This is a genomic window from Pseudomonas sp. RW3S2 (assembly GCF_014268955.1).
GTDB lineage: Bacteria > Pseudomonadota > Gammaproteobacteria > Pseudomonadales > Pseudomonadaceae > Aquipseudomonas > Aquipseudomonas wayambapalatensis.
Map to the genome: position 1 here is coordinate 1 of NZ_JABWRM010000002.1, position 111669 is coordinate 111669.

A 111669-nucleotide genomic window follows, 5' to 3' on the forward strand; every position below is an offset into this window, starting at 1 on the left:
CTCCCACAGGTACATCGCCAGTTTCGAGAGCGGCGCTTTACCTGTGGGAGCGGGCTTGCCCGCGAAAGGGCCGGCCCTGCCTATCAACCTTCCACAGCCCCCTCAACCGGACGATCAAACGCAACGAACAACTGGTCCGCCGTGATCGCCCCCAGGTCCAGGCGCATGTTCGCCTCGAGCATCGCAAACAGCCGGGTGAACACCTCGAACACCTTGCAGTGATCCTCCATCCCCGAAAACGGGTTGTCGATCTTCTCGGCGATCAGCGAGCTCTCCTGCACCGCGTCGTACACCTCGCGCAGGGTGATCTCGCTGGCCGGGCGGGCGAGGGTGAGGCCGCCCTGAGCACCGCGCCAGGACTTGAGAATGTTGGCCTTGACCATCTGCGAAGCCAGGCTGCGCACCCGTGTCGGGTGCACCTTGACCCACTTGGCGATGGTCTCGGTGCGCAGTTTCTGCGGCGCGTTGGCGGCCACGAACGAGAGGATGTACGAGGCGGTGATCAGACGGGTCGATTGGCTCATCGGTAAAAATCCCTGGTGAATCGCAAAGTCGGTGTCCCTGTGAAAATCCATCTTGGCAGGGGTATGCCAATGAGTCTAATGTATTTGTCACGATGACAATTACAAATATTCGGTCATCAATGCCTGCGATCCTTCTTTCCAGCGGTTCAACAGGGGCAATGCCATGAGCGATAAGAACAACAAGATCACTCAAGCGATGCCCGACGGCGGCCTGCCACGTCGGGAGTTCCTCAAGTACAGCGCGGCGGCGGCGACCTTCGCCGGTGCCTTCTCCCTGGGCCTGCCCATGCCGGGCTGGGCCGAGCAGGCCACACCCAAGGCTGGCGGCACCCTGCGCATGGGGCTGGCCGGGGGCAGCACCACCGACTCGCGTGACCCCGGCACCTGGGCCGACACCTTCACCTTCGTCGGCTTCTCGGCGGTCTACAACACCCTCAGCGAAATCAGCGTCGACGGCACCGCCATCCCGGAGCTGGCCGAACGCTGGGAGTCCACCCCCGATGCCAAGGTCTGGACCTTCTTCCTGCGCCAGGGCGTGACCTTCCACGACGGCAAGAGCCTCGATGCCGGCGATGTGGTCGCTTCGATCCAGCACCACCTGGGCGAGAAATCCACCTCGGCGGCCAAGACCGTCCTCGGTGATGTTGCCGTGGTGCGTGCCCAGGACGCCGCCACCGTGGTGTTCGAACTGCACTCGGGCAACGCCGATTTCCCCTATGTGGTCGCCGACTATCACCTGGTGATCATGCCCGCCAAGGACGGCGCCGCCGACTGGCAGGCCGGCACTGGCACGGGCGGCTATCGCCTCAAGCACTTCGAGCCGGGCGTGCGCATGGACCTGGTACGCAGCCCCGATTACTGGAAGCCGGGCCGGGCGCACTTTGCCAGCGCCGAGCTGCTGTCCATCGCCGATGGCGCGGCGCGGGTCAATGCCCTGGTCACAGGCCAGGTGGACGTGATCAACAAGGTCGACCTCAAGACCGTGGCGCTGCTCAAGCGCAACCCGCAACTGGTGATCGAGGAAACCAAGGGCGCCCAGCACTACACCTTCCCCATGCTCTGCGACGCCGCGCAGTTCCAGGACAATAACGTGCGTCTGGCGCTCAAGCACGCCATCGACCGCCAGGCCTTGCTGACCTCGGTGCTGTACGGCTACGGCCAGATCGGCAACGACCACCCGATCCAGCCCGGCAGCCGCTTCATCAACACGGCCCTGGAGCAGCGCGTATACGACGCCGACAAGGCGCGCTTCTACCTCAAGCAGGCCGGCATGGACAGCCTCAAGGTACGCCTGCAGGCCTCCGATGCCGCCTACACCGGCGCGGTCGACGCCTCGGTGCTGTTCAAGGAGCAGGCGCGCAAGGCCGGTATCGACATCGACGTGGTACGCGAGCCGGCCGACGGCTTTTTCACCAATGTGTGGATGAAGCAGCCGTTCACCACTTCGTTCTGGTACTCGAGCCTGACCGCCGACCGCATGTTCAGCATCGGCTATGCCAAGGGCGCGGCATGGAACGAGACGCACTGGGACAACCCGCGCTTCAACCAGTTGCTCAATGCCGCCCGTGGCGAGATGAACGCGCCGCTGCGCCAGGAGATGTATAACGAAATGCAGGCGCTGTGCCGCGACGATGGCGGCGCCATCGTGCCGCTGTTCGCAAGCTCCGTTGCGGCGCGCTCCAGGCGGGTGATGCATGGCGGTGTCACCGCACCTTACGGTGAGCTGGACGGCCTGCGCCTGATCGAGCGCTGGTGGCAGGCCTGAACCCCATTTCGTTGCGAGGACCGTACGGTGAATAGTCTCTGCAAACTGCTCGCCCAGCGCTTGGCCCTGGGCCTGCTGTCGCTGCTGGCGGTGTCGGTGATCATCTTCCTGGCGGTGGGCATGCTTCCGGGCGACGTGGCCCAGGCCATGCTCGGCCAGGCCGCAACGCCGGAAACCGTGGCTGCGCTGCGCCTGCAGCTGGGCCTGGACCAGCCAGCGCTGACGCGCTTCTTCCACTGGGGCTGGCAATTGCTGCAAGGCGACCTCGGTGTGTCGCTGGCCAACCAGCGGCCAATCGCCGAGCTGATCGGCGCTCGCCTGGGCAACACCTTCAGCCTGGCGCTGCTGGCGGCGCTGGTGTCGGTGCCGCTGGCGCTGCTGCTGGGCATGCTGGCCGCTCTGTATCGCAACAGTTGGTTCGACCGGCTGCTCAACACCAGCGCCCTGAGCGCGGTGTCGTTCCCGGAGTTCTTCGTCGCCTACATCCTGATCCTGGTGTTCGCGGTGAAGCTGGCCTGGCTGCCAAGCATCTCCAACCTCTCCCCGGATGCCTCCCTCGGCGAGATTCTGGAGCGCTCGCTGCTGCCGGTGCTGACCCTGAGCCTGGTGGTGGTGGCGCAAATGATGCGCATGACTCGCGCCTCGCTGATCAACCTGCTCGCCAGCCCCTATATCGAGATGGCCCGGCTCAAGGGCATCGGCCAGGCGCGGATCATCTTCCGCCACGCCTTGCCCAACGCCCTGGCGCCGATCGTCAACGTGGTGGCGCTGAACCTGGCGTACCTGGTGGTGGGCGTGGTGGTGGTCGAGGTGGTGTTCGTCTACCCAGGCCTGGGCCAGTTGCTGGTCGACTCGGTGGCCAAGCGCGACATCCCGGTGGTGCAGGCCTGCAGCCTGATCTTCGCCGCCACCTACATCCTGCTCAACACCAGTGCCGACGTGCTGTCGATCGCCAGCAACCCGCGCCTGATGCATCCGAAGGGGTAGCCCATGAGCCTGTACACGCAATTGCGCCGTGCGCCGCTGAGTGCCAAGTTCGGCCTGCTGGTGATCCTGCTGTATGTACTGGTTGCGTTGTTCGCGCCGCTGGTGGCGCCGTTCGGCGAGACCGAAGTGGTCGGCGAGGGCTTCGCGCCCTGGGGCGGGCAGTTCCTGCTCGGCACCGACAACCTGGGCCGCGACATGTTCAGCCGCCTGGTCTATGGCGCGCGCAATACCCTCGGCATCGCTTTCCTGACCACCGTGCTGGCCTTCGCCCTGGGCGGGTTCTGCGGGCTGGTGGCGGCGATCCGCGGTGGCTGGATCGACCAGGGCATGTCGCGGGTCGTGGACATCCTCATGGCCATCCCGCAACTGATCTTCGCCCTGTTGATCCTCAGCGTGGTCGGCACCACCACCACCTCGCTGGTGCTGGTGATCGCGCTGCTCGATGCCACCCGGGTGTTCCGCCTGTCGCGGGCGGTGGCAATGAGCGTGGTGGTACAGGACTTCGTCGAGGCCGCGCGGCTGCGCGGGGAGGGGCTGTGGTGGCTGGTCACCCGCGAGGTGCTGCCCAATGCCGCCGCGCCCTTGATCGCCGAGTTCGGCCTGCGCTTCTGCTTTGTCTTCCTGTTCATCAGTGCACTGTCGTTCCTCGGCCTGGGCATCCAGCCGCCCACCGCCGATTGGGGCAGCATGGTGCGCGACAACGCCGTGCTGATCACTTTCGGCGATGTCAGCCCGCTGCTGCCGGCGCTGGCGGTGGCGTTGATCACCGTGAGCGTGAATTTCGTCGTGGACTGGGTGCTGCACAAGTCCAGCGGCCTGAAGGAGTGCTGAGCATGAAACCGCTACTGGAAATCCGCGACCTGCACATCGAAGGTCACTCCGACGACGCCTGGCATCCGTTGGTCAAGGGCATCGACCTGACCCTGCAGCGTGGCGAGGTGCTGGGTTTGATCGGCGAATCGGGGGCCGGCAAGTCGACCCTTGGCCTGGCCGCGATGGGTTACGTGCGCGACGGCTGCCGCATCGCCCGTGGCTCGGTGTGCTTCGACGGCCAGGAATTGGTCGGCGCGGCCCCCGAGGTGTTGCGCAAGCTGCGCGGCCTGCGGGTCGCCTATGTGGCGCAGAGCGCCGCGGCGTCGTTCAACCCGGCGCATCGCTTGATCGACCAGCATGTGGAAACCGCCGTGGTCAATGGCGGTATCGACCGCGCCACCGCCGAGGCCGAGGCGGTCGAGCTGTACCGTGTGCTGCGCCTGCCGGATCCGGAAAATATCGGCCGGCGTTACCCGCACCAGGTCTCTGGCGGCCAACTGCAGCGCGTGATGACCGCCATGGCCATGGCCTGCCACCCGGACCTGATCGTGTTCGACGAGCCGACCACCGCGCTCGACGTGACCACCCAGATCGAAGTGATCGCCGCCATTCGCGATGCGGTCAAGCGCTTCGGCAGCGCAGCGTTGTACATCAGCCACGACCTGGCCCTGGTGGCGCAGATCGCCGACCGCATCATGGTGCTGCGCCACGGCAGCCTGGTCGAAGAAGCCGCCACCCGCACCATGCTCGGTGCCCCGAGTCAGGACTACACCCGCTCGCTGTGGGCGGTACGCAGCTTCCATACCGAACCCAAGCCCAGCCAGGCGCAGACCCGGCCACTGCTCGAGGTGCGCAACGCCTCGGCCAGCTACGGTGCCCAGCCGGTGCTGCATGATGTCTCGCTCAAGCTGCAACGCGGCCAGACGCTGGCGGTGATCGGCGAGTCCGGCAGCGGCAAGAGCACCACTGCGCGGCTGATTACCGGGCTCCTGCAACCGAGCAGCGGCCAGGTGCTGTACGACGGTGAAGCCTTGCCGACCGACTACCGCCGGCGCAGCAAGGAACAGTTGCGGCGCATCCAGATGATCTACCAGATCCCCGACACCGCGCTCAATCCACGCCAGCGCATCGTCGACATCATTGGCCGGCCGCTGGCGTTCTACCTGGGGCTCAAGGGCAGGGCGCTGCGCGAGCGGGTCGCCGAGCTGCTGGAGATGATCGAGCTGGACCCTGCCAGGTTCATGGAGCGTCAGCCACGCGAACTGTCCGGCGGGCAGAAGCAGCGGGTGTGCATCGCCCGCGCTCTGGCCGCCGAGCCGCAACTGATCATCTGCGACGAGGTGACTTCGGCCCTCGATCAGTTGGTGGCCGAAGGTGTGCTCAAGCTGCTCGACCGCATCCAGCGCCAGTTGGGCGTCGCCTACCTGTTCATCACCCACGATGTGGCCACGGTGCGCGCCATCGCCGACGAGGTGATGGTGATGCAGCGGGGCAGGGTGGTGGATCAGGGGCGGCGCGAGTCGATCTTTACCCCGCCTTATCAGGATTACACCGGGCTGCTGTTCTCTTCCGAACCGCAGATGGACCCGGACTGGCTCGACCGCCTGCTGGCGGGTCGCGCTGCTGCTACCACCAAGCCCACTGCCGAAGGACAGCTTTCATGAACGTACTGATCGTCCACGCCCATCCCGAACCGCATTCGTTCACCGCCGCGCTGCGCGACCAGGCGGTGGAGACTTTCAAGGCCCAGGGGCATCAGGTGCAGGTCAGCGACCTGTACGCCATGGGCTGGAACCCGGTGGCCAGCGCCGATGACTTCGCCAAGCGCGAGAATCCCGAGTACCTGGTCTATGCGCTGGAGCAGCGCCTGGGGGTCAAGAGCGGCTCCATCGCCGCGGATATCCAGCAGGAGCTGGACAAGCTGCTGTGGGCCGATCTGCTGGTGCTGAACTTCCCGATCTTCTGGTTCTCCGCCCCGGCCATGCTCAAGGGCTGGATCGACCGGGTGCTGGTGTCGGGGGTGTGCTACGGCGGCAAGCGCTTCTACGACCAGGGTGGCCTGGCGGGCAAGAAGGCGCTGGTGACCGTGACCCTGGGCGGGCGTGAGCACATGTTCGGCGAAGGGGCGATCCACGGGCCGCTGGAGGACATGCTGCGGCCGATCCTGCGCGGCACCCTGGCCTATGTCGGTTTTGATGTACTGGCGCCGTTCGTGGCCTGGCACGTGCCCTACATCAGCGACGAGGCGCGGGGTGAGTTCCTGGTGCAGTATCGCCAGCGGTTGGAACAGCTCTCGGATGACCAGCCACTGGTGTTCCCGCGTCTGGAGCAGTTCGACGAGGCGCTGTATCCGTTGCGATGATGGGGCAAATGGCGCTGCCCGCCTGCGCATAGGGCGGGCGGCCTGGGCTCAGCCGTGCGGCACCGCGCTCTTGCCCGCGCTCCCGGCGTACTGCTCCTTCAGGTGCCCCTGGTCATCCAGCAACCAGGCATCCATGATCTCGCGCACCACGGGCCCGGCCACCCGGCCGCCAGCCTCGCCGTTCTCGATCATCACCGCCACCACGATGGAGGGATGCTCGGCGGGGGCGAAGCCCACGAACAGGGCGTTGTCGCGGTGCCGCTCCAGGGTCTTGTCGCGGTTGTAGCGCTCGCCCTGGCGGATCGCCACGACCTGCGCGGTGCCGCTCTTGCCGGCAATCCGGTACTGCGCGCCAGCGGCGGCCGCACGGGCGATGCCGCGCGGATCATGCATGACCATCTGCATGCCCTGGCTGACCTGGTCCCAGGCGCGTTTGTCATGCAGCACGATGTCGGGCATCGGGTTCGGGTCGACCGGGTGCTCGCCACCCACGGTCATGGCCAGGTGCGGACGGTGCCACACGCCCTTGCTGGCCAGCAGGCTGGTGGCCTGCGCCAGTTGCAGCGGGGTGACCTGCATGTAGCCCTGGCCGATGCCAAGGATCAGGGTTTCGCCGGGGAACCAGGCCTGGCGGCGGGTGGCGCGTTTCCATTGTGCGGACGGCATCAGGCCGGGCGCTTCCTCGAACATGTCCAGCGAGACCTTCTGGCCCAGGCCGAATTCGGCCATGTAGTCGTGCAGGCGATCGATGCCCAGCTTGTGCGCCAGGTCGTAGAAGTAGGTGTCGTTGGAACGCATGATGGCGGTGTACATGTCCACCCAGCCATCGCCGCTGCGGTTCCAGTTGCGGTACTTGTGGTCGTAGTTGGGCAGCTCGTAGTAACCGGGGTCGAACACGCGGCTACCCGGGTTGATCACGCCGCTGTCCAGGCCGGCGATGGCCACTTCCGGCTTGACCGTCGAACCGGGCGCGTACAACCCGCGCAGCACGCGGTTGAACAGCGGGCGGTCGATCGAGTCGCGCAGCGCGGCGTATTGCTTGAAGCTGATGCCCTTGACGAACAGGTTGGGGTCGAAGCTGGGGTTGCTGACCATCGCCAGCACGTCGCCCGTGGCCGGGTCCAGCGCCACCACCGCACCACGGCGATCGCCCAGGGCCTTTTCGGCGGCCTGCTGCAGTTTGGCGTCCAGGCTCAGGACGATATCCTTGCCCGGCACCGGATCGTGATGGCGCAGCACGCGCATGACTCGCCCCTGGGCATTGGTCTCGACTTCCTCGTAGCCCACATGTCCGTGCAGCTCGTTCTCGTAGAAGCGCTCGACGCCGGTCTTGCCGATCGACTGGGTGCCGCGGTACTCGGTGCTGTCGAGGGTCTTGGCTTCCTTTTCGTTGATCCGCCCGACGTAGCCGACCGAATGGGCGAAATGCTCGGCCAGCGGGTATTCGCGGATGAACTGCGGCTCGACGTCCAGGCCGGGCAGACGGAACTGATTGACCGCGATCAGCGCGATCTGCTCTTCGCTCAGGCCGAACATCAGGGTGACCGGTTCGAAGGGCTTGCGGCCGCGGCGCAGGTCTTTGTCGAACTGGGCGCGGTCGTCGTCGGAGAGGTTCAGGACCTTGGCCAGGGCGTCGAGCACGGCGGAGGTCTGGCCGTTGGTGCGCTCGCGGGTCATGGTGAGGTTGAAGCTGGGCTTGTTGTCGGCCAGCACCACGCCGTTACGGTCGTAGATCAACCCGCGCTCGGGGGCGATGGGCAGCACGTGCACGCGGTTGTTCTCCGAGACCGCCGATTGCTGGTCGTGCTGCAGCACCTGCAAGACATACAGTCTGCCGATCAGCACGGCAACCAGGCCCAGGGTCAGCGCGGCGCAGACCAGCAGCCGGCGGTTGACCAGGTGCTTTTCCTTTTCGTGGTCCTTGAGGGGAATCGGCTGTGGCATGGGGGCTCGGTGACGTGATGACGAGTGAAGGCGAGGGCTGGCCCGCCGTGGGCCGTCTGCGGCCCCAAGGGCCGGGGATGCTACGCAAGCTCGGCGGTCGGCTCAAGGTCGGTCACGGCCAGCCAATAGCGTGACGTGCCGCCCACCCCGGTAACAGCGCGCTGGCGTGGAAGATGAAAATTCCTTCATCTGACCGCTGGCGCCCGGTCGCCGGCTGCGCACCACTGTCGATGTCAATTTCCGCCACCTATCGTCATGAACTGGCACAATCCCTTGTTTGCCTTATCCGGAGACTTCCATGCTGCGCATATTAGAGCGTTGGCTTGACCCTTTCCCACCCGACGAAGCCCCACCACCGCCCATGGGCCTGGCGCGGTTCATGTGGGCCTGCACGCGCGGTGCCCGCGGCTATATCGTGGCGCTGGCGCTGCTCAGCGCTGCAGTGTCGATCTACGAGGCCTGGCTGTTCGCCTTTCTCGGCCAGGTAGTGGACCTGCTCGCGACCTGGAAAGTGGGCGACGCGGTGACCGCAGAGGAGGCGAGGGTGCTGTGGGGCGCGGGTGCCTTGCTGCTGGTCAGTATCGGCCTGGTGGCGGGGCGCACGCTGGTGCAGCATCAGGTGCTGGCGATCAACCTGCCACTGCGTCTGCGTTGGGATTTCCATCGCCTGATGCTGCGCCAGAGCTTGTCGTTCTTCTCCGACGAGTTCTCAGGCCGGGTCACTACCAAGGTGATGCAGACGGCGCTGGCGGTGCGTGAGGTGCTGTTCACTCTGATCGAGATCCTGCCGGGTATCGGCGTGTACTTCGTGGCGATCATTGCCCTGGCTGGCGGCTTTGCGCTCAAGCTCATGCTGCCGTTCATTGCCTGGGTGGCGCTGTTCGGCCTGACCATGGTGTATTTCGTCCCGCGCCTGGGGCAGGTCGGCCAGGAACAGGCCCATGCCCGCTCGTCGATGACAGGGCGGGTTTCGGATGCCTACACCAACATCACCACGGTGAAACTGTTTTCCCATTCCCGGCGCGAGGCGCACTTCGCCCGTGCGGCGATGGAGGATTTCAAGCAGACCGGCTTTCGCCAGATGCGCCTGGTCAGCCAGTTCGAGATCGCCAACCAGGCGCTGGTGGTCGGCCTGATCATGGGCGCGGGCGGTTACGCCCTGTGGCTGTGGCACCAGGGCGAAGTGGGCGCTGGCGCGGTGGCGGCGATCACCGCCATGGCATTGCGCGTCAATGGCATGTCGCACTGGATCATGTGGCAGATGACTTCGCTGTTCGAGAACATCGGCACCGTGCAGGACGGGATGGTGACCCTGACCACCGGCCCCAAGGTCCAGGATGTGCCGAACGCGGGGGAGCTGGTGACCCACGGCGGGGCGGTGAGCTTCGAGAATGTGCGTTTCAACTATAACGGCGAGCGCCAGGTGCTCGATGGCCTGAGCCTTGAGATCCGCCCCGGCGAGAAGATCGGCCTGGTCGGCCGCTCCGGTGCGGGCAAGTCGACGCTGATCAACTTGCTGCTGCGTTTCTATGACGTGGACAGTGGCGAGATCCGCATCGATGGGCAGAACATTGCCCAGGTCACCCAGGATAGCCTGCGCAGCGCCATTGGCATGGTCACCCAGGACACCTCGCTGCTGCACCGTTCGATTCGCGACAACATCGCCTACGGCCGCCCAGAGGCGAGCGAGGCGCAGATCCGCCGTGCTGCCGCCAGTGCCCAGGCCGATGGCTTCATCAGCCAGTTGAGCGACCGCCAAGGGAACACCGGCTACGACACCTTGGTCGGCGAGCGTGGCATCAAGCTGTCCGGTGGCCAGCGCCAACGCATCGCGATCGCCCGGGTGATGCTCAAGAATGCCCCGATCCTGTTGCTCGACGAAGCCACCAGTGCGCTGGACTCGGAGGTCGAGGTTGCCATCCAGGAAAGCCTCGATGACATGATGCAGGGCAAGACGGTGATCGCCATCGCTCACCGGTTGTCCACCATCGCGGCGATGGACAGGCTCATCGTGATGGATGAAGGGCGCATCATCGAACAGGGCACCCACGCTGAACTACTGGCCAGAAACGGCACCTATGCGCGGTTGTGGCAGCATCAGAGCGGTGGGTTCCTGGGAGAGGATCAGGGCGTGGTGGAGTCCACCGAATAGTTGTCCTGCGACCGTTCGTCGCCAGGATTGCCTAGTCTGCATCCACAACGGCTGCTGGCGGGTACAGGAAGGTAGCAGTCATCGACTGCCCAACCGCGTACCCATCAGGAGTCCATCCCATGAAAATCCCGTTTGCCTCGATCCTGCTCGTATCGAGCTTCATGCTCGCGCAACAGGCTGCCCATGCTGCGGTGCCCGATGCCGTCAAGGTGCCCGCAGGCCACACGGTCATGCTCGAAACCGTCGGCGTCGGTGAAATCACCTACGAGTGCCGGGACAAGGCCAATGCGCCGGGCGAGACCGAGTGGTTCTTCGTCGGTCCCAAGGCGACCCTCAGCGACCGCAGTGGCAAGGCTGTCGGCGACTACTTTGGCCCGCCCGCCACCTGGCAGGCCAAGGACGGCTCGAAAGTCACCGGCACCCAGCTTGCCGTAGCCCCTGCAGGCAAAGGCGATCTGCCGTATCAACTGGTCAAGGCGAATCCGGCCGAGGGTAAGGGGGCAATGCACGGGGTCAGCTACATCCAGCGCCTCGCCACTCAAGGCGGGGTGGCCCCGGCAATGGCCTGTACAGCGCAGAACAAGGGGGCGCAGCAGATCGTCAAGTACCAGGCCGACTACATCTTCTGGTCTGCCAAATGACGCGTGGTTGAACTGACGCTTGGCAATGGATCATCTACGCTGCTCTACAAGCCCCGGCCGCAAGGCCGGGTGTCAGCGCCGACACAGGACCGTGCCGAGAGTGAATTCATCCGTTACGCCTTTCGATTTCCAGGGTTGCCTTGCCGCTTGCGCGCGGGGTGACCGCAGCGCCTTGCAGGCGCTCTACGACCATGAAGGTTCGCGTTTGCTCGGGGTGGTGAGGCGCATCGTGCGCGATGACGCCATGGCCGAGGATATCGTCCACGACGCGTTCATTCGTATCTGGACACGGGCGACCAGCTTCGATGCGACGCGAGGTTCGGCTCGGGGCTGGATCTACAGCATCAACCGCCACCTGGCCTTGAACGCCGTACGCGACAGCCGACAGGAGACGGCGTTGGACGACGCGGACATCGTGACCTTGGTTGGGGAATTCGACGAGGGCGCCATCTGGTCAGGCTCTGCGAAGATCTATCGCTGCCTTGAGCAACTGCAGCCTGCACCGCAGCGGTGTGTCCTGCATGCCTATGTGGACGGCTGCAGCCACGCGGAAATCGCCAGCCTGATGGGGGCGCCGCTGGGTACGGTCAAGGCGTGGATCAAGCGAAGCCTCGAGGCGCTGCGGGAGTGCATGACATGACGCCGGGTTCAACCGATGACCCTTCGCAACTGCTCGACGTGCTGGCGGGGGAGTATGTGTTGGGGACGCTGTCTGCCGAACAGCGCGCTGCGGTGCTTGAGCGACTGGACCGCGAGCCGGACTTGCGGGCGGCTGTCGACCGTTGGGAGGCGCGCCTGCTCGAGTTGACTACGCTGGCTGAGCCGCAACGACCCAGCACGCGTCTGTGGCGACGGATCGACCGCAGTATTTCGGAGCAGGCGCGGCAGATGCATCCGACAAACCGATGGTGGAAGCGCCTGGGCCTGTGGCAAGGCGTGAGCGCCGCCGGCCTGGCGGCCACTGTGTTGCTGAGTCTGGCGCTGCTGACCACCCGGCCTGCGACGACCCACTACCTGGTCGTGCTGGTAGCGCCGACCGACCAGGTGCCCGGCTGGGTGGTGCAGGCCAGCGATGCGCGGACCATCGCGTTGATCCCGCTGGGTCGGGATCAGGTGCCAGAAGGGATGACCCTGCAGTTCTGGACCAAGGGCGAGCAATGGCAGGCGCCAGTCTCCCTGGGCCTGGTCAAGCCTGGCGAGCAGTATCGCGTGCCGCTGCGCGACCTGCCGCCTCTGGAGCCCAATCAGCTGTTCGAGCTGACGCTGGAAAAGGCTGGCGGATCGCCCACGGGCCGACCGACCGGCCCGGTGAAGTTCATCGGGCGTTCAGTGAAGGTCATTTGAAATTTAGTGAAGGGCATCTGCTTGGCGGTACTAGTCACATTTAGTTACTACGAAATGGCATCAAATTGCCTTTTTGGCCCGATTCATGGGGGCTGAGCAGGTGGTTTGCCACCCAGCGGTCACAAAGTTGTAATACAGCTGCTGCAAAGTGTTCCGGCCATCACACGGAGCGCTTTTCCATGATACGCCTGATGAAGTCTGCTGCACTCGCCGTTGCGGTTTCGCTTAGCGCCACTTCGGCCTTCGCCGCAGAAAACGTCCGCCTGACCGGTTCCGGTGCCAGCTTCCCCGCACCGATCTACCTGACCTGGTTCAAGGATTTCAGCAAGAAGACCGAAGGGGTCACCGTCGATTACCAGTCCAAGGGCAGTGGCGCCGGTGTCCAGGACTTCCTGAACAAGACCGTCGATTTCGCCGCCAGCGACTCGGCCATGAAAGACGAAGAAATTGCCAAGGTCGGCGAGGGCGTTCAGTTGCTGCCGATGACTGCGGGCGAGATCGTCCTGGCCTACAACCTGCCGGGCAACCCCAAGGGCCTGAAGCTGCCGCGTGACGTCTACTCCGACATCTTCCTGGGCAAGATCACCCAGTGGAACGACCCGAAAATCGCTGCTGCCAACCCTGAGCTGAAACTGCCGGCTACCCCGATCACCGTGGTCGTGCGTGCAGACTCCAGCGGTACCACCGCCGTCTTCACCAAGCACCTTTCGGCCATCAACCCGGCCTTCAAGGAAGCGCTGGGCGAGGGCAACACCGTCAACTGGCCAGCGACCGACAAGTTCATCAAGTCGCCGAAGAACGATGGCGTGACCGCCACCGTGCGCCAGACCCCGGGTGCGATCGGTTACATCGAGTACGGCTTCGCCAAGCTGGCCAAGGTCGACTTCGCTGCCCTGCAGAACAAGGCCGGCCAGTATGTCGTACCGAACGCCGAAAGCGGTGCCGAAGCACTGGCTGCAGTGAAGATGCCGGAAAACCTGGTGGCCTGGCTGCCTGACCCGGACGGTGCCAAGTCCTACCCGATCACCTCCTACACCTGGATGATCTTCCGCAAGGACAACGGCAACCCCGCCAAGGCCAAGGCCATGCGCGACATGATCGAGTACAGCCTGACCGAAGGTCAGAAGATCGCTGACTCGATGGGCTACATCCCGCTGCCGCAGTCGGTTGTCGACCAGGTGCGCAAAGCGGCTCAGAACATCCAGTAAGACTGCCAGGTTGCGCCCGGCCTGCCTTGCAGGCATGCCGGGCGCCTCTGCCCCTGTCCCGGAAATAATCCATGAACACACCTTTTGCCATTCCGGATAACCCCGACTCTGCATGCCAGCCGCCGTCAACCAGGGATTTCCTGGTCGACCGTACGTTCCGTGCACTTGCACGTATCGGCGTGGTGCTGGTGCTGGCGCTGGTCTTTGCGCTGATCTACGAAGTAGGACGCAAGGCGCTGCCGGGTATGGAAAAGCACGGATTCGATGTGCTCTTCGGCAGCGTGTGGGACGTTAACCAAGGCAAATACGGCATTCTGCCGGCGATCTGGGGCACGCTCTACAGCGCCCTGATTGCATTGCTGATCGCCGGTTTCTTCGGTATCAGCATGGCGATTTTCCTCACCCAGGATTTCCTGCCCGCAAAACTCGCTGCGGTGTTTCGCACCATCGTCGAGCTGCTCGCCGCCATCCCCAGCGTCGTCTATGGCCTGTGGGGCATTTATGTGGTGATCCCGGCGATCCGTCCGCTGACCGCATGGTTGAACAGCGAGCTGGGCTGGATTCCGTTCTTCGGTTCCTCCTTGAGTGGGCCTGGGCTGCTGCCAGCGGCACTGGTGCTCGCCATCATGATTCTGCCCACCGTGGCCGCGGTGTCCCAGGACGCGCTGACCAGCGTGCCGATGAAGACCAAGCAGGCAGCCTACGGCATGGGCACCACCCACTGGGAAGCCATCCTCAAGGTGATGGTGCCGTCCGCCGCCACCGGCATCTTCGGCTCCCTGGTGCTTGGCCTTGGCCGTGCCCTGGGCGAGACCATGGCGCTGGCCATGCTGGTGGGTAACGCCAACACCATCACGCTTTCCCTGTTCGCCCCGGCCAACACGCTGGCGGCCTTGCTGGCCCTGAACTTCCCTGAAGCCGGGCCGAACGAGGTCGAGGTGCTGATGTACGCGGCGCTGGTACTGATGTTCATCACCCTGCTGGTGAACGTCGTTGGATCGCTGATCATGCTCTACGCCCAGCGGGGTAATAAATAATGACCGACCTCACGACCCCTGCAACTGCCTTGCCCAGCCTGCAGCGCCGGTTCGAAGGCCGCGCCCTGCGCAGCCTGACCCTGACCACGATGGTGTGGTGCGTGGCCCTGCTGGCCAGTGTGCCGCTGATTTCCGTGCTCTACATGCTGATCACCCGCGGCGGTGCACGCCTGAGCCTTGAGGTGTTCACCGAGCTGCCACCCACCGGCTTCGAGATGGGCGGTGGTTTCGGCAACGCGATGGCCGGTACCTTCGTCATGGTCGGCATTGCCGCTGCCATCGCGGTGCCGGTCGGCATCCTGGCGGCGATCTTCCTGGCCGAACTCGGTCCGGACAGCAAGCTTGCCAACGCATCGCGCTTTGCCGCCAAGATGCTGACCGGCCTGCCGTCGATCCTGGCTGGCGTGTTCGCCTATGCCCTGGTGGTCATGACCACCGGCACATACTCCGCACCGGCCGGTGGCGTGGCGCTGGCGGTTTTGATGCTGCCGATCGTCGTGCTGACCGCCGAAGAGGCGATGAAGATGGTGCCCAAGATCATGAAGGACGCCGCCTACGGCATGGGCTGTACCCGCGCCCAGGTGATCTGGAAGATCGTCTTGCCGACCGGCATGCCGGCCATCCTCACCGGTGTCATGCTCGCCGTGGCCCGCGCCGCTGGCGAAACCGCGCCGCTGCTGTTCACCGCGTTGTTCAGCAACTACTGGATCTACCACGACGGCAGCCTGGCGGTGATGAACCCCACGGCCTCGCTGGCGGTACTGATCTACAACTTCTCCGGCATGCCTTTCGACAACCAGCTGGAGCTCGCCTGGGCGGCCTCGCTGGTACTGGTGATGATCGTGCTGGTCGTGAATATTCTCAGCCGTATTTTCGGCAAGCCTAAGTATTGAGAACGGGAGCATCTAACTTGAACGTATCGACTGCGCAAAGAGCCGCTCCGTTGGTCAACCAGGCACCAGTGGTCATGGACTGCAAGCTGGACAAGATTTTCTACGGCAACTTCATGGCGGTCCGCGACAGCCATGTACCGATCGAAAAGAACAAGATCACCGGTTTCATCGGCCCGTCCGGCTGCGGCAAGAGTACCGTGCTGCGTAGCCTCAACCGCATGAACGACCTGGTGAAGGGCTTCCGCTTCGAAGGCCACGTGCACTTCCTCGGCCAGGATGTCTATGGCAAGGGTGTGGACCCTGTGGTCGTGCGCCGTTACATCGGCATGGTGTTCCAGCAACCGAACCCGTTCTCGATGAGCATCTTCGACAACGTCGCGTTCGGCCTGCGCCTGAACCGCTACAAGGGCGACCTCGGCGACCGCGTCAAGCACGCCTTGCAAGGTGCAGCCCTGTGGGATGAGGTGAAGGACAAGCTCAAGGTCAGTGGCCTGTCGCTGTCCGGCGGCCAGCAGCAGCGCCTGTGCATCGCCCGTGCCATTGCCACCGAGCCGGAAGTCCTGCTGCTCGATGAACCCTGCTCGGCACTCGACCCGATCGCAACCCGGCGCGTTGAAGAGCTGATGGTGGAACTGAAGAAGGACTACACCATCGCCCTGGTGACCCACAACATGCAGCAGGCGATCCGTGTTGCCGACACCACGGCATTCTTCTCGGTCGATATTTCCCAGGGCACGCGCACGGGCTACCTGGTCGAGATGGGCCCGACCACCCAGATCTTCCAGAACCCGCGCGAACAGCTGACCAGTGACTACATCAGCGGCAAGTTCAGCTGATGTAGTCACTCGACCGAAGCGGTTGGATGTCGCAGGCCAGGATGGCCGCTGCGACAGTCCGACCGCTTTTACTTTTTAGTGTTTCCAGAGATTACTTATGCGTGCGACGCGTCGTCTTGACCTGTCAGCGGTAGAACGCGCACTGCGGGATGTGCAGCGGCGTTTCACCGAGCTCAGCAAGCACTTTACCGAACCGCGTGATCCGTTCACCGATGAGGTGCTGCAAAATGTGCTTGAAGGCTATGCCCTGATTGACGACTATGTCGCGCGGGGTATCGACCTGTTCGACCTTCAGCAGCTGAACCTGATGCTGGAGATCAACGCCACGGTGCTGTGTGGCAGCGATCCTGAACGTCGAGTGGAGTTCGCCCAGCACCTGATCGCCACCGAAGAGCACTTCTTCAACAACGTCGAAGGCGGCATCAAGGATCTGTACAACTGGTATTGCTCGTATGGCAGCGATTCGGTGTGGAAACGCGCAGCAGGCGTGTATGTTCGCATCCTGAGCAAGCCGCAGCTGTTCATTGAAGGCAACAATCGCACGGGGTCGCTCATCGTCAGTTATCTGCTGATGCGCGCAGGGCTACCGCCGTTCGTGCTGACGCTGGACAACGCCGAGGGCTATTTCAACCCGTCCTCGGTCATACGCAACTCTGCCAAGCATGGTGTAAAGGCCTTGTACGAATTGCCCAAGATCAAGAAGAAGTATGCGGCGTTCCTGGAGGCGCAGGCGCCCGATCCCGAGACGTTTTTCCTGAGCGACGCGTCGGCACGCATCTGTCAGGAGGGCCGTTGATGGGCAGGTATCCGAAGCTCAAGCAATGGCAGGTCGGCAGTCGCCAGGCCTGGCACGGCGTCACGCGGGCGTTCAGGCAGCCGCGGGTGCGTATTTCCTTTGATATCGATGACACGCTCGCCTGCCTGCCGCACCATAGCCCGGCCGAGCACAGCAAACTGCCGGAGTTCGTTCATCGCTGGCTGGGTGAGCCCCTGCGCATCGGCACCCGCGCGCTGATCCGCGATCTGCGCCGCCAGGGCTACAGCATCTGGATCTACACATCGTCCGGGCGCACGCCGTCGTACATCAGGCGTTGGCTGCTGCTCTACGGCATCCGTGTCGATGGTGTGGTCAACAGCGACCGGCACCAGCAGGTCCTGTCGGCGAACGGCCTTGCCAAGGCACCTTCGAAGTTCCCGCCGGCGTTCGATATCGACCTGCATGTCGATGACTCCGAAGGCGTGCGGATCGAAGGTGACGACCATGGCTTCCGTGTGGTCGTCGTCTGTCCGAAGGATGGGAACTGGACACAGAAAGTCATGGACGCAGCGGTCGAGGTCCAGGCACGACTGGCCTGGCAGCAAACCGCCCAGGCTTGAAGCAAGCAGGCTCCGGGCGGGGCCAGCGTTTCGCGTTACGAAACAGTCAATTCAGCTGCGCGGCGTATTTGCGCAGGTGTCGCTTGGTTAGAGTTTTCGGCGTGACGCCACGAACTCCCTGGAACGACCCATGACCGACGTATCCCAGCAGAACCAGCCCCTTGCATGTGCTGGACACCCATCTGGCACGCCACGAGTTCCTGGCCGGGGATATCTACACCATTGCCGACATGGCCGTGTGGCCCTGGTATCCCGGCAGCCTGCTGGGCGTGTACGGTGCGGGCGAGTTCCTCGAAATCGAGCAGTACACCCATCTGCTGCGTTGGTACCACCCCATCGCCGCGCGTCCTGCGGTGGCGCGGGGCAGGGTGGTCAACCGCACATCCGCGGCCCCGGGCGAGTTCTTGCGCGAACGGCATGATGCGGCTGATTTCCAGTCATTGACCTGAGCCTGCAGGCGGGGCGGTGCGGCGTTTCTCATAGCGCACATCGCGCTCATCGACCGCACCGCGCGAAACCCAACCGGCACGCTGGTAGAAGCCGTTCGCACGGATCGCCTGATCGCCATCGGTGGTCAGGTGAATCACTTCATGACGCTGGAACAGCACGCGTTCGGCCTGCTCCAGCAGCAATCGACCGATGCCCTTGCCTTCATGCTGCGGGCGCACGAACAGGGCGAACAGCTCACCTTCGTCCAGATCGATCATGGCAAAGCCGACCGCCTCCTGCCGGTATTCGGCGATCCAGGCGCAGGGCGCCTCGCGAATGGCTTCGGTGAGGGTGGTCGCGGTAATGCCCAGATCGTGCATCTGCTCGCGCGAAAGGTGGTTCTGCTTCACGCTGGTCCGAATGTCGAACAGCAATTCGATATCCTCGGGCAGAGCCAGGCGCAGGGTCGGGGTCATGAGGGAACGTCCTTGTCGATGCGTGCGAGCCTGGCAGCATAGCGCAGTGCGTCCGACAATCCTCCCTACCTGCTCACCCCAACGGGTGATTCCCTGGCGCACAGGCCCATGGCACCATCCGATCAGCGGAATTCCAGGGGGCACAGACGTGCAAATCGATCAGCTTTCATCAGTCCAGTGGTTCGAGGCGATGGCGAAAGTCACCGCCGCCATCGGCGCCCAGGGTTTCGCCACGGCGCTGTTCGACGCGCTGGCCTTGGTCGGCCCGGTCAAGGCCAGCACGGTGTACCTGTATCCCCGCGAGGGGCTGCCGTCGGCCTGGTCGGAATGCGATGGGCCTGGCCCCTGGCGGCCGGAAGGCAACGTTCGACGCTACCTGTCGGGCTTCTACCTGCTGGACCCGTTCTATGAAGTCTGCATCGAAAGCGTTCACTCAGGCTGCTATGCGCTGGGTGACGTGGCGCCCGATCACTTCAAGCTCAGTGAGTATTACCTGGCGTTCTACCGCCATTCCCACCTCGAGGACGAGATCAACTACATCCTGCAACTGGATGAAGGCCTGAGCCTGGCAGTGTCGTTGGCGTTCACCGATGAACTCGACGACGCAGCGAAGTCACGCTTCAAGGCCATCAGCCCCTGGGTGCTGGCGGTGCTGGCCAAGCATTTCGACGGCTATCAGGGCCGCGGCGGACGCGTGGAGAAGGTCTGGGAGCAGCGCGTGCATGCCGCCCTGAGCAATTTCGGATCGTCCTTGCTGACCGAGCGCGAGTGCCGGATCGCCCAGCTCATCCTGCGCGGGCACTCGACCCGCTCCCTGGCCGAGCGTCTGAAGGTGTCGGAGGACACCATCAAGTCCCATCGCAAACACGTCTACGCCAAGCTCGACATCGGCACCCAGTCCGAGCTGTTCTCCCTGTTCATCGATGCCCTGGCCAATGCCCATGGAGTGTTGGAGCGCGACCCGCTGGAAAGCTACATGGGCAAGCCGCGCTGATATGAAAACGCCGACGCATCATCGTCGGCGGTTTTAGGCCGATGTTGTCAGTCTGCCATCTGCAAGTCAGGCAGTTTCACCCGAAACGCGCGCGTCAGGCCGATCAGGAACACCACGCCCAGGCCCATCCAGCACAGGCCGATGGTGAACGACAGGCTCGACAGGCTGGTCCACAGCCACAGGGTGCTGAGGAACCCCAGGCCCGGAATCAGGCCATAGCGCAGGCAGTTTGCCGTGCCGCGCAGCTTCTGGTCGGCCAGGTAGTGCTTGACCACCGCCAGGTTGACTGCCGAGAAGGCAAACAGGGCGCCGAAGCTGATCATGTTGGCGACGGTATCCAGGCTGATGAACAGCGCACTCAACGACACCATCCCGACCACGATGATCGCGAAGGCGGGCACACGCTTTTTCGTCACCAGTTGACCGAAGGCACGGGGCAGGGCGCCGTCGCGGCCCATGGCGAACAGGACCCGCGACACGCTGGCCTGAGAAGCCATGGCCGACGCGAAGCAGCCTGCCACGTAGGTGGCGGTAAAGGCGCTGGCCAAGAGATGGCCACCAGCGCTGTTCATCACCTCCACCGGTGCCGAGTCAGGGTTGGCGAAGCTGCTCCAGTCCGGGTGGACCAATTGCGCGAAATAGGACACCACGAGAAACAACAGGCCGCCGATCAACGACACCCCCATGATCGCCCGCGGAATCCGCCGGGTGGGGTCGGCAGTCTCCTCGGCCATGGTCGAGACGGCATCGAAGCCTACGAACGACAGGCACAGCACCGCCGCGCCCGCCATGATGGCCGAAGTGCTGAAACCCTCGTGGTAGAAGGGTGCGGTCAGCGAGATCGGTTGTGTCTGAGCGGACAGGCTGTTGATCGACAACGCCACGAACACCACGATGAATACCAGTTGTGCGACCACCAGGATGCCGTTGACCCGGGTCACCGACTCGATGCCGATCAGGTTGAGGAAGGTCACTGCGCTGATCGACCCGAGCACCCATACCCAGGCATGCACAGTCGGGAAGTATTCCGACATGTAGATGCCGATGAGCAGGTAGCTGAGCAGCGGAAGGAAAATGTAGTCGAGCAACAGTGTCCAGCCGGCCATGAACCCGGCGTGGGCGCCGAACGCTTTGCGGGTATAGGTGTAGACCGAGCCGGAGTAGGGGTGTGCCTGGACCATGCGCCCGTAGCTGTAGGCGGTGAACAGCATGGCGCCGAGGGTCAGCAGGTAGGCGGTCGGCAAGTGGCCCTTGGTGGTCTGGGCTACCAGCCCGTAGGCGGAGAAGACTGCCAACGGCACCATGTAGGCGAGGCCGAAGAGTATCAGCGCGGTCATGCCCATGGAGGTGCGAAAGCGCGTGCTGGACGGTGAGTGAGGCGTGGAATGCGCTGCGGTTGTCGTTGTTGTATGCATTGCTGACTCCTGATGTGGGGATGCAGGACGCCGCGGTAGGCGATCATGCTCGCTACCGGTGAAGGAGAGGTGGTGGGCTGGATGCGGGGGCGTGGCCCCTCGCTCAAGCGCTGCGCAGGCGTAGGCGGGAGCGGATTCGGCGCAAGGGACTGAAGCGTGCGTTCATGGCGTTGTTCTCTTTATTGATTGGGCACGAAGGGGGGCCGCGTTTCTGGGCCTTGGCGCATGCTCCCATAGCCGATTCGCCTCCGAAATCACCCGTTGGGGTGAGCCGGTTACGAGGCTGGGGACCTCACCCCAACGGGTGATTTCGCACGGTTGCTGGCTGCTGCAAGCTTCAGGGGCGTCTCCATACCAACAAGGAAAACCGCCCATGAACGCGCCTTTCGCACCCCAACGCCAGACCCGTGACTACCAGGCCGCCGATGCTGCACACCATATCCATGCCTTCCTCGACCAGAAGGCGCTCAACGCCGAAGGCCCGCGGGTAATCGTCGGCGGTGAGCGGCTGCATCTGTGGGACAGCGAAGGCAAGCGCTACCTGGACGGCATGTCGGGCCTGTGGTGCACCCAGCTCGGCTACGGGCGCAAGGACCTGACGGCCGCCGCTGCGGCGCAGATGGACCAGCTCGCCTACTACAACATGTTCTTCCACACCACCCACCCGGCCGTGATCGAGTTGTCCGAGCTGCTGTTCAGCCTGCTGCCGGGGCACTACAGCCACGCGATCTACACCAACTCCGGCTCCGAGGCCAACGAGGTGCTGATCCGTACCGTACGCCGTTACTGGCAGGTGCTTGGCCAGCCGAACAAGAAGGTCATGATCGGCCGCTGGAACGGCTACCACGGCTCGACCCTGGCGGCCACGGCGCTGGGCGGTATGAAGTTCATGCACGAGATGGGCGGGCTGATTCCGGATGTGGCGCACATCGATGAACCCTACTGGTATGCCGCCGGTGGCGAGCTGAGTCCGGCGGAGTTCGGTCGGCGCTGCGCCTTGCAGCTGGAAGAAAAAATCCTCGAGCTCGGTGCCGAGAACGTCGCCGGTTTCATCGCCGAGCCATTCCAGGGCGCCGGCGGCATGATCTTCCCGCCGGAAAGCTACTGGCCGGAAATCCAGCGCATCTGCCGCCAATACGACGTGCTGCTGTGTGCCGACGAGGTGATTGGCGGGTTCGGGCGTACCGGCGAATGGTTCGCCCACGAGTACTTCGGTTTCGAGCCCGACACCCTGTCGATCGCCAAGGGCCTGACCTCGGGCTACGTGCCGATGGGCGGGCTGGTGCTGAGCAAGCGTATCGCCGAAGCACTGGTGGAGCGCGGCGGCGTATTCGCTCACGGCCTGACCTATTCCGGGCACCCGGTGGCCGCTGCGGTGGCGATTGCCAACCTCAAGGCGCTGCGCGACGAAGGCATCGTGCGTCAGGTGAAAGACGATACCGGGCCCTACCTGCAGCGCATCCTGCGCGAGGTGTTCGCCAACCATCCCTTGATCGGCCAGGTGCAGGGCGCCGGGCTGGTGGCTGCCCTGCAGTTCGCCGAGGACAAGGCCAGCCGCAAGCGCTACGCCAACGAAAACGAGCTGGCCTGGCAGTGCCGGACCTTCGGCTTCGAAGAGGGCGTGATCATTCGTTCGACCTTGGGACGGATGATCATGGCACCCGCGCTGGTGGCCAACCACAGTGAGCTGGACGAACTGGTGGAGAAGACCCGCAAAGCGGTCGATCGCACAGCGCAGGCGCTGGGCAAGCTCTGAAGCGGCTGCGCTACCTTTTCCAATCAACGGTTCCTGGAGCACAACGTGCACGATTCAACCTACTGGCAGCAGCAAGCCGCCAAGCTGACTTTTCGCGATCAAGCCATGATCGGCGGCCGTTTCGTGGCCGCCGCAGGTGGCGCGACGTTCGATGCGATCAACCCTGCCACCAATCAACTGCTGGCGCGGGTCGCCGCCTGTACCTCTGAGGACGTCGACCGTGCCGTGGCCAGTGCGCGGCAGGCGTTCGAGCAAGGCCCGTGGGCACGCATGGCGCCGACCGAGCGCAAGCGCGTGATGCTGCGCCTGGCCGAGCTGATGCTGGCCCACCGCGAGGAGCTGGCGCTGCTCGAATCGCTGAACATGGGCAAGCCGGTGCTCGATGCCTACAACATCGATGTGCCGGGCGCCGCCCAGGTCTTCGCCTGGTATGGCGAGTCGCTCGACAAACTCTACGACCAGGTTGCGCCCACTGCGGCCAATGCCGTGGCCACCATCACCCGGGAACCGATCGGTGTGGTCGCAGCCGTGGTGCCGTGGAATTTTCCGCTGGACATGGCGGCCTGGAAGCTGGCCCCGGCGTTGGCGGCCGGCAACAGCGTCGTGCTCAAGCCTGCCGAACAGTCGCCGCTTTCGGCGCTGCGCCTGGCCGAGCTTGCGCTGGAGGCCGGCATTCCCGAAGGGGTGCTGAACGTCGTGCCGGGGCTGGGCGAGATCGCCGGCAAGGCACTGGGCCTGCACCCTGAGGTCGACTGCCTGGTATTCACCGGCTCCACCCAGGTGGGCAAGTACTTCATGCAGTACTCGGCGCAGTCGAACCTGAAACAGGTGTGGTTGGAGTGCGGTGGGAAAAGCCCGAACCTGGTGTTCGATGACTGCAAGGACCTGGACCTGGCCGCAGAGAAAGCCGCATTCGGCATCTTCTTCAACCAGGGTGAGGTCTGCTCGGCCAACTCACGACTTTACGTGCAGCGCTCGATCCATGACGCGTTCATCGAGCGCCTGATCGCCAAGGCGCGCGACTGGCTCCCCGGTAATCCGCTGGATCCGGCCAGCCGCGCCGGCGCCATCGTCGATGCGCAGCAGACTTCGCAGATCATGGCCGCGATCGGCCGCGCACAGGAGGAGGGCGCGCTTCTGGTGGCCGGTGGGCGTCAGCTCAGCTTCAACGGCTCCAGTAACTTCATCGAGCCGACGATTTTCACCCATGTCGACCCGCAGTCGTCGCTTTCGCGTGAAGAGGTCTTCGGCCCGGTACTCGCAGTGACGGCCTTCGACACTGAAGAGGAAGCTATCCGCCTGGCCAACGACAGCGTCTATGGGTTGGCCGCCTCGGTGTGGAGCGACGACCTGAACCGCGTGCATCGGGTTGCCAGGCAGCTCAGGGTCGGCAGCGTTTCGGTCAATGCCGTCGATGCGCTCGATGTGGTCGCCCCGTTCGGCGGCTACAAGCAGTCGGGCTTTGGGCGCGACCTGTCATTGCATGCGTTCGACAAGTACACCCAGTTGAAGACCACCTGGATCCAGCTGCGCTGACCCCTGGGCGTCGTGCTCAATGCCGTGGCGGCCTGGCACAGTTCAGCGCCGCCACGGCGACTGCCAACGCCGCCCCGGCATAAGCCCAGATCGCTGGCACCTGCGGCAGCAGCACACCGGCCAGCATCGGCCCGAGCCCGGCGCCGATGTCGCGCCACACGGCATTGCTGGCCAGCGCCTGAATGCGCGCGTGCGGATTGCGCAGCGCGACGAGGGTCATCACAAGAGGTAGTTGCAAGGCGCGCAGCACCAACACAAAGAAGGCGCCGATGAACAGCCAATGGCTGGCGAACACCAGCAGCGCCAGTGAGGTGGCCAGCGACAGCACCACCAACATGCGCAGTGCGCCGAAGCGATCTGCCAGGCGTCCGCCGAAGGGGCTGAAGAGCATCTCGCTCAAATAGCGCACCGCCATCAGCACACCGGCCACCAGTACCCCCGACTCGCCCATGTGGACTTGCGCATACAGCGAAAGGCCGAAAATGAACAGACCGTCTAGCGTCACCCCTTCGATGAAAGACCAGGTGGCGATGCTGTCCGGCAGGCGCAGGCGACGACCGCTGCGCACGGGAATGTCATGGCCTCCGGAAGGCAAGGCGCGGGCCCGCCACAGGCCGCACAGGGCGCTGATGCACAGCACGAAGAACACCGTACGCGGGCCATAGGCCTGGGCCATCAGCGCCCCCAGCGGCAAGGCCAGCATGGGGCCGATGGCCAGGGTCGCCCGCGAACGCCCGGCGCGGCGGGCTGCACCCTGTGCCTCGGCCGTGGCGAGGGTCTGGGTACTCAAGTTGAAGGTGGCGAAGCACAACCCCCAGACCAGGCGCAGTACCAGCAGTGCGGCGAATCCGGAAAGGGTGGCGTTGCCCAGCGCACACACCGCTGCAGCGAAAGCCGCCAGGCTGCAAGCTGCGCGATCGCCATGGCGTGCATAGAACCGCACCACCCAGCCATAGCCGATGATCCGCACCAGGCGATTGGCCGCCAGCAATACCCCGGCCTCGACCAGCGTCACACCGAAGTCCGCTGCGTACATGGGCAGCAGCAGGTAGAGCAGCACGTCACTGGGCAGGCACAGGCCGAGCACCTGGGCGGCGTTGCGCGAATCTCGGTCGGCGCGCAGGGTTTGCGCCGGTACGGCAGCGGACGACATGACAGCCTCGTGGCAGGGGCGGGGGGCGCAGCATAACCTGCTGGGGCATGTCGGTAACACTCGCGTCATGTCGGCGGGGAAGGCTGGCCGCTGTCAGGGCCCCGCTCCTGACACCGCATTAAGCAAACGTGCGGAGAAATCGTGAATAAAATTGCAGGTTATCGCGGGAAAAATGTGTTTTTCTCATGTGGCTGTTACTCCTGACGATCCTCCCATCGAATTTCCCCCAGGGTAGGCAGCCTACTTCGCTGGCGGTCTGCTGGAGGATTGCAGCCCCCTTGAGCTGATCAGCACCATCAGCACGATGGACACCTTCCAGAAGATGTTCCAGAGCTCCATTCCAGTTTCTTGGGATCTCAGACAGAGCCTCGCGTCTTTCAGGCACTGGAAGTATTTAGTCGCCATGCACCTGATCTCGGTATCCGAGAGTTTCGCGTCAAGTTCACATTTCTAATTGTAACGGCTCGCGCGTAAAAACACGCAAACTTGCAATCAACGCATTTTCTCGATCGCATGTTTTCTGGATGAAGCTTCCTGCCAGGTCAGACGGAAGAGCAAAAAGCTGTAGGTAGATTCTGATGTGCCATGAACAACCTTTCCGTGTATAGAAATACCTGTTCTCATAACGCCGTGGTCGGCTTGCAGATAACCCGGTTTAGTCTAAACACTTGTTGTCGTACGTCAGGCTGTGGAGTGGAAGACCAACACAGCAGCCGGCCAGAAAACTGAATTGCTCAGCCAGTCCAGATAAACCATTAGGCGGAGTCGAATACTCAAGTAAATACCTTGAGCCTCGATTTTTTTTGCGGTAATTTTTCCAAGGATACGCGGGTCCACTCGCGGAAAAAGGACTAACAGTGACTATTGAACTTCCTCCGATTAACGTAACTGCCACTGCGCCGGGGTACGCTCCTCCTAAGGGCGGAGTTTTTCCTGGGCCAAATCCGGGCTACGTTCAGCTTGAGCAGGCACGTCAGCGAAACGAAAGTTATGGCGCGGGCTTGTGGCGGGAAATGATGATAAAGGTTTGCAATGAGCAAAAAACTTACATGCCAGATGGTGTTATTGGAGCAACAGGGATTATTAATGCGTTCAAAATCGACTGTCTGACATTGCAGTGGGCCGATACGTTCAAGGCTCACAATCCATCACAGAGCGCGGCTCAAGCTCTTAATTATGTGTGGCATAATACCCAGCCGCCGAGAACCATACCCGAAACTCATATGCCACAAGAGTTCTCTGGCGGTGTGCTAACCCCTGTCGCTGCCCTTGGTCACTTTTTGTATGGTGGCGGGTCGCAAGCGAGTACAAGCATTAACTCTCTTGGGTTGAACCTAAATGCTACGCCTATTCCTGCTTTGGATCAGGCCCTTATAAGCTCGTCCGTGGGTAGTAGTCGTATTGTTTTGGATAAAGTGCCTTACAATACGGCGAATGATTCATGGCTCACTGGGCTTTGGCTTGGTAATATCACGTTAAAAATTGAAGGTAGTGTCACAAAATATGCAGATGGGCGTATCAGTTTCGATGGCGAGGCGAGAGCTTATAATGATATTTATGATGCCAATCCAGGTAGTTGGCGCAGCGCGTTTGGGGAAAGCGCCACTCAAGTTCTCTCGGAAATTCAAAGGCATCTTGAGGCAGAAAACTACGCTATCGAGATTAAGGGGGCTTATCCCATCTCGCTGCAAAAATAACTAGCTGTGTGCGCCCAAGTTAAGGGCGCTTTTTAAGGGGTTGAGCAACATGTTTGCATTTTTTAAAAGCGGCTTTCCTCTGTTGGTGATTTTATTGGCTGACTTGGTTTTGTGGTTGGCTCTACAAGGAGATATCGATTTGGGAGGGGAGAATTCTGGTCCTTACAAATATTTTGTTATGTATGTCCTGTATTTTACCTTTTTTGTAGTAGTGCTCTCTGTCGTGTCGGTCGCAGTTAAAAGTCTGTCTGAAAGTAGGGTTGTGCAAAAGCTGGCATATTGTCTTTTGGACATTCCCTGCGCGCTCTTTTGCTTGGTTGCTGGCCTTTTGAGCTTGGCGGTGGCATTGAATGGCACGAAACTTTCAGCTATTCCAGCAATTCTTTACATGATTGCTATGATTGTTTTACTTATCCCTAGGCTTCTAATTGGGCGTACTTCTTGATTCAATATTCTGGCTCTTTTCCAGAGAAGGTTGTAGGGGCCACGTCGGCGATGAGGGTCTCAGTCGCCGCATCAGCGACATGAGCACCTGCGAGTTTCAAGAGTGAATTTTTTATTTTCCTAATGCCTTGCTAAGTTAGCGCGACTTCACTGCCACCATCGGTTGAGCCGCAGGAGCGACTCACAGCCCAATTTTCTGCTAGCAAGGTGTTGACCATGCACGGCGAGAGGTGGCTGACATTTCGTTGCGCCGTTCATCCGTTGCGCCGGAATAAAAACGAATCCTTCAGGGTGTATCGAACTCGCTTGTGTAGGCCTCCACAAAAGCGAGAACCCCATGAAAACGAATCTATTGGCCACAACGCTGCTAGCTGCCTGCTTTACGATGCTCGGTGGCTGTTTCGACCGTGATAACGACCACCCGGCCAAGGACGCCGATCCAAGCAAGCCGTCGCTGCAGATGCAGCAGCCCGATACACACACGACCAATCCGTCCCCCGAGACCAAACCGCAAAATCAATGAGCGAGGTAGCGGGCATGGTGGCGATGACGAAAGGCTGGGCGGCAACCGCCAAGGCGAGCGATGGACTTGAACATCGCTACCGTGCCCTGCTCGAGGGCCGTGACCCGACGGCCGAGGCTTGGCTGGGCGAGCAACTGGGCCATGTCCGCACGCTGGCGGACGACTTGCCGGATGATCCTGGGCAACTGCCGGATTGGGCCGCTGCCCATGCGCAGCGGGTCGCCGGGGAACACGCGGCCTATCTTGAACAACGCCGTCAGGGTGCTCCACGCCGTTACTTCGACAACCGGGCGCAGGCCTTGTGGTTCTTGCAGCAGGTCGCGCCAACCAAGGCGGTCGATGGCGCATGGCTGCACGGCACCCTCTGGCACTGGCGCGACCCTCGGTTTCACGGGCTGATCCGCACCTTCCTCGAAGAGCTGGGTGACGGCGACCTGCGCCGCAACCACGTGCTGATCTACCAGCGCCTGCTCAGCCGTCTCGGCTGCCTGCAGAGCGCACCGCTAGCCGCTGAACGTTACCTGCAGGGCGCGCTGCAACTGGCCCTGGGGCAGCGCTGCGAGCGCTTCCTGCCGGAGGTGATCGGTTACAACCTGGGGTACGAGCAGCCCCCCTTGCACCTGCTGATCACCACTCATGAGCTGGCCGAGCTGGGCATCGACGCTCATTACTTCCAGTTGCATGTGACCATCGACAATGCCGCCAGCGGTCATGCACGGCGCGCCCTGGAGAGCTTCGCCGAACTGTCTGTGGATCAGGGGCCGGCGTTCTACGAGCGGGTCAGGCAGGGCTATCGGCTCAATGACCTGGGTATCGACACTCCGTCGCTGATCGCTTCGTTCGACCTGCAGGCCGAGTTGCTCGGCGCGTTGGAGCGCAAGCGTCCATACGGGCAGTGCATGCATTCGGACAGATGTCGCCTGCAAGGGCGCACCATCAACCAGTGGCTTGCCGAGCCCGGTGCGATGCCTGGTTTCCTGGATGCATTGCAAGTCCAGGGTTGGATCAAGCGCGACAGCGATCCCAGGGAAAGCCGCTTCTGGGCGCTGATCGACGGTCCGGTGGCGGCCATGTTCGGTGTGTTCGATGCCTATGAAAAGCAGCTCTGGCACGACTGGATCGCCGGCACCTGGCAGGGTGCCGGGATGCGTCGGGTGCCGCCCGGGCAATGGGAGCAGGCGTTGCAACTGGAGGAAGAGGCGCCTTGCGAAGCGCAGGCAGCGGACATGGCTGCACTGATCGAAGCGATGGTCGGCAATCGCCATTCCACGCCCCAGGGCCTGCGCGCCACCCGCGCGTTCATCCAGGCCACCGGCTTGATGCAGGGAGGACCGAACTGATGCTGCTCGACCAGGACCAGAGGCATGCCGACGAGGCTTTGCTACAGCTGGGACGTCGGCTGCGTGCCGACGGCTATCGCTTCACATGCGTGACCCCGGCAACCCAGGACAGGATCAATGCCCGCAGTGAAGCGCGCCGGGCTCGAACGCTGCGCGATGTGTTCGGCTGGAGCCGACCGTTCGAAGCGTCGCTGCTCAGCGCCGACGAACTGGAACAGCTGCGTATCGCCGGTGTGCTGGAGCCACAGGATGCGCTGTGGCGCAGCAGGGTGCGCTGGTCGAGCCTGGATGACCTGCTGCTGGTGCACTCCGCCTGGCCGACAGACAGCCGCGACGCGGTGTTCTTCGGCCCGGACAGCTACCGGTTCGCCCAGGTGATCCAGGATCACCTGCAGCACAGCCCACAGCGCGTGCAGCATGCCGTCGACATTGGTTGCGGCAGTGGCGTCGGCGCGTTGCTGATCGCCCGGGCCGCGCAGCATGCGCAGGTCACTGCGGTGGACATCAACCCTGTGGCCTTGCGTCATACCGCAGTCAATGCCGCACTGGCCGGCGTGGCCAATGTCTCGGTAGCGCTCAGCGACGTGCTCGACAGCATCGCCGGGACGTTCGACCTGATCGTCGCCAATCCTCCCTACATGCTCGACGCGGGCGAGCGCGCCTACCGCCACGGAGGGGGCGCGCTGGGCGCCGAACTGTCGTTGCGCATTGTCGAGCAGGCCCGTGAGCGGCTGTCGATCGGCGGCACGTTGTTGCTGTACACCGGTGTCGCCATCGTCGAGGGGCGCGACGCGCTGCTCGAAGCCGCCCGCCTGCGCCTTGCCGGGCCTGCGTTTGGTTGGTCCTACCGGGAACTGGACCCGGACGTGTTCGGCGAGCAGTTGCTCGAGCCTGGATACGAGCAGGTCGAGCGTATCGCCGCCGTTGCCCTGACCGTCACGCGTCGGGGCTGATGCCAGCATGGCGCGGCGTTGCACGTTCGGCATCGAGGAAGAATACCTGTTGGTGGACTTGGCCACGGGCCGGGTCATGGCCGCGCCGTCCTCGGCCGTGGTCCGCTGTTGCCGCGATGTGTTGGGGCCCTGGTTCGCCGAGGAAATGTTCCGCAGCCAAGTGGAAGTCGCCTCGCCGGTATTCGACACGCTGCACCAGGCCTGTGCCTTTTTCACCGAGCAGCGCCAGCACCTGAGCCAGGCATTGGCGGGCGAGGGGGCCGGCCTTTACGGCGCGGGGAGCCATCCGAGTGCCCAATGGCTGCGCCAACACCCACGGGAAGCCCCGCACTACCGTCAGTTGTTCGACGATTACCGGCTGGTGGCCCGGCGCAGCCTGTTGAACGGCCTGCACGTGCATGTCGGCGTGCCGCAGGGCGTCGATCGCATGCAGGTGATCAATCGGGTGTTGTACTGGTTACCGCTGCTGCTGACACTCAGCACCTCCTCTGCGTACTGGGGCGGACAAGACACCGGCTACATGAGCTACCGCCGCGTGGTGTGCGGGGAGTGGCCGCACATGGGCCTGCCCGAGCCGCTGCCGGACTGGCGCGCCTACGAGCGTTACCGGGCGCTGCTGCAACGCACTGGCAGCCTGGCCAAGGATGGCGACTTCTGGTGGGCGATCAGGCCCTCGCGACGGTTTCCGACCGTCGAACTGCGGATCTGCGATGGTTGCCCCCGGTTGGACGATGCCTTGGCCATCGCCGCGCTGTTTCGCCATCTCGTCGAGCATGCACTGGGGCGCGATGGCGCTGTCGCCAGCCGCGAGATGCGCTGGATCACCCACGAAAACTATTGGCGTGCCCTGCGTCAGGGCCGCCTGGGCACTTTCATCGGTGTGCACGACCAACAGCCGGTGAACGCCGAAGGTTGGCTGGCGCAACTGCAGGCGCAATGTCCAGCCGACACCGTCGACGCTGATCGCGCCTTCATGCACGCCCGGCGCATCCTGCGCGACGGCACCAGTGCCGACCATCAGCGCGCGACCTATGCGCTGGCCCGCGACCAAGGCCTGGACGACCGACAGGCGCTGCGCAACGTGGTGAAACAGGTGGTGGAGCACCAGTTGTCGGTGCCCGGGACTGGTTGAGTAAACCATCCGCAGATCCTTTGCCTCGAACGCTGTGTGATTCGCGATCAGGCAACACCTAGCCAAACCAGAAGGAGTCCAACCCATGCCAAGCAAGCCCCAGGACCAATTCACCCTGCAAAACCCCCTGACCCAGTACCCCCATCCGCCGTTTCCGGCCCAGGGCCAACCCGCCCCGGGGCTGGATGCCCATATGCAGCCCAAGCCCGACCACGGTGAAACCACCTACAAGGGTTTCGGGCGCCTGGCCGGACGTCGCGCCCTGATCACCGGCGCCGACTCGGGTATCGGACGTGCCGTGGCCATCGCCTTCGCCCGCGAGGGCGCCGACATCGCCCTCAACTATCTGCCCACGGAGGAGCGCGATGCCCGGGAGGTGGTCCAGTTGATCGAGCGTGAAGGCCGCAAGGCCGTGGCGCTTCCCGGCGACCTCAAGGACCCGCGCTTCTGCAGCCAGTTGGTAGACCAGGCCCACGAACAGCTCGGCGGCCTGGATATCCTGGTCAACGTTGCCGGCAAGCAAGTGGCGCGCGAGGACATTGGCCAGATCAGCCATGAGCAGTTCGACCACACCCTCAAGACCAACGTCTACGCGCTGTTCTGGCTTTGCCAGGCCGCCGTGCCGCTGATGCCTGCCGGGGCGACCATCATCAACACCGCCTCGATCCAGTCCTACCAGCCATCGGCGACGCTGCTCGACTACGCCACCACCAAGGCGGCCATCGTGGCCTTCACCAAGGCGCTGGCCAAGCAGGTGATCGAGCGCGGCATTCGCGTCAACGCGGTGGCTCCAGGCCCGATCTGGACCGTGCTGCAGCCCAGTGGCGGCCAACCACCGGAAAAGATCCCCGACTTCGGTGGGCATACTCCGATGAAACGCCCGGGCCAGCCCGCCGAGTGCGCCCCGTTGTACGTGCTGCTGGCCAGCCAGGAGTCGAGCTATATCACCGGGGAGGTGTTCGGCGTCACCGGGGGCAATCCACTGCCGTAGGGCAAAGTCGAATAAACCTTGGCCGCGCCGCGCAGTCAGTCGTTGTAAGAGGCCCCTGCATGCGGGCCTGGGAGGTGGCTGATGAAACTCGTCTGTCTGCTGCGTGGCTGTCAGTGGCGCAGCCTGTTGATCCGTGAAATCGCCGGGCTTGACTGTCAGTGCTGCGAACGCTGCGGCGCGCTGCGCTACAGCCAGCCCGGCCAACCATTCGCTGCGTAGGAACCGACCATGGCCCGGGCAATCTGGAAAGGCGCGATCAGCTTCGGCCTCGTGCATATCCCTGTCTCTCTCAATACCGCCGTGCGCACCGAGCGGGTGGATTTCGACTGGCTCGACAAGCGCAGCATGGAGCCGGTGGGCTACAAGCGGGTGAACAAGGTGACTGGCAAGGAGATCGACAAGGAACACATCGTCAAGGGTGTCGAGTACGAGAAGGGCCGCTATGTGGTGATCAGCGAGGAGGAGATTCGCAAGGCGCGGCCCGAGGCGACCCAGACCATCGATATTTTTTCCTTCGTCGACGCCGCAGAGATCCCGCTGCAACAGTTCGACACGCCGTACTACCTGAGCCCCGACCGTCGTGGCGGCAAGGTCTATGCCTTGTTGCGCGAGACCTTGCACAGCACCGGCAAGGTAGCCTTGGCCACCGTGGTGCTGCACACCCGCCAGCACCTGGCGTTGCTGCGCCCGCTGGAGGATGCGCTGGTGATGATTACCCTGCGCTGGCCCGAGGAAGTCCGTGGTCTGGAGTCGCTGGAGCTGGACAGGAGCGTGACCGACACCAAGGTCGACAAGCGCGAACTGGACATGGCCAAGCGACTGGTGGAGGACATGAGTGGGCCATGGAAGCCAGACGAGTACCACGATGCCTTTCGTCAGACCATCCTTGACCTGGTGGAAGAGAAGGCGAGCAAGGGCAAGATCGCGACGGTGGACAAGGGTGAGGGGGCGACGGCAGGGAAGAGCGCCGACATCATCGACCTCACCGAGTTGCTCAAGCGCAGCCTTGGCGGCAAGACCAAGGCGAAGAAACCAGCGAGCAAGCGACCGCGCAAGGCGTCCTAGGGCGGGAGCGCACCCTACCGCATCAGGCCCTCCAGAGCGCTCAGGTAATCGCCGAAGCCTTGGCGAGCCCGGCTGTCCCGCCGACTGCTGGTGGCCACGCTGTGCGCTGCGGTCCAGACGATCTGCGCGCCACTGGCTTCCAAGGCCAGCACCAGTTGCACATCTTCATCGGCTGGCAATGGTTGGAATCCGCCAACTCGCTCATAGGCCTTGGCGCACACGCCCAGGTTGGCACCATGGATGTGCCGGTGCCCGTCCCGGGCTTGGTAACGGCTGCGGTATAGCTGGCGCAGGGCGGCGTTCTGCCAGGGCTGCCAGCGCTCGATGTGCACCGTGCCGCAGACAGCGTCAGCGTGCCATTGCAACTGCGATACCAGCCAGTGCTCGGGCACGCGACTGTCGGCGTCGGTAAAGGCCAGCCACTGCGCGCCGCGCTCGATCATCCACGCAGCGCCCTGGCGTCGGGCAATGCCGACGTTGCCGGCCTGCAGCTCCAGAGTGTGCACGCCATGACGGCGAGCGATGCGTGCGCTGGCGTCGGTGCAGCGATCGAGCACCACCAGGACCTCGGCCACCAGGCCCGCCGCCTTGGCCCGTGCCACCGCCTGCGTGACGGCGCGCAGGCAGTGCCCGAGGCGGCGGGCTTCGTTGTGGGCGGGAATGATGACGGCGATCATGGGCAAGTCTCGTCCAGGTCTACGACGCTGGGTTGGCACGACCAGTATTCGAGCAGGAAATCCGCCTCTTCGTGGCGCAACAGCGGATACAGCGGCAAATGCCGGGCAAGCAGAGCGTGGACCTCACGCCCATCCTGAGGGCAACCGGCGATGGGATGGCGCCAGTGGCACACCAGCAGGCCGCCGTCATAGGTCAGGCTGGCCACCGATTGCTCGATCACCTGCAGCCAGTCGGTGGGGTCCAGGTAGTAGCCGATTTCGCTCAGCACGATCAGGTCGAATTGTCCGCCGGGCCAGTCGCCCGGTATGTGCCCTTGCTCGACGCAGGCATGGTTCACTCCCGCCAAGCGCTGGCGGGCCAGTGCCACGGCGGTGGCGTCGATGTCCTGGCACAGCAGGTCGGCGCAGCGTTCGGCCAGCAGCACGCTGAGCTCGCCGTTGGCGCACGCCGGCTCGAACACACGCTCGTAACACTGGCGGGGCAGGCTGGCCAGGGTCAGGTCGCGCTTGCGCCGTTCGTACCAGCGGGTACGAAAGGCCCATGGGTCATCGTTGTCGGCATACAGGTTGGCGAAATACTGCGCATCGAGGCTCATGGTGACTCCATTGCGGGCAGGAACGGTTGCAAGGGATGCAGCCGGTGGCTGCCTGAATCAGGTGCTGGCTCATAGTTGCCATGCGCCTGCCGGCATGCCGGTCAGTTGCTGGCCCAGCTCGGCGAGGTCGCGCTCAGCGTGACTTTGACGCAGGTATACCGGCAGGTCGGCGCTGAGCCGGGCGAAATGGCTGTTGCGACAGAACGGCGTGGCGCCCAGCGCTCGGCCGACATGCCAGATGACCTGCTCGACCGCATGCTCGACCTGAGCGCGGGTGCGGCGCACCTGGAAACTGGCATCGTCATGGGGGTGCCGATCGATCCAGGCAGCGCATTCGCGCAGGGCGGCGCGGGCGCCGAACAAGACGGCGTCGACCGCGCCCAAGTGGGCATCGGCGTGTGGGTCGGGTCGGGGTTTGACGCAGTGTTCGCGCAGGTAGTCCGCCAAGGCTTCGGCTGCGCCATACCAGCAGGCGGCAATGCCCGCGCCGCCTTGCCAGAATCCCGGGCGGGACAGGTATTGGCCGGGCGCGCCGATGGCCAGCCCCGGCGAATCATCGAACTCGAGGGTGACGCTGGTGGTGGTGGCCATGCCAACGGCCTGCCAGTGCTCGGCCTGAATGCGCTGGCTGGGATGGGAGAGCTCGATGGCCACCAACTGTGGCTGCTCGTCGTCCCAGGCGGTCACCAGCGCGCGATCGATCTGCAATGCCCCCGAACACCAGGCTTTGCGGCCTTGCAGGCGAACCTGGTCGCCGTCCCGGGCGACGATGCGGGTGCGAGCATCCGGTGGTTCGGCAGCCCACACGCCCCAGATCCCGTCGTCGGCGTAGTGCTCGGCGGCGCATTCACTGAGGATCGCCAGGGCGTCCGTATGGCCCTCGTAGAGCTTGGCCAGGGCCAGGTCGCAGCCGGCGACCCGCGCCAGGATCCTCCAGCGTTCCAGGGTACGGCCCTGGCCCGGCAGCGGCAGGCGGTCGAGATGATCGGCCTGCAGCATGTGCAGCAGCTCTGGTAGCTGGGTGTCGAGATCGATCGCCTGCCGTCGCGCGCTGAAAGGGCGCAACAGGTGATCGAGGCGGACCCGGTCGAAGTCATGGGCGGTGCTCATCGGCTTGGCGCTCCTTCACTCGATTCCCAGTTGCTTGCGCATGCGCGCGGTGATGGATTGGCGGGTCCTGGCCATTTCGGACCAAGGGTCGTCGACCTGTGCAAGACGCTCGTGCAGGTTGCCGATATTCCATTGGTCAGCGCCTTTGAGCTGGCTCAGCTCTTCGCGCCAGATCGGCACCGAAACCGGCAGGCCTTCGCGAGCGCGCAGCGAATAAGCCGCTACGGTGGTGGCGCCCTTGCCGTTGCGCAGGTAGTCGATGAAGATCCGCCCGACCCGATTCTTCGGGCCGGAAACGGCACTGAGGCGATCAGGGAACAGCGCGGCCATGTGCTCGACCAAGGCATGGCTGAAATCCTTTACCTCGTCCCAGCCCGCACGCCGGGTCAGCGGCACGACCAGGTGTATCCCCTTGCCGCCGCTGGTCTTGAGAAACACCTTCAGGCCCAGCTCATCGAGCAGGGTCAGGGTCAGTTGGGTGGCTTCGAGCATGGCTTTCCAGGGCAGCGCGGGGTCTGGGTCGAGGTCGAGCACGAAGCGGTCGGGCTTATCGAAGTCTTTGTTGGTGGCGTTCCAGGTGTGCAGTTCGAGGGTATTCATCTGCACCGCGCCGAGCAGGCTGTCGGCGCGGTTGAGCACCATGGCCGCCTGGCCGGCCTGGGCCTTGCTGTAGCTGAGCACCTTGGGAATGTGCAGCTGGCCGGCATTCTTCTGGAAGAACAACTCGCCAGCCAGGCCATCCGGTGCCCGGACCAGGGCGACGGGCCGATCCTTGAGCTGAGGCAGCAGCCAGTCGGCGACCTGGGCGTAGTACTCGGCGACCTGGCGCTTGGTTGCACCGATGGTTGCGTCGACCACGCGGTCTGGGTGGGTCAGGCGCAGGGTGTCCAGGCCCTCGGGTTGTGGCTGTGCTGCGCGCTTGGCGGGCATCGCTTTCTCCAGGTCGATGGCGGTGGCGGGCTTGTCGTCGCGCAGGCCGTGGAACACCGCGTGGCGCACGATGCCTTCGCGGGTCATCTGGGCATAGGCCACTTCGGCCAGCAGATGAGGCTTGAGCCAGTGCACGCCGCGAGCTTCGGCGCCGGTGAGTGGGCTGGGCAACGGCGCTTTGGCGGTCCGCAGCGGCTTGAGGCGAGCGAGGATGCTGTCCAGAGTGGCGGCGCTGAAGCCGGTGCCGACCTTGCCGGCGTAGCGCAGCTCGCTGCTATCGTGGTCATGCAGGGCCAGCAGCAGGGCGCCGAAGCCGTGGCGGCTGCCTTTGGGGTCGGTGTAGCCGACGATCACGAACTCCTGGCGCTGCTTGCACTTGAGCTTGATCCAGTCGCTGCTGCGTCGGCCCACGTAGGGGCTGTCGGCGCGTTTGCCGATCAGGCCCTCCAGCTCCAGGCGGCAGGCGCTGTCGAGCAGCGAGTCGACCGGCTCCTCGAAGTCTGCGGAGTACCTGAGCACCGGCGATGCGTTGTCTTCCAGCAGCCGGGACAAGGTGTCGCGACGCGCCTTTAGCGGTAGTTCGCGCAGGTCCTCTCGCCCCAGCCAGGGCAGGTCGAACAGGTAATAGGTGATGCGTTCGTCGTGCTCGGTGTCGAAGGCATTCTGCAACGCCTGGAAATCGGCGACGCCGTTGTCATCGACCACCACCATTTCGCCATCCAGCCACGCGGCGTCGAGCCCGAGCGCCTTTAGCGCCTCGACCTGACGGGGCATCTTCGCACTCCAGTCGTGGCCATTGCGGGTGAACAGGCGTACGTCGTCACCGTCGATGCGCGCGAGGATGCGGTAGCCATCAAACTTGATTTCATAGCGCCAGTCGCCGCTGGGGGGGGAATCGACCAAGGTGGCCAGTTGCGGCTGGAGCTTGTCGGGCAGGGCTTTGGCGCGGGCCTTGTGCTTGCGCGGGCTGGCGGAGGTTGTCTTGGCCGGACGCCTTGGCGGCAGACTGCGCTCGCTGAGGACGCTGTCCGGCAGGGCTTCGACGATGCTGTATTCGGCTTCGCTGCGTGCCCGCCCGTCACCGGACTTGACCAGCATCCATTGCTCCTTCTTGCCGGCCAGCTGGGTGCGGAACAGGTTCCAGACCCCCGACAGTTTCTCGCCCTGCAGGCGAAAGCGCAGCTTGCCCTTGGCATAGGCTTGACGCGGGTCGCCTTCGGGTTCCCAGATGCCCCGGTCCCAGACGATCACATCGCCAGCGCCGTAGTGACCGTCCGGGATGTGCCCTTCGAAGTTGGCGTAGTCTAGCGGGTGATCCTCGACATGCACCGCCAGGCGCCGGACCTTGGGGTCCAGGGAGGGCCCCTTGGGGATTGCCCAGCTTTTCAAGGTGCCGTCGAGTTCCAGGCGCAAGTCGTAGTGCAGGTGGCTGGCGTCGTGTTTCTGGATGCAGTACTGCAGCGCGTGCGCCGAGCGTGGCTTGGCGTGTTTGCCTAGCGGTTCGGAGGTGGCGTTGAAGTCGCGCTTGCGATGGTACTCCTGCAGGGGCTTGGCCATGGCGGGCTCCGGGAGGGTTCGCGGGTCTCAAGATTGGGAGGCGGCGATACTGCGCGGAGTTCAATAAAAGCGCGGAGCAGGGCGTAGCAAGAAACTATGAATCATTTCCCTGTGTGGGAGTCGACCGAGTGAAGCCCCCAATCGGAGAACACTCATGCCTACACCTGATGACCCAAGACCGCAGGTCGAGATCGATGACACCGAGGACCGCATGGGAAGCGTCCACGAGCTGGATTTCAGTGAGCGCCGCGATGAACGCCAGGGGCGTGTCGGCGACGAGCGTCCGGCGCGTGAGATCGCCGAGGATTATCCGCCCCGACGTGTTGCCGAAAGCGGCATGACCGGTGGCGAGGCCTTGAGCGACAGCCTGCACGAGGACAATGTCACCCTGGACGACCTGAGCCCGGACACGCTGTTCGATGAAACCGGTGCTCGTGATCCGCATGAGCCTGGCAGCGGTAGCAGACCTGCCGACCAGACTCTGCGTCAGGTAGACGCTCACGAGATCGGTGGCGGCATTGGCCTGGACGAGGCTGAGCTGGCTCGCTCGGCACCGTTGGACGGCGAGCCGTGGACCGACGATGTCAGCTCTGAAGATGACAGGCGCGAGCCGTGATAAACGAGCATGCTGTTCCTGCAACAGCCGATCATCCGGCCCTGCGCTTCGCTGCGGATTCCCTCACACCGGCCTTGCTCCCGGGAGGGCTGTGACTTGCCCGCGAAACAGCGACACTGCCCGATCAGGCCGCCGCCACCTTGCCCGCCGGCGCAGGGTTCTCCTCCCCACGACAGGCCTCGGCCAACGACAGGCTCTTGGTTTCCGGCGCCCAGGCCATCGACACCAGTGCCCCGAACAGCAGGATGCCGGCGAGGATCGCCATGGTCGGATTCAGGCCGATCCCGGCCACGCTCACCGGTAGCAGGAAGGTACTTATCGCCGATCCCAGCCGGCTTGCTGCGGTGGCCAAGCCGATGCCGCTGGCGCGCACTTCGGTGGGGAAGCTCTCGGCCGGGTACACACCGACCAGGTTGCTCACCGCCGACAGCACCAGGGTGAACAGCCCGAACAGCGCCACCATCGCCCAGGCCATGCTGCTCGGCATCAGCACCATCAGGAACAGCGCCGCCGCCAGGATCAGGAAGCTGTTGATCAGAAAGCCGCGGCGGCTGAATTTGATGGTGCACCAGATCCCCAGCAGTGCGCCGACGATCAGCAGGGCATTGAGCATCATCTCGGTGCCGAAGCCTTCGGCCAGCCCCATCTTCTGCAGGATCGCTGGCAGGAAGGTGTAGATGGCGAAGTAAGGCATGACGATGCAGATGAAGAACAGGCAGTTGAACGCCGTGCGCTTGCGGTATTCACGGCTGAACAGGGCGGCGAAACCGCTGTGGCTGGGCCGGGCGACTTCGTCGTCGAGTACCACGTTGGCGCCCAGGTGCTTGCGTACGATGGCGCGGGCTTCCTCGGCGCGGCCCTGGTGCATCAGCCAGCGTGGCGATTCCGGCGTGCCGATACGGGCGATGAGGATCATTGCTGCCGGAATGGCCGAGGACGCCAGCATCCAGCGCCAGGCATCGTCGCCCAGCGGCAGCAGGGCCGTGCCGACGAAGGTTGCGGCGACATAACCGAAGGTCCAGATCACGCTGAACGAGCCCAGCAGCACGCCACGGTGCTTGCGCGGCGAGAACTCGGCAAGCATGGCGTGGCCGACGCTGAAGTCGCCGCCAAGCCCAATGCCGATCAGTACCCGGCAAAGGAACAGTTGCGTTGCCGTCTCGACGAAGAACTGCATCACCGAGGCGAGGGTAATGAGCACGAAACTGATCAGGAAAATCTTCTGGCGTCCCAGTCGGTCGGAGATCCAGCCGAAGAACAGGCTGCCCAGGAAAAGCCCGAGCAACGCCGAGGCGCCGATCAGCCCCTGCCATAACGGGCTCAACTGCATCTGCGGATTGATCAGGGTGAAGGCGATACCGATCAGGCCGAGGATATAGCCGTCGGTGAAATGCGCGCCGAAGGTCAGGCCGGCGATCTTGATATGAAAACGTCCGATCGGCAGGTCGTCGATCTTGACTGTCTGTCCCGTCATGTTGACACCTCGTTGTTATTGTTTGGGTCAGGGTCGTTGCGGTCCTCGTAGGAGCGGGCTGGCCCGCGAATGCGTCGGTGCCGTCACTATTGCATTCGCGGGCAAGCCCGCTCCCACAGGGATTGGGCTGGCCTTTAGATTTTGAGCAAGACAGTTGCTCCTACAAAGGCAGGGTCAGCTGTTCAGTCCACCCATCAGCACGTACTTGATCTCCAGGTAGTCCTCCAGGCCGTACTTGGAGCCTTCACGGCCCATGCCCGACTCCTTGATGCCACCAAAGGGCGCCACCTCGGTGGAGATGATCCCTTCGTTGACCCCGACGATCCCGGCCTCCAGGCCCTCGGCCATGCGCCAGACGCGGCCGATGTCGCGGCTGTAGAAGTACGCCGACAGGCCATAGGGCGTGTCGTTGGCCAGGCGCAGGACCTGGGCCTCGTCCTGGAAGCGCAGGCATGCCGCCACGGGGCCGAAGGTCTCCTCGCTGGCGATCAGCATGTCCGCCGTGGCTTCGGCCAGCACTGTCGGCTCGTAGAAAGTGCCGCCCAACGCATGCCGACGGCCACCACAGAGCAGGCGCGCGCCGTGCTCGAGCGCGTCGCCCACGTGCTGCTCCACCTTGGCCAGCGCCGCAGCGTTGATCAGCGGGCCTTGCTCGGTCTCGCCCTGCAGCGCATCACCGACGCGCAAGGCTTGCACGGCTTCGGCAAGCTTGCGGGTGAAGGCTTCGTACACACCGTCCTGGATATAGAAGCGGTTGACACACACGCAGGTCTGCCCGGTATTGCGGAACTTCGAGGCCATGGCCCCGCGCACGGCGGCGTCGAGGTCGGCGTCGTCGAAGACAATGAACGGGGCATTGCCGCCCAGCTCCAGCGAGACCTTTTTCAAGGTGTCGGCGGCTTGGCGCATCAGCAGCTTGCCGGTGCGGGTGGAGCCGGTGAACGACAGCTTGCGCACCACGGTCGAGGCCTGCAGCGCGCCGCCGATGGCCGGAGCGTCGCCGGAAACGATGTTGAACACACCTGCCGGTACGCCGGCCTGCTCGGCCAGCAGCGCCAGGGCGAAGGCTGACAGTGGCGTCTCTTCGGAGGGCTTGAGGATCAGCGTGCAGCCGGCCGCCAGGGCTGGGCCGACCTTGCGGGTGACCATCGCCAGGGGGAAGTTCCATGGCGTGATCGCCGCGACCACGCCGATCGGCTCCTTGGTCACCAGCACCCGCGCGTCGGCCTTGGGCGTGGGAATGATATCGCCGTACACACGCCGGCCTTCCTCGGCGAACCATTCGAGAAAGCTCGCTGCATAGGCCACTTCGCCCTTGGCTTCGGCCAGCGGCTTGCCTTGCTCACGGCTGAGCAGGGTGGCGAGAGCGTCGCGTTGCTCGAGCATCAGTTCGGACCAGCGGCGCAGGATCTGCGCACGTTCCTTGGCCAGCTTGCCGCGCCAGGCGGGCAGGGCACGTTCGGCGGCGGCGATGGCCGCCTGGGTTTCCTCGGCGCCGCCGCGCGGCACCTGAGCCAGGGTTTCGCCCGTGGCCGGGTTGATCACGGGATAGGTGGCGCCGCCACTGAGCCATTGCCCATCGATGTAGTGTCCTGTCTTGAGCAGCGTCCTCATGCCACTGCCTCCTGGATCGCGAAGTCGCCGCGTGGCGGGCGGCCGACACGCAGGATGCGCTTGCCGGCGGTGTAGTCGTTGATCAGGTCGCAGGGCGTGTAGTTGCGCTCCAGTTCGTACAGGTCCTCTTCGTCCAGGCGCATGTCCAGTGCTGCCAGGGCGCTGTCGAACTGCGCCGTGGAGTCCGCGCCGACCAGCATGCTGTCCACGCCAGGGTGCTGCAGGACCCAGGCCTGGGCTACCTGGGCGTTGGACACGCCGTGACGCTGAGCCACGCGCTGCACCGAGCGGGCGATGGCGAACGAGGCTTCGTCGCTGTACATCTGCTGGGTGAAGAAATCGGTCTGGTTGCGCGTCGACTGCACGTCGCCGGTCAGCAGGCCGCGGGCCAGCGGGCTGAACACCGAGACGCCCAGGCCCTGGTCGCGGCAGAACGGAATCATCTCGCGTTCTTCTTCACGGTAGGCGCAGTTGAGCTGCAACTGCATGTTGATCGGTTTGGCCCAGCCATGGCGCTCGCAGGCCAGGAGGATTTTCGCCAGTTGCCCGGTGAGCATGGTCGAGACCCCGATGTAGCGGGCCTTGCCGGCGCGGACGATGTCGTTGAGCGCCTCCATGGTTTCTTCGACGGGGGTGTTCACATCGAAGAAATGCAGCATGTAGACGTCGAAGTAATCCATGCCGGCGCGTTGCAGCGAGGCGTCGATGCCGTCGAGGATGTGCTTGCGCGAGTGGCCGCTGGCGTTGATGCCGCTGCGGGTGCCGTAACCGACCTTGGTGGTCACCACCACGTCGTCACGACGCACCAGGCGCTTGAGGATACGCCCGACCACTTCCTCGCCGACGCCAGCGGAATAGAAGTCAGCCAGGTCGATGAAGTTCACCCCCTTGTCCAGCGCGTGGCGCACGATCGGCTCGCTGGCCGCTTCGTCGAAGATCCACGGCTTCCACTGCGGTGTGCCCATGTTCATGGTGCCCAGGCACAGCTTGGAGACTTGCAGGCCGGAGTGGCCCAGACGGATGTATTGCATGGTCGGACCTCAGGCTTTCGGGGTGTAGAAGGGGTTGGCGATCTGGTTGACCACATCGGCCAGCTGCGCGCGGGCCGGCAGGCCCTGGAGGGCGGCGCGGATCGCGGTGCGGCAGGCGCTGTAGTTGTTCAGGTAGACGGCATCGAGGTCGTCGCAGGCCGGGTTGACCCAGTTGGCGGTGACGATGGCCCATTCATCCTCGGCTTCGGCCGGCAGGGTGCCGTCGAGCAGGGCTTCGGTGACCGCCTTGGCGATACCGGCCTGGGACGCGCCCCAGGTGGCGTTGGCGTGTAGGTCGCCGCCGATCACCGCCTTGTTGACGTACAGGGTCATGGGTTTGACCGGGATGTTCGGCTGGGCGATGACCATGAACGGGCAGTGGCCCTGGCTGGGAGAGGCCAGGCTGTTGGCGAAGGCCTGGCCGGCCGGGCCGTTGCGTGGCCCCATCATGATGTTGATGTGCGCGGCGTTGACGCCGGGGCCTTCGAAACCTTCGCCGATGTACAGGGCAAGTTGCTTCATGAAAAAACCTCGATCACTCACAGGAGAACGAAGCCTCGGCGGCGCCTGCCGCGCGAGGCGCGAAATCAGGTGCTCGTTACGCAACAAGGGCGAAGGGGTATCTGCAATGCAGGCATGGTGCGACGCTCTTTGTTGTTGGGCGAGCCGTGCTGGCGGGGCCAGTCGTGAGGATTTGTATCAGGCGGGGAGCGCGGGGCAGTAGGGAGAAGAAATCAAGGGGGTATGAGGGCAAGTCATAGCGCCGGTTTTACTGGCACGAGGGCAACGGCAAGTAATCGATGCCGAGGTGAATTCAGCTGGCGTTGAGGCTGACGCGGTTGCGGCCGCTGTGTTTGGCCGCATACAGGGCGCGGTCGGCCTTGCTCAAGGCGTCTGCTGGGTCGTCCTCGCCGCCAGGCCAGCAGGCGACACCGAGCGAGATGGTCACGGCACCGACCGGTTCGAAGGGGGTGTCCTGCACCACCCGGCGCAGGCGTTCGGCAACGCTTTGCGCGACCTCCAGGCTGGCACCGGGCAGCAGCATGAGAAACTCCTCGCCACCGGTGCGGCACAGCACATCGCCTTCGCGGCAACAGGTGCGCATCAGCTCGGCCAGCGAGCGCAGCACCTGGTCGCCAACATCGTGACCGTATTGATCGTTGATGCGCTTGAAGTGATCGATATCCAGGACGATGACACAGAAGGTGCGATTATCGGCCTGCAGCAGCGACAGGCTCAGGTCCAGGCGGCGACGGTTGCCAAGGCCGGTGAGCGGGTCGGTCTGCGCGTCGCGGTTCAGGCGCCCGATGCGCTCCTGCAACAGGTTCAACCCGAACAGCAGGGCGCGCTTGAGCTCGGCAGCCTCGAAATACCAGGCTCGCACGGCATGGATGCGTTCGTGGGTGTCGGCCTTGTCCAGGCCGCGGGCGCCGGCAGCCAGTTGCCAGAGTGGCCGGGTGATGGTCAGCGCGAGCGACCACAGGGCAAGGCCGCCGAGCAAGGCGAGGGGGACGGAAATGCCGACCACGTTGAGGATCAGCCGTTGTGACGGTTGCACGGTCTTGGTCAGCGGCTGCTGGGCGACGATGGTCCAGCCGCTGACTGGCACCGTGGCGAAACCTGCGACCATCTCGACCCCCAGGCTGTTGGTGAACTGCTGGGTGCCGCTGTCTTTGTTGTGCAGTTGATCGATCATGGGGTTGTCCTTAACCACCGTGCCTACCCGTTCGGCGTCCGGGTGATAGAGCAGGCGGCGGTTGTGATCGACCACGTAGAGATAGGAGCCATCCTGGTAGAAGTGTTCGCCCAGCAGGCTGTTGAGGATGTTGTGTTGGCGCAGGTAGAGGCTGCCGCCGACATACCCGAGGTAGCGGCCGTCCTCGGCGAAGATCGGCTGCGAGGCGACCACCACGAGGTTGTTGGCCTTGGAAATGAACGGGGTCGAGATCAGCGCCCGGCGTTCGCGCAGCGCTTCCAATGCCCCCGGCGTCTCCATGCGCTGTCCGAGCATGGTGCGCAGGGGCGCGGGCGAGATCGCTCGCAGGATACCTTCACTGTCGACGAAGAAGGTGGAGTTGAAGGCATTGCTCTGGGCCAGCAGGCGTTCACTTTCGCGTTGCAGGCGGGCCGTGTCGTCAAGCATCCCTTCGCTGTTCTCGGCACTGAACGCAAGCTGCTTGAGCGCGCCTTCCAGGAACAGTTCGGTGATCGATGCCAGCTTGGCCGCATACACCCAGTTCGATTCCAGCGAGTGATCGATCAGCAGTTGGCGCTGCACCCGGTAGCTGGCGAAATAGCTGGTCAGCAGCATTACCACGGCGGTGAGTGTCGACAACAGGAGGATGAGCGTGCGCAGGTCCAGGCGCAGGCCTTTCTTGGCGTGTGGCAATCTGGAGCTCACTGGCAGGTCGGTTGCAATAACCTTACTCGGAATGTGCGCAGTCAGCTACGGGGCGAAACGATTGGTACAGTTGCCGGCGTCAGCTGCCTGGTGGGCTCAGCGCCGACAGATCGTCTTCTACCTGCTGCATGCGCTCTTCAGCCAATGCCTGCACGTGCTTGTCCTGCGCTGTGGCACGCATCAAACCGGTAAGTTTCTCGCTCAGGCGCTTGCCTTCCTCGCTCTCACCCAGTTGCCGGGCTTTCTGCGGGTCCTGGGTGGCCGCCACGATGGTGTCGAACTCGGCATCGCTGAAGTTCTTCTCGCTGTAGAGCTTGAACAGGTCCTTGCGTTGGTCCTCGACGGTCAGGTGCTTGTGCAGCACCTCCTTGATCTTGTCCTGCGGCACCTGCGGGTGAGTCATCGCCAGCAGTTGGGCCATGCGCTCGATGTTGTGGTCGTAGGCTTCCTGCAGCGGCAGGTTGGCCAGGATCCGCTCCTCGCGGGTGGGTTTCTGATCGCAGGCGGCGAGGGTGGCGAGCAACAGCAAGGGCAGCAGCAGTTTCGGCAGGCGAGGCATGGAGGGTGGCTCTGGAGGTTCGAGGGAATGAGTTTACTGCAAGGCCTGCAGGCACGGCAGTGTAGGAAATGGCGTAGGCAAGCGTCCTGCGGTGTCACGTTGAGGCTCAACACAGCGTTTTTGACGCGGGGCCTGCTGCACTCGGTTAATACGGGGCGGACCTACCAAGGAGACCTCCATGCATATCGACCATCTGATTGGCGACATCGTCCCAAGACTGCCCTTCGCCTCGTCCGAAGACGCCCAGGCATTTTTGTCGAACTTGGCGGCCGAGGATCAGATTGCCCTGATCTCGGCGCTGTACTTCGGCCGCTCGCATCTTCACAGCGATACTGTCAACGAAGACTACCTGCCGTACCTGCTTTCCGGTGACATGAATCGGTTCTGGGAGCAGGGCAATATTTCACCGAGCGACTTTGCCACCATCCTCTATGAAAAGGGCAGTAACCTGGTCAGCTACTACGACGCGTTCATCCGCGCAACTGACGGATCGGGCTACGACCGTTCGAACTACTGAGCCCTGGGTTGCCCGGGATCAGCTCTTCATCGGATTGCGCAAGCGCACCCAGACGATCGCGGGCAACGCCATCAACAACCATTTGAGGTACTGGTTCACGCCAAAGTGTTCGCAGAGCGTGCCGATGGCCGTGCAGAGCACGACCACCACCACGAACTGAATCATCCTGTTCATCTCGGGGGTTTCCGTCGTTGGGAAGGGCGATGGTAAACGATTCGGGCGCTTTCGCTCACAGATACTTGAGCCAACGAATGTCTCGGCGGCGGGCCTTGAATCCGGCGAACTTTCGCACCGGCCAGTACAGGGCCGCCGCCAGCAATGTGGCGACCAACCACAGTGCGCCGACGCTATCGAAACCGAAATACTCGCCCTGGTTGTGCCCGAACAGGCCGACGCTGGCCAGGTAGAAGACTTTCAGCGCGTACAGGTGCAGCAGGTAGAAGAACATCGGCGCGCTGCCGAACACGGTCAGCACGCCGATCCAGCGTGCCTGGCCGGCGCGTTCGAAGGCGCGCAGCAGCAACAGGCCGACACCCAGGGTCAGCAGCAGGAACAGCAGCGACGGTGGATACTTGGTGATGTTGAGCAGGCTCATCAGGGTCTGGGTCAGGTCAGGGTAGAGCTGCCACTGGGCCTCGCCATAGCCGTTGACCAGGCGCAGAGCCAGGAAACCAAGCAGCGAGCCGGTGCCGGCGAACAGCAACCGGCGTTGGCGCTGCGCGGTATCGCTACCTTGCGCGAACCATGGCCCCAAGGCGTAGCCCAGGGCGATCACACCGATCCAGGGCAGCAGCGGGTAGGAGGTTCGCAACCGCAGGTTCTGTGACACCTCCAGCCAACCGCGGTCATGCAGGATCGCCCACGGGGCGTGCATCATTGTGCCGGGTGCGAAGTGCAGGCTGTCGAGCAGGTTGTGGCCAGCGATGATGGCCATACCCAGCGCCATCAACAGCGGGCGCGGCAGCCACACCAGCAGCGACAGCACGATCATGCTCAGGCCGATGGCCCAGATCACTTGCAGGTAGATCACGCTGGGCGGCAGTTGGAAGGTCCAGGCGAAGTTGACCAGGGTGAACTCCAGCACCACGAGAAACAGGCCGCGCTTGAGCAGGAACGCCGAGACATCGCCACGGCCCTGGTGTTTTTCGCCGTAGAGCCAGGCGCTCAGCCCGGTCAGCATGACGAATACCGGGGCGCACAGGTGGGCGAGGGCGCGGCTGGCGAACAGGGCGGGCTCGGTGGTGTCGATGGTCATCGGGTCGCTGACCTGACGATGCAGGAAGAAGGTTTCGCGCACGTGGTCCAGCAGCATGAACAGGATGACCAGGCCGCGCAGGGCGTCGATGCTGTGCAGGCGGGGAGAGGGTGGTGTGGATGGCATGGGTCTGGGACAGAGTTGAGTAAGATTTGGAATGTTATCTTATATCTTTGTTGTTGTGGTGATGTTGATGGCCCTATCGCGGGACAGGTCGCAGCGGCGAACCGCCGCTCCCACGGGTGCTCCACCAGTCTTCAGGAGGGTGATTACCTGAGGGAGCGGGCTGGTCCCGCGATAGGGCCGGCGAGGCCTACGGCATCAGAAGCTGTAGTCCACCGTCGCGAAGTACGAGCGCGGCGCGCCCAGCAGCCATTGTTCGCCACTGTGCGCGGCAACCACGTAGTCGCGGTTGAACAGGTTGTTCAACTGCAGGCCAAGGCGTACGTCGGGCAGTACCTGCCAGCCGAGATTGGCATCGACCACGGTGTAGCCAGGGACGCTGTAGGCGTTGGCGGTGTCGGCATAGCGCTGGTCGACGTAGCGCAGGCCAATGCCGGCGTCGACGGTCTGGCCGAAGCCTTTGTTGAGCCAGAGGTTGGCGGTACGGCGCGGGACGTGGGCGGGGCGGTTGCCGGCGCGGTCCTGGGCGATGCTGCCGACGATCTCGTCGAAATCATCGTACTTGGCGCGGACCACCGAGGCGTTTGCCGATACCTGCCATTGGTGGCCCAGATCCAGCTCCAGCGCGGCTTCCAGGCCGTCGGAGGTCTGCTGGCCTGCCTGTTGTTTCTCATGGCTGATCGGGTCGTCGACCAACAGCTTCTTCTTGACGATGTGATAGGCGGCCAGGGTCCATTCACCGCGCCCATCCCAGAAGCGCTGCTTGAGCCCCAGCTCGGTCTGCTTCGATTCGGTCAGGTCGTAGTTGATCTGGCTCGGGCTGAGGCTGATGAGGTTGTTCACGCCGTCTTCGCTGGTGGAGTACTGGCCGTACAGCGACAGGTTGTCGGTTACCGCGAACACCAGGCCGGCGCGCCAGTTGCCGCCTTGCAGGCTGCGGTCGACGCGAGTGTCGTTGGTCAGGTTGTCACGGTCGATGTGGTTCTGGTCGCGGCGGATACCGGTCACCAGCGACAGGCGATCGGTCAGTTGGGTGCGATTCTCGGCGAACAGGGCGAAGGTGTGGGTCGTCGAGAGGGTCTGCGCACGTGTGACGTTCCGGCTGTGGAACCAGCCCGGTGCCGGATTCCAGGGATCGACGTAGTCGCCGCCGACATCGCTGTACGGCGAGTTGCTGTCGACATTGAAGCGGATCTTGTTGTACTCCGCGCCGAGCACAGTCTTGCTGTTCAGCCCGAACAACGAGTGATCGAAGGTGAAGCTCTGGCGGTCGCCGATCTGCTCCTGGTTGTGCTTGATCTCCAGGTAGCTCGCGCGCTCCAGCTGCTCGCGGCTCGGATCCCAGGTGTAGTCCTCGGCATTGCGCCAATGCCGGCGGCTCTTGATGTAGTACAGCTGGTTGCTGGCAGTGACGCTGTCGCTGAGGGTCCAGTCGGTGTTGAAGCGGGTCCATTCGTCATGGTAGCGCTGCACGTCGTTCTGGATGTTGTAGTTCTTCTTGCGCAGGCTGTCGCGCAGGTGGCCGTCGATCAGCGGCGTGCCGAAGTAGTTCGATGGCTGTGCGTCGCCACGTTCATGGGCCAACGTGAAGCTAAGGTCGTCGGTGGCATCGAAGCGCAACGCAGCACTCAAGGCCAGGCTGCGAGAGTCGGTGCGGTCGACCCAGCCATTGCCTTCCTGCTTGTTCAGGGTCAGGCGGTAGCTCAGGCGTTCGCTCAGGCTGCCGCCGCTGTCCAGGCCCAGTTGCTGGCGATCCCATGAGCCATAGCCCAGGCGCAGGTGATTGCGGATCTCGCCGTCGAAGGGTTTTTTCGGGATCACGTTGATCACCGCGCCCGTGGCCCCTTCGCCATAAAGTACCGAGGCGGGGCCTCGGATCACCTCGATGCGCTCGACCATCCACGGGTCCACCGGAAAGGTCTGGGTGCCAGCGCCGGTGTACAGGCGCGAACCGTCGAACAAGGTCATCACCGAAGAGTGTCCGCTGAAACCACGGGCGGAGAGCGCAGTGTTGCCGTTGCCCGGGGTGCCGACGGAGGTGATGCCGGGCGAGCGGGTCACTGCATCCTGCACCGTGAGGTTGGCGCGCTGCTGGATCTGCTCGGCGGTGATGCTGGTGGTGCTGGCCGGGGTTTCCAGGGCGCTGAGGTTCAGGCGCGAACCGGCTTGGGTAGGGGTTGCCAGGTCGACGATCTGTTCGTCGCGGGTCTCGGTGATCGCCGTCGAGGGCAGGTCGAGGACCTTGCCTTGCGGCTGCTCGGCCAGCGCCGGCAGGGAAACCGCCATGCAGGCGGCCAGGGTGTGAAGCTTGAAGTGTCGGGACATATCGTTCCAGGGGTTCAGGAATGAATGGATCCCGGTGGAAACAACGCAAAGACGAGCAGACACGCACGCAGGCGCGCACGCGAACACCGGCCTGCGCCCGCCCACCGCGGGTTTGCCAACAGAAGCGTCAGGCCGGTCTCCGGGCTTGCGAGGGTCGTGAAGCCTTCACCTTCCCATGCATGAGCACAGTGGTGTGTCGAAGGATTCGCTCGCTTACCGTTGCGGGGGCAGCGCCGGACTTGTCTGCAAAGACGCACCGGCTTCCCGTTTCACCCTGCGCACGGCGGCGCAGGACACCTGAAACTGGCGCGCATCTGATCATCGAACGCGGAGGGAGTCAATCGTTTGGATGGGCGAAAAAACGTGATGGGTTGCAGGGTTGCGCGTTTTTATTGGATTTTTTTCGAACTTTTCCTACTGACGTTGTCTCGAACCGCTCGTTCGCCCTTTTTTATTCAACGCCATGGAGACTTTTGCGAATGTTCACTGGAAAACTGCTGCGTCACACTTGCGCCCTGGCCCTCCTCGGCGCGCCGCTGGCAGCGATGGCAGCTCCCAGCACCGAGCCCCTGTTCACCTTCGGCCTGCTCGGTTCCTACGACAAGTTCAAGTTCGAAGGCGGCGGCGACTCCGACAAGGAGCACCTGGGCCAAGGCGGTGTGTTCGCCAACTTCGGCAACAAGATGACGGCCGAGTCCGGCTTCATCTACCAGATCGGTGCCGAAGCCAAGTACGGCAAGAAGAACGACAACAAGCTCAAGGAGGCACAAGCCGACCTCGACCTTGGCTGGCGTGCCGCGCTGGATGCGCGCAACTTCGTCGATGTGATCGTCGGTGGTGGCTACAGCTGGACCCGTTTCGAGCCCGAGATCAACGACCTGGATACCAAGCTGACCTACAAGTCGCCGTTCGCCAAGGCGGCGCTGGGTTACAACCATCAGTTCGACGCCTCGACCCTGCGTGTCGAGGTCGGCGCCCGTCATACCATCGATGGCCGTGCACGCCTGAAGGTCGACGACTTTGGCAGCGACAGTGTCGACATGAAGGACCGCACCAACCCGTATGCCGAAGTCACACTGCTGATGAACCAGCAGGGCGGCATGCCGATCCAGGCCGGCGTGTACTACACCCGTACCGAGTACAAGATCGACGAGGACTCGCCGGTTGCCGACAACAACAAGCTCAAGCGTGACGAGTTTGGTGTGAAGGTCGGCCTGGCGTTCTGACGCCTTCGATGGTTGTACGCCGTTTGTAAGGGCAGCCTCGTGCCGCGATTGCGGCACGAGGCTGCCCCTGCAGGCTCAAGGGCGCCTAGCGGCCCCGGCGCCGCGACACCCGCGCCTCGATGTTCTTGCGTCCGATCAGCAGCGCCGGTTTCTCGGTCACTGGCTCATCGGCCAGCCACTTGTACATCACCAGGCAATCCACCAGCCCCAGTGCTGCATGACGAAATGCCTTGGGCAGGCGCCCGACGGTCTCGAAACCGAGCTTATGCCACAGCGCCACGGCCACCTCGTTGCTCGCCACTACCGAATTGAACTGCAAGGCCAGAAAACCCTCCTGGCGCGCCAGCTTCTGCGAGTGCTCGCACATCAGCCGTGCCACGCCACGTCCGCGTGAACGGGGTGTGACCATGTATCCGCAATTGCCCACGTGCGCGCCCGGGCCTGCGGCATTGGCCTTGAGGTAGTAGGAACCGAGCAGCTCGCCATCCTCTTCGGCCACCAGGGTGTGCAACGGAAACTCCAGCCACAGCGTGCGCGCCTGCTCCTGCGACATCTGCGGGTCGTATGCGTAGGTCTCGCGCGCCTGGACGATGGCCTGGAAGGTCGGCCAGAAACGTTCGAAGTCTTCCGGGGTCATGGGGCGAATGTGGATCATGTCGGTTCCTGCTCGGGCTGGGCCGGCAAGTCTGGGTGTATGGGCGCCGTCATGCAAGTGCTGCGGCGCCCGAGCGCCTCAACTGCCGGCCTTGCCGACCGCATCCAGCGCCCGTGCCGAATACACCAGGGCAGCGCCCGCGTTCATGGCCACGGCCACGCCCAGGGCTTCTGCGATTTCCTCGCGGGTGGCACCGTGCTTGACCGCCTGCTGCGAGTGCACGGCGATGCAGCCGTCGCAGCGGGTGGTCACTGCCACGGCCAGGGAAATCAGCTCGCGGGTCTTGGCGTCGAGGTGGTTGGTCTTGGCGCCGGCAGCGCTGGCGGTGGCGTAGCCGGCCACGGTGTCGGGGGAAAGCTGCTTGAGATCGCCGATGCCGGCCATCAACTGCTTACGGTAGGCGTCCCAGTCCATCATGCTCATCGTCTTCACCTTGTCAGGTTGGCAACAGGAGCTTTCAGGCTAGTCGAAGATGGGGGGAAGGGCGGGCCTCTTCGCCGAGGGGCTAGGAGGCCGCAGGAAGTGTCAGATGTAGATGAACAGCAGCACCAGTGCTGCCACCACGGCCCACTTCTCGAGGTAGTAGCGGGTGCGGTTGCGTTTCTTCATGGCCTTGCCACGTTCGCGGATCTTGTAGATGCGCGTGAACAGACGGTTGATGCCGCCTGTCTTGTCGTTGGCATCGTTGGGTGCGGCAGCTGCGGCCATGACGTTGCGGCTGAACCAGCGGTTGAAGGCGCTTGCCCAGCGGTATTTCAACGGGCGCTCGACGTCGCAGAACAGGATGATACGGTTGTGCTCGGTGGTATTGGCCGCGTAGTGGATGTAGGTCTCGTCGAAGATCACCGCCTCGCCGTCGCGCCAGGAATACTTCTCGCCGTCCACGTCGATGTAGCAGCCATCGTCGTTCGGCGTGTCCAGGCCCAGGTGGTAACGGTACGAGCCGGCATAGGGGTCACGGTGGCGAACCAGCTTGGCTCCCGGCGGCAGGGTGGCGAACATCGCCGCCTTGACCGTGCCGATGCCTTGCAGCAGTTCGGTGGTGCGTGGGCACAGGGTCATCGCCGAGGGATGGCTCTCGCCGTACCACTTCAGGTAGAAGCGCTTCCAGCCGGTCTTGAAGAAGGAATTGAAACCGACATCATCGTAGTTGTCGGATTTCTTGATCTCGCCAGCGTGCAGCAACTGCTGGGCTTCTTCGCGGATTTCCTGCCAATGGTCCTTGAGCGGCTGCAGTTCGGGGAACGATTCCACGGGCAGGTAGGGCTTGGCCGGGTGCTTGGAGAACAGGTACAGGAAACTGTTGACCGGGGCGAGGAAGCTCGAGTGGTCGCCCAACTGACGAGTCAGCTTGTGGCGAACGCGACCGCGCAGGTGAACATAGGCGATCGAGAGGACGAAGATCAGTACGAGTGCGATTTTCATGGACGGTTACTTGTCGAATAAAAATGGCCATGCGCCATGGCTGTAGCCCGCCAGCATAAACAATCGAGTCGCCAGTTTGTACATAATGTTGTTACATCGCTTTGGACCAAGGTGGAATGGTCGGCAGTCTGCGCAAACGATTCAACCCGGCGGCTTGGTGAATCGACACGTCACCCGGTTCTTTGGCTTATCAAGGAGTTTCCGATGGTTCAGGATGCACGCCCAAGCGGTGCGCCCTTCAAGCGCCTTTTCTTTGCCCTGGATTTGCCCGAGGCTCAGCGCCGGGCCGTTGCCCAGTGGCGCCGTGAGTTGGGGTTGCGGGCCGGCAAGCCGGTACCGGCCGAGAATTTTCATGTGACGTTGCTGTTCCTGGGCGATGTGGATGCCGCCCTGGTGCCGGCGCTGTGCGCTGCGGTTGACGGCATGACGCCCCGTGGGACCGGGGCGCCGATACGCCTGCTGCTCGACCGTCTGCAGGTGTGGCGACGTGCTGGTGCACTGGTGCTCGAACCTGGCGAGACACCCGCCAGCCTGCGCCAGCTGGTCTACGGCCTGGAGCAGCGGGTACTGCCGCTGGGCATCGCCGGGCAGGCCCGTGACTATCGTGCGCACCTGACCTTGTCGCGGGACTTCCAGGGGCCGCCGCCCGAGGCTGGCCAGGCGCCGGAGTTTCTTCTCGATGCCCGCCGGTTCGGTCTTTATGAATCGCGCAAGGGGCGTTACTGGCCGCTGGCAGAGTGGCCCTTGGGCGCCGCCGAGGCATTGTCACAGGCAGCGGCCTCGGGGAGGCCGAGCCAGGGCAGGCCAAGGTGGAACTGAGCGCCGGCATCGTGGCGATGGTCCGTCGCCAGGCCTGAGAGCCGGGTCATACCGGCAGGCTGCGGTAGGGCAGTTCGTCACCTGGGCTGCGGGCGAATTCGCGCTTGTACTCGCGGCTGAACTGCGACGTGCTCTGATAGCCTACGCGGTGCGCCACCTGGGCCACACCCAGGCTCTCGCCGATCAGCATCTGCTGCGCCTTGAGCAGGCGCAGGCGCTTGAGGTACTGCATCGGCGCCAGTTCGGTGCAGCGCTTGAAGTGTTCGTGGAAAGTCGAAACGCTCATGTTGGCGCGGCTGGCCAGCGCTTCGACACTCAATGGCTCGGCGTAATGGTCGCGCAGGTAGGCGAGCACGACGCCGATACGGGCAAAGTGCCCCTGCTGTTCGACCAGGGCCCGCAACACGCCGGCCTGCGGGCCGCGCAGGGCGGTGTACAGCACCTCGCGCACCCGTGTTGCCCCCAGCATTCTGGCATCCAGTGGGTCCTGCAGGCATTCGAGCAGCCGCTCGACGCTGGCGCGCATCGGTTTATCCAGCGCCGCCGAACTCATCGACTGCGGCGTCTGCGCCTGTACTGCCGGGTCTGGTGGCAGGGCCATGTTCTGCACCAGTTCGCTGAGCACGTTGCGGTCGATGCTCACGGCCACGCCGAGCATGGGTGCCTGGGGCGTGGCGAAGGTTTCGCACATGAAGGGCACTGAAAGCGCCTGGATCAGGTAATGCCCGGCACCGTACTCCAGCGTGCGCGGCCCCAGGCGTGCGAGCTTGCTGCCCTGGGCGATGATGATCAGGCTCGGCTCGTAGATCTGCGGGCTGCTGGCCACGTAGTGGTCCCACGACAACACCTGGACCTGGGGCAGGTAGGTGTCGACGAATCCGGGGCGCGGGGCGAGGGCGCGAATCAGCGAGCAGAGGGGGGCATTGGCGTCGACGTGTTGGGTCAGTTGCATGGCAAACCAGTGACAGAGAATCAGACACTGGCATCTTCGCAGATTGACAGTCCAGCGCCAGATTGCTTCGACCAACTCCGGAGAATCAGGCACGAATGCCGGAGGATCGGCTGTGGGCCTGGCCCGTTTCGATGCGCAGAATGCGTGGCCTGAATCGTTTCAACATTGCGAGGTCCAGAGCATGTACACCGCCATCGGTTATGCCGCCCAGTCTTCCACCGCGCCGCTGGCGCCCATGACCTTCCAGCGCCGTGGCCTGCGCCCGGATGATGTCGCCATCGACATCCTCTACTGCGGCGTGTGTCACTCCGATATTCACCAGGCCCGCGATGAGTGGGGCTTTGCCGTGTACCCACTGATGCCCGGCCACGAGATCGTCGGTCGTGTCACCGCTGTAGGTGAAAAGGCCGGCAAGTACCAGGTCGGTGACCTCGTCGGTGTCGGCTGCATGGTCGATTCCTGCCGCCATTGCGAGGCTTGCCGACAGGACCTGGAGCAGTATTGCCTGGAAGGGCCGACCCAGACCTACGCCACTCCCGACCGTATCGACGGCAGCAATACCCTGGGTGGCTACTCCAGCAGCATCGTGGTCAGCGAGCACTTCGTTCTGCGTATCCCCCAAGGGATGGACCTGCCGAGCGCCGCGCCGATCCTCTGCGCGGGCATCACCACTTACTCACCGCTCAAGCACCACGGTGTGGGGCCTGGGCACAAGGTCGGCGTGCTGGGCATGGGCGGCCTGGGCCACATGGGCATCAAGTTCGCCAAGGCCCTGGGCGCCGAGGTGACACTGTTCACCCGCTCCCCGGCCAAGGCCGAGGAAGCCCGCCGCCAGGGCGCCGATCATGTCATCGTCTCCACCGACGAGGCGCAGATGCGCGAGGCAGCAGGTCGTTTCGACTTCCTGCTCGACACCATTCCGGTGCAACACGACCTGAATCCCTACCTGGAAACCCTGAAGTTCGACGGTGTGCACATCCTGGTCGGCCTGATCGAGCCGGTCGATCCGCCCGTGCATGCGGCCAACCTGGTACTCAAGCGTCGGGTGCTGGCCGGCTCCTTGATCGGCGGCATCGCCGAAACCCAGGAAGTGCTGGATTTCTGCGCCGAACATGGGATCAGTTGCGATATCGAGATGCTGGATATCCGCGATATTAACGAGGCGTTCGAGCGGATGATCAAGGGTGATGTGAAGTACCGCTTCGTGATCGACATGGCGACCTTGCAGGCCTGATCCGGGCGGTTATCCCCATCGCGGGACGAGTCGCAGCGGCGAACCGTCCCGCGATTGCGGCCAGTACAGGGGCTACCAGACCATTGCCTTCTCCCACCCTTTCCAGAACAGCCAGCGGCGCAATTCGGCATGTTCGCCGGTGCCGATCTGCCAGGCAGGTCGTTTGCTGTCCAAAGCGATCAGCGAGATGAAGCCGGCATGGCTGGCCGCGACCAGGGTGCTGCCATCGGCGCTGATGTCCATGGCGCTGATGGCCGACCCCAGGTAATGCTGCCAGTGTGCACCACCGTCTTCGCCGAAGCCGCGCAGATAGCCTTGGGCATCGCCGACGATGTACTCACCTTCGCGTGCGACGCCAGCATGAATCTGCACGCCTTCCTGCAGCATCGAGATCTGTGGGTCGGTTGCAAGATTGGCGAGCGTTACGCCAAGGCTGGCCCCGCCGTCGCCCTGGCAGGCATTGAGCAGCAACTGGTCGCCGCGGTGGTTGAACAGGGCAAAGTGCGGATACTCGCCCGCCGGGACGATCTCGGCCAGCGGCTCCAGGTGCTCGTCGAGTAGCTGGTGGTTGCCGCGTTGCTCGCCCAGCACGATCCTTCGGCCATCCGGCGACAGTGCCGCATGGGCCAGGGTCAGGGTGAGCGCGATGTCGTCAGGGTCGGTGCCGTCGGCCAGTTGCGCCAGGATATCTGCTTCGCGGCGCAGCAGGCGGGTGGCACCTTGAGGTGTGAGCAGGAAGATGCCCTCGCGGCTGACCAGCAGCACCCGTTGGCCATCCGGCAGGGGGAGAAGCTGGGTTGGGGCGGGTGGCAGGTCGAAGGGATCGAACGGGTAGCCAGGTGGCAGGCCTTCCAAACCATGGGGCCAGGACAGCCGGGCGACCTGCGGGCCGCCCCAGCCGTCGGTGATGCGTACGCCCTCGGCATTGGCCAGGGCGAAGTAGCGTCGTCGCGGGCAGCGACCGAAATACTCGACGCTGATCATCGGGGTCACCCCGTTGCGGTCGATCTGCACCACCTGGCCCTTGTCGTGGGGCATGCCGATGCGTGCCAGCAAGCGGCCGTCATCGAGCAGCAGCACATTGGCGATACCTTGGCCATGGCTCTGGAGCAGTGGCAGCAAGGGATCATGGGCGGGCGGCCAGGCTTCGCGAAACAACTGGCGCTGGTGCTCGTCGATGCCAGGCCTGTTGATCGCGTGCAGGGCGAGCTGCCAGGCCTCGAGCAGGTGGTCGATGGCCGGTGGGCAGGGCGCTTGTGCTGGGTCGTGCCCTGGTGCGCGACCTTGCGCAACATGGCGGTTGACGGCCTCGGCGTAGGCGGTGATCGCCTGTTGCCACTGCTGCTGAGGGTGTTGCTTGTCCATGAGCGGATCGGACTCCTTGTTCCGCAGGTTGCTACAGTGCGTCATGGTACTCCGTGTGCGCGCGGTTGTGAGGCCCGGCCTTGACGCGTACCATGCCGAGTATTCCTATCAATAACAAACCGTGCATCCGCGTCCTTAATCTGGGCACGTGGGGCGCGTCCTATCGCTTTGCCTGCGGAGATTGCATTGGCCTCGATGAATGGACCCCTACCTGATTCCCTTCCTGCACCGGCAGGCGGCGGCAGCTGGCTGAGCGTGATCGCGCTGGCACTGGCGGCCTTCATCTTCAATACCACCGAGTTCGTGCCGGTGGCACTGCTCAGCGACATCGGTCGCAGCTTCGACATGACCACCGCGCAGGTGGGCCTCATGCTGACCATCTACGCCTGGGTAGTGGCGCTGGCTTCGCTGCCGATGATGCTGATGACCCGTAACATCGAGCGGCGGCGCCTGCTGTTGTTCGTGTTCCTGGTGTTCGTCGTCAGCCATCTGCTGTCGTGGATGGCACAGAGTTTCGCCATGTTGCTGGTCAGCCGCATCGGCATCGCCTTGTCGCACGCGGTGTTCTGGGCGATCACCGCGTCGCTGGCGGTGCGCGTGGCGCCGGCCGGCAAGCAGGCCAAGGCGCTCGGGTTGCTGGCCACCGGAACTACCCTGGCGATGGTTTTGGGCATCCCGCTCGGGCGGGTGGTGGGCGAGGCGCTGGGTTGGCGCATCACCTTCCTCAGCATTGCGGGCGTGGCGCTGGCGACCATGCTGTGCCTGATGAAGTCGCTGCCCTTGCTGCCGAGCCAGAACTCCGGTTCGTTGCGCAGCCTGCCGATTCTGTTCCGCAGGCGCGCCCTGGTCATCACCTATCTTTTGGTCACGCTGGTGATCACCGCACAGTTCACCGCCTACAGCTACATCGAACCGTTCGCCCTGCATGTGGCGCAGATCAGTGGCGAGCACACCACCTTGATCCTGTTGCTGTTCGGCGGGGCGGGGGTGCTCGGTTCGGTGCTGTTCAGCCGCTACAGCGACCGCTTCCCGCATGGTTTCCTGGTTGGGTCGATCGGTTGTCTGGCCGCTTGCCTGTTGCTGCTGTTGCCGCTGTCGGGGAGCTTCGCCGCCTTCGCCGTGTTGAGCATGTTCTGGGGCGTGGCGATCCTGAGCTTCAGCCTGTCGCTGCAATCGAAGACGCTCAAGTTGGCGTCCGACGCCACCGATGTGGCCATGGCGCTGTTCTCGGGGATCTACAACATCGGTATCGGCGGTGGGGCGTTGCTGGGCAGTATCGTCAGCAGCCAGATCGGCGTGGCCAATATTGGCCTGGTCGGCGGCGTGGTGGCGGTGCTGGGCTTGGGCCTGGCCTTGGCCAGCAGCCAGCGCTTTCGCGATGCTCTGGCGACACCCCCGGCGCCTTGAAGCTTCACGCCAGCAAAGCCGACCACGCTGACACCAGCAACAACAATGCCAGCAACTGTTTGAAGCGCTGCAGGTGCCGGGGTGAGCGCAACCAGCGGGCACTGCCGATCCCCAGCAGCGCCCAGGCGCCCATGCAGGGCAGGGCGACGATCAGAAACACCAGCGCCAAGTGCCACACCGGCACTCCTGGCGCGGCAAACACCCCGATCACCGCCACCGCCATCAGCCAGACCTTGGGATTGACCAGTTGCAGCGATGCCGCGCTGACAACCCCGAAGCGCTGCCGTGCCGTTGCATGCAAGGGCTCACCAGCGGCGCGGAACAACTGCCAGGCCAGGCGGCTCAACCACAGCACGCCCAGCCCGCTCATCACTTGCTGCGCCAGCGGGTGGCGCAGCAGCACCTCTCCCAGCCCCAGGCCTACCACCCAGACGATCGCTGCCGCCGCTGCGCAAGCCGCGAAGATTGGCGCCAGGCTGGCACGCAGGCCGTTGTGTGCACCGTGGGCGAGAATCAGCAGGTTGGTCGGCCCGGGGCTGATGCTGGCGACCAGGGCAAAAAGGATGAAGGGCAACAGCGATGACGACATGGTGAGGCTCCTGTGGTTCGGAGCACCATGGTCAGGCTTGGGGGCGGTTCAGTCTGGAAGCTTTGAGCAGCGTCGGCGGTAGTCGGCCGGTGTCAGCCGGTAGGCACGACGGAACCACCGGCCCAGGTGGCTCTGGTCGGCAAAGCCCAAGGCCATGGCCACTGCGCTGGGTGTGTCGCCGCGAGCCAGCAGGCGCCGGGCGCGGGCCAGGCGCAACTGAATCAGGTAGGCGTGCGGCGCCAGGCCGAACGCGGCCTTGAAGGCGCGGGTCAGGCGAAAGCGATCGACGCCGCAGGCCTGTGCCACTTCGTTCAAGCTGATGTCCTGGTCGATGTGGGCGTGCAGGTAGTCGCGCGCGCGCTGGGCGCACAGTGGCAGGCGTGGATCGGGGTCAAGGCGCTTGCGCCAGTGCAGGTGCCGGGTCAGGCAGGCGAGCAGGTCGTCCATGGCGGTCTGGCGCACGATTCGCATTTCGCCGCCGTGCATGGCCTGGAAGGCGCGCAAGGTGGTGCCCGCCAGTTGCGGGTCGGCACACAGGGTGTCGGCGAAGGCCGGCAGGCTGCCGGTCGGGGCCTGTTCGAACAGTGCATGCAGCTCATTTTCCAGCCACTTCGAGTCCAGGTACAGCGTGGAATAGGTGAAACCTTCGTGGGTGGGGGCGTCGCCATCGTGAAGGTCGCCCGGCTCCAGCAGGAACACCTGGCCCGGTGTGCTCTGGTGCCGAACCCGGCGGCAATTGAACTGCTGCACACCCTGTTCGGTGACCCCGACCAGAAAGCTGTCGTGCCAGTGCGGGTCGTAGGCGTGGCCGACGAAATGGGCGCGGACCGACTCGATGCCGGTGTCGGCGTCCTGCTTGAGGTCGATCCAGTTGGACATGGGCGTGGCCTGCGAAAGGGAGTCTTCACCTTAGCTTAAAAGCGCTGCGGATTTTAGAACGGATGTGCACGGGATGGGCTGGATAGTGGCACTGAGCCGGTATACTGGGTGTTTTTGCAGGAAGCTGTTGCTCTGATGAAAGACATATCTAAAAAATGGTTGCGGGCGCTACTGGTCATAATCGTCACTGCGATGGTTGCCCAAGTGGCAGCGATCTTGATACTGGTTCCCCTGGTCCAGAACATGGGCGCCACGGGCGACTGGCTGTTGGGCGCCTACCTGGCGTTCGTCGGCTTATGCACCCTGGTGTGCGTTGGCATATCCTTGCGAGCGTCTACGGTGGGGTTTGCTCATGACTGGAAATTCTTCTCGCTGATTGCCTCCAGCAAACTCATGCTTCTGGTGACGGTGGCCCTGAGCGTCGTACCGCTGGCGGTCGAAGTGTTCAAGCTGGCGGGATATATCCAGCAAATGCCCTTCAGCTTGTTCATGTATTGGTTGAGCGGTTTGAGCCTGCTGGTGTTTTCCATTCTTTATCACCTGTGCGCGCCCGGCGCGTATCGGTATCCGACCTTTGAAGACCTGATCAGGCGTGAAGGCAGTGCCAGGGTGCTACGTGGCGAGGCTGGCAAGGCATTGGAGGGCTTGCGCGCCGGGAAACCGGCGAGCGGGGCTGCTGGTGCGACGCCCTTCACGAGCCAGGACGAGCATGTTCTGGAAGTGCTCGCCCAGGGCCGCGTCATTGACGATGCCCAGTGTTATTTCGTCATGCGCGAGCATAGCGCCAACGACAATTGGAAGGTGCGTTGGGCGTTGACGCTGGCGTTGCTGATTCCCGCCTATGTCATTCCCACCGTGACCGTGGGCAAGATGTTCGCGGTCGTGGACACCGCTCGACAGCAGGTGCATGACCGGGGTGGCTGGTTGTGCGCCATCTATGGCAGCGTGCTGACGCTTGGCAAAGAGCCGGCCGAGTCTTCCTGCAAAGCGCACTAACCAGGGTTGGGCTGCAACAGTGCAAACTTGCCCTGCAACCACTGGTGCAAGCGCGCCACCGCCGGCGACAGCTGCTTGCGGTGCGGGCACACCAGGGTCAGAGGGCGCAGGTCGCCGGGGAAGTCCGGCATCAGCACCTCGAGCTCGCCGACGGCAACATTGGCACGCACGTCCAGCCATGACTTGAAGGCGATGCCTTCGCCAGCCAGTGCCCAGCGCCGTACCACGTCGGCGTCGTCGCAGAACAGCGGCCCGCTGACCTGCACCGTCTGCTCGCCCAGTTGCCAGCGGTCGAACACCCGCGACTGCTGCAGGTACAGCAGGCAGTCGTGCTGTTGCAGGTCTTGCGGGGTGTGCGGGCGGCCGCGGCGGGCGAGGTAGGCGGGGGCGGCGACCAGCACCCTGCGGTTCCACGGCGCCAGTGGCAGCGAGATGTAATTGGCGGTGTCGTCGATGCCATAGCGGATGCCGACGTCCACCGGGTCGCGGTACAGGTCGGCGAGTTCGTCGGACAGGAAGAAGCGTAGGCTCAAGCCCGAGTGTTCTCGGCGAAACTCGGTGAGCCAGGGCAGCACCAGGTTGCGTCCGACATCCGAAGGCGCCGACACCTGTAGTACACCGCGCAGTTCACTGTGGTCGCCATGCAGGCTTTCGCGCCCTTGACGCAGGGTCTCCAGCACGCTGTGGGCGGTGGGCAAATACAGCTCACCCTCGGCGGTCAGGCGCAGGCTACGGGTGGTGCGGGCAAACAGACGCACGTCCAGCTCACGCTCCAGGCGCTTGATCGCTGCTGCCACCTGGCCCGGTAGCAGGCCGGCTTCCAGGGCGGCGGCGGTAAAGCTGCCCAAGGCGCTGGAGCGAATGAACAGGTTTAAATCTTCAAGGCGCAGCATTTTCACTCCTGGAATGAAAGTGTTGCTGCATTGTGCTGCTTTTTCTTTCCTGTAGGAAAGATAAGATACGCGCCATCACCTTCCCTGACAGGAGCAGTTCCGATGGATACCGTCACCCTGGCCAAGCGCCGCTATACCACCAAGGCCTACGATGCCAGCCGCAAGATTGAGCAAGCCACCATCGATGCACTGCTGGAGCAATTGCGTCATAGCCCGTCGTCGGTCAATTCGCAGCCTTGGCACTTCATCGTCGCCGGCAGTGCCGAAGGCAAGGCACGCCTGACCAAGGGCACCGAAGCCTTCGCCTACAACACACCCAAGATTCTCAATGCCTCGCACGTGATCGTGTTCGCGACCCGCACCGAAATGACCGAGGCGCACCTGAACGCCGTGCTGGACCAGGAAGCCGCCGATGGCCGTTTTCGCGATGACCAGGCCCGTGCCGGCCAGGACCTGACCCGCCGCAGCTTTGTGAACCTGCATCGCTACGACTTCAAGGACACGCAGCACTGGATGGAAAAGCAGACCTACCTGGCCCTGGGTACCGCATTGCTCGGCGCTGCCGCCCTCGGGCTCGATGCGACCCCGATCGAAGGCTTCGACAGCAAGGCGCTGGACGCTGAGCTGGGCCTGCGCGAGCGTGGCTTTACCAGCGTCGTGCTGCTGAGCCTTGGGTATCGCAGCGAAGATGACTTCAATGCCGGCCTGAACAAGTCGCGGCTGCCGGCCGAGACGGTGTTTACCTTCCTCTGAAAAAAGCGGGGCAGGCCATTACGGTCTGCCCCGGTTTTCAATTTTCCTCCAGCGCCCGCTCGACCACGTCGCGGCTGGCGTCCAGCACTTGTTGCTGCACCCCTTCGCTGGCCAGCATGCGCCCGACCACCAGGGCACCGACGCACTGACTGATCAGCGCCCAGGCCCTGCGCTCATCCCCAAGCGTTTCACTCCAGGCTGCCTGCAGTTCGAGCAACCAGTGCTCGGCCTGTTCACGCACCGGTGGCTCGGCCCGGGCAATCTCGACCCCCAGTGGCGGCAGCGGGCAGCCACCCTCGGGATTGTGCAGGTGGGCCAGGCTCAAGTACTGCTTCAGGCAACGACGCAGGCGCTCGCGGTCGGCGCCCTGGCTGGCCAGGCGGGCGAGCGGGCTGTTGCACAGCTCTCGGCGTACCACCTCGCTGAACAGGTCATCCTTGGACGGGAAGTGATTGTAGAAGGCGCCACCGGTGAGGCCGATAGCCTTCATCAACTCAGCGACCCCGGTACTGGCGAAACCACCGCGCTTGGCCAGGACGCCACTGCTGGCCAGCAGTTTCTCGCGGGTCTGTTGCTTGTGATCGGTGGAATAGCGCATCCGCGAACCTCGGTATGCTGGCTTGACGGTGCAGCGATCATAGCATAGCGTTCGTTTACTAAATGATCGTTCACTAATGAGGTGCCGATGACAGAACAACGAAAAGCGGTCCTGGTGATAGGGGCGGGCGATGCCACCGGCGGCGAGATCGCCAAGCGTTTTGCCCGCGAAGGTTATATCGCCTGTGTGACCCGTCGCGACGCTGACAAGCTGCAACCGCTGGTGGACGAGATCCGTGCGGCCGGCGGCCAGGCCTACGGTTTTGGCTCCGATGCACGCAAGGAAGAGGCGGTGGCCGAGCTGGTCGAAACCATCGAGCGTGATATCGCCCCGATCGAGGCCTTCGTGTTCAACATCGGTGCGAACGTGCCCTGCAGCATCCTCGACGAAACGCCGCGCAAATACTTCAAGATCTGGGAAATGGCCTGTTTCGCCGGTTTTCTTACTGCCCAGGCGGTGGCGCGGCGCATGGTCACCCGCGAGCGCGGCACCCTGATCTTCACCGGCGCCACTGCCGGCACTCGCGGCGCCGCCGGTTTCGCTGCCTTCGCTGGCGCCAAGCATGCCTTGCGCGCACTGGCCCAGAGCATGGCGCGCGAGCTGGGGCCACGAAACATCCACGTGGCGCACGTGGTGGTCGACGGCGCCATCGACACGGCGTTCATTCGCGACACCTTCCCCGAGCGCTACGCCCTGAAGGACCAGGATGGCATCCTCGACCCTGCGCATATCGCCGACAGCTACTGGTACCTGCACACCCAACCCCGGGACGCCTGGACCTTCGAACTGGACTTGCGCCCCTGGATCGAACGCTGGTGATCCGCTGTGCCCAACCACCTTCCGCCACAAGGAGTGCTGCATGAGCAAATGCGTCGAGTTCTACTTTGACCTGGGTAGTCCGGCCAGCTACCTGGCCTGGACCCAATTGCCCGCCCTGTGCGCCCGCCGAGGCGCCACCCTGGCGCTGCGGCCAATGCTGCTGGGCGGCGTGTTCCAGGCCACCGGCAATGCCTCGCCGGCGACGATACCGGCCAAGGGGCGCTACATGATCGGCGACCTGAAACGCTTCGCTGCCCGTTATGGCGTGCCGTTCAGCCTGCCGACGGGGTTTCCGGTCAATACCCTGAACCTGATGCGAGGCGTACTCGGCACGCAGATGCGCTCGCCCGAGCGCCTCGAGCCTTTGCTCAAGGTTTTGTTCGATGGGCTGTGGGTGCAGCAGCGCAATCTGGCGGACCCCGAGGTGCTCGATGCGACGCTGCGCGAAGCAGGCCTGGATCCTGAGGCGTTTCGTGCCCTGGCGGCCGACGTCGAGGTCAAGGAGCGGCTCAAGCAGGTGACCCAGGAGGCGGTCGAGCGGGGCGTGTTCGGCGCGCCGATCTGTTTTGTCGGTAGGGAGATGTTCTTCGGTCAGGACCGCTTGGACTTCATCGAAGAAGCATTAACCTAACAGCCGTTCCAACTGCTCGCGCTCCCAGATGCTGAGCAGCTCGACCGGGTCGGTGCCATAGCGTTGCCAGTGGCCGCGCTCGGCCTCACGGCCATCGGGGGCGCGGCATTCGCTGCAATGGGCGAGGCCTTCGTCGTCGAGGGTCAGGATCAGTTGCCAGTGGCCGATCTGTACCCTGACCCGACCATCGCTCAGACGCTCGTGCACTTCCAGCGCCTGGACGCCGAGGGCGGCGTCACGCAGGCACTGGTAGATCTCGCGGCTGTTGGGAGCGGGCATGAACGATCAGAAGTTCGCCGGGGTGTTGGCGCTGATGATTTCTGCTTCGTCCGGGCCGATGTTCTTGAAGCTGTGCGGTAGCGTGGTGGGGATGTAGTAGCCGTCGCCAGAGTTGAGCACGCTGACCTGGCCATCGACCCACAACTCGACCGTACCCCGGGTGACCAGCCCGCATTCCTCGCCTTCGGCATGCACGATCGGCTCGCCCGAGTCGGCGCCCGGCGCGTAGAGCTCACGCAGCATGCGCATCTGGCGGCCTTCGACACTGGCACCGACCAGCAACATGCGCAGGCCGTTGCGCCCCAGGTCAGGTTGCTCGCTGCCGCGGAACACGTAGCGCTCTTCGCGTGCAGGTTCATCGAAGCTGAAGAACTCGGCGAGGCTCATGGGGATGCCTTCGAGGAGTTTTTTCAGGGAACTGACCGAAGGACTGACGCGGTTCTGCTCGATCTGCGAGATCGTCGAGTTGGTCAGGCCGCTGCGGCGGGCCAGTTCCCGCTGGGAGAGGTTGTTGCGTTCACGCACCAGTTTGAGTCGTGTCCCAGTGTCCATAGCCGCCTTGAGTAGTGAGTGATCAGAGGTGTCAAAAATAATGGGCAGCGCATTAAAACACACTCTGACCGGCAACGCGCTGTGCTTGTCAGGTGCGCTGGGCGGCGGGCGCAGGCCACAGCCCGACCAGGAGCAACAGCACGGCCACGGCCAGGAACGGCAAGCGCGGATCGAGGGCGTAGACCAGGGTCCCGGCGAGGGGGCCGACTACCGCGCCCATGCCCTGTGCCGCGCTGATCGAGCCCGCAGTGGCGCCTTGCTCGCTGGCTTGCATGGCATTGGCGGCCAGCGCCGAGAAGGCCGGGAAGACGAAGCCCATGCCGGCGGCGGCGACGAAGAAGCACGCCCACAATGCCGGAGCAGTGGTGGCCAAGGCCCCGGCGGCAAAGCCCAGCGCGCTGATGCTGGCGCCCACGCGGATCATCTTCAGCGGTGGCCACTCCAACTGGCGCAGCAGAATCTGCGAGCCAATCAGCGCCACACCCACTGCGGTGAGGGCGATGCCTGCGGCCTGGGCGGCATCGGCACTGTTCAGTTGCAGACGGTCGAGGGCGAAAAAGCCCACGGTGATCTGCGACACGGTCACGCTGAGCATGGCGCTGAAGGCCACGATCAACGGTCGACGCAGGCGCGGATCGCCCAGGCGTACGGGGCTCGGCGCATAGTTGTGGGGCAACGGCTGCGGCTTGAGCTTGAACAGCAGTACGAGAAATGCCGTGGCCGGCAGCAGCGACATGATGAAGAACGGTGCGCTCAGGCTATGGCGCGCCAGCAATGCGGCCAGGGCCGGACCGAGCACGAGCCCCACGGCATTGGCCGCGCCCAGCAGGGCCATGGCGCGGGCGCGGCGTTCGGGCTCGACATGATCGGCGATCAGCGCATTGCCGCCCACCGGCAGCGCGGCATAGAAGGCGCCGATCAGGCCGCGGGTCAGCATCAAGCCGAGGAAAGCCAGGGTTGCGCCCGGCAGCCAGCGCAGGGCGCCATCGATGAACAGGCACAGCAGCCAGTAAGCGACGGTGAATCCGGCACTGCCCATCAGCAGGATGCGTCGCCGGCCCAGACGGTCGGCTGCGCGGCCCCAGGGGCGCGCAAGAATGACCCAGACCACGCCCGCCACGGTCACGGCAGCCCCGGCCTGCCAGGTGGCCATGCCCAGCAGGCGGGCGATGGGGCCGATCAAGGCGACGAACGCCATCATCGACATGGTGCAGGCCATGTTCACCAGCAACAGCGGGCGTAGATCGAGGGCGGGGGCGTGAAGCGGGGTGGGAGAAGCAGCGTCCTTCGCGGTGGTCATTGAAACATCCATGGCAGGCGGAAAGGTATCGGCCCCGTTCCGCCTGCAGGCGTTTTTCAGTCGCTGCGGCGCAGGGGCCCTGGCCACATGCTACGCAATACGCCGTCACGGCGCACCAGTGCATGGAACAGCGCTGCGCCGAAGTGGGCCAGGATGGTGACGAACAGCAGGTAGCCCGCCCAGCCGTGCGCCTGGCGCAGCACGGCATACAACTGCAGGTCGTGAGGCATGATCGCCGGCAGTTGCAAGGGCCGTGGGTAGCCGCCTGCCGAGAGCATCGCCCAGCCGAGCAACGGCATGGCCAGCATCAACCCGTACAGTGCCAGGTGCGAGGCGCCGGCTGCGAAACGCTGCAGCGGTGGCAGGTCGGCGGGCAGTGGCGGATGCGGCAGCGTCAGGCGCAGGATGATGCGCAGTACCACCAGTGCCAGCAGCGCCAGGCCCGTGGCCTTGTGCAGTTCCACCAACCAGGGGTGACGTGGCGACAGGTCGCCGACCATGCTCACGCCAATGAACAGCATTGCCAGGATCAGGATCGCCATGAGCCAGTGCACCAGGCGGGCCAGCGGGTGGAAGGCGGACGGTTTCATGGGCGGGCTCCTGCGCCGAGACTTTCGCGGCTGCGGCGATTGAACGATTCCGAATAGGCGGCCGAACGCGCGGCGAGGATCGGGTCGGCGGAGGCTTCGATGCCGCTGGGCAGAATCAGCGGGTCGAAGTTGAGGTCGCGGCAGGCGCCTTGTTCAGGTGCATCGACGTGGTCGATCACCAGGGTGCCGGCATCGATGCTGCGGCGCGAGTCGGGCCATTGGCTGGCCGGGTCGTCGATGGCGTCACCGGGTTCGGCGAGGGTCAGGCGCAGTGTCCAGCGCAGCGGCGCCTGGCTCAGGCGTTGTTGCAGATCGTGTTGCAGGTACAGGTTGTCCTCGACCAGGGCGGGCAGGGCGGCAAAGGGTGTTTGCGCGACCATGCGCCAGCGCACGGCTTGCGCCTTGCCGCTGGCATCGATCAGGCGAAAGGCGTTGATGCTGTTGTAGTCCGTGTTGGCGAAGCTGTCGCTGGGCTTGGCGCTGGCGGCCCACTGGCGGAAGGCTGCGCTTTCCGGGTGGGCGGCGAAGAAGGCCTGCAGCTTGGCCGGGTCCGGCTTGCCGGTGCTCGGGCTCGGGCCGCTGGCCAGGACCAGATCGTAGAAGCCTTGCGCAGTGCTCACCGCCAACACTGGCGGATTGTTCATGCCGGTACGCCAGACCTGGCCGTCGTCGGTGCTCAGCTGGATCGCCAGGCTGCGGGTCGGTACGCCGGCGTCGGGGCTGTAGGGATTGGCACCGCCGATGGCGAAGCGGCCGATCACCGGCACCCGTGCCTGGCTGAATACCCGCGCACTCGACAGCGCCTGCGCCTGGCCGCTGCTTTCGAAGTAGCCGCTGACGCACAGGCCCTTGGCGTGGTTCTTGCGATAGCCGGGATGGTGGCCGGCCTGGGCTTCGAAGGTGTCGATGATGCGCTGCGGCGTCAGGGCAGGGGTGCCGATCCAGCCGGCGGCATAGGCGAAGCCTGCACCCAGCGCCACGACCGTGGCGCCTATGGCGGCCAGGCGCAGGGCCTTGGCAGGGCCTTGCAGGGGTGTGTTCATGATGACGTTCCGGGTCAGTGAATGAGTCGGTATGACGTGGCAGCGAAAAATTTATTCCCCAGGCGGGAATAGATTTCTTCGCGCCCCGTCTGCCCATTACACTGACAGCCCATGGGGCCGGAACCTGACCATGCATGACCTGGATGAACAACAATGGCGCGAACTGCTGCAGAGCCTGCGGCGCTTCGCCTTGTGGCTGACCCGCGAAAGCGGCAGTGCCGACGACCTGGTCCAGGCCACCGTGGAGCGTGCGCTCACCCGCAGCGCCCAGCAGCGAGAGGAACAGAACCGGCGTGCCTGGTTGTTCACCATCCTCTACCGGCTGTTTCTCGACGGCAAGCGCCGCGATCGCCTGCACTCGCGCTGGTTGAACTGGTTCGGTCGCGGCGGGCAGGCCGAGGAGCCGCTGGGCTACGAGACCGAGAGTATCGTGCTGGCCCAGGCCGACCTGCAGGCCTTCGCCCGCCTGCCCAGCGAGCAGCGCGCGCTGTTGCTGCTGGTCAGCGTCGAGGGCTTGAGCTACAAGGAGGTCGCTCAGGCCCTGGATATTCCGATCGGCACAGTCATGTCGCGCTTGTCGCGCGCCCGTGCCGCGTTGCGTGAACTGACCGAGGGCAAGCCATCGTCCCCGGCCTTGCGGAGACTGAAATGACTCGCCTGATTCCCACCGAGCAAGAGCTGCATGCCTACGTCGACGAGCGCCTGGAGCCGGTGCGCCGGGCCGAGGTCGAGGCCTGGCTGGCGGCCAATCCGGAGCAGGCCGCACGGATCGAGGCCTGGCGCAGCGATGCCCGGCGCCTGCGTGCGGCGCTCGCCGGTTTCAACGACATGCCACACAATCCGCAACTGGAACTGGCCCATCTGCGGCGGCGTGTGCGTCAACGCCGCCAGCAGCGCTTCGCGTCGGCTGCAGTCCTGTTGCTGGCGTTGGGGGTTGGCGGGCTTGGGGGCTGGCAGGCACGTGAATCGACGATGCTGGCGGGCGATATGCCGATGGCCGACGCGGTGCAGGCACACAAGCTGTTCGCCGATGCCAAGGCCCTCGATGTCCAGGCCGATGACCCCGCACAGTTGCAGTCGTGGCTGGGGCGGCATTTCAACCGGGTCGGCCAGGTGCCGGACCTCAGCGGATACGGCTTCCAGCCGGTGGGCGCACGTCTGCTGGCCAACGAGGACGGCCCGGCGGCATTGCTGGTGTTCCAGGACGCAAAAGGCGAGCGCATCAGCCTGTTCATGCGCTCGCCAGGCGGGCGTTACGAGCAGATGCCCAGCGGGCAGCGGGTCGATGGGCAGCTCGAGGCGCGCTACTGGTCCCATGGCGACTACAATTTCGCCCTGGTCAGCGCGGCGGATGATACCCGTAGCGAGCAGGTGCGCAAGGTCCTGGGGGTCAGTCTCTAGCGCCGATGGCCAGGGGAGGCGAACATTCATTTGAAAGCGCTATGCTTGGCCCATGTCCAGCACACCTGCCTTGCGCCAACCTTGCCCTCCCGGCGCCTGTGATTGCGGGCGCGAGCAGTTGCACGCGCACCCACCCCAGGCCCAACGTATCCTCCTGCTGACCCGCCAGGAGGAAAAACGCCTGCTCGAACGTCTGGAAAACCTCAAGAGCCTGGAAGACCTGCAGCACCTGCAGTCACGCCTCTTTGAGCAATTGGGCATTGGCGTGCATATCGCACCAGGCTACAACGAGGTACGTACCATGCGCGGCTTCGTCATCGAGCTGGACGACCAGCCAGGCCTGTGCCGCAAGACCCGCCAGTCGATCCCGGCTGCCATTCGCAAGGGCCTGGAGCGCAATCCGGAAGTGGCCTTCCGGCTGCTCGATGCCCATGACCTGCTCGGCGGCGCCTGAGTCTCAGCGCATCGCCGCCAGCTTGATGCCAAACCCGACCAGGCAGGCACCGGCCAGTCGCTCGAGCAGGTTGGACACCCGCGGGTTGGCGCGCATACGCTCGGCCAGGTGGTGGGTCAGCAGCACCGCGACCAGGCCGTAGAGGAAGGTCAGCCCGGCGACCGTCACTGCCATGAAGGCGAAGGTGATGAAGCCCTGATGCTGCACCGGATCGATGAACAGCGGGAAGAAGGCCATGTAGAACATGATCGCCTTGGGGTTGAGCAGGGTGATCATCATGGTCTGGCGCAGGTAGTGGCCGCTGTCCATCCGGCTTTCACGCGGCGCAGTGCCGGGCTTGCTCAGCACCATGCGCAGGCCAAGCCAGGCCAGGTAGGCGGCGCCCGCCCACTGCACGACGTGAAAGGCGGCCGGGTAGGCGGCGAGCAGGGTGGCGACGCCAGCAACGGCCAGCCACATCAGCACCTGGTCGCCAAGAATCACCCCGAGAGTCGCCGCCAGGCCACCCTTGATCCCGCCCTTGCCGGTGGCGGTGATCAGGGCGAAGTTGCCGGGGCCGGGAATGGCCAGGAGGACGATGAAGGCGATGACGAAGGCGCCGTAGTCGGTTACGCCGAGCATGGGGCAGTTCTCCTGGGGATGGGGATGCCAGGATATATGCCACTTTCCGCTCGGCTTGCATAGCGGCCGGTCATGAATTGCGCCCTACCGTGCAGGAGCGTGTCGGCTCTGTCAGAACGTCGCCTTGACCTGCAGCCCTACGACCAGTGCGTTGTCGATGGCTTCCCCGGAGAAGGCGCCAGGTTCGATGATGTACTGCACATCCGGACGCAGGTTCAGCCATGCGGTGGCCTGGTAGCCATAGCTGAGTTCGATCAACTGCTCGGCGCTGTCCAGGTTGGGGAAGTCGCGCCCGGCATCGAACGCGGTCGCTTCCAGCAATTGACGGCTGCGCGGGTTCGGCACCGCCCGTCCATAGCCTAAAGCCAGGGTGTCGCGCGGGCGTCCTTCGAAGGGCTTGTACAACACCAAGCCTGCGCCATACCAGCGGGTGAAGGGCGAGGCGGCCTTGCTCGACGCCGAATATTGGCCGAACGCATGCAGGCTACGACCCGCGGAGGCTGGGTCGTTCCACAGCGCCTGGTCGACCAGCAGGTAGTGGCCGCTGCGTCCGGCCACGTCCTGGTCGTTGCCGATACGTTTGACGTTGGAGCTGTCGTAGTAATAGCCCAGCTTGTACTCGCCCGGCAGTTCGCCCAGGTGCTTGTACACCAGCTCGACTGGCACCACGGTGCCTGTGCTGTGCTTGGGCCCCAGGTGCCAGGCGCGGCTGGAGTTGCCGTTGCTTTGCGGATCGACGTTGAAGGCCGCCACGCGCAGTTGCCAGGAGGGCGAGAGATCGTATTTGACCCGGGCGCCGAGGTGCGCGTTGGGGTAGTTGGTCCAGCCGCTGCCACCGGACATGTTCAGCGGATGGCCGCAGAAACCGGCATTCATGAAATTGCACAGGATGCCGCTGTCCAGGCCGCCGAGGTCGTTGCCCATGGCCATGTAGCCGAGCTTGAGATTCAAGGCCGGGGTGAACAGGCTGCGCTCGTAGCTCAGTTCGGTGAGGCGGGTATAGAGACCGCCGTAGTTCTCCTGGATCGGCAGACGGTTGCCGACCAGGTCTTCGGAGGCGCTGTTGCCACGGCGGTCGTTGACCGTCAACTGGACCTTGCCGCCGTTGTCCAGGCCATACAGTTTCGACAGGTCGAACTGCACGCCCAACTTGAGGTTCTGCGAGTAGCGCGCCGAGCGGTGCAGGCCGCCGTGGGCGTTGTAGGCGGTTTCGCCGCTGTAGTCGCCGGTGATGTGGATGCCGTCTTCTTCCAGTTGCTGGCGCAGGCCGCCCCAGTCACCGGTCAGGGTGTTGTCGGCGGCGAGCGAAGCGGTGCTGGTCAGGGCGAAGACAAGAGGGGTCAAGCGAAAAGCGGGGGACATTGCAGGGTCTCGGATGGTCTGTGAGGGCCCCTTCGCGCGCAGGCCGCAGCGACTTGCACGCGAAGGGGGCAACGCGGTCTACGGCAGGGCGTACGAAATCACATAGTCGCCACGGTCAGTCGACTGTCGCGCGCCACCGGCGGTGATCACCACGTACTGCTTGCCGGTCTTGGGCGATACGTAGGTCATCGGCCCGCCCTGGCTGCCGACCGGCAGGCGCGCCTTCCAGATCTCGTTGCCGTTGCTGCTGTCGTAGGCACGCAGGTAGAAATCCTGGGTGCCGGCGATGAACACCAGGCCGCCTTGGGTGGACAGGGTGCCGCCCAGCGTCGGCAGGCCGATCTTGATCGGCAGGTGCATGCGGATGCCCAGGGGGCCGGTGTCCTCGACGGTGCCGACCGGCACCTGCCAGGCGATCTGTCGGGTCTTCATGTCGATCGCGGTGAGGGTGCCGAACGGCGGCGCCTGGCAGGGGATGCCGGCCACCGACAGGAAGCGGTTCTTGTTCACCGCGTAAGGTGTGCCCTTGAGGGGCACGGCGCCCATGCCAGTGTTCAGTGCCTCGCCACCGGAGGCTGCCTGGCCACTGTTCTGCGAAGGGATCATCTGGATCCACAGGCCCAGGCGCATGTCATTGACGAAAATGAAGCCGTGCACCGGATCAGTCGAAAGGCTGCCCCAGTTCATGCCGCCCAGCGAGCCTGGGAAGCTCAGCGACAGGTCGGTGCCCGGTGCGGTGTACAGGCCGTCGTAGCGCATCTTCTTGAAGTCGATGCGGCACAGCAGTTGATCGTACGGGGTGGCGCCCCACATGTCCGACTCGGTCAGCGTCTGCGCGCCGATCTGCGGCATGCCGACAGACTTGGGTTGGGTCGGGGAATAGGGCTCGTTAGGGATGTTGCTCGGCTTGACCGGGACTTCATCGACCTGGGTCAGCGGTGTGCCGGTGGCGCGGTCGAGCACGTAGATCTGCCCGGCCTTGGTGCCGATCACGACGGCCGGCACGGTACTGCCGTCGTCCTTGGTGAAGTCGATCAGGCTGGGTTGCATCGGCAGGTCGAAGTCCCAGAGGTCGTTGTGCACGGTCTGGTAGACCCACTTCTGGTTGCCGGTGGTGGCATCCAGCGCCAGCACTGAGGCGCCATAGGTGTGGTCGAGCTTGCTGCGCTCCACGCCATAGATGTCGGTGGAGGAGGAACCCATCGGCAGGAATACCGTGTTCATCGCCGGATCGTACGACATCGGTGCCCAGCTGTTGGGGGTGCTGCGCACGTAGGTGCTGCCGTCGGCAGGGGCGTTGCGGTCCTGCGGATTGCCTGGGTCGAAGGCCCAGCGCATCTGCCCGGTGATCACGTCGAAGCCGCGCAGTACACCGCCGGGCATGTCGGTCTGGACGTTGTCGGCGACCCGCCCACCGACCACCACGGTGGTACCCGCCATCAGCGGCGCGGAGGAGAGCTGGTAGTAGGAATCCGGGACATCGCCAAGGCCGGCCTTGAGGTCGACCTGGCCGTTGTTGCCGAAGCCTTCGCAGAAGGCGCCGGTGTCGGCATCCACCGCGATCAGGCGGCCGTCAATGGTGTTGGTCAGCAGGCGACGCTGGCAGTTGGCACCCGCCGGCAGCGTGGCAACGGTGATCGGCGAACTGTGCGGTTGGGTTGGCTGGACGATCGGCGCGGTGGCATCGAAGTAGGCCAGGCCACGGCAGCGCTGCCAGACCTTGGACTGCGCGTTGATGGCGTTTTTCCAGAGTTCCTTGCCGGTGTCGGCATCCAGGGCGATCAGGTTGTTGTGCGGGGTGCAGATGAACACCTTGTCGCCGACCTGCAGCGGGGTGAGCTGGTCTTCGGCGCCGTTGCCGTCGCTGATCGCGACATCACCGGTGTGGTAGGTCCAGGCCACCTTGAGCTTGTCGACGTTGGCGCGGTTGATCTGATCCAGCGCGGCGAAACGGCTGCCGCCTTCGGTGTTGCCGTAGTGCGCCCAGTCCTTCTGCGCCTTGCCCGGTTCCACGGCGGTCAGGCCCGGACCATTGCCGGTCGGTGCGACGCTGGGGTGAGCGACGAACATGTTGCCTGCGGCAATGGCCAGCACCACTGCCAGTGCTGCAGCCAGGGCATAGGCGCGACGACCGGCACTGCCGCCATTGGCACGCACCAACAGTGGATAGACCAGCGCGACCACCAGGCCGATGACGCCGAACATGAACAGCCGCGAGAACAGCGGCCAGAATACCAGGCCCGCATCGGCCAGTGCCCAGATGAAGGTGCCGAGCAGAAACACGGCGTAGAGCCAGGCGCCGGCTGGCTTGCGATGGGCGATGAGCAGGCCGGCAATGGCCATCACCAGGCCGCCGATCAGGAAGTACCAGGAGCCGCCCAGGCCGGCCAGCTTGACGCCGCCCGCGGCCAGGAGCATGCCGAGCAGGGCGATGATGACGCCCAGCCCGACCAGAAGGAATGTGGAGGCGCCAGAGGCGCGGGGTGTGTCGTTCATGCCAGGGATCTCGCAGGTGGAATGCGCGAAGTCTAAGCCCTTAGCAAGCTAATTAACAAGTTGGTACATTTTATTGGGTGACGGATTGTCGCAGGTGTTTACAAGCTTTTTTCCGCGATTTGTCGTGAATATGGCGGTTATATGCAGATAAATTCAGGCAATTGGCATTGTTTGCGCATTCGACCAAGGTCGTATTCGCAAGTCAGCGGTACGTCGGAATCAGCGCCTGGGTTCGTGTTGCTTGCGGTAGGCACCCGGTTGCATGCCGATTGCCTTGGCGAATGCCCGGGTGAAGGCCGCCACCGATTGGTAGCCCGCCTGGGCGCCGACCTGTTCCACGGTATTGCCTGCGCGCAGCAACTGGCAGGCATGCCGCATGCGCAGGGCCAGCAGCACCTGGCCCGGCGATTGCCCGGCCAGTTCGTTGAAACGCTTGAAGAACGCCGAGCGCGACAGCCCGGTGCAGGCCGCCATGCTCTCCAGCGACCAGGCCTGGCCCGGGTCTTCGATCAGGCGTTCGAGCAGGCCGGCAAAGGCCGGCTGGCGGGCGAGGGCGATCAGCCCGCCGAGCGACTGGCCGCCATTGACTTGCTGACGCAGCACGTAGAGGAACAGCAGGTGGGTCAGGCGTTCGAGCAAGGTCTGCGAGGGTGTCGGCTGGCGGCGACATTCTTCCAGGATCAGCTCGAAGAGCGCTCGCGCGGCGCTGCCGGCCGGATCGTCGGCCCGCAGCAGGATCCAGTCGGCCAGCCCTTCGACGATCAGCGACGACAGCCCCGACTGGAACTGGAAGAAGCCGCACACCAGGCCCACGCCATCCCCTGCGTCGAGGTCCAGCGCCTGCATGGTGCGCCGCGGCTGGGCGCAGGCATCGACGGGGTCGGCGTCGCTGGAGAGCCTGTAGGCCAGGTCGCGCAGCAAAAACACCGCATCACCGCTGTCCAGGCGGATCGGCTCCGGTTGCCCGTCGATGTGCAGCCAGCAGTGCCCCTGAACCACCAGGTGGAAGCTGGCCCGGCCCATGCCCTGGGTGCTGGCGTGCCAGCCGCCGCAGTAGCGGCCGACATGAAAGAGGCTGGCGTCGAGCTCCAGGCCCTCTAATAACCAATCGACAAGATGGCTGGACGAAATCATCTAATGCAAAGACTCAGGAGCAAGGAAAGGCGACTGATGAATATGGATGCTACTTCTTATAACCAACAGACTGTACGGACACACATCAAAGGAGACTACTCCATGTCCTCGCGCATTACTCTACACACTCTGCAGAGCGCCCCGGAAGCTGCACGTCCCTACCTCGAAAACGCCCAGAAGAACTCCGGCTTCATCCCCAACCTGCTGGGTATTCTGGCCAACGCCCCGGCGGCCCTGGAAACCTATGTCACGGTTTCGGCCATCAACGGCAAGTCCGAGCTGACCCTGGCCGAGCGCGAAGTGGTGCAACTGATTGCGGCCACCAAGCACGGTTGCGACTTCTGCGTTGCCGGCCACACGGCAGTTGCCCTGAACAAGGCCAAGCTGCCGCAAGAGGTGGTCGATGCCCTGCGTGCGCGTGGCGAGCTGCCTGATGCACGCTACGAAACCCTGGCCGAGTTCGCCCGTGAAGTCATCGCCACCCGCGGCAATGTCAGCGATGCCACCTACCAGGCCTTCCGCGATGCCGGCTTTACCGAAGGCAATGCCCTGGAAGTGATTCTGGGCGTGAGCCTCGCAACCCTGTGCAACTTTGCTAATGTGTTCGCCCAGACGCCGCTCAACGACGAGCTGAGCAAGTACCGCTGGCAGCCTTCGGCGTAATCCACGCCCGGTGCCGGCACGCCGGCGTTTTAAAAGGAGTAGGGACATGCTTGATTCTGCATTTCGACAATGGCTGGATGCCAATGCCGAGGCAATCGACCAGGGCCAGTGCGACCCGCACCTGGTGCTGGCCCACATCGCCGAGTCGCAGTTGCTGCGGGTTGGCGTCGATCCGGCACTTGGCGGCTCGGGCGGTGACGTTACCGACGCGGTGGAGGCCATCGCCGCCATCGCCAGTCGCTCGCTGGCCTCGGCCTTCGTCTGCTGGGGGCAGCGGGCCTTCATCGAATACCTGCTGCACAGCCCCAACCAGGCCTTGCGCGAGAAGTTGCTGCCCGAGCTGCTGACCGGCGAACTGGCCGGCGCCACCGGCTTGTCCAACGCCATGAAATTCCTCTCAGGTATCGAAGCCTTGCAAGTGCAGGCGCGTGCCGAGGGCGAAGGCTGGGCCCTCGAAGGCCGCCTGCACTGGGTGACCAACCTGCGCAAGAGTGGCTTCGTGGTGGCGGCGGCAATCGAGGCCGAAGAGGGCCAGGCGCCCTTCGTGCTGGCGATTCCGTCCGACAGCCAAGGCCTCGAGCGTTCCGACGACCTGCAACTGATGGGCCTGCAGTCGAGCAGCACCGCCGCGCTGGCCTTCCACCAGGTCGCGCTGGACCGCAGTTGGCTGTTGCACGAGAACGCCCGCGAGTTCCTGCCTCGGGTGCGTCCGGCATTCCTGGCGCTGCAGTGCGGCATGTCCATCGGCCTGACCCGTCGCGCCCTGGACGAAGTGCGCGAGCACCTGCAGGGGCGCGGCTCGTTCCTCGCCGAAGCCGAGCAGGTGCTGCGCGAGCGCCTGGAGAATACCGTCGGCGAGCTCAAGCAGGGCCTGCTCGACGGGCGTTTCCTCAAGCAGCCAGCGGCACTGTTCAAGCTGCGCATCACCCTGGCCGAAAGCGCCGCCGATGCGGTGCAGATGGAGCTTCAGGCCAGTGGCGGCAAGGCCTATCTCACCGCCTATGGCGAAGGCTTCGCCCGGCGTTGGCGCGAGTCGGCATTCGTGCCGATCGTTACGCCGAGCCTGGTGCAACTGCGCGCCGAACTGCAACGCCAGGCGGCGAACGTATGACCGACGTGTTACTCGAAGCCCGCGCCATCAGCCTGGGCTACCCTCGCGAGGGCGGCTGGCAGGCAGTGCTGGAGCAGTTCGACCTCAAGCTGTCGCCGGGCGAAGTGGTGACCATTCTCGGCCCCAGCGGTGTCGGCAAATCCAGCCTGCTCCGCGTGCTGGCTGGCCTGCAGCAGCCTGGTGGTGGTGCGGTGTCCCTGCATGGCGTGCCCCTGCAGGGGCCGCATCCGCGTCTGGCCGTTGCTTTCCAGGATCCGAGCCTGTTGCCCTGGCTGAGCCTTGAAAAGAACGTTGCCTTCGGCCTCGACTTCGCCCGTCAGCCTGCGCTGGCGGCGGCCGAGCGTCGTGCTCGGATCGACCACGCCATCGAGGCGGTGAGCCTGAACCATGCGCGCAGCCAGTACCCGGCGCAGTTGTCGGGCGGCATGGCGCAGCGCACGGCGCTGGCCCGCTGCCTGGCGCGCCAGCCGGAAGTGCTGCTGCTGGACGAGCCCTTCGGCGCACTCGATGAAGTGACCCGCGCCGACATGCAGCAACTGCTGCTGCAACTGATCGCCACCCACAACACCGCGGCGGTGCTGATCACCCACGATATCGACGAAGCCCTGCTGTTGTCCGATCGCGTGCTGCTACTGGGCAACCACCCGGCGCGCACCCTCGGCCAATGGCATATCGACCTGCCGCAGCCGCGCGCGCAGCGGGTCGAAGAGCTGGGCGCGCTGCGCATCGAGATCCTGAAAACCCTACGGCAGGCGAGCCGCCCCACCTCAACGTCTTCTTCCCCCCTGTCGTCGGAGCCTGCCCATGTGCATGGATGATTGCTGCTCTTCCACCTCGCGTCGCGATTTCATCAAGCTCAGCGCCATGCTCACCGCCGCCGGCGCCTTGCCGATGCTGTCGAGCCTGCAGGCGCGCGCCGCCGCCGAGCCGGACGCGCCGGTACGCATCGGCTACCTGCCGATCACCGACGCCACGCCGCTGCTGGTGGCGCACAACAATGGCCTGTTCGAGGCCGAAGGCATCAAGGCCGAGCGTCCGGTGCTGCTGCGCAGTTGGGCGCAGGTGATCGAAGCGTTCATCTCCGGGCAGGTCAACGTGATCCACCTGCTGTCACCGATGACGGTCTGGGCCCGCTACGGCAGCAAGGTGCCGGCCAAGGTCGTGGCCTGGAACCACGTCGGCGGCTCGGGCCTGACCGTGGCACCGGACATCACCGACATGAAGCAGCTCGGTGGCAAGACCGTCGCCATTCCGTTCTGGTACTCGATCCATAACGTGGTGCTGCAGCAGATGCTCAGTGACAACGGCCTGAAGCCTGTGTCCAAGCCTGCCACCGCGCAACTGGCGGCCAACGAGGTCAACCTGCTGGTGCTGCCGCCTTCGGACATGCCGCCAGCACTGGCCAGCAAGCGCATCGCCGGCTACATCGTCGCCGAACCCTTCAATGCCCTGGCCGAGAACCTCAAGGTCGGGCGCGTGCAGCGCTTCACCGGCGATGTCTGGCGCAACCATGCATGCTGTGTGGTGTTCATGCACGAGCACGACCTGAACAACCGCCCGGAGTGGTCGCAGAAGGTGGTCAATGCCATCGTCAAGGCGCAGCAGTGGACCCGTGATCACCGCGCCGAGGCCGCCGCCTTGCTGTCCAAGGCCGGCCCCAACAAATACACCCCGCACGAGCCGGCGGTGCTGACCAAGGTCCTGGCGCCTTCGGTCGAAGACCGCGCCGGCTACATCGCCAGCGGTGCGATCCAGCATCAGCAGTGGGACGAAAAGCGCATCGACTTCCAGCCGTACCCGTTCCCCAGCTACACCGAGGAGTTGGTCAAGCGCCTGAAGAACACCCTGATCGAGGGCGAGAGTGGCTTCCTCGCCGGACTGGACCCGGCGCAGACCGCGCGCGACTTGGTGGACGACCGCTTCGTGCGCAACGCCATCGCCGCCGTGGGAGGCCCGTCGGTGTTCGGCATCGCCGACAACTTCGAGCGTAGCGAGGAGTTCGCGGTCTGATGCGCAAGCATGTCGTACATGGCGCCCTGGGCCTTGCCGGGCTGGCGGTGCTGTTGCTGTTGTGGTGGGCGGGAGTGCGGGTGTTCGGCGAGGCCGATGGCCTGTCTGCGCGCTTCTCGCCCCAGGCGACGCTGGAGAGCCTGGTCGAGCTGCTCGACCATGGCGAGGTCTATGGGCACATCTGGGTGAGTCTCAAGCGTATCCTCATCGGCCTGCTGCTGGCGCTGCTGATCGGTGTGCCGCTGGGTTTGCTGGTGGGCAGCTACCGGCACCTGGAGGCGGCGACCACGCCGGCGTTCCAGTTCCTGCGGATGATCTCGCCGCTGTCGTGGATGCCGGTGGTGGTGATGCTGATGGGGGTGGGCGATCAGCCGATCTACTTCCTCCTGACGTTCGCCGCACTGTGGCCGATCCTGCTCAACACCGCCGCGGGTGTGCGTCAGCTCGACCCGCGCTGGTTGCAGTTGTCGCGCAGCTTGAGTGCCACGCGCTGGGAAACCCTGTGCAAGGTGATCATCCCCGGGGTGATCGGCCATGTGCTGACCGGCGTGCGCCTGGCGATCGGCATCCTGTGGATCGTGCTGGTGCCGTGCGAGATGCTCGGGGTCAGCGCGGGCCTGGGGTACTTCATCCTCGACACCCGTGACCGCCTGGCCTATTCGGAGCTGATGGCCATGGTGCTGCTGATCGGTGTGCTGGGCTTCATGCTCGATGCACTGGCGCGCGGGCTGCATCGGCGCTGGGTGCATGCCTGAGGTGTTCGGGCGTGCGGGCGCCTGCAGCTTCGGCGCGGCAACCATGCAGCCGACAACGATGTTAGCCGCATAAAACCACGGCGCCGCCGGCCACGGTGCTAGTCATGCAAGGACTGCGCAGGCGTGTAGACGCTGGACAAGGCACGTGCGCCCACACAAAAGGGTGTGGGCGCAGCTTAGCCTTCGTAGCCCAGATTCGGTGCCAGCCAGCGCTCGCTCACGCTGACATCCTGGCCTTTGCGGGCGCTGTAGCTGTCGATCTGGTCCTTCTCCACCTTGCCGACGGCAAAGTACTGCGCCTGCGGATGGGCAAAGTACCAGCCGCTGACCGCCGCCGCCGGGAACATCGCGAAGTGTTCGGTGAGGAACACGCCGCTGGGGCCGGTTTCGCCGATGGCCGTGCCATCGAGCAGACGGAACAGGGTCTCTTTCTCGGTGTGATCCGGGCACGCCGGATAGCCCGGGGCAGGGCGGATGCCGCTGTACTGCTCCTTGATCAGCGCATCGTTGTCCAGTTGCTCGTCCTTGGCATAACCCCAGTAGTCCTTGCGCACCCGCTCGTGCAGCCATTCGGCGCAGGCCTCGGCCAGGCGGTCGGCCAGCGCCTTGACCATGATCGAGCTGTAGTCGTCGCCTTTGTCCTGGTAGGCCTTGGCCACTTCCTCGGCACCGATGCCAGCGGTGGTGATGAAGCCGCCCACATAGTCGCTGATGCCGCTGTCCTTGGGTGCGACGAAGTCGGCCAGCGACCAGTTCGGCTTGCCGTCGGGCTTGATGGTCTGCTGGCGCAGGTGGTGCAGGGTGGCCAGAGGCTTGCCGTCGTCGCCATAGACTTCGATGTCGTCATGCGCGACCTGATTGGCCGGCCAGAAGCCGAATACCGCGCGGGCGCTGATGAGTTTTTCACCGATCAGCTTCTCGAGCATGTCGCAGGCATCCTGGTACAGCGCGGTAGCAGCTTCGCCGACCACCTCGTCGGTGAGGATGCGCGGGAACTTGCCCGCCAGGTCCCAGGAGATGAAGAACGGCGTCCAGTCGATGTACTTGGCCAGTTCGCGCAGGTCGATGTCTTCCAGCACCCTGACGCCGGTGAAGGAGGGCACCACTGCCTGGTAGCTGGCCCAGTCGTACTGTGGCTTGGCCGCTATCGCCTGTTCGTAGGTCAGGCGCTCGGTGCGGGCACTGCGGTTGGCGGTGCGCTCGCGCACTTCCACGTACTCCTGGCGGGTCTTCTCGACGAAGCCAGGCTTGAGCTCCTTGGACAGCAATTGCGTGGCCACGCCCACGGCGCGCGAGGCGTCGGTGACGTAGACCACCGCGTCGTTGGCGTACTTGGGTTCGATCTTCACCGCCGTGTGCGCCTTGGAGGTGGTCGCGCCACCGATCATCAGCGGCAGGTGGAAGTCCTGGCGCTGCATCTCGCGGGCGACGTGGACCATCTCGTCCAGCGACGGGGTGATCAGCCCGGACAGGCCGATGATGTCGCACTTCTGCTCGCGGGCGGTCTGCAGGATCTTCTCGGCCGGGACCATCACGCCCATGTCGACGATGTCGTAGCCGTTGCAGCCCAGCACGACGCCGACGATGTTCTTGCCGATGTCGTGCACGTCGCCCTTGACCGTGGCCATGAGGATCTTGCCCTTGGCTTCGGGCTTGTCGCCTTTTTCGGCCTCGATGAACGGGATCAGGTGGGCCACCGCCTGCTTCATCACCCGTGCGGACTTGACCACCTGGGGCAGGAACATCTTGCCCGCGCCGAACAGGTCGCCGACCACGTTCATGCCGCTCATCAGCGGCCCTTCGATGACTTCGATGGGGCGCGCCGACTGCTGGCGGCACTCCTCGGTGTCTTCGACGATGTAGGCGGTGATGCCCTTGACCAGCGCGTGTTCCAGGCGCTGGTCGACGGGCATCGAGCGCCACTCTTCGTTTTCCACTTCCTTCGCTGCGCCGCCGCCCTTGTAGTCGTCGGCGATGGCCAGCAGGGCGTCGGTGCCTTCGGGGGTGCGGTTGAGTACCACGTCCTCGACCTTCTCGCGCAGTGCCGGCGGGATCTCGTCGTAGATCTCCAGCTGGCCCGCGTTGACGATACCCATGGTCAGGCCGTTCTGGATGGCGTGGTAGAGGAACACCGAGTGGATCGCCTCGCGCACCGGGTTGTTGCCGCGGAACGAGAACGACACGTTGGACACGCCGCCGCTGGACAGCGCGTAGGGCAGGTGGTCACGGATGTAGGCGCACGCTTCGATGAAGTCGACGGCGTAGTTGTTGTGTTCCTCGATGCCGGTGGCAACGGCGAAGATGTTCGGGTCGAAGATGATGTCTTCGGGCGGGAAGCCTACTTCGTTGACCAGGATGTCGTAGCTGCGCTGGCAGATCTCGCGTTTGCGCGCGGCAGTGTCGGCCTGGCCGACCTCGTCGAACGCCATCACCACCACGGCGGCGCCGTAGCGTTTGCACAGGCGGGCGTGATGCTTGAACTGCTCGACGCCTTCCTTCATGGAGATCGAGTTGACGATGCCCTTGCCCTGGATGCACTTGAGGCCCGCTTCGATCACCTCCCACTTCGAGGAGTCGATCATGATCGGCACGCGGGAGATGTCCGGCTCGCCGGCGATCAGGTTGAGGAAGCGGACCATGGCGGCCTGGGAGTCGAGCATCCCTTCGTCCATGTTGATGTCGATCACCTGGGCGCCAGCCTCGACCTGCTGCAGGGCGACTTCCAGGGCTTCGGTATAGTTCTCCTCGCGGATCAGCCGGGCGAACTTGGCGGAACCTGTGATGTTGGTGCGCTCGCCGACGTTGACGAACAGCGACTGGCGATCGATGGTGAATGGCTCCAGGCCCGACAGGCGGCAAGCCTTGGGGATGTCCGGAATGGCCCGTGGCTTGTACTTGGCCACGGCCTCGGCGATGGCCTGGATGTGCGGCGGGGTGGTGCCGCAGCAGCCGCCGATGATGTTGAGGAAACCGCTGGCGGCGAATTCCTCGACCACGGCGGCCATTTCCGCCGGGGTTTCGTCGTATTCGCCGAAGGCGTTGGGCAGGCCGGCGTTGGGGTGCGCGGACACATGGGTGCCGGCCTTGGTCGACAGTTCTTCCAGGTACGGACGCAGGTCCTTGGCGCCCAGGGCGCAGTTCAGGCCGACCGAGATCGGGTTGGCGTGACGCACCGAGTTCCAGAAGGCTTCGGTGGTCTGGCCCGACAATGTGCGGCCGGAGGCATCGGTGATGGTGCCGGAGATCATGATCGGCAGTTCGATGCCGTCATCCTCGAACACCTGCTGCACGGCGAAGATCGCCGCCTTGGCGTTCAGGGTGTCGAAGATGGTCTCGATCAGGATCAGGTCGGCGCCGCCTTCGATCAGGCCGCGAGTGGCCTCGATGTAGTTTTCCACCAGCTCGTCGAAGGTGACGTTGCGGTAGCCAGGGTCGTTGACGTCCGGGGAGATCGAGCAGGTGCGGCTGGTCGGGCCGAGCACGCCGGCGACGAAGCGTGGACGGTCCGGCGTTTCCAGTGTCTTGGCGTCGGCCACCTGGCGGGCGATGCGCGCGCCCTCGACATTGAGCTCGTACACCAGCTCTTCCATGCCGTAGTCGGCCTGGGAAATCTGCGTGGCGTTGAAGGTGTTGGTCTCGAGAATATCGGCGCCAGCGTCCAGATAAGCCTTCTCGATGGCGGCGATGACATCGGGCCGGGTGAGCAGCAGCAGGTCGTTATTGCCTTTCACATCGCTTGGCCAATCGGCGAAGCGCGTGCCACGATAGTCGCCTTCCTCCAGGCGGTAGCTCTGGATCATAGTACCCATGCCGCCGTCGAGGATCAGGATGCGCTCCTTGAGGGCATGCTGGAGTGCTTGGAGACGAGCGCTGCGGTCGGACATGAGAACTACCTGGTCGGACAAATATCGGAAGTGCGGAATAATAACAAAGCTGCACGGATTTTAGACGTATCGCCCGATAGCATGAATTTGATTCATGTTGGTGATGCCAAGACTCAGGCCCAGGGACAGAAAGGCAAATCGTGACAGCTATCAAGAACCAGGACATACGGCACATGGTGCATCGTTTTATAGCCGCCATCTTCGCCCTGCTCGTCAGCGGCGCAGTGTTGGCGCAGGCCCCTCAATCGAGCTCGGCCATCTCCTATACCCGTGACATCCAACCGATCTTCACCCAGAAGTGCGTGGCCTGCCACGCCTGCAACGACGCCGCTTGCCAGCTCAACCTGGGCAGCGCCGAGGGGGCCGAGCGGGGCGCCTCCAAGGTGCCGGTGTACCAGGGCGAGCGCAGCCAGGCAGTCGCCACCACGCGGCTGTTCTATGACGCTCAGAGTGAAGAGGGCTGGCGCAGGAAAGGCTTCTATTCGGTACTCGACAACCAGGGCAGCCAGGCCGCGCTGATGGCGCGCATGCTCGAACTGGGCCACAAGACGCCGCTCACGCCCAACGCCAAGCTGCCTGAAGAGATCGTCCTGGGCCTTAACCGCAACAACATGTGCCCGTTGCCCCACGAGTTCGACGCCTATGCCGGTGCGCACCCGAAAGAGGGCATGCCGCTGGCGGTCACCGGGCTGACAGACCAGGAGTACTCGACCCTGCAGCGCTGGCTGGCGGCCGGTGCACCGGTCGAGTACCAGCCGATCCAGCCGAGCCCCAGCGAAGCGAAGCAGATCGCCGACTGGGAGGCGCTGCTCAACCGCCCCGGCTCCACCGAGGCGCTGGTGGGGCGCTGGCTGTACGAGCACTTGTTCCTGGCGCATATCTATTTCGTCGGCGGTGAGCAGGGCCACTTCTTCCAGTGGGTGCGCTCGCGCACGCCGAGTGGCCAGCCGGTCGACGTGATCGCCACGCGCCGCCCCAACGACCCGCCGGGCAATGACTTCTACTACCGGTTGATCCCGGTGCAGGGCGTGATCGTGCACAAGACGCACATCACCTACCCGATGGGGCCGCAGAAGCTCAAGCGGGTCAAGCAGCTGTTCTACAGCGGCGACTGGCGCGCCACCTCGCTGCCGGGCTATGGCCCGCAGCGCCGCGCCAACCCGTTCGAGACCTTCGAGGCGATCCCGGCGGTGGCGCGCTACCAGTTCATGCTCGACAACGCCGAGTACTTCGTGCGCACCTTCATCCGTGGCCCGGTGTGCCGTGGCCAGATCGCCACCGACGTGATCCGCGACAACTTCTGGGCGCTGTTCCAGGAGCCGGCCCACGACCGCTACGTCACCGATGCCGCCTACCGTGGCCAGGCCACGCCGTTGCTGGCCATGCCGGGGCAGATCGACGATGTCGGCAGCGTGCTGAGCCTGTGGCGTGCCTACCGCGACAAGCGCAACGACTACGAGACGCTGCGCCGCGAAGCCTACGCCGAAATGCCGCCGCCGAGTTGGTCGACGCTGTGGGCAGGCAACGACAACGCCTTGCTCAGCATCTTCCGCCACTTCGACAGCGCCTCGGTGAGCAAGGGCCTGATCGGCGACGTGCCGCTGACCATCTGGCTGTTCGACTATCCGTTGCTGGAGCGCACCTACTACCAGCTGGCGGTCAATTTCGACGTGTACGGCAACGTCTCGCACCAGTTGCAGACGCGCCTGTACTTCGACCTGATCCGCAACGGTGCCGAGGTCAACTTCCTGCGCCTGATGCCGGCCGACAAGCGCGGCGCGATCCTCAGCGACTGGTACCAGAACAGCGGCAAGGTGAAGATGTGGCTCGACTACACCGACATCGATACCGATACCCCAAGCGCCCTGCATCTGAACGAGCACAATGCCACACGCGACTTCGGCCTCAAGTTGCTGCAACGCACTGGCAGCCTGAACGCGGCGCCCGATCCGATCAATCGCTGCACCGGCGCCTATTGCTCGCGCCCGCAAATGAGCGAGGAGTTCCGAGATGTGGAGCAGAGCCTGAGCCGCCTGGTGTCGCGTCCGGCCGCAGGGCTGAAGGTGATCGGCCAACTGCCCGAGGCAACCATGCTGCGCATCGAAGGGCAGGGCGGTCAGCGTCAGGTCTACAGCCTGCTGCGCAACCGCGCCCACAGCAACGTTGCCTTCCTGCTGGGCGAGGCCTACCGCTACCAGCCGGGGCTGGACACCTTGACCCTGTATCCGGGGGTGCTGAGCAGTTATCCGAACTTCATCTTCAACATTCCGGCCAGCGACGTGCCGGAGTTCGTCGAAGACATGGAAGCGGCGCGTGACGACCAGGGCAAGTTCGAGCGTATCGTCGAGCGTTGGGGCGTGCGCCGCAGCCATCCGCAGTTCTGGCAGTACTTCCATGACCTGAACACCTACATCAAGGAAACCGAACCGGTGGAGGCCGGCGTGCTGGACATGAACCGCTACGAGAACCTCTGATCGATTGCCGGGAAAGGCGTGCGACCTTTCCCGGCATTCTGCGGTCGGACCTGTGGGTGGCCCCGGGGATGCGTTGCAGCCCATCGCGGGCCTGAATGCACCAAGAACCGCAGGACAACCCATGTTGTATTCGCTTCAGGCTCTCCGGGCGTTCGCCGCCTGGGTGGTGGTTTGCCACCACTTCATGCAGATCTTCTTCGATTTCAATGCCAAAGGCCCCGTCGGCCGCCTGCTCGCCGAGCGCGGAGCGGTGGGGGTCGATATCTTCTTCGTCATCAGCGGCCTGGTGATCTACCTCTCGACCCGCGACAAAGTCATCGCCCCGCGCGAATTCCTGCTCAACCGCGCCTTGCGCATCGTCCCGGCGTACTGGTTCTACACCTTGCTCATGGCCCTGCTGTTAATAGTGGCCAGCCGCTGGATGCCGCACCAGGTGTTCGAGTGGCAGCACCTGGTGCTGTCGCTGTTGTTCGTGCCCGCGGAAAACCCGGGTGGCTACGGGCTTTATCCCACGCTCAATGTGGGCTGGACGCTGAACTTCGAGATGTTCTTCTACCTGTTGTTCGGCCTGGCGTTCCTGGTGCGCCAGCGTCATCACCTGGTGCTGGTCACTGCGGCGCTGCTGCTGGTCAGTGAGGTGCTGGGGCGCCTGGGGGTGCTCAGCCGCTTCTACAACAACGACATCATCTACGAGTTCCTGCTGGGCATCGGCCTGGGTGTGCTGTATCGGCGCGGGCTGATCCGCGAGGGGCTGTGGCTGCCGCTGGCGGTGCTGGCGGCGGCGGGGTATGCGCTGTACCAGCTCGATGCTTCGCAGCGCCTGCTGCATTGGGGCTTGCCCAGTGCGATGGTGGTGCTGGCCTTTGTCGCACTGGAGCCGTACTTTCGTGGCAATCAGGTGCTCAAGGCGTTGGGCGACTGTTCGTACTCGGTGTATCTCACCCATGTGCTGGTGCTGTGGGGAGGCTGGTTCATCAGCCAGCGGCTGCGGCTCAATCCGTATCTGGTGTTCGCCTTCTGCGTACCGTCAATCGGACTAATGTCGTGGTTCAGCTACCAGTGGCTGGAGCGCGGCCTGTACCGCCGTCTCAAGGCCTGGTTCGGGGTGCGGGGGATGCGCCAGGCGCAACCGGCACTATCCCGAGTCAATTACTAGGACTTTGTTCGAGGCTTGGCATGACGTACACTGGGCGACAAGTCTGTGAGGAACTTCCATGAGCGCTATAACCATTACCGACGCCGCCCATGATTATCTGGCCGATCTGCTCTCGAAGCAGAACACGCCCGGGATCGGCATCCGCGTTTTCATCACCCAGCCGGGCACCCAGTACGCCGAAACCTGTATCGCCTACTGCAAGCCGGGCGAAGAAAAGCCTGACGACACCGCCGTGGGTCTGAAGAGCTTTACCGCCTACATCGACGCCGTCAGCGAGCCGTTTCTCGAAGACGCACTGGTCGACTACGCCACCGATCGCATGGGCGGCCAGCTGACCATCAAGGCGCCGAACGCCAAGGTGCCGATGGTCAACGAAGACAGCCCGATCAACGAGCGCATCAACTACTACCTGCAGACCGAGATCAACCCCGGTCTTGCCAGCCACGGCGGTCAGGTGAGCCTGGTCGATGTGGTCGATGACGGCATCGCCGTGCTGCAGTTCGGCGGTGGCTGCCAGGGCTGTGGCCAGGCGGACGTCACCCTCAAGGATGGCATCGAGCGCACGCTGCTCGAGCGCATCCCGGAGCTCAAGGGTGTGCGTGACGTGACTGACCACACGCAAAAAGAGAACGCCTACTACTGATAGGCCCTATCGCGGGGCAAGCTCGCTCCTACACGTACGGCGTCGTGCCTGTAGAAGCGGGTTTGCCCCGCGATTGCATTCGCTGCCCGCCAAAATGTCTTCGCCTAGCAACAAAGTGTTACTGTTTCAAGCCCTGCGACAACAGGCCGCAGCCCGTAAATCAAGGGCTGCAGGCCGATCTGCCAGAGGTCGTCTGGATGGTGCGGGGGTGTCATGCCAGAATGCCCCGGTTTTTCGACCGGCCCTGCTCGAGGGCCGGCACCTTCCCTGTAAAGGATGGTTCCATGACTGATCTACTGACCCGGCGCGCAGTTGTCGCCGGGATGGGCGTACTGGGGCTTGGCCTGCTGGCGGGTTGTAACCCGGCCCGGGGCCTGGACTTCAAGTACGGCAAGAACATGAGCAACGAGATCCTCGGGCGCAAGTTCAAGCTCAAGGATCCTCAGGGTAACGAGCGTACCCTGTCGAGCTTCTACGGCTCGATGCCGATGATCTTCTTCGGTTTCACCCAGTGCCCGGCGGTCTGCCCGACCACGCTGGCACGCGCCGCGCAGATCCGCAAACTGCTCAAGGGCCGTGACCGTGATCTGTTCCAGGTGGTGTTCATCACCCTGGACCCGGAGCGTGACACCCCTGAAGTGCTGGACGCCTACGTCAAGGCCTTCGACCCCTCGTTCGTCGCCCTCACCGGCACCCCGGAAGAAATCGACGAGGTGGCCAGGGAGTTCAAGGTGTTCTACGAGAAGGTCCCTGCCGGCGACACCTATACCATTTCCCACTCGTCCACCAGCTACGTCTACGATACGCGTGGCACCTTGCGCCTGAGTCTGGGCCATTCCCTGAATGCTCAGGAATGCGCCGAAGACCTGCGCACCCTGATGGAGATCTGCTGAATGTCGATGCAACCGATCAAGCGCGGCCTGGCCGCTCTCGCCCTGCTGGGCCTGGCACTGCCGGCGCTGGCCGACACCACCGTAAGCGACGTCTGGGTGCGCGCCAGCGTACCGCACCAGCAGTCCACCGGTGCCTTCATGACCCTGACCGCCAGCACCGACAGCAAGCTGGTGGGCGTGGCTTCGCCGGTGGCCAAGACCGTGCAGGTGCACGAGATGACCATGAATGGCGATGTGATGGGCATGCGTGAAGTGAAGGCGGTGGAGCTGCCGGCTGGCAAGCCGGTCACCCTCGACCCCAACGGTTTTCACGTGATGTTGATGGGCCTGAACGACCAGGTGAAGGAAGGCCAGCAAGTGCCGCTGACCTTGACCATCGAAGATGCCAAGGGCCAGAAGCAGACAATTGAGGTGCAAGCGCCGGTCAAGCCGCTGACCGCCGAGATGGACGCCGGGCACGGCCACATGCACATGAAGCACTGAGTACCTACAGGGGCCGCGAAAGCGGCCCTTGTTCTTTCAGCCTGCTGTCGCTCAGCTACGGAATCGCGGCAGCGGCCGATCGATGGTCAGCGAAGTCAGGGTCTTGCGAACCTGGGCTTCGTCGGCCTCCAGGGCCTTGAGGCTCGCGCGGATCTTGCCGGCCGAGGGCACATCGCCCTGCCGGTCGATCCAGTCGGCGATTTCCTTGCAGGCGCTGCTCAGGCAGGCCTGGCGCTGGTTCATCAGCGTGATGAGGGTGGTGAGCTCTCGTTCTGACATGGCAGGATCCTCCGTTCAGCCCTCTCAGTGTAGCAGCGGCTGGCGGTCTTGCCGGGCGATGGGTCAGTGGTGCAGGCAGGCGAGACGGTAGGCGCCTGGCGTCACGCCGAAGGCCTGCTTGAACTGCCGGCTGAGGTGGCTCTGGTCGGCGAAGCCCAGCGCAAAGGCCACTTCCGAAGCTGGCAGGCCACGGCGCAGGAACTCTCGGGCGCGGGCCAGCCGACGCTGCTTGAGCCAGGCATGGGGCGGCAGTCCGGTGGCCTGGCGAAACACCCGGGCAAAGTGGAAAGGTGACAGGTTGACCGCCGCGGCCAGAGCCTCCAGCGAAGGCGGATCGGCCAGTTGGCTTTCCAGCAGTTCGCGGGCCCGTGCCACGGCCACCGGCTCGTGACCGGGGGCAGCAGGTTCGCTGCAATGGCCATGACGTTGTACCAGCGCCAGGACCGCATCGCGCCAGGCGGTTTGCTGCTCCAGCGCGCTCGCTCCGGCCTCCGACAGGCGGTGCACGCGGCTGAAGGCCGCCGCCAGGGTCGGGTCCTGCACCACGCTCTGCCTGAAGTGCGGCAAGCCGTGGCGGCCCAGCTCCAGCTCGTCGAGCACCCCGGTGACACGTTCGTGTTCCGGATAGAACGCACGGTAGCGCCAACCTGCCTCGTGGGCTTTGGCGCCGGTGTGCAATTCGTCGGGATTGATCAGCACCACGCTGCCGACCGGCGCCAGGTGATCACTGCCGCGGTGCCAGAAACACTGGGCGCCGGACTCTATCACGGTGAACACATAGCCTTCGTGCACATGCGGCGCAAAGCGCTGCTGTACATAGCGGGCGTGCAGCATCTCGACATCGCCGAGGGCTGGCGCCTGCCACAGGTGGATCTGTTCGCGCAGGGGCGTGCTCATGTCAGCCAGCTGCGCAGGAGAAAGAAAATCAGCATGCTCGCCAGCATGCTCAGCAATACGCTGCGGGTCAACAGCACCAGGGCGATGGCCACCAGCGAGCCAAGCAGGTAGGGATTGAGCGGGTCGAGGTTCAACTGATGCTCGGGCAGGAAAATGATCGGCCCGCAGATTGCCGTGAGCATCCCTGGCACGGCGAAGCCGAGGAACTGGCGCACGTTGGAGCCCAGGCGCAAGGGCAGGCGCGGCTCGAGAAAGACATAGCGATTGAGGAACACCACCACGCCCATCGCGACGATCAGCAGCCAGATCATGAGCGGCTCCCAGCGAATTTCTGACAGACAAAACCCGCAGCCATGCCCAGCAGGCCGGCGGCGACCAGCGCCGTCTCCCAGTGCCAATGGCTGAACAGCACCGAGCAGAACAGCGACACCGCCACGCACACCAGGGTCGGCACGCTGCGTACCAGCGGCGTGATCAACGCGACGAAGGTGGCGACGATCGAGAAGTCCAGGCCGAGCTGGTCCAGGTGCGGAATATTCTGGCCGAGGATGATGCCGGCCAGGGTGAACAGGTTCCAGGCCACGTAGAAGGTCAGGCCCACGCCTAATGCATACCAACGGTTGAACTGTTGCTGGTCGTGGTGGCTGGTCAGGGCGAAGAGTTCATCGGTGAGCAGAAAGCCCAACCCCAATCGCCAGCGGGTCGGCAGCCCCGACACCACCGGGCGCATGGACAAACCGTAAAGCAGGTGCTGCGACGTCAGCAGCAGGGTGGTCAGCAGGATCGACAGCAGCCCGGCGCCGCTCTTGAGCATGCCGATCGCCACCAGTTGCGCAGCCCCGGCGAAGACGATCGCCGACAGCCCTTGGCCTTGCCAGGCGCTGAGGTTGGCTTCGATGGCCATGGAGCCTGCGAGCAGCCCCCAGGGCGCAACGGCGAGCGATAACGGCAGGATGGCGACGGTGCCTTGGGTGAAGGCGTGGCGGGCGAGCGGCGGACTGCTGGACATGGCGGCTACGGACAAAGGCAGGGATGGGCAGCATGCCAGAGGAAAAAGCTGCCTGGCTTGAACGATCTTGCTCGTTTACCGGTGCGATGCGTTCTGTCACGACATTTTTTTCACATCCCCTTGCTAGGATCGCCGCGACAGTAAGGAGCGATCGATGATTCAAGTGTTGCGCAAGCGTGGCGTCAGGCTGACTTTGGCCGCGACAGCCGGAGTCGTCACCTGTGCCCTGGGCTTTTTTGCCTGGCAGACGTTCTACCCGGTGCAGGCCTCCGAGGGCTGGCACGTGCAGGTGCTCCACCGTGACGTGGCCAAGGCCGCCTCACTGCTGCCGCTGGCCGATGGCAGTCTGCTGGTCAGCCGCGAGCTGGACGATGGGCTGGGCAGCATTCTCAAGATCACCCCACAAGGGGAGCGGGTGGTGGTGGTCGATGGCCTGTCCAAGCCTGACGGCATGGTTGCGGTCGAGGGTGGCTGGGTGTTCAGCCAGGAGGGCGGGCTGGCCCCGGTCAGCCTGTCTCGCGATGGCCGGATCACCGCCTTGTTCAACGGCGAAAGCGTGCAAGGCCTGTGGAACGACGGCGACCACCTCTACGCCATCGAGGACCGCAAGGGCGATGGCCGCCTGATGCGCTATGACTGGCACAGCGGCCAGGTGCAAGTGCTGCGCTCGGCACTGACTGAAACCGAAGGGCTGACACGCTGCAGCGGTGGTCAATTGCTCTATACCGAAAAGGCTGCCGGCAAGATCCGTGCGCTGAACGAAGGGGGTGAAGACCCGGTAGTGGCCGAGGGACTGCGCAATCCCACCTTCCTGTTCTGCGACCAGCGCGGGTTGTGGATCAGCGAAGACTCCACGCATCGCGCGCGTCTGCTGCGCATCGATGCCGAGGGTAAGCGGCATACCGTGTTGTCCTTCCTCAAGGCGCCGCAGTCGATCGTGCCTGATGGCAAGGGCGGCTACCTGCTCGCCGAAGGCGGTCGCAATCGCGTCCTGCACCTGTCGCCGCCCGCGCAGGAACTGGAAGCGCATGTGGCCAGCCTCTACGCGGAACTGCCCTGATCCGTCTCAGTGGCCGACCAGCGTTTCACTTGGGTTGCGCGATCAGCAGCAGCGACTGCGGCACCGGGCTCTGGGGGTGTTGCGGCTCCTGCAGCGTGCACAGGTTGAAACCTGCCATGTCCAGTGCGGCAAGCCAGCTGGACAGCGTGCGGAAATACCAGGGCATGGGCTCCCAGTTGCCCTCGAAACCTGCAAAGGACTCTACCCGCCAGCCATCCTGATAGTTGCCCGCAGCCGCACTCCACGGATGCAGGGTCTGGATCACCAGTGCGCCGTCTGGTGCCAGCAGCGGCGCCAGGGCAGCGAGCAGCGGGATGATGTCCTGGTGCAGCAGGGCGAAGTTGGCACAGATCACCGAATAATCCCGACCGATCTCCACCTCGGCGCTAATCAGTTGCGTGTAGCTGGCCAGGTGCACCTGCGTCGAGCCTGCAGCCCTGGCCGACTCGACCAAGGTCCTGTCGCCGTCTACTCCCACGGCCTCGATTCCCCGGCCCTCCAAGGCGCGCAGCAGCCAGCCCTCGCCACAACCGAGGTCGAGCACGCGCTCCGGCTGGCAGCCGAGGATCGCCAGCAAGATCGCCTGGTCGGTGACCTGGCGGCGCGAGGCGATGCTGCCGCTGCGCACGGCCTCGATCCAGGCCTTGGCATTGTGCTGCCAACTGTCCAGCAACTGGGTGGTGGGATTGGGCATTGGTTTGCCTGCGTGCAGTGGGCGATGCACAGCATTCTAGTGCAACGCTGCCCCGAGACTTGTGCATCGGCCCATGCCCCCGCCACACTGGCTTCCCCGGACAAGGAGCAGCGCATGGCACTTTCGACGACGGATTTCACCACCCGGTTGCTGGTAGACGCGGGCATCGGCCCTGGCATGCGGGTGCTGGATGTCGGCTGTGGAGCGGGTGATGTGAGTGTGCTGCTCGCCGAGTTGGTCGGGCGTGACGGGGCGGTGGTCGGGATCGACCAGTCCGTGGCTGCGCTTGAGCTGGCACGCCAGCGGTCGCCTGTTTCGGGCCATGCCCTGGTCGAGTTCGTCGCGTGCGACCTGCATCGATTGCCCGAATCCCTGGGGCTGTTCGACGCCATCGTCGGACGGCGGGTGCTGATGTACCAGCCAGACGCCGTTCTGGCCGTGCGCAGGTTGTCCAGGTTGTTGCTGCCTGGCGGCGTGCTGGTGTTCCAGGAGCACGACAGCACCCTGACGCCCGCGAGCCTGGAACCTTTCCCGCTGCATCGCCGCGCCCAGCAGTGGCTCCAGCGAATGCTCGCCCATGAAGGGGCAGACCTGCACATCGGCTTCAATCTGCATCGCATCCTCACTGAAGCCGGATTGCAGGTGCAGAGCCTGCGCGCCGAATGCCTGTTGCAGACCCCGGACAGCCCCTACGGGCTGGCAGCGATCATACGGGCGTGCCTGCCACGAATCCTCGAGCACGGTATCGCCACGGCGCGCCAGGTGGGGATCGAGACGCTACAGGCACGGCTGGATGCCGAGCGCATGCAGTCGCAAGGGATCTATATCGGCGACATGGCATTCGGGGTCTGGGCGAACAAGCGCTGACGCAGTGGGAGAGGGGGCTTGCCAATCGCTAATGATTCTCGTTAATGTAATGTTATTACATTATCAATCGTCGTATCGGAGCATCGCCATGCAAGTCTTGTCATCCCTCAAGCGCGCCAAACTGCGCCACCGCGACTGTCAGGTGGTCAAGCGCCGCGGCCGTCTGTATGTCATCTGCAAGTCGAACCCGCGTTTCAAGGCGCGCCAAGGTGGAGTGAAGAAGAAGCGCGGTTGAGCAGCAGGCCTGTTTTCAAGGGTGTGAGCAAGACGGTTGCTCCCATCCGCGAATGTGCGGCGGTATACTCGCCGCCCGTTCGACTGTTATCCGAGTATTTCAATGGGTTTTTCCGCTACCGTCACACCTGAGCCGCGCCGCCTTGGCGCGCCGCTGATTGCCCTGGCCCTGCTGCTGGCAGGCGCCTGGTTCCTCAACCTCAATGCCGGTTTCAAGCATGTGCTGTTGCTGCTGGTCGGCGCGGCGCTGGGCCTGACCCTCTACCATGCCGCCTTTGGCTTTACCTCGGCCTGGCGGGTGTTCATCAATGAACGCCGTGGCGCGGGCTTGCGGGCGCAGATGGTCATGTTGGCGCTGGCGGTCCTGTTGTTCTTCCCGGCGCTGTCGGCGGGCAGCTTGTTCGGCAGCCCTGTCACCGGCCTTGTGGCCCCTGCCGGGGTGTCGGTGGTGTTCGGCGCGTTCATCTTCGGTATCGGCATGCAACTGGGCGGCGGTTGTGCCTCGGGCACGCTGTTCACTGTCGGGGGCGGCAATGCGCGGATGCTGGTGACGCTGCTGTTCTTCATCATCGGCTCGGTCACCGCGACCCACCATGCCGATTGGTGGTTCGCCCTGCCTTCATTTCCGGCCACCTCGATCGTCCAGGCGTGGGGCATGGGGCCTGCGCTGGTGGCCAGCCTCGCCCTGTTCGCGGTGATCGCCTGGGTCAGCGTGGTGCTGGAGAAGCGTCGCCACGGCGCGCTGGAAGCGCCCGTGAGCAGCGAGCATCAAGGCCTGCGCCGTTTCCTGCGTGGGCCCTGGCCACTGCTGTGGGGCGCAATCGCGCTGGCGTTGCTCAACTACGCCACCCTGGCGCTGGCCGGACGCCCCTGGGGTATCACCTCGGCCTTCGCCTTGTGGGGTGCCAAGACTTTGAGCGGGCTGGGCGTGGACGTGGGCAGTTGGGTGTTCTGGCAGTCGCCGGCCAACGCCAAGGCCTTGGCTGCACCGCTGTGGCAGGACATCACCACGGTGATGGACCTGGGGATCGTGCTGGGCGCCTTGCTCGCTGCCGGTCTGGCGGGACGCTTCGCGCCGAGCCTGAAGATCCCGATGCGCTCGCTGATCGCCGCGGTGATTGGTGGCCTGCTGCTGGGGTACGGTTCGCGTCTGGCCTATGGCTGCAACATCGGCGCCTATTTCAGCGGCATCGCCTCGGGCAGCGTGCATGGCTGGCTGTGGTTGGTGGCGGCATACGCCGGCAACCTGATCGGTGTGCGACTGCGCCCGCTGTTCTTTGCTGGCGAGCGACGAGCAGCAACCCTGACCGGTTGCTGAGGTGCTTTCAAGGCGCTGAGGCGTAAGCGATCAGCGCCTGTGAAATGGTGAGAAACTACATGAGGTTTTTCTATAAATGACTTCATGTATGTTTCTTATCAAATTGATAAATATAGATTTATTTTCTCGATTAATGACGATCGCGTGCGTCCGCTTCAGGCACTGAACCTCGCCTGCTGACCTTCTGTTTTCGTTTTGATGACAATTCGATAACGATTCCCATCCGAGATTCGTTTTCATGTGAATGCCGGCCAACCGGTATCCAGGACTTTCATCGAATCGAACAAGGAGAAGGCAGCGATGTTCGCGCCCATCAGCCGTAGCATGACTCTCACCTTGGGTCTTTGCGCCACCGTCATCAGCCCGGCAGGGGTGGCCGAAGAGCGCGAAAAGCGTTCCGAGGAAGGCGTACTGGAGCTCGGCTCCACCGAAATCCTCGCCCAGGGCCTGGGCAGCACCACCGAGCACACCGGCTCCTATACCACCGGCAGCATGAGCGCCGCCACGCGCCTGAACCTGTCGATCAAGGAAACCCCGCAATCGGTCTCGGTGCTGACCCGCCAGCAACTGGACGACTTCCAGCTCGACACCTTGTCCGAAGCGCTGGGCCACGTCACTGGCGTGACCGTCCAGCGCAACGACTCCGAGCGACCGATGTACTATGCGCGCGGCTACTCGATCAACAACTTCCAGATCGATGGGATGCTCAACACCTTCTCGGGGCTCAAGTCCGACTCCGACACCATCATCTACGACCGTATCGAGGTGGTGCGTGGCGCTACCGGCCTGACCACCGGCGCGGGTGATCCCTCCGGCACCATCGCCATGGTACGCAAGCGCCCATCCCATGAGCTGGCGGTGAAGACCGGCATCAGTGCCGGCAGTTTCGACAACTACTACAGCTACGTGGACGTTGGCGGCCCTTTGGGTTGGGACGGGCGCCTGCGTGGGCGCACGGTGCTGGCCTATCGCGACAACAAATCGTACATGGACCACTACCAGACCCAGCGTGAGGTGGCCTACGGCATCCTCGAGGCCGACCTCACCGACAGCACGGTGCTGGCGGTCGGCTACGACTACCAGAACAAGCATGTCCAGGGCTCCAGCTGGGGCACCGTACCCTACTGGAACGCCGATGGCAGCAAGGCCAACCTGCCACGCTCGACCAACCTGGCGGCGCCCTGGTCGTCCTGGCCACTGAAGGACCAGACGGTGTTCGCCTCGCTCGACCAGCAACTGGGCAACGACTGGCTGCTCAAGGCGGCCTACACCCATCGGCAAAGCGACAGCGACGGCAAGGTCTACTATGGCGGCAACGGCTTCCCCGAGGCCGACCGCAGCGGCATGAAGGCCTGGAGCAGCCATTTCTCCGGAGAGGAGCAGATGGATGCCGTGGACTTCAACCTTGCAGGCCCCTATCAGTTGCTGGGTCGTACCCACGATTTCATGATCGGCTACGGGGTTTCCGAGCGACGCGACAGCTCGCCGTACTACATCGGCCGCAACGATCCTGAGGGTTACGCGATCATTCCCGACTGGAAATACATGGGCGGTATTCCCAAGTTCTACGATCGCAAGACTGGCCTGGATGAATCGCGCTCGCGCATCGAGCAGAAGGCCGGCTACATCGCCACCCGGCTCAACCCTACCGATCGCCTGCACCTGGTACTCGGCAGCCGCTACGGCAGCTGGAAGACCACCAGCAAGTCCTGGACCTACGATGACAACCTGGCGGTCACCGACATTTCCCGCAGCGAGCAGACCCAGAACGACCAGTGGACGCCCTATGCCGGTGTGCTCTACGACCTCAATGAGCAATTCACCGTCTATGTCAGCTATACCGACATCTTCAACCCGCAGACCAACAAGGACATCAGCGACAAGTACCTGGACCCGGTCGTGGGCAAGGTCTACGAGCTGGGCCTGAAGGGCAGCCTGTTCGAGGATCGGGCCAACCTCAGCGCCGCGGTGTACCGCAGCAAGCAGGACAACGTTGCGGAGGTCGACGACTCGGTGCCGCCAGGCCCCAACGGCGAGCAGTACTACAAGTCCGGTGGCAAGGGGGCGGTGGTCGAGGGCTTCGAGGCCGAGTTGGCAGGCGAGGTGATGACGGACTGGCAGATGAGCCTGGGCTACAGCTACACCCACGCCCTGCGCGGCGACAAGACGCGCAAGGACACTGCCCGACCGATGAACCTGGTGCGTTTCTCCAGCACCTACAAGGTGCTGCCAAAACTGACCGTGGGCGGCACACTCGACTGGCAGAGCCACACCTTTGGTGTCGGTAACCGCCCAGTGGGGCGCAATGCATCGGGTGGCATCATCACCGCCAGAGACCGCATGAGCCAGCGGGCGTTCTCGGTGGTCGGGCTGATGGCCCGCTACCAGATCGACGAACACCTGTCGGCATCGATGAACGTGAAGAACCTGTTCGACGAGCACTATTACAACAACCTGGGGTTCTACAACGGCGTCTATAACGGCGAACCGCGCACCCTGATGGTCAGCCTGGACTGGTCGTTGTAGCGTCCCGCGCCTGGCCTGCGACGTGCAAGCGCTCGCAGGCCAGGTTCAGCGCCCCAGCGGCAGCGCCACCGCAATCATCGCGAACAGCGCGCCGCAGCAGCGGTTGAACCCCTTGCCGCCCTTGGCCAACCACGGCCTGATGCGACCGGCCAGGCGTGCCAGCAGGTATTCGACCAGGCATTCCACGCAGGCGAACGTCGCCGCCATCACGATGAACTGCAGGGCCAGGCCGCGTTGCGGGTCGATGAACTGTGGCAAAAAGGCGCCATAGAACAGCAGCACTTTCGGGTTGGACAGCGCCGACAGCAAACCCTGTCGGAACAAACCGGCATTTCCCAGCCGGGTCTGGCCCTGGGCCAGGTCCAGGTGCAGGGGTGGGGCACGCCAGAGCTGGATGCCGAGCCACAGCAGATAGGCGCCGCCGACCCATTTGAGCACTTGCAGCACGGAGCCGGACGTTTGCAGCAGTGCGCTCAGCCCGAACATCGCCAGGGCGATCAGGGCGCTGAAACCACACATGCCGCCGAGGATGGTGAACAGCGTTCGCCGCGCGCCGTAGCGGGCGCCATGAGTCAGGGCAAGCAAACTGTTGGGCCCCGGGGTCAGAGACAGGCCGATGCTTGCCAGCAGGTAGATGAGCCAGGTGTCGAGTGCCATGAGAACGCCTTGTAGGGGAAGGTGCGGCGGGCCCGCTGCGCGCAAGCGGCCCTGTGAGTGCGAAGTATAGGGCCGCTTGTCCTTAGCGCATGGGTATGATCTGGACGTTCAACTGTTGGCGTGCCAACACCCTGCGCACACTTTGCCCGCCATCGATCACCGCATATTTGGCAAACTCCAGCAAAATCAGTGGGTTGAAACCCGGCACAACTCCTGCAAAAGCCCCGGCATGCCCAGTCATCCGCAGGAGCGCCCTTGAACCGACTCAACTTCCCCTTGATCCCGCTCTGTGCCGTGCTGGCCCTGGCTGGCTGCGAGCGTGCCGAGCAGGTCACGACGCGCAGCGACCAGCCGCTGCACGGCGGAACCTTGGTCTATGCCACCGACCGTGAGCCCACCTGCCTGGACCCGCATGTGGCGGGTGACATGCCGCAAGTGTTCGTGGCCCAGCAGTACCTCGACTCGCTGGTGTCGATGGACAGCGACGGCCGTATCGGTCCTTGGCTGGCCGAGCGTTGGCAGGTGTCCGCCGACGGCCTGAGCTACACCTTCCACCTGCGCCGCGACGTGCATTTCACCGATGGCACGCCGTTCAATGCCCAGGCGGTCAAGGCCAATCTCGACCACATGGCCGACCCCAAGACCCAGTCCAGCACCGCGGGCGGCTATATCCGCCAGTATCGCGGCACCGATATCGTCGACGAATACACCGCCGTGGTGCACCTGGCCACGCCTTACGCCGCCTTCCTCGAAGTGCTCGCCCAAGGTTTTCTCGGCATCCAGTCGCCCACCGCGCTCAAGCGCAGCCGTGACGAGAACTGTGAAAGCCCGGTGGGCAGCGGGCCGTTCAAGGTGGTGCGCTGGGACCGGCAGAACCAGGTCGAACTGGTGCGCAACCCCGACTACAACTGGGCGCCGCCCACCGCCAGGCACCAGGGCCCGGCGTATCTTGAGCGCATCGTGTGGAAGTTCATCCAGGAGCCTTCGGTGCGTTTCGCCTCGCTGCAGGCCGGTGAGGTCGACGTGATCGAGAGCGTGCCACCCGAGTCGCACGAGGCTGCGCGGCGCAATCCGGATGTCGAGCTGATCATCGCCCAGCGCCCCGGCAACCCCACCAACGGCACCTTCAACCTGCGCCGGGCGCCGTTCGACGATATCCGCGTGCGGGAAGCCTTCGTACGCAGTGCCGATATCGAAGGCGCGCTCAAGAGCGTGTACTTCGGCGAGTTTCCGCGAGCCGGTGGCCCGCTCAGCGTGGCCACGCCGTTCTACAGCGGCGATTTCGAGCGCAGCCAGGACTACGATCCGCAGCGCGCCGCCCGATTGCTCGACGCCGCCGGCTGGACCGCGCGTGATGCGCAGGGTTACCGCACCCGCAATGGCAAGCGCCTGAGCGCTGTGGTGCTGATCGGCGCGCGTACACCGCCTTCGGAACTGACCCTCTGGGAGCAGGTGCAGGCCACCACCCGCCAGGCTGGCCTGGAACTGGTGATCGATCAGATGAGCGACGCCCAGGTCACCGCGCGCCAGGCCGCCTGGGACTACGACATCCGCACCGGTTACTGGAACACCAACACCCCGGATGTGCTGCGCATCATCTTTGGCTCGGCGTTCGTCCAGCCGGCAGGTGTCGGCGGCTATCACCAGAACTCCTCGGGCTTTGCCGATCCGGGCTTCGACGCGCTGCTCGACGACGCCCTGGCCACGCAGGATCCGGAGCGCCGTCGGGCGCTGTACCTCAAGGCCCAGCAACAGGCCGCCAGCCGGTACCTGCAATTGACCACCTACCCACAGAGCACGCGGCTGGGCCTCTACAAGACGGCCCACGGCGTGCGCCTGGAGCCCTCGTTGGCGGTGACCTACCTCTATGACGCATGGGTGAGCAAATGAGCGACCCGACGACCCTGACCGATCCCCGTCGCGAGCGCCTGGGTGCGCTCGCACGCCGCGCCGCCATTCGCCTGGGCGGCGGCCTGCTGGTGCTGTGGGCGGTGGCGACCCTGACCTTCTTCGCCCTGCGCCTGATGCCGGGCGACCCGGTGCTGGCGATTCTTGGCGGCACCACCGGCAACCCGACGCCTGAAGCCATCGAGGCGACCCGGCGCGAGTACGGCCTGGACAAACCGCTACCGGTGCAATACGTGCTGTATCTCGGGCGTCTGGTGCAGGGCGACCTGGGCCAGTCCTACTCCCAGCACCAGCCCGTGACCCGAGTGCTGGCCGAACAGGCCGGGGCAACCCTCGAGCTGACGTTCGCCGCGCTGGTGCTGGCCTGGTTGCTGGTGCTGCTGTTGACGGTGGTCACCGCCGGCCGTGGCCGGCTCATCGGCGGGCTGGCCTCGCTGGCCGAAACCCTCAGCGCCGCCTTGCCGCACTTCTGGCTGGGGGTGGTGCTGCTGGCGGTGTTCGCCTTCGGCTTGCGCTGGTTCCCGCCGGCGGGCAGCGACAGCCTCGCAAGCCTCGTGCTGCCGGCATTCTCCCTGGCCATTCCGCTGGCAGGATTCATCGCCCAGGTGACCCGTGAATCACTCGAGCTGACTCTCGATCAGCCCTTCATTCTCAGCGCCCGCAGCCGTGGCCTGAGCGACCTGGCCGTGCGCTTCCGGCATGCCCTGCGCCACGCCCTGCTGCCGGGGGTGTCACTGTCGGGCTGGGCCATCGGTGCGCTTATCAGCGGGGCGGTGGTGTGCGAAGTGATCTTCTCGCGCAAGGGGGTGGGCCGTCAGTTGTACCAGGCGGTGCAACTGCAGGATCTGCCGCTGGTGATCGGCATCACCCTGGTGGTGGCTGCAGCCTACGTGCTGGCCAACATTCTCGTGGACCTGCTCTACCAATGGATCGACCCACGCCAACAGGAGGCGAGCGCATGAGCGACCTTATTCTGGAACACAGCCAGGCGCCGCTGCGTCGACAACGTCGCTTGCAGTGGCCGCCGCTGGGGGCGAGCCTGGCGATCCTGTTCCTGCTCGCGCTGCTGCTGGCGGCGCTGGCGCCTGGGCTGTTCACCCGCATCGACCCGCTGGCGATCGTGCCGCGCGAGGCGTTCCAGGCGCCGAGTTGGACGCACTGGCTGGGCACCGACCAGTCGGGGCGCGACATCTTCGCGCGTATCGTCCATGGCGCGCGTCAGAGCCTGCTGATCGGTGTGGCGGCAACCTTGCTGTCGATGGCCATCGCCGTCAGCCTCGGGCTGCTCGGCGGATTGGGCGGGGCGCGGGTAGACCGTGGCGTGGGCTGGCTGCTGGAGGTGCTGTTCGCCTTTCCCAGCCTGGTGCTGGCGCTGCTGTTCGTGGCGGTGTTCGGCAGCGGTGTCGGTCCGCTGATCATCGCCACCGGGCTGGGTGGGGCGCCTGGCTATGCGCGGATGGTCCGTGGCCAGGTGCTGGCGGTACGCAATTCGGGCTATATCGAAGCGGCGCGGGCGCTGGGGCACCCGACCGCACGCATTGTCCTGCGTCAGTTATTGCCCAATGCCATGCGCCCGCTGGTGGTGACCCTGACCATGGGCGTCGACCAAGCCATCGTCTGGGCATCTGCCCTGAGTTTCCTGGGCCTTGGTGCCCGACCACCGGCGCCTGAGTGGGGCACCATGCTGTCGATGGGCCGTGATTTCATTGCCAGCGCCTGGTGGCTGAGCTTTTTCCCCGGCCTGTTCATCGTGCTCACCACGTTGGCGACCACCGCGGCCGGACGCTACCTTCAACACCGCCTGGAGGGCCGCCTGCCATGAGCGACAAGACCTTGATCGTCGATGGCCTGAACGTGACGTTCGAAGGCCGCAGTGTGGTGCGCGAACTGTCCTTTACCCTGGCGCCGGGTCGCTGTGTGGCCCTAGTGGGGGAGTCTGGCTCGGGCAAGAGCGTCAGCGCCCGCAGCCTGGTTGGGCTGGTGGGCGCGCGTGGCGAGGTGACCGCGCGCACCTTGGGCTTTGCCGGTCGCGACCTGCTGGCCCTGAGCGAGCGTCAATGGCGTGCGGTGCGTGGCAAGGATATCGGCTTCGTGCTGCAGGATGCGTTGGTGTCGCTCGACCCGCTGCGGCCCGTGGGCAAGGAAATCCTCGAGGTGTTGCAGACCCATGGCTATGGAGATCGGGCGCAGCGCGCTGCGCGCGTACTGACGCTGCTCGAACGGGTCGGGGTGCCGGACGTGGCGTTGCGTGCGCGGCAGCGGCCAGGCCAGCTTTCTGGGGGGCTGCGCCAGCGAGCGCTGATCGCCAGTGCGCTGGCACTGGAACCGGCGCTGGTGATCGCCGATGAACCCACCACTGCGCTCGATGCCACGGTCCAGGCGCAGATTCTTGAGGTGTTCCAGCAGATCAAGGCGCGGGGTGCATCGTTGCTGATCATCAGCCATGACCTGGCGGTGGTCGCGCAACTGGCCGATGAGGTGGTGGTGCTGCGCCATGGCGAGGTGGTGGAGCAGGGGCCGATGCAGCAGGTGCTGCGTCATCCACAGCACCCCTATACCCAGGCGCTGTTGGCCGCGGTGCCGGCGGAGCATCCGCGTGGCAGCCGCCTCTCGCCAACGCGTGCGGGCGAGCGTGTACCGCGTAGCGCCGTGCCTGGCGAGGTGCTGCTGCAGGCCCGAGGCCTGGGCAAGCGCTACACCGGCCCTGACGGGGTGGTGCGCCAGGTGGTGCAGGGCGTGGACTTCACCCTGCGTGCCGGGCGTACCCTGGGCATCGTCGGTGAGTCCGGCTCGGGCAAGACCACGGTCGCGCGCATTGCCCTCGGGCTGCTGCAACCGGACCAGGGCGAGGTGCTGTATCGCGGCCAGCCATGGAACCGCCCGAACGATGCCGTAAGCGAAGCCCGCCGCCGCCCGCTACGCCAGCAGATCAGCGTGATCTACCAGGACCCGCTGGGTTCGTTCGACCCGCGCTGGACCGTGGCGCAGATCCTTGATGACGCCTTGCAGGTGGCGGGCGTCGAGGCCGCCGCGCGCCCGGCGCGTATCCAGGTGCTGCTCGAGCAAGTGCGCCTGCCGGCCAGCCTGGCCAGCCGCCGGCCGTTGCAGCTCTCCGGCGGCCAGCGCCAGCGTGTGGCGATCGCCCGCGCCATCGCCAGTGAGCCGAAGCTGATCATCTGCGACGAGCCTGTGTCGGCGTTGGATGTATCGGTGCAAGCCCAGGTGCTCGACCTGCTGGCCGACCTGCAGGATGCGTTGGGTCTGGCCTATCTGTTCATCTCCCATGACTTGGGGGTGATTCGCCATGTCAGCGATGACGTGCTGGTGATGCGCCATGGCCAGGTGGTCGAGCATGCGCCGGTCGAGCAGTTGTTCGAGCAGCCTGCCCACGAATACACCCGCCGCCTGCTCGGCTCGGTGCCGCGCCTGCCGGGCAGCGGCGCCGAGCTGGTGGTGCCGCCGCTGGACCTGGAACACGAAGCCTTCGACCTGTTCGATGAATCACGCCTCTGGAAAATCGCCATTTAAGGATTGCCCCATGACCACCTTCCAACGTTTCCCCTCCCAGGCGCCGGCCGCCACTGTGGAGGCCTTGAAGACGCGCATCGATGCGCTGCTGCCAGACATCGCCGCCGGTGCGGCCGAGCGCGAGCGTGAGCGCCAGTTGCCGTTCGAAGCCATCGCCCGGCTGGCTGCGGCCGGGCTCTACACCGTGCGCATTCCGACCCGTTATGGTGGGCCCGGTGGCACGGTGAGCGATGTCATCGAATTGCTGCTGAAGATCGCCTCGGCCGACTCCAACGTTGCCCAGGCCCTGCGCCCGGGTTTCGCCTTTGTCGAGGGTCTGCTGGTGTCGGGCGCAGACGATGCCGAACAGGAGCGCGAGCGCTGGTTTGCGCGCTACCTGCAAGGTGCGGTGATCGGCAATGCAGGCTGGGAACTGGGCGGCGCCAATGGTGCCATCGCTGCGCGGCTGGTCCGCGAGGGTGACCACTATCGCGCCAATGGCAGCAAGTTCTACAGCACCGGGGCGCTGTTCGCCGACTATGTCAGCGCGGTGGCGCTGGATGAGGACGAGCAACCGGTGTCGTTCATCCTTCCGCGTGACCGCGACGGCCTGGAGCTGGTCGATGATTTCGATGCCATGGGCCAGCGCCTGACCGCCAGCGGCACCACGCACCTGCGCAATGTGCGGGTGGAGGCGCGCGAACTGCGCACGCGTACCGTGGAGGAGGGCAAGCGCACGCTGGTGACGCCGTTCCTGCAACTGTTCCTGGGCACCGTGCTGGCCGGGATCGCCCGCAATGCGCTGGACGACGCCACCCGTTTCGCCCGCGAGCATGCCCGGCCGATCAAGCACAGTACGGCCAGTCGTTCTGTGGACGATCCCTATGTTGAACTGAGCGTGGGCGATATCGCGGCGCGCGCCTATGGCGCCGAGGCGCTGGTGCTGAAGGCGGCCGCCACGATCGACCGGGCCTGGGCGGCGCAGTCGGACGAGGCGGCGGTGGAGCAGGCCGCGCTCGAAGTCGCGCAGGCCCAGTACCTGGTGGCGGAGCTTGCGCTCAAGGCGGCCGAGACAGTGTTCGACGTGGGAGGCGCGTCGACCACCGGGCGTGCGCACAATCTCGACCGCCATTGGCGCAACGCCCGCACCGTGGCCAACCACAATCCACGGCAGTGGAAGGCGGCGGTGGTGGGTGCCTGGCTGCTCAAGGGCACCCGCCCACCGGTGTCCGGCTTGTTCTAGAACTTCACATCCATCGCCACCTCGAAGGTACGCGGTGCGCCCATGTAGTACTGCTGCCCATAGGCCTGCTTGGCATACACCTCATCGGTCAGGTTGCGTACACGGCCGGTGAGGGTGGTGTGCTCGTCCAGGCGATAGCGGGCGAAGGCGCCGAACAGGGTGTAGGCGGGGGCCTTGAGGCTGTTGGCGTTGTCGGCGTAGACCGAATCGACGTAGCGGGCATCCACGCCGGCCGACCAGTCACGGGTGAAGGCATAGGTCAGCCACAGGTTGGCGACATTGGCTGGCACGTTCACCGGTGCATTGCCCTTGCGTGACACCGACACACCACTTACCGCCTCGTTGAACTCATCGTAACGGGCATCGACATAGGCGTAGTTGGCCTCGGCCAGCAGCCTGGGCGTGACCTGCAGGCGCCCGGACAGCTCGATACCGCGCGAGGTCTGCTGACCCGCCTGGACCGTCAGGTTGGGGTCGTTGGAGTCACGCACCGCGAAATCCTTGCGCACGATCTGGTAGACCGCCACGGTGGCGGCGCCGCGTCCGTCGAGGAAGCCGAACTTGCTGCCGGCCTCCCACTGCTCGCCCTTGGACAGGTCGAACAACCCGACGTTGGAATAGGTCGCCGATGCCAGCGAGCCGGCCGGCAGGTCGGCGGAGTTGCTGTACTGCAGGTAGACGCTGGCTGTCGGGGTCAGTTCGTAGGTCAGGCCGATGCGCCCGGACAGCGGCTCCCAGCGGCGCTCGAAATAGGCCGGCGAACTGGGGCTGACCGGGCCGTAGTTGGTGACCTGCATGTCCAGGTAGTCGTAGCGCAGGGCCGTCAGCAGCGCCAGGCGGTCGGTCAGTTCCAGGCGATTCTCGGCGAACAGCGCGCGGTTGAGCACCTCGTTGCGTCGCTGTTTGGTCAGGCCGCGATTGACGCCGGGAATGTCGTAGAAACTGCCGGGATCGAAGTGATCCGGATCGACCACGTCGCTGTAGCTGCCCGAGGTCGGGTACAGAGTCTGGTGCATGCTCGACCAGTCCAGCCCCAGCGACCACTGGCTGCTCAGGCCGAACAGGCTGTTGTCGTGGCGCAGCTCGACACGATCGCCGATCACGCTCTGCTGGTGGCGTTGCAGGTAGGGGCTGGAGCGCACCACGTTGCCGTCGCTGTTGTAGCGGTAGCCTTCGAGGTTGCGGTAATCACGCTGGGCATCGTAGTGGTAGAGGGTGTTCTGCACGCTGGTAGTGTCGCTCACCTGGTAATCGAGGATCGAACGCAGCCAGCGTACACGCTGCTCGTAGCGCCCGTCGGCGACGTTGTAGTTTTCGAAGCGGCGGCTCTTGTCGATCTTCAGGGTGCTGCGCCCCGGCAGGATGGGCGAGCCCCAGTAGGGGCTGTCCTCTTTGTCTTCCTGGTACTCCAGCGCCAAGGTGTGGGTGAGGTTGGGCGAGAGGTCGCTGAGCAACGAGAAGGCCAGGCTGTCGGTGTTGCGCTGGTTGCGGTCAATGTAGCCATTGCCCTGGCTGTGGCTGAAGTCCAGGCGTGCGAAGTGGCGGGCATCGGCGGGGTTCTTGGCCAGGGCCTGGTTGATGCCGAAGGCGACTTCCGAGTCGTCGTAGCTGCCGTAGCGGATGCGCCCATCGAGGGTTTGCGCGTCGCGGCTGGCGAGCTTGGTGATGTAGTTGATCGAGCCCCCCACGGCGCCGGCGCCATGCAGGAACGACGACGGGCCGCCGATCAGTTCGACCCGATCCAGCACCCACGCATCCACCGGGCGGGTGGCGCTGCTGTAGCCCAGGTTGATGCCGTTGTAGAGCTGGGTCACCTGGTTCTGGGTGAAGCCTCGGTAGGCGACGAAGCCGCCGTAGCCGGGGTTGGCCGAGGCATTGACGCCGGTCATGGCGTTGATCACGTCCTGACTGTCCTTGGCGTCACGCTGCTCGATCACCCGGCGGTCCGAGACGCTGACCGAAGCCGGTGTCTGCCGTGCCGTGAGGCCCAGGCGCGAGCCGGTGCGAATCGGTTCATCCAGTTGCACGCCAGAGGGCGACTGCTGTTCGGCGTCGATGGTGGTGGCGTCGAGTTGCACGGGGGCGACGTCGGCCCAGGCACAGGTGCAGGTGGCGCCCATCAGGAGCACCAGAGAAGTGTTGCGGATCATGTTGTAGTGATTTCCACGCAAAGGTCATGGCTGACCCACGGGCACAGGCGTGCCCGCCTGGGGTCAGGCGAAGGTCGCTGCTGCGGGGAGGTCGGACGGGGAGGCGCGGGGCGGGATGGCGGGGCGCAGATAGCGTGGGGGCGGCTGCGCCCAGCTGCGCACGATGATCGGCGAGGGTTGCCCGCCATGCGCCGCAGGGAATGACCAGAGACTGCCACTCAGTGGCACGGCCAGCGCAAAGGAGGAGCACACCGGGCAATCGAGCTGGGCCATGTGCTGGTCGCTGCTGCTGTCGCCCAGGTCGATGGCCGGGCCTTTGCCGGTACTGTCGAGGGCGCAGAAACCACCGTCCAGGCCCGACAGACGCAGGCCGCTCATCTGGCCGTGGTGCAGGCCACAGAGCAACAGGCTGAACAGCACGCTGGCATAGAGCGTCCAGGCGGTCAGCGAACGTGTCCGACGGGTGGTTTTCATGGCCGCGAATCTACCATTCGGATGGCGGGGAGGGTGGCGGTCGTGGTGTGGTCGATTGTCGCAACGTCGTCTGGCGAAATTCGCGCTGCCCTTTATCGCAGTATCTGGCACAGACCCGATGCCCATGAGCACCGAAACCGGGCTCACACCCGCTCTCCAGTTGTGCGTGCCGCCCTATCCGGGAGCGCAGGCCGAAGAATTTCATCTTCGTTCATCTGCGTAGTTGGCCCGCAACCTGCTATATCAGTTCAGCAGTTTCAGACAAGCGGTCATTGCGTACCCCATCGTAGGTAAACGCGACAGATCAGCCAAAAATTAGCAACACCACGGATTTCAGGGGCTGCAGGATGTCGTCCGCGCAACAAATCGAACAACCTGGGAGCGATTCCGGCTGGAGTGCACACCTGCAATTGCGCTTCGTCAAACGCGGGGATACGACTCGTCTTGGTGCACGAAAGCATTTTGGCCCTCTTTTGGTGCAGCGCCCTTTTTATCCCGAAGGCGCGCCGTGCCATGTCTACATCCTTCATCCCCCAGGTGGCGTCGTCGCCGGTGACCGGCTCGAGCTCGATATCCACCTGGAACCTGGCAGCCACGCGCTGCTGACCATGCCTGGCGCGAGCAAGTTCTACCGCAGCATCGGCCCGACCGCGCACCTGGCGCAGCGCTTCCACCTGGCGGCCGACAGCTCGCTGGAGTGGCTGCCCCACGACAGCATCTTCTTCGATGGCGCTCGCGCCCGGCTCGACAGCCGTTTCACCCTCGAACCCGGCGCCCGCCTGCTGGCCTGGGAAACCCTGTGCCTGGGGCGTCCGGTGATGAGCGAGCGCTTCGATCATGGCGCCCTCGACAGCCGACTGCGCGTCGAGCTGCCGGACGACCCGGGGCTCCACGAGCGCCTGCGCATAGAAGGCGGGCACCTGGAAAAACTCGGCGGTTATCCGCTGGTCGCGACGTTCTGCGCCGCACCTGCCGATACGGCCCTGCTCGAGCAGGTACGCCAGCTGCTCGACGACGTGGAAACCCCGGCTGGCGCGACCCTGCTCGGGCCGTTGCTGGTGATTCGCCTGCTCGATAACGACAACCAACACGTGCAACGCACCCTGCAGCGCCTCTGGCATCTGTTGCGCCCGGCCGTACTGGGCCTGGCGCCGAGCCCGCCGCGCATCTGGGCCACCTGAGAGAGCCTCCCATGGAGCTGACCCCGAGAGAGAAAGACAAACTGCTGCTGTTCACCGCCGCGCTGGTTGCCGAGCGCCGCCTGGCCCGTGGACTGAAGCTCAACTACCCCGAAGCGGTGGCGCTGATCAGCGCTGCGGTGATGGAGGGCGCGCGGGACGGCCGCACGGTGGCCGAGCTGATGAGCCTGGGCCGCGAGGTGCTCAGCCGTGACCAGGTCATGGACGGTGTGCCTGAGCTGATCCCGGACGTCCAGGTGGAAGCGACCTTCCCCGATGGCACCAAGCTTGTGACGGTCCACGAACCTATCGTCTGACGCTGCCCAGGAGGCATTCATGATTCCCGGAGAAATCCAGGTCGCCCCAGGCGACATCGAGCTCAATGTCGGCCGCGAAACGGTCAGCGTCAGCGTTGCCAATCATGGCGACCGCCCGGTGCAGGTCGGCTCGCACTACCACTTCTACGAAGCCAACGACGCGCTGGTGTTCGAGCGCGAGCCGACCCGAGGCTTTCGCCTGGACATTCCCGCCGGCACCGCCGTGCGTTTCGA

108 protein-coding genes, 2 pseudogenes and 1 riboswitch (1 of these 111 only partly in view) are annotated in these 111669 nt (G+C 64.4%); of the genes and pseudogenes, 65 read left to right on the top strand and 45 right to left on the bottom strand.

Annotated elements, in window-relative coordinates; translation table 11 throughout:
* Window positions 1–83 precede the first annotated feature (83 nt).
* Window positions 84–524: an Rrf2 family transcriptional regulator gene (locus HU748_RS02860; protein ID WP_063544552.1), complete on the bottom strand. Its 441-nt coding sequence runs from the start codon at window positions 522–524 to the stop codon at window positions 84–86.
* 163 nt (window positions 525–687) lie between these two features.
* Here HU748_RS02860 and HU748_RS02865 point away from each other — a divergent pair, with 163 nt between their 5' ends.
* From HU748_RS02865 to HU748_RS02885, 5 genes are read left to right on the top strand one after another with little or no spacing between them, the layout of a single operon-like run.
* A complete protein-coding gene (locus HU748_RS02865) occupies window positions 688–2289 on the top strand; it encodes an ABC transporter substrate-binding protein (RefSeq protein ID WP_186665252.1) in 1602 nt (533 codons plus the stop codon).
* Between the two features lie 27 nt (window positions 2290–2316).
* Window positions 2317–3276, top strand: a complete 960-nt coding sequence (locus HU748_RS02870) for an ABC transporter permease (RefSeq protein ID WP_186719112.1) — start codon at window positions 2317–2319, stop codon at window positions 3274–3276.
* A 3-nt stretch (window positions 3277–3279) separates the two neighbouring features.
* Complete coding sequence (locus tag HU748_RS02875) at window positions 3280–4107, top strand: ABC transporter permease (RefSeq protein ID WP_054894145.1); 828 nt, start codon at window positions 3280–3282, stop codon at window positions 4105–4107.
* A 2-nt stretch (window positions 4108–4109) separates the two neighbouring features.
* Window positions 4110–5753 carry an ABC transporter ATP-binding protein gene (locus HU748_RS02880; protein ID WP_186719113.1) on the top strand — a complete coding sequence of 548 codons (1644 nt, stop codon included), beginning with the start codon at window positions 4110–4112 and terminating at the stop codon, window positions 5751–5753.
* Complete coding sequence (locus HU748_RS02885) at window positions 5750–6451, top strand: NAD(P)H-dependent oxidoreductase (protein WP_186708582.1); 702 nt, start codon at window positions 5750–5752, stop codon at window positions 6449–6451. The genes HU748_RS02880 and HU748_RS02885 overlap by 4 nt, the downstream gene beginning before the upstream one ends.
* Before the next feature lie 48 nt (window positions 6452–6499).
* Here HU748_RS02885 and mrdA read toward each other — a convergent pair whose 3' ends face one another.
* A complete protein-coding gene (gene mrdA / locus HU748_RS02890) occupies window positions 6500–8395 on the bottom strand; it encodes a penicillin-binding protein 2 (protein ID WP_186665246.1) in 1896 nt (631 codons plus the stop codon).
* A gap of 298 nt (window positions 8396–8693) precedes the next feature.
* Between mrdA and HU748_RS02895 the strand changes: the two genes are divergently transcribed.
* The 11 genes and pseudogenes from HU748_RS02895 to HU748_RS02945 form a co-directional block, all read left to right on the top strand.
* A complete protein-coding gene (locus tag HU748_RS02895) occupies window positions 8694–10547 on the top strand; it encodes an ABC transporter ATP-binding protein (protein ID WP_186719114.1) in 1854 nt (617 codons plus the stop codon).
* A gap of 119 nt (window positions 10548–10666) precedes the next feature.
* Window positions 10667–11188 carry a DUF3455 domain-containing protein gene (locus HU748_RS02900; RefSeq protein WP_186708586.1) on the top strand — a complete coding sequence of 174 codons (522 nt, stop codon included), beginning with the start codon at window positions 10667–10669 and terminating at the stop codon, window positions 11186–11188.
* A gap of 100 nt (window positions 11189–11288) precedes the next feature.
* A complete protein-coding gene (locus HU748_RS02905) occupies window positions 11289–11828 on the top strand; it encodes a sigma-70 family RNA polymerase sigma factor (RefSeq protein WP_186708588.1) in 540 nt (179 codons plus the stop codon).
* Complete coding sequence (locus tag HU748_RS02910; protein WP_186719115.1) at window positions 11825–12532, top strand: anti-sigma factor; 708 nt, start codon at window positions 11825–11827, stop codon at window positions 12530–12532. The genes HU748_RS02905 and HU748_RS02910 overlap by 4 nt, the downstream gene beginning before the upstream one ends.
* Before the next feature lie 179 nt (window positions 12533–12711).
* Window positions 12712–13740 carry a phosphate ABC transporter substrate-binding protein PstS gene (gene pstS / locus HU748_RS02915; protein WP_186665237.1) on the top strand — a complete coding sequence of 343 codons (1029 nt, stop codon included), beginning with the start codon at window positions 12712–12714 and terminating at the stop codon, window positions 13738–13740.
* Between the two features lie 71 nt (window positions 13741–13811).
* Entirely contained in the window at window positions 13812–14777 is a 966-nt protein-coding gene (gene pstC, locus HU748_RS02920) for a phosphate ABC transporter permease subunit PstC (RefSeq protein ID WP_186665235.1), read from the top strand.
* The gene (gene pstA / locus HU748_RS02925; RefSeq protein ID WP_186665233.1) at window positions 14777–15670 is read left to right on the top strand and encodes a phosphate ABC transporter permease PstA; all 894 of its coding nucleotides are present in this window, start codon (window positions 14777–14779) and stop codon (window positions 15668–15670) included. Before pstC ends, pstA begins: the two co-directional genes overlap by 1 nt.
* Window positions 15671–15744: 74 nt before the next feature.
* Window positions 15745–16506, top strand: coding sequence for a phosphate ABC transporter ATP-binding protein PstB (pstB, locus tag HU748_RS02930; RefSeq protein ID WP_238343281.1), 762 nt, complete (start codon window positions 15745–15747; stop codon window positions 16504–16506).
* A 97-nt stretch (window positions 16507–16603) separates the two neighbouring features.
* Complete coding sequence (locus HU748_RS02935; RefSeq protein ID WP_186665229.1) at window positions 16604–17302, top strand: hypothetical protein; 699 nt, start codon at window positions 16604–16606, stop codon at window positions 17300–17302.
* Entirely contained in the window at window positions 17302–17883 is a 582-nt protein-coding gene (locus tag HU748_RS02940; protein ID WP_186665227.1) for a hypothetical protein, read from the top strand. Before HU748_RS02935 ends, HU748_RS02940 begins: the two co-directional genes overlap by 1 nt.
* A 161-nt stretch (window positions 17884–18044) precedes the next feature.
* Window positions 18045–18332, top strand: a pseudogene (locus HU748_RS02945) (glutathione S-transferase C-terminal domain-containing protein); the annotation flags it as partial.
* Here the strand turns inward: HU748_RS02945 and HU748_RS02950 are convergent.
* On the bottom strand, window positions 18321–18788 hold the full coding sequence (locus HU748_RS02950; RefSeq protein ID WP_186719119.1) for a GNAT family N-acetyltransferase: 468 nt from the start codon (window positions 18786–18788) through the stop codon (window positions 18321–18323). The pseudogene HU748_RS02945 and the gene HU748_RS02950 overlap by 12 nt on opposite strands.
* A gap of 190 nt (window positions 18789–18978) precedes the next feature.
* On the opposite strand from HU748_RS02950, the gene HU748_RS02955 reads away from it, so the two are divergent.
* Window positions 18979–19782 carry a helix-turn-helix transcriptional regulator gene (locus HU748_RS02955; RefSeq protein ID WP_186719546.1) on the top strand — a complete coding sequence of 268 codons (804 nt, stop codon included), beginning with the start codon at window positions 18979–18981 and terminating at the stop codon, window positions 19780–19782.
* Window positions 19783–19829: 47 nt separating this feature from the next.
* On the opposite strand, the gene HU748_RS02960 is transcribed toward HU748_RS02955, so the two are convergent.
* Window positions 19830–21197, bottom strand: a complete 1368-nt coding sequence (locus HU748_RS02960; RefSeq protein WP_186719121.1) for an APC family permease — start codon at window positions 21195–21197, stop codon at window positions 19830–19832.
* 373 nt (window positions 21198–21570) lie between these two features.
* Between HU748_RS02960 and HU748_RS02965 the strand changes: the two genes are divergently transcribed.
* On the top strand, window positions 21571–22953 hold the full coding sequence (locus tag HU748_RS02965) for an aspartate aminotransferase family protein (RefSeq protein WP_186708597.1): 1383 nt from the start codon (window positions 21571–21573) through the stop codon (window positions 22951–22953).
* A gap of 45 nt (window positions 22954–22998) precedes the next feature.
* Window positions 22999–24489, top strand: a complete 1491-nt coding sequence (locus tag HU748_RS02970; RefSeq protein WP_186719122.1) for an aldehyde dehydrogenase family protein — start codon at window positions 22999–23001, stop codon at window positions 24487–24489.
* Window positions 24490–24505: 16 nt separating this feature from the next.
* Here HU748_RS02970 and HU748_RS02975 read toward each other — a convergent pair whose 3' ends face one another.
* A complete protein-coding gene (locus tag HU748_RS02975) occupies window positions 24506–25642 on the bottom strand; it encodes an MFS transporter (protein WP_186719123.1) in 1137 nt (378 codons plus the stop codon).
* Between the two features lie 235 nt (window positions 25643–25877).
* Here HU748_RS02975 and HU748_RS26330 point away from each other — a divergent pair.
* From HU748_RS26330 to HU748_RS03025, 10 genes and pseudogenes are all read left to right on the top strand, one after another.
* A pseudogene (locus HU748_RS26330) lies at window positions 25878–25973 on the top strand (putative oxygenase MesX); the annotation flags it as partial.
* 526 nt (window positions 25974–26499) lie between these two features.
* The gene (locus HU748_RS02985; RefSeq protein ID WP_186719124.1) at window positions 26500–27339 is read left to right on the top strand and encodes a lipid II-degrading bacteriocin; all 840 of its coding nucleotides are present in this window, start codon (window positions 26500–26502) and stop codon (window positions 27337–27339) included.
* Window positions 27340–27388: 49 nt separating this feature from the next.
* The gene (locus HU748_RS02990; RefSeq protein WP_186719125.1) at window positions 27389–27784 is read left to right on the top strand and encodes a hypothetical protein; all 396 of its coding nucleotides are present in this window, start codon (window positions 27389–27391) and stop codon (window positions 27782–27784) included.
* 336 nt (window positions 27785–28120) lie between these two features.
* Window positions 28121–28306, top strand: a complete 186-nt coding sequence (locus HU748_RS02995) for a hypothetical protein (protein WP_186719126.1) — start codon at window positions 28121–28123, stop codon at window positions 28304–28306.
* 14 nt (window positions 28307–28320) lie between these two features.
* Window positions 28321–29646: an iron-containing redox enzyme family protein gene (locus HU748_RS03000; protein WP_186719550.1), complete on the top strand. Its 1326-nt coding sequence runs from the start codon at window positions 28321–28323 to the stop codon at window positions 29644–29646.
* Entirely contained in the window at window positions 29646–30599 is a 954-nt protein-coding gene (locus HU748_RS03005; protein ID WP_186719127.1) for a class I SAM-dependent methyltransferase, read from the top strand. The genes HU748_RS03000 and HU748_RS03005 overlap by 1 nt, the downstream gene beginning before the upstream one ends.
* A 7-nt stretch (window positions 30600–30606) precedes the next feature.
* Window positions 30607–31731 (top strand): carboxylate-amine ligase, encoded by a 1125-nt coding sequence (locus HU748_RS03010; RefSeq protein ID WP_186719129.1) that lies wholly within the window; start codon window positions 30607–30609, stop codon window positions 31729–31731.
* A gap of 85 nt (window positions 31732–31816) precedes the next feature.
* Window positions 31817–32722, top strand: a complete 906-nt coding sequence (locus HU748_RS03015) for an SDR family oxidoreductase (protein WP_186665208.1) — start codon at window positions 31817–31819, stop codon at window positions 32720–32722.
* 81 nt (window positions 32723–32803) lie between these two features.
* Window positions 32804–32941: a PSPA7_2676 family Cys-rich small protein gene (locus HU748_RS03020; RefSeq protein WP_186665207.1), complete on the top strand. Its 138-nt coding sequence runs from the start codon at window positions 32804–32806 to the stop codon at window positions 32939–32941.
* A gap of 9 nt (window positions 32942–32950) precedes the next feature.
* The gene (locus tag HU748_RS03025) at window positions 32951–33787 is read left to right on the top strand and encodes a Ku protein (RefSeq protein ID WP_186719133.1); all 837 of its coding nucleotides are present in this window, start codon (window positions 32951–32953) and stop codon (window positions 33785–33787) included.
* 14 nt (window positions 33788–33801) lie between these two features.
* On the opposite strand, the gene HU748_RS03030 is transcribed toward HU748_RS03025, so the two are convergent.
* The 4 genes from HU748_RS03030 to ligD all read right to left on the bottom strand — a co-directional run bounded on the left by HU748_RS03030 (window position 33802) and on the right by ligD (window position 38657).
* Window positions 33802–34464 (bottom strand): glycosyltransferase, encoded by a 663-nt coding sequence (locus HU748_RS03030; protein ID WP_186719135.1) that lies wholly within the window; start codon window positions 34462–34464, stop codon window positions 33802–33804.
* On the bottom strand, window positions 34461–35060 hold the full coding sequence (locus HU748_RS03035) for an SAM-dependent methyltransferase (RefSeq protein ID WP_186719137.1): 600 nt from the start codon (window positions 35058–35060) through the stop codon (window positions 34461–34463). Before HU748_RS03035 ends, HU748_RS03030 begins: the two co-directional genes overlap by 4 nt.
* A gap of 69 nt (window positions 35061–35129) precedes the next feature.
* Complete coding sequence (locus HU748_RS03040) at window positions 35130–36170, bottom strand: acyl-CoA dehydrogenase family protein (RefSeq protein WP_186719138.1); 1041 nt, start codon at window positions 36168–36170, stop codon at window positions 35130–35132.
* A gap of 15 nt (window positions 36171–36185) precedes the next feature.
* Window positions 36186–38657, bottom strand: a complete 2472-nt coding sequence (gene ligD, locus HU748_RS03045) for a DNA ligase D (RefSeq protein WP_186719140.1) — start codon at window positions 38655–38657, stop codon at window positions 36186–36188.
* 154 nt (window positions 38658–38811) lie between these two features.
* Between ligD and HU748_RS03050 the strand changes: the two genes are divergently transcribed.
* Entirely contained in the window at window positions 38812–39273 is a 462-nt protein-coding gene (locus HU748_RS03050; RefSeq protein WP_186665194.1) for a phosphotransferase system, HPr-related protein, read from the top strand.
* Window positions 39274–39397: 124 nt separating this feature from the next.
* Here the strand turns inward: HU748_RS03050 and HU748_RS03055 are convergent, their stop codons facing one another.
* The 6 genes from HU748_RS03055 to HU748_RS03080 form a co-directional block, all read right to left on the bottom strand.
* The gene (locus HU748_RS03055; RefSeq protein ID WP_186665192.1) at window positions 39398–40747 is read right to left on the bottom strand and encodes an MFS transporter; all 1350 of its coding nucleotides are present in this window, start codon (window positions 40745–40747) and stop codon (window positions 39398–39400) included.
* A 174-nt stretch (window positions 40748–40921) separates the two neighbouring features.
* Entirely contained in the window at window positions 40922–42361 is a 1440-nt protein-coding gene (locus HU748_RS03060) for an NAD-dependent succinate-semialdehyde dehydrogenase (RefSeq protein ID WP_186719142.1), read from the bottom strand.
* Window positions 42358–43392, bottom strand: a complete 1035-nt coding sequence (locus HU748_RS03065) for an aldo/keto reductase (protein ID WP_153773847.1) — start codon at window positions 43390–43392, stop codon at window positions 42358–42360. The genes HU748_RS03060 and HU748_RS03065 overlap by 4 nt, the downstream gene beginning before the upstream one ends.
* 9 nt (window positions 43393–43401) lie before the next feature.
* Complete coding sequence (gene fae / locus HU748_RS03070) at window positions 43402–43914, bottom strand: formaldehyde-activating enzyme (protein ID WP_186719144.1); 513 nt, start codon at window positions 43912–43914, stop codon at window positions 43402–43404.
* A gap of 292 nt (window positions 43915–44206) precedes the next feature.
* Entirely contained in the window at window positions 44207–45781 is a 1575-nt protein-coding gene (locus HU748_RS03075) for a sensor domain-containing diguanylate cyclase (RefSeq protein WP_186719552.1), read from the bottom strand.
* Window positions 45782–45872: 91 nt separating this feature from the next.
* Window positions 45873–46352: a hypothetical protein gene (locus HU748_RS03080; RefSeq protein ID WP_186665184.1), complete on the bottom strand. Its 480-nt coding sequence runs from the start codon at window positions 46350–46352 to the stop codon at window positions 45873–45875.
* A 178-nt stretch (window positions 46353–46530) separates the two neighbouring features.
* Here HU748_RS03080 and HU748_RS03085 point away from each other — a divergent pair, with 178 nt between their 5' ends.
* Window positions 46531–46869 carry a hypothetical protein gene (locus HU748_RS03085; RefSeq protein WP_186665182.1) on the top strand — a complete coding sequence of 113 codons (339 nt, stop codon included), beginning with the start codon at window positions 46531–46533 and terminating at the stop codon, window positions 46867–46869.
* Between the two features lie 18 nt (window positions 46870–46887).
* Here HU748_RS03085 and HU748_RS03090 read toward each other — a convergent pair whose 3' ends face one another.
* From HU748_RS03090 to HU748_RS03100, 3 genes are all read right to left on the bottom strand, one after another.
* Entirely contained in the window at window positions 46888–47043 is a 156-nt protein-coding gene (locus tag HU748_RS03090; protein ID WP_186665180.1) for a hypothetical protein, read from the bottom strand.
* 55 nt (window positions 47044–47098) lie between these two features.
* On the bottom strand, window positions 47099–48250 hold the full coding sequence (locus HU748_RS03095) for a DUF1624 domain-containing protein (RefSeq protein WP_186665178.1): 1152 nt from the start codon (window positions 48248–48250) through the stop codon (window positions 47099–47101).
* Between the two features lie 195 nt (window positions 48251–48445).
* Entirely contained in the window at window positions 48446–50572 is a 2127-nt protein-coding gene (locus tag HU748_RS03100) for a TonB-dependent receptor (protein ID WP_186719146.1), read from the bottom strand.
* 112 nt (window positions 50573–50684) lie between these two features.
* Window positions 50685–50888: riboswitch (cobalamin riboswitch) on the bottom strand.
* Window positions 50889–51051: 163 nt separating this feature from the next.
* Between HU748_RS03100 and HU748_RS03105 the strand changes: the two genes are divergently transcribed.
* On the top strand, window positions 51052–51798 hold the full coding sequence (locus HU748_RS03105) for an outer membrane beta-barrel protein (protein WP_125929724.1): 747 nt from the start codon (window positions 51052–51054) through the stop codon (window positions 51796–51798).
* A gap of 85 nt (window positions 51799–51883) precedes the next feature.
* On the opposite strand, the gene HU748_RS03110 is transcribed toward HU748_RS03105, so the two are convergent.
* The 3 genes from HU748_RS03110 to lpxO form a co-directional block, all read right to left on the bottom strand.
* Window positions 51884–52453, bottom strand: a complete 570-nt coding sequence (locus tag HU748_RS03110) for a GNAT family N-acetyltransferase (protein ID WP_125929725.1) — start codon at window positions 52451–52453, stop codon at window positions 51884–51886.
* Window positions 52454–52531: 78 nt separating this feature from the next.
* Window positions 52532–52876, bottom strand: a complete 345-nt coding sequence (locus HU748_RS03115; protein ID WP_054890878.1) for a carboxymuconolactone decarboxylase family protein — start codon at window positions 52874–52876, stop codon at window positions 52532–52534.
* A gap of 102 nt (window positions 52877–52978) precedes the next feature.
* Complete coding sequence (gene lpxO / locus HU748_RS03120; protein WP_054890877.1) at window positions 52979–53878, bottom strand: lipid A hydroxylase LpxO; 900 nt, start codon at window positions 53876–53878, stop codon at window positions 52979–52981.
* A 204-nt stretch (window positions 53879–54082) separates the two neighbouring features.
* Between lpxO and thpR the strand changes: the two genes are divergently transcribed.
* On the top strand, window positions 54083–54697 hold the full coding sequence (gene thpR, locus HU748_RS03125) for an RNA 2',3'-cyclic phosphodiesterase (RefSeq protein WP_186719147.1): 615 nt from the start codon (window positions 54083–54085) through the stop codon (window positions 54695–54697).
* A gap of 46 nt (window positions 54698–54743) precedes the next feature.
* Here thpR and HU748_RS03130 read toward each other — a convergent pair whose 3' ends face one another.
* The gene (locus tag HU748_RS03130; protein WP_186665172.1) at window positions 54744–55649 is read right to left on the bottom strand and encodes an AraC family transcriptional regulator; all 906 of its coding nucleotides are present in this window, start codon (window positions 55647–55649) and stop codon (window positions 54744–54746) included.
* Between the two features lie 181 nt (window positions 55650–55830).
* Between HU748_RS03130 and HU748_RS03135 the strand changes: the two genes are divergently transcribed.
* Window positions 55831–56883 carry an NAD(P)-dependent alcohol dehydrogenase gene (locus HU748_RS03135; RefSeq protein ID WP_186665171.1) on the top strand — a complete coding sequence of 351 codons (1053 nt, stop codon included), beginning with the start codon at window positions 55831–55833 and terminating at the stop codon, window positions 56881–56883.
* A gap of 72 nt (window positions 56884–56955) precedes the next feature.
* Here HU748_RS03135 and HU748_RS03140 read toward each other — a convergent pair whose 3' ends face one another.
* Entirely contained in the window at window positions 56956–58248 is a 1293-nt protein-coding gene (locus tag HU748_RS03140) for a hypothetical protein (RefSeq protein ID WP_186665170.1), read from the bottom strand.
* A 195-nt stretch (window positions 58249–58443) separates the two neighbouring features.
* Here HU748_RS03140 and HU748_RS03145 point away from each other — a divergent pair, with 195 nt between their 5' ends.
* Window positions 58444–59655 (top strand): sugar transporter, encoded by a 1212-nt coding sequence (locus tag HU748_RS03145; RefSeq protein ID WP_186708497.1) that lies wholly within the window; start codon window positions 58444–58446, stop codon window positions 59653–59655.
* 4 nt (window positions 59656–59659) lie between these two features.
* Here the strand turns inward: HU748_RS03145 and HU748_RS03150 are convergent, their stop codons facing one another.
* Window positions 59660–60244, bottom strand: a complete 585-nt coding sequence (locus HU748_RS03150) for a LysE family translocator (RefSeq protein ID WP_186719148.1) — start codon at window positions 60242–60244, stop codon at window positions 59660–59662.
* A gap of 48 nt (window positions 60245–60292) precedes the next feature.
* Window positions 60293–61123 carry an AraC family transcriptional regulator gene (locus HU748_RS03155; protein ID WP_186665166.1) on the bottom strand — a complete coding sequence of 277 codons (831 nt, stop codon included), beginning with the start codon at window positions 61121–61123 and terminating at the stop codon, window positions 60293–60295.
* Window positions 61124–61258: 135 nt separating this feature from the next.
* Between HU748_RS03155 and HU748_RS03160 the strand changes: the two genes are divergently transcribed.
* Window positions 61259–62119 (top strand): hypothetical protein, encoded by an 861-nt coding sequence (locus tag HU748_RS03160; RefSeq protein ID WP_186719149.1) that lies wholly within the window; start codon window positions 61259–61261, stop codon window positions 62117–62119.
* Here the strand turns inward: HU748_RS03160 and HU748_RS03165 are convergent.
* On the bottom strand, window positions 62116–63012 hold the full coding sequence (locus HU748_RS03165; RefSeq protein ID WP_186719150.1) for a LysR family transcriptional regulator: 897 nt from the start codon (window positions 63010–63012) through the stop codon (window positions 62116–62118). The genes HU748_RS03160 and HU748_RS03165 overlap by 4 nt on opposite strands.
* A 102-nt stretch (window positions 63013–63114) precedes the next feature.
* Between HU748_RS03165 and nfsB the strand changes: the two genes are divergently transcribed.
* Entirely contained in the window at window positions 63115–63765 is a 651-nt protein-coding gene (gene nfsB, locus HU748_RS03170; RefSeq protein WP_186665163.1) for an oxygen-insensitive NAD(P)H nitroreductase, read from the top strand.
* A 37-nt stretch (window positions 63766–63802) separates the two neighbouring features.
* Here nfsB and HU748_RS03175 read toward each other — a convergent pair whose 3' ends face one another.
* On the bottom strand, window positions 63803–64363 hold the full coding sequence (locus tag HU748_RS03175; RefSeq protein WP_186708502.1) for a TetR/AcrR family transcriptional regulator: 561 nt from the start codon (window positions 64361–64363) through the stop codon (window positions 63803–63805).
* A gap of 87 nt (window positions 64364–64450) precedes the next feature.
* Between HU748_RS03175 and HU748_RS03180 the strand changes: the two genes are divergently transcribed.
* Both HU748_RS03180 and HU748_RS03185 read left to right on the top strand, forming a co-directional pair.
* The gene (locus HU748_RS03180) at window positions 64451–65182 is read left to right on the top strand and encodes an SDR family oxidoreductase (protein WP_186708503.1); all 732 of its coding nucleotides are present in this window, start codon (window positions 64451–64453) and stop codon (window positions 65180–65182) included.
* Between the two features lie 40 nt (window positions 65183–65222).
* Window positions 65223–65813, top strand: a complete 591-nt coding sequence (locus HU748_RS03185; protein ID WP_186719151.1) for a 2-hydroxychromene-2-carboxylate isomerase — start codon at window positions 65223–65225, stop codon at window positions 65811–65813.
* Here HU748_RS03185 and HU748_RS03190 read toward each other — a convergent pair.
* From HU748_RS03190 to HU748_RS03210, 5 genes are all read right to left on the bottom strand, one after another.
* Window positions 65805–66092 carry a hypothetical protein gene (locus HU748_RS03190; RefSeq protein ID WP_186719152.1) on the bottom strand — a complete coding sequence of 96 codons (288 nt, stop codon included), beginning with the start codon at window positions 66090–66092 and terminating at the stop codon, window positions 65805–65807. The genes HU748_RS03185 and HU748_RS03190 overlap by 9 nt on opposite strands.
* Before the next feature lie 6 nt (window positions 66093–66098).
* Window positions 66099–66644 (bottom strand): cupin domain-containing protein, encoded by a 546-nt coding sequence (locus HU748_RS03195; protein ID WP_063545119.1) that lies wholly within the window; start codon window positions 66642–66644, stop codon window positions 66099–66101.
* A gap of 88 nt (window positions 66645–66732) precedes the next feature.
* A complete protein-coding gene (locus HU748_RS03200; protein ID WP_186719153.1) occupies window positions 66733–67944 on the bottom strand; it encodes an MFS transporter in 1212 nt (403 codons plus the stop codon).
* Window positions 67945–68000: 56 nt separating this feature from the next.
* Window positions 68001–68534 carry a cytochrome b/b6 domain-containing protein gene (locus HU748_RS03205; protein ID WP_186719155.1) on the bottom strand — a complete coding sequence of 178 codons (534 nt, stop codon included), beginning with the start codon at window positions 68532–68534 and terminating at the stop codon, window positions 68001–68003.
* Entirely contained in the window at window positions 68531–69577 is a 1047-nt protein-coding gene (locus HU748_RS03210; RefSeq protein WP_186719157.1) for a catalase family peroxidase, read from the bottom strand. Before HU748_RS03210 ends, HU748_RS03205 begins: the two co-directional genes overlap by 4 nt.
* A 130-nt stretch (window positions 69578–69707) precedes the next feature.
* Between HU748_RS03210 and HU748_RS03215 the strand changes: the two genes are divergently transcribed.
* The 3 genes from HU748_RS03215 to HU748_RS03225 are packed head-to-tail and all read left to right on the top strand — an operon-like array spanning window position 69708 to window position 71432.
* Window positions 69708–70229: a sigma-70 family RNA polymerase sigma factor gene (locus tag HU748_RS03215; protein WP_186665152.1), complete on the top strand. Its 522-nt coding sequence runs from the start codon at window positions 69708–69710 to the stop codon at window positions 70227–70229.
* On the top strand, window positions 70226–70978 hold the full coding sequence (locus HU748_RS03220) for an anti-sigma factor (protein WP_186719159.1): 753 nt from the start codon (window positions 70226–70228) through the stop codon (window positions 70976–70978). The genes HU748_RS03215 and HU748_RS03220 overlap by 4 nt, the downstream gene beginning before the upstream one ends.
* A gap of 52 nt (window positions 70979–71030) precedes the next feature.
* Window positions 71031–71432 carry a hypothetical protein gene (locus HU748_RS03225; protein ID WP_186665150.1) on the top strand — a complete coding sequence of 134 codons (402 nt, stop codon included), beginning with the start codon at window positions 71031–71033 and terminating at the stop codon, window positions 71430–71432.
* Window positions 71433–71435: 3 nt separating this feature from the next.
* On the opposite strand, the gene HU748_RS03230 is transcribed toward HU748_RS03225, so the two are convergent.
* The 4 genes from HU748_RS03230 to HU748_RS03245 all read right to left on the bottom strand — a co-directional run bounded on the left by HU748_RS03230 (window position 71436) and on the right by HU748_RS03245 (window position 77045).
* The gene (locus HU748_RS03230) at window positions 71436–72053 is read right to left on the bottom strand and encodes a LysE family transporter (protein WP_186708510.1); all 618 of its coding nucleotides are present in this window, start codon (window positions 72051–72053) and stop codon (window positions 71436–71438) included.
* A 111-nt stretch (window positions 72054–72164) separates the two neighbouring features.
* Window positions 72165–73415, bottom strand: a complete 1251-nt coding sequence (locus HU748_RS03235; RefSeq protein WP_186719161.1) for a carbohydrate porin — start codon at window positions 73413–73415, stop codon at window positions 72165–72167.
* Window positions 73416–73493: 78 nt separating this feature from the next.
* Window positions 73494–75911 carry a glucose/quinate/shikimate family membrane-bound PQQ-dependent dehydrogenase gene (locus HU748_RS03240; protein ID WP_186719163.1) on the bottom strand — a complete coding sequence of 806 codons (2418 nt, stop codon included), beginning with the start codon at window positions 75909–75911 and terminating at the stop codon, window positions 73494–73496.
* Between the two features lie 219 nt (window positions 75912–76130).
* On the bottom strand, window positions 76131–77045 hold the full coding sequence (locus tag HU748_RS03245) for an AraC family transcriptional regulator (RefSeq protein ID WP_186665146.1): 915 nt from the start codon (window positions 77043–77045) through the stop codon (window positions 76131–76133).
* A gap of 102 nt (window positions 77046–77147) precedes the next feature.
* On the opposite strand from HU748_RS03245, the gene HU748_RS03250 reads away from it, so the two are divergent.
* From HU748_RS03250 to HU748_RS03270, 5 genes are read left to right on the top strand one after another with little or no spacing between them, the layout of a single operon-like run.
* On the top strand, window positions 77148–77708 hold the full coding sequence (locus tag HU748_RS03250; protein ID WP_186719165.1) for a carboxymuconolactone decarboxylase family protein: 561 nt from the start codon (window positions 77148–77150) through the stop codon (window positions 77706–77708).
* Between the two features lie 46 nt (window positions 77709–77754).
* Window positions 77755–78819 carry an acyl-CoA dehydrogenase family protein gene (locus tag HU748_RS03255; RefSeq protein ID WP_186708513.1) on the top strand — a complete coding sequence of 355 codons (1065 nt, stop codon included), beginning with the start codon at window positions 77755–77757 and terminating at the stop codon, window positions 78817–78819.
* Window positions 78816–79637 carry an ABC transporter ATP-binding protein gene (locus HU748_RS03260; protein WP_186719167.1) on the top strand — a complete coding sequence of 274 codons (822 nt, stop codon included), beginning with the start codon at window positions 78816–78818 and terminating at the stop codon, window positions 79635–79637. The genes HU748_RS03255 and HU748_RS03260 overlap by 4 nt, the downstream gene beginning before the upstream one ends.
* Window positions 79624–80829, top strand: a complete 1206-nt coding sequence (locus HU748_RS03265; protein WP_186708514.1) for an ABC transporter substrate-binding protein — start codon at window positions 79624–79626, stop codon at window positions 80827–80829. Before HU748_RS03260 ends, HU748_RS03265 begins: the two co-directional genes overlap by 14 nt.
* The gene (locus HU748_RS03270; RefSeq protein ID WP_186708515.1) at window positions 80829–81584 is read left to right on the top strand and encodes an ABC transporter permease; all 756 of its coding nucleotides are present in this window, start codon (window positions 80829–80831) and stop codon (window positions 81582–81584) included. Before HU748_RS03265 ends, HU748_RS03270 begins: the two co-directional genes overlap by 1 nt.
* 176 nt (window positions 81585–81760) lie before the next feature.
* Here the strand turns inward: HU748_RS03270 and metH are convergent, their stop codons facing one another.
* Window positions 81761–85468, bottom strand: coding sequence for a methionine synthase (gene metH / locus HU748_RS03275; protein WP_186708517.1), 3708 nt, complete (start codon window positions 85466–85468; stop codon window positions 81761–81763).
* Window positions 85469–85641: 173 nt separating this feature from the next.
* Here metH and HU748_RS03280 point away from each other — a divergent pair, with 173 nt between their 5' ends.
* From HU748_RS03280 to HU748_RS03300, 5 genes are all read left to right on the top strand, one after another.
* Window positions 85642–87942 (top strand): fatty acid cis/trans isomerase, encoded by a 2301-nt coding sequence (locus HU748_RS03280; protein WP_186708519.1) that lies wholly within the window; start codon window positions 85642–85644, stop codon window positions 87940–87942.
* 121 nt (window positions 87943–88063) lie between these two features.
* Entirely contained in the window at window positions 88064–89098 is a 1035-nt protein-coding gene (locus HU748_RS03285) for an acyltransferase (RefSeq protein WP_186665127.1), read from the top strand.
* Between the two features lie 58 nt (window positions 89099–89156).
* Window positions 89157–89741 carry a Fe-S biogenesis protein NfuA gene (gene nfuA, locus HU748_RS03290; protein WP_063545100.1) on the top strand — a complete coding sequence of 195 codons (585 nt, stop codon included), beginning with the start codon at window positions 89157–89159 and terminating at the stop codon, window positions 89739–89741.
* Window positions 89742–90025: 284 nt separating this feature from the next.
* Complete coding sequence (locus HU748_RS03295) at window positions 90026–90634, top strand: SCO family protein (protein ID WP_054890835.1); 609 nt, start codon at window positions 90026–90028, stop codon at window positions 90632–90634.
* The gene (locus tag HU748_RS03300; RefSeq protein WP_186719169.1) at window positions 90635–91117 is read left to right on the top strand and encodes a copper chaperone PCu(A)C; all 483 of its coding nucleotides are present in this window, start codon (window positions 90635–90637) and stop codon (window positions 91115–91117) included.
* A gap of 51 nt (window positions 91118–91168) precedes the next feature.
* Here HU748_RS03300 and HU748_RS03305 read toward each other — a convergent pair whose 3' ends face one another.
* The 4 genes from HU748_RS03305 to HU748_RS03320 all read right to left on the bottom strand — a co-directional run bounded on the left by HU748_RS03305 (window position 91169) and on the right by HU748_RS03320 (window position 93302).
* Window positions 91169–91396 (bottom strand): hypothetical protein, encoded by a 228-nt coding sequence (locus tag HU748_RS03305; RefSeq protein ID WP_054890833.1) that lies wholly within the window; start codon window positions 91394–91396, stop codon window positions 91169–91171.
* 63 nt (window positions 91397–91459) lie between these two features.
* Window positions 91460–92293: an AraC family transcriptional regulator gene (locus tag HU748_RS03310; RefSeq protein ID WP_186665123.1), complete on the bottom strand. Its 834-nt coding sequence runs from the start codon at window positions 92291–92293 to the stop codon at window positions 91460–91462.
* Complete coding sequence (locus HU748_RS03315; RefSeq protein ID WP_065862729.1) at window positions 92290–92604, bottom strand: AzlD domain-containing protein; 315 nt, start codon at window positions 92602–92604, stop codon at window positions 92290–92292. The genes HU748_RS03310 and HU748_RS03315 overlap by 4 nt, the downstream gene beginning before the upstream one ends.
* Window positions 92601–93302 (bottom strand): AzlC family ABC transporter permease, encoded by a 702-nt coding sequence (locus HU748_RS03320; protein ID WP_186665119.1) that lies wholly within the window; start codon window positions 93300–93302, stop codon window positions 92601–92603. The genes HU748_RS03315 and HU748_RS03320 overlap by 4 nt, the downstream gene beginning before the upstream one ends.
* A 154-nt stretch (window positions 93303–93456) precedes the next feature.
* Here HU748_RS03320 and HU748_RS03325 point away from each other — a divergent pair, with 154 nt between their 5' ends.
* Window positions 93457–94362, top strand: a complete 906-nt coding sequence (locus HU748_RS03325) for a hypothetical protein (protein WP_186708520.1) — start codon at window positions 93457–93459, stop codon at window positions 94360–94362.
* 25 nt (window positions 94363–94387) lie between these two features.
* On the opposite strand, the gene HU748_RS03330 is transcribed toward HU748_RS03325, so the two are convergent.
* On the bottom strand, window positions 94388–95056 hold the full coding sequence (locus HU748_RS03330; RefSeq protein WP_186719171.1) for a class I SAM-dependent methyltransferase: 669 nt from the start codon (window positions 95054–95056) through the stop codon (window positions 94388–94390).
* A gap of 114 nt (window positions 95057–95170) precedes the next feature.
* Between HU748_RS03330 and HU748_RS03335 the strand changes: the two genes are divergently transcribed.
* The 4 genes from HU748_RS03335 to HU748_RS03350 all read left to right on the top strand — a co-directional run bounded on the left by HU748_RS03335 (window position 95171) and on the right by HU748_RS03350 (window position 100001).
* Window positions 95171–95923 carry a class I SAM-dependent methyltransferase gene (locus HU748_RS03335; RefSeq protein WP_186665113.1) on the top strand — a complete coding sequence of 251 codons (753 nt, stop codon included), beginning with the start codon at window positions 95171–95173 and terminating at the stop codon, window positions 95921–95923.
* Between the two features lie 88 nt (window positions 95924–96011).
* Window positions 96012–96158, top strand: coding sequence for a type B 50S ribosomal protein L36 (gene ykgO, locus HU748_RS03340; RefSeq protein WP_186719173.1), 147 nt, complete (start codon window positions 96012–96014; stop codon window positions 96156–96158).
* Between the two features lie 102 nt (window positions 96159–96260).
* Window positions 96261–97475 carry a YeeE/YedE family protein gene (locus HU748_RS03345; RefSeq protein WP_186719175.1) on the top strand — a complete coding sequence of 405 codons (1215 nt, stop codon included), beginning with the start codon at window positions 96261–96263 and terminating at the stop codon, window positions 97473–97475.
* Between the two features lie 300 nt (window positions 97476–97775).
* A complete protein-coding gene (locus HU748_RS03350; protein ID WP_186719177.1) occupies window positions 97776–100001 on the top strand; it encodes a TonB-dependent siderophore receptor in 2226 nt (741 codons plus the stop codon).
* A gap of 45 nt (window positions 100002–100046) precedes the next feature.
* Here HU748_RS03350 and HU748_RS03355 read toward each other — a convergent pair whose 3' ends face one another.
* Window positions 100047–100658 carry a LysE family translocator gene (locus HU748_RS03355; RefSeq protein ID WP_112898414.1) on the bottom strand — a complete coding sequence of 204 codons (612 nt, stop codon included), beginning with the start codon at window positions 100656–100658 and terminating at the stop codon, window positions 100047–100049.
* A gap of 276 nt (window positions 100659–100934) precedes the next feature.
* Between HU748_RS03355 and HU748_RS03360 the strand changes: the two genes are divergently transcribed.
* The 5 genes from HU748_RS03360 to HU748_RS03380 are packed head-to-tail and all read left to right on the top strand — an operon-like array spanning window position 100935 to window position 107316.
* Entirely contained in the window at window positions 100935–102548 is a 1614-nt protein-coding gene (locus tag HU748_RS03360) for an ABC transporter substrate-binding protein (protein WP_238343282.1), read from the top strand.
* Entirely contained in the window at window positions 102545–103528 is a 984-nt protein-coding gene (locus HU748_RS03365) for an ABC transporter permease (RefSeq protein ID WP_186665105.1), read from the top strand. The genes HU748_RS03360 and HU748_RS03365 overlap by 4 nt, the downstream gene beginning before the upstream one ends.
* Window positions 103525–104388: an ABC transporter permease gene (locus HU748_RS03370; RefSeq protein ID WP_186719181.1), complete on the top strand. Its 864-nt coding sequence runs from the start codon at window positions 103525–103527 to the stop codon at window positions 104386–104388. The genes HU748_RS03365 and HU748_RS03370 overlap by 4 nt, the downstream gene beginning before the upstream one ends.
* Window positions 104385–106094, top strand: a complete 1710-nt coding sequence (locus HU748_RS03375; protein ID WP_186719183.1) for an ABC transporter ATP-binding protein — start codon at window positions 104385–104387, stop codon at window positions 106092–106094. Before HU748_RS03370 ends, HU748_RS03375 begins: the two co-directional genes overlap by 4 nt.
* A gap of 10 nt (window positions 106095–106104) precedes the next feature.
* Window positions 106105–107316, top strand: a complete 1212-nt coding sequence (locus tag HU748_RS03380) for an acyl-CoA dehydrogenase family protein (RefSeq protein WP_186708529.1) — start codon at window positions 106105–106107, stop codon at window positions 107314–107316.
* Here HU748_RS03380 and HU748_RS03385 read toward each other — a convergent pair.
* Window positions 107313–109466 (bottom strand): TonB-dependent receptor, encoded by a 2154-nt coding sequence (locus tag HU748_RS03385; protein ID WP_186719185.1) that lies wholly within the window; start codon window positions 109464–109466, stop codon window positions 107313–107315. The genes HU748_RS03380 and HU748_RS03385 overlap by 4 nt on opposite strands.
* Before the next feature lie 63 nt (window positions 109467–109529).
* Window positions 109530–109940 carry a DUF2946 family protein gene (locus HU748_RS03390; RefSeq protein ID WP_186708530.1) on the bottom strand — a complete coding sequence of 137 codons (411 nt, stop codon included), beginning with the start codon at window positions 109938–109940 and terminating at the stop codon, window positions 109530–109532.
* A 347-nt stretch (window positions 109941–110287) separates the two neighbouring features.
* Here HU748_RS03390 and HU748_RS03395 point away from each other — a divergent pair, with 347 nt between their 5' ends.
* The 3 genes in view from HU748_RS03395 to HU748_RS03405 are tightly spaced (at most 19 nt apart) and all read left to right on the top strand, a layout consistent with a single transcriptional unit that may run on beyond the window.
* Entirely contained in the window at window positions 110288–111121 is an 834-nt protein-coding gene (locus tag HU748_RS03395) for an urease accessory protein UreD (protein ID WP_186665093.1), read from the top strand.
* An 11-nt stretch (window positions 111122–111132) separates the two neighbouring features.
* Window positions 111133–111435, top strand: a complete 303-nt coding sequence (locus HU748_RS03400) for an urease subunit gamma (protein WP_186665091.1) — start codon at window positions 111133–111135, stop codon at window positions 111433–111435.
* A 19-nt stretch (window positions 111436–111454) separates the two neighbouring features.
* Window positions 111455–111669 carry the 5' portion of an urease subunit beta gene (locus tag HU748_RS03405; protein ID WP_186665089.1) on the top strand. 103 nt of this gene lie beyond the right edge of the window, so only the first 215 of its 318 coding nucleotides appear in the window; its start codon is at window positions 111455–111457; its stop codon lies off the right edge, out of view.

Coding starts and splice junctions, on each gene's coding strand:
- HU748_RS02860 (WP_063544552.1), bottom strand. CDS start 524: ATGAGCCAATCGACCCGTCTGATCACCGCCTCGTACATCCTCTCGTTC.
- HU748_RS02865 (WP_186665252.1), top strand. CDS start 688: ATGAGCGATAAGAACAACAAGATCACTCAAGCGATGCCCGACGGCGGC.
- HU748_RS02875 (WP_054894145.1), top strand. CDS start 3,280: ATGAGCCTGTACACGCAATTGCGCCGTGCGCCGCTGAGTGCCAAGTTC.
- HU748_RS02880 (WP_186719113.1), top strand. CDS start 4,110: ATGAAACCGCTACTGGAAATCCGCGACCTGCACATCGAAGGTCACTCC.
- HU748_RS02885 (WP_186708582.1), top strand. CDS start 5,750: ATGAACGTACTGATCGTCCACGCCCATCCCGAACCGCATTCGTTCACC.
- mrdA (WP_186665246.1), bottom strand. CDS start 8,395: ATGCCACAGCCGATTCCCCTCAAGGACCACGAAAAGGAAAAGCACCTG.
- HU748_RS02895 (WP_186719114.1), top strand. CDS start 8,694: ATGCTGCGCATATTAGAGCGTTGGCTTGACCCTTTCCCACCCGACGAA.
- HU748_RS02900 (WP_186708586.1), top strand. CDS start 10,667: ATGAAAATCCCGTTTGCCTCGATCCTGCTCGTATCGAGCTTCATGCTC.
- HU748_RS02910 (WP_186719115.1), top strand. CDS start 11,825: ATGACGCCGGGTTCAACCGATGACCCTTCGCAACTGCTCGACGTGCTG.
- pstS (WP_186665237.1), top strand. CDS start 12,712: ATGATACGCCTGATGAAGTCTGCTGCACTCGCCGTTGCGGTTTCGCTT.
- pstC (WP_186665235.1), top strand. CDS start 13,812: ATGAACACACCTTTTGCCATTCCGGATAACCCCGACTCTGCATGCCAG.
- pstA (WP_186665233.1), top strand. CDS start 14,777: ATGACCGACCTCACGACCCCTGCAACTGCCTTGCCCAGCCTGCAGCGC.
- pstB (WP_238343281.1), top strand. CDS start 15,745: ATGGACTGCAAGCTGGACAAGATTTTCTACGGCAACTTCATGGCGGTC.
- HU748_RS02935 (WP_186665229.1), top strand. CDS start 16,604: ATGCGTGCGACGCGTCGTCTTGACCTGTCAGCGGTAGAACGCGCACTG.
- HU748_RS02940 (WP_186665227.1), top strand. CDS start 17,302: ATGGGCAGGTATCCGAAGCTCAAGCAATGGCAGGTCGGCAGTCGCCAG.
- HU748_RS02950 (WP_186719119.1), bottom strand. CDS start 18,788: ATGACCCCGACCCTGCGCCTGGCTCTGCCCGAGGATATCGAATTGCTG.
- HU748_RS02955 (WP_186719546.1), top strand. CDS start 18,979: ATGGCGAAAGTCACCGCCGCCATCGGCGCCCAGGGTTTCGCCACGGCG.
- HU748_RS02960 (WP_186719121.1), bottom strand. CDS start 21,197: ATGCATACAACAACGACAACCGCAGCGCATTCCACGCCTCACTCACCG.
- HU748_RS02965 (WP_186708597.1), top strand. CDS start 21,571: ATGAACGCGCCTTTCGCACCCCAACGCCAGACCCGTGACTACCAGGCC.
- HU748_RS02975 (WP_186719123.1), bottom strand. CDS start 25,642: ATGTCGTCCGCTGCCGTACCGGCGCAAACCCTGCGCGCCGACCGAGAT.
- HU748_RS02990 (WP_186719125.1), top strand. CDS start 27,389: ATGTTTGCATTTTTTAAAAGCGGCTTTCCTCTGTTGGTGATTTTATTG.
- HU748_RS02995 (WP_186719126.1), top strand. CDS start 28,121: ATGAAAACGAATCTATTGGCCACAACGCTGCTAGCTGCCTGCTTTACG.
- HU748_RS03000 (WP_186719550.1), top strand. CDS start 28,321: ATGGTGGCGATGACGAAAGGCTGGGCGGCAACCGCCAAGGCGAGCGAT.
- HU748_RS03005 (WP_186719127.1), top strand. CDS start 29,646: ATGCTGCTCGACCAGGACCAGAGGCATGCCGACGAGGCTTTGCTACAG.
- HU748_RS03010 (WP_186719129.1), top strand. CDS start 30,607: ATGGCGCGGCGTTGCACGTTCGGCATCGAGGAAGAATACCTGTTGGTG.
- HU748_RS03015 (WP_186665208.1), top strand. CDS start 31,817: ATGCCAAGCAAGCCCCAGGACCAATTCACCCTGCAAAACCCCCTGACC.
- HU748_RS03020 (WP_186665207.1), top strand. CDS start 32,804: ATGAAACTCGTCTGTCTGCTGCGTGGCTGTCAGTGGCGCAGCCTGTTG.
- HU748_RS03025 (WP_186719133.1), top strand. CDS start 32,951: ATGGCCCGGGCAATCTGGAAAGGCGCGATCAGCTTCGGCCTCGTGCAT.
- HU748_RS03030 (WP_186719135.1), bottom strand. CDS start 34,464: ATGATCGCCGTCATCATTCCCGCCCACAACGAAGCCCGCCGCCTCGGG.
- HU748_RS03035 (WP_186719137.1), bottom strand. CDS start 35,060: ATGAGCCTCGATGCGCAGTATTTCGCCAACCTGTATGCCGACAACGAT.
- HU748_RS03040 (WP_186719138.1), bottom strand. CDS start 36,170: ATGAGCACCGCCCATGACTTCGACCGGGTCCGCCTCGATCACCTGTTG.
- ligD (WP_186719140.1), bottom strand. CDS start 38,657: ATGGCCAAGCCCCTGCAGGAGTACCATCGCAAGCGCGACTTCAACGCC.
- HU748_RS03050 (WP_186665194.1), top strand. CDS start 38,812: ATGCCTACACCTGATGACCCAAGACCGCAGGTCGAGATCGATGACACC.
- HU748_RS03055 (WP_186665192.1), bottom strand. CDS start 40,747: ATGACGGGACAGACAGTCAAGATCGACGACCTGCCGATCGGACGTTTT.
- HU748_RS03060 (WP_186719142.1), bottom strand. CDS start 42,361: ATGAGGACGCTGCTCAAGACAGGACACTACATCGATGGGCAATGGCTC.
- HU748_RS03065 (WP_153773847.1), bottom strand. CDS start 43,392: ATGCAATACATCCGTCTGGGCCACTCCGGCCTGCAAGTCTCCAAGCTG.
- fae (WP_186719144.1), bottom strand. CDS start 43,914: ATGAAGCAACTTGCCCTGTACATCGGCGAAGGTTTCGAAGGCCCCGGC.
- HU748_RS03080 (WP_186665184.1), bottom strand. CDS start 46,352: ATGCCTCGCCTGCCGAAACTGCTGCTGCCCTTGCTGTTGCTCGCCACC.
- HU748_RS03085 (WP_186665182.1), top strand. CDS start 46,531: ATGCATATCGACCATCTGATTGGCGACATCGTCCCAAGACTGCCCTTC.
- HU748_RS03090 (WP_186665180.1), bottom strand. CDS start 47,043: ATGAACAGGATGATTCAGTTCGTGGTGGTGGTCGTGCTCTGCACGGCC.
- HU748_RS03095 (WP_186665178.1), bottom strand. CDS start 48,250: ATGCCATCCACACCACCCTCTCCCCGCCTGCACAGCATCGACGCCCTG.
- HU748_RS03100 (WP_186719146.1), bottom strand. CDS start 50,572: ATGTCCCGACACTTCAAGCTTCACACCCTGGCCGCCTGCATGGCGGTT.
- HU748_RS03105 (WP_125929724.1), top strand. CDS start 51,052: ATGTTCACTGGAAAACTGCTGCGTCACACTTGCGCCCTGGCCCTCCTC.
- HU748_RS03110 (WP_125929725.1), bottom strand. CDS start 52,453: ATGATCCACATTCGCCCCATGACCCCGGAAGACTTCGAACGTTTCTGG.
- HU748_RS03115 (WP_054890878.1), bottom strand. CDS start 52,876: ATGAGCATGATGGACTGGGACGCCTACCGTAAGCAGTTGATGGCCGGC.
- lpxO (WP_054890877.1), bottom strand. CDS start 53,878: ATGAAAATCGCACTCGTACTGATCTTCGTCCTCTCGATCGCCTATGTT.
- thpR (WP_186719147.1), top strand. CDS start 54,083: ATGGTTCAGGATGCACGCCCAAGCGGTGCGCCCTTCAAGCGCCTTTTC.
- HU748_RS03130 (WP_186665172.1), bottom strand. CDS start 55,649: ATGCAACTGACCCAACACGTCGACGCCAATGCCCCCCTCTGCTCGCTG.
- HU748_RS03135 (WP_186665171.1), top strand. CDS start 55,831: ATGTACACCGCCATCGGTTATGCCGCCCAGTCTTCCACCGCGCCGCTG.
- HU748_RS03140 (WP_186665170.1), bottom strand. CDS start 58,248: ATGGACAAGCAACACCCTCAGCAGCAGTGGCAACAGGCGATCACCGCC.
- HU748_RS03145 (WP_186708497.1), top strand. CDS start 58,444: ATGAATGGACCCCTACCTGATTCCCTTCCTGCACCGGCAGGCGGCGGC.
- HU748_RS03150 (WP_186719148.1), bottom strand. CDS start 60,244: ATGTCGTCATCGCTGTTGCCCTTCATCCTTTTTGCCCTGGTCGCCAGC.
- HU748_RS03155 (WP_186665166.1), bottom strand. CDS start 61,123: ATGTCCAACTGGATCGACCTCAAGCAGGACGCCGACACCGGCATCGAG.
- HU748_RS03160 (WP_186719149.1), top strand. CDS start 61,259: ATGAAAGACATATCTAAAAAATGGTTGCGGGCGCTACTGGTCATAATC.
- HU748_RS03165 (WP_186719150.1), bottom strand. CDS start 63,012: ATGCTGCGCCTTGAAGATTTAAACCTGTTCATTCGCTCCAGCGCCTTG.
- nfsB (WP_186665163.1), top strand. CDS start 63,115: ATGGATACCGTCACCCTGGCCAAGCGCCGCTATACCACCAAGGCCTAC.
- HU748_RS03175 (WP_186708502.1), bottom strand. CDS start 64,363: ATGCGCTATTCCACCGATCACAAGCAACAGACCCGCGAGAAACTGCTG.
- HU748_RS03180 (WP_186708503.1), top strand. CDS start 64,451: ATGACAGAACAACGAAAAGCGGTCCTGGTGATAGGGGCGGGCGATGCC.
- HU748_RS03185 (WP_186719151.1), top strand. CDS start 65,223: ATGAGCAAATGCGTCGAGTTCTACTTTGACCTGGGTAGTCCGGCCAGC.
- HU748_RS03190 (WP_186719152.1), bottom strand. CDS start 66,092: ATGCCCGCTCCCAACAGCCGCGAGATCTACCAGTGCCTGCGTGACGCC.
- HU748_RS03195 (WP_063545119.1), bottom strand. CDS start 66,644: ATGGACACTGGGACACGACTCAAACTGGTGCGTGAACGCAACAACCTC.
- HU748_RS03200 (WP_186719153.1), bottom strand. CDS start 67,944: ATGACCACCGCGAAGGACGCTGCTTCTCCCACCCCGCTTCACGCCCCC.
- HU748_RS03205 (WP_186719155.1), bottom strand. CDS start 68,534: ATGAAACCGTCCGCCTTCCACCCGCTGGCCCGCCTGGTGCACTGGCTC.
- HU748_RS03210 (WP_186719157.1), bottom strand. CDS start 69,577: ATGAACACACCCCTGCAAGGCCCTGCCAAGGCCCTGCGCCTGGCCGCC.
- HU748_RS03215 (WP_186665152.1), top strand. CDS start 69,708: ATGCATGACCTGGATGAACAACAATGGCGCGAACTGCTGCAGAGCCTG.
- HU748_RS03220 (WP_186719159.1), top strand. CDS start 70,226: ATGACTCGCCTGATTCCCACCGAGCAAGAGCTGCATGCCTACGTCGAC.
- HU748_RS03225 (WP_186665150.1), top strand. CDS start 71,031: ATGTCCAGCACACCTGCCTTGCGCCAACCTTGCCCTCCCGGCGCCTGT.
- HU748_RS03230 (WP_186708510.1), bottom strand. CDS start 72,053: ATGCTCGGCGTAACCGACTACGGCGCCTTCGTCATCGCCTTCATCGTC.
- HU748_RS03235 (WP_186719161.1), bottom strand. CDS start 73,415: ATGTCCCCCGCTTTTCGCTTGACCCCTCTTGTCTTCGCCCTGACCAGC.
- HU748_RS03240 (WP_186719163.1), bottom strand. CDS start 75,911: ATGAACGACACACCCCGCGCCTCTGGCGCCTCCACATTCCTTCTGGTC.
- HU748_RS03245 (WP_186665146.1), bottom strand. CDS start 77,045: ATGATTTCGTCCAGCCATCTTGTCGATTGGTTATTAGAGGGCCTGGAG.
- HU748_RS03250 (WP_186719165.1), top strand. CDS start 77,148: ATGTCCTCGCGCATTACTCTACACACTCTGCAGAGCGCCCCGGAAGCT.
- HU748_RS03255 (WP_186708513.1), top strand. CDS start 77,755: ATGCTTGATTCTGCATTTCGACAATGGCTGGATGCCAATGCCGAGGCA.
- HU748_RS03260 (WP_186719167.1), top strand. CDS start 78,816: ATGACCGACGTGTTACTCGAAGCCCGCGCCATCAGCCTGGGCTACCCT.
- HU748_RS03265 (WP_186708514.1), top strand. CDS start 79,624: ATGTGCATGGATGATTGCTGCTCTTCCACCTCGCGTCGCGATTTCATC.
- HU748_RS03270 (WP_186708515.1), top strand. CDS start 80,829: ATGCGCAAGCATGTCGTACATGGCGCCCTGGGCCTTGCCGGGCTGGCG.
- metH (WP_186708517.1), bottom strand. CDS start 85,468: ATGTCCGACCGCAGCGCTCGTCTCCAAGCACTCCAGCATGCCCTCAAG.
- HU748_RS03280 (WP_186708519.1), top strand. CDS start 85,642: ATGGTGCATCGTTTTATAGCCGCCATCTTCGCCCTGCTCGTCAGCGGC.
- HU748_RS03285 (WP_186665127.1), top strand. CDS start 88,064: ATGTTGTATTCGCTTCAGGCTCTCCGGGCGTTCGCCGCCTGGGTGGTG.
- nfuA (WP_063545100.1), top strand. CDS start 89,157: ATGAGCGCTATAACCATTACCGACGCCGCCCATGATTATCTGGCCGAT.
- HU748_RS03295 (WP_054890835.1), top strand. CDS start 90,026: ATGACTGATCTACTGACCCGGCGCGCAGTTGTCGCCGGGATGGGCGTA.
- HU748_RS03300 (WP_186719169.1), top strand. CDS start 90,635: ATGTCGATGCAACCGATCAAGCGCGGCCTGGCCGCTCTCGCCCTGCTG.
- HU748_RS03305 (WP_054890833.1), bottom strand. CDS start 91,396: ATGTCAGAACGAGAGCTCACCACCCTCATCACGCTGATGAACCAGCGC.
- HU748_RS03310 (WP_186665123.1), bottom strand. CDS start 92,293: ATGAGCACGCCCCTGCGCGAACAGATCCACCTGTGGCAGGCGCCAGCC.
- HU748_RS03315 (WP_065862729.1), bottom strand. CDS start 92,604: ATGATCTGGCTGCTGATCGTCGCGATGGGCGTGGTGGTGTTCCTCAAT.
- HU748_RS03320 (WP_186665119.1), bottom strand. CDS start 93,302: ATGTCCAGCAGTCCGCCGCTCGCCCGCCACGCCTTCACCCAAGGCACC.
- HU748_RS03325 (WP_186708520.1), top strand. CDS start 93,457: ATGATTCAAGTGTTGCGCAAGCGTGGCGTCAGGCTGACTTTGGCCGCG.
- HU748_RS03330 (WP_186719171.1), bottom strand. CDS start 95,056: ATGCCCAATCCCACCACCCAGTTGCTGGACAGTTGGCAGCACAATGCC.
- HU748_RS03335 (WP_186665113.1), top strand. CDS start 95,171: ATGGCACTTTCGACGACGGATTTCACCACCCGGTTGCTGGTAGACGCG.
- ykgO (WP_186719173.1), top strand. CDS start 96,012: ATGCAAGTCTTGTCATCCCTCAAGCGCGCCAAACTGCGCCACCGCGAC.
- HU748_RS03345 (WP_186719175.1), top strand. CDS start 96,261: ATGGGTTTTTCCGCTACCGTCACACCTGAGCCGCGCCGCCTTGGCGCG.
- HU748_RS03350 (WP_186719177.1), top strand. CDS start 97,776: ATGTTCGCGCCCATCAGCCGTAGCATGACTCTCACCTTGGGTCTTTGC.
- HU748_RS03355 (WP_112898414.1), bottom strand. CDS start 100,658: ATGGCACTCGACACCTGGCTCATCTACCTGCTGGCAAGCATCGGCCTG.
- HU748_RS03365 (WP_186665105.1), top strand. CDS start 102,545: ATGAGCGACCCGACGACCCTGACCGATCCCCGTCGCGAGCGCCTGGGT.
- HU748_RS03370 (WP_186719181.1), top strand. CDS start 103,525: ATGAGCGACCTTATTCTGGAACACAGCCAGGCGCCGCTGCGTCGACAA.
- HU748_RS03375 (WP_186719183.1), top strand. CDS start 104,385: ATGAGCGACAAGACCTTGATCGTCGATGGCCTGAACGTGACGTTCGAA.
- HU748_RS03380 (WP_186708529.1), top strand. CDS start 106,105: ATGACCACCTTCCAACGTTTCCCCTCCCAGGCGCCGGCCGCCACTGTG.
- HU748_RS03385 (WP_186719185.1), bottom strand. CDS start 109,466: ATGATCCGCAACACTTCTCTGGTGCTCCTGATGGGCGCCACCTGCACC.
- HU748_RS03390 (WP_186708530.1), bottom strand. CDS start 109,940: ATGAAAACCACCCGTCGGACACGTTCGCTGACCGCCTGGACGCTCTAT.
- HU748_RS03395 (WP_186665093.1), top strand. CDS start 110,288: ATGTCGTCCGCGCAACAAATCGAACAACCTGGGAGCGATTCCGGCTGG.
- HU748_RS03400 (WP_186665091.1), top strand. CDS start 111,133: ATGGAGCTGACCCCGAGAGAGAAAGACAAACTGCTGCTGTTCACCGCC.